Origin of the sequence: Rubrilithobacter danxiaensis, assembly GCF_047272945.1 — a bacterium.
Classification (GTDB): Bacteria; Bacteroidota; Bacteroidia; order Sphingobacteriales; family Sphingobacteriaceae; genus Rubrolithibacter; species Rubrolithibacter danxiaensis.
The window spans coordinates 173,014-288,356 of the sequence record NZ_JBKOPS010000004.1 but is presented as its reverse complement, the minus strand read 5'-3'; the positions used below and the strand labels follow the sequence as shown (position 1 = coordinate 288,356).

The following is a 115,343-nucleotide window of genomic DNA, read 5'->3' as shown; positions in this document are numbered from 1 at the left end:
AATGGTTTCAAGCATCCGGGTGTGAGCCAAAGATCCTAAGACGTCAAATGCAGCCATTTGTTCGTCGAGTTCGCGATCTTTGCCGACCGTGAATTTTTCTACGGATGCCTCTACCTGTTTATCTTTTTGCCAAAGCTTCATGGGGATTTACGATTTTAGATTTACAAATTACGATTTCCGGAAAAGCGCTTTGGCTTTTTGGATTGTTTTTACATAAAGTTGCTAATGCAGCTACAATTATAGAAAGAAGTTAGTTAGCTTCTTTCTAATTTGTGACTATAAGTTGTGTTTATCCGCGTTGAATTCTTTTAAAAGCTCTAAGAAAAACATCGTTTCATCAAGCTCCTCTTCTACAATTTTAAGTTTATTGATAAAATCTGCTGTTGATTTGGCCCGTATAGCTGCTCTATAATTTGCACCTACTGAACTTGAACATCGTATTATCTGATTTGAATAATTTTTATTGATAATATTATATGGAAGATCAGGAACCAGATTTCCGATGGATATCGAAAATGCTTTAGTTCTTTGTTTTAAAATCTCCTTGTCCATAAAATCGTAAATCAAAAATCGTAATTCGTAAATCAAACGATTTTTTCCAGCAGCTTTACGTATAGTTCTATCCCTTCTCTTATTTCATGCAGATAAATAAATTCATCAGCCATGTGTGATCTTCCTGATTCTCCGGGTCCGATTTTTAATGACGGGATGTCAAGCAAGGCCTGATCACTCGTTGTCGGCGAGCCGTAAGTTGTTCTTCCCAAAGCGAGGCCCGCCTGAACAATCGGATGGTTTTTATCAATGGAAGAAGGTTTTAAACGGATGGAACGTGGTTTTACATCACAATCTACATGTTCCCGGATAATTTCAAGGACTTCTTCATTTCTATAAGCGTCGGTTACCCTCACATCGACCGTAAACTCACATTTTGCAGGAACAACATTGTGTTGCGAACCTGCATTAATAATCGTTACTGACATTTTTAACGGCCCGAACACATCGGAAACTTTCGGAAATTGATAATTACGGAACCATTCAATATCGTTTAATGCTTTGTAAATCGCATTTTCGCCTTCTTCACGGGCGGCATGTCCGGCTTTTCCATGAGCGGTACAATCCAGAACCATTAAACCTCTTTCGGCGACAGCAAGGTTCATTAAAGTCGGCTCTCCAACCAATGCAAACTCCAGGGGCCCTAAATCCGGAATGACTAGCTCCAAACCGTTGTTTCCTGAAATTTCTTCTTCTGCAGTAGCTGCAAGACAAAAATTATAATTCAGGTTTTCTTTATCATGGAAATAAAGAAAAGTGGCAATTAAGGATACCAGGCAGCCGCCTGCATCATTGCTGCCGAGCCCATAGAGTTTCCCGTCTTCCACATCAGGGGCAAACGGATCACGTATATAACCTGAATTAGGCTTTACTGTATCGTGATGAGAATTTAACAGGATGGTAGGCTTTGCTGCATCAAAGTGCTTGTTGTAAGCCCAGATGTTGTTTAACTTGGTGTAAGTCCGGATGCCTCTTTGTTTCAGAAAAAGCTCGATAATCTGGGCTGTCTGATTTTCTTCCCTGCTAAATGAAGGAGTGCTTATCAATTTTTTTAATAACCCGATGCTGTCTTCGGTTAATTTTTCAATCATACCGATTACTCCTTAGTATATAATTCGCCTGCCTTAACCGCTGAAAGTTTTATTCCTTTTATCAAGGACGAACTAAAGCCCTGATGTTCCATTTCATTCAAACCGGCGATAGTGCATCCCTTAGGTGAAGTTACCTTATCAATTTCATGTTCGGGGTGACTTTGATGCTGCAAAAGCAGATCAGCTGCTCCCTTTGCTGTTTGTACAGCCATCTTTAAAGCGTCTTCGGCATGGAATCCTATTTCCACTCCTCCCTGCGAGGCCGCCCTTATAGCCCGTAAAAAGAACGCGATACCGCAGGCGCATAAAGCGGTGGCAGAGGTCATAAGCTCTTCATTGATGCGTACTACTGAACCTACAGTTTCAAACATTTTTTCTACCAGCGCCATGTTTTCTTCGCTGGCGTTATCGGATGCGATACAGGTCATGGATTGTCCGATGGATATAGCTGTATTCGGCATGGCACGTACTACCTGAACATCCTCTCCAAGCTTAGCCCGTATTGCAGCACAGCTGACACCTGAAATTACAGAAATAACCAGATGAATTCCGGGAACAATAACCGGGTTGATATCTTCTAAAACTGTATCCAGTTGTTGAGGCAGTACAGCTAAAATTACAACTGTAGCAGTTTCAACAGTTGCTTTATTGTCGTTGCTTATAACAAATCCTTGTTTTTTCTGTCCGTCAAGATGCTGAACACTTCTGCGTGTTAATGCAATTTGTTCAGGCCGGCAGTAGTTAGATTTCACTAATCCGTTTGCAAGAGAGAGGCCGATATTTCCGCTCCCTAAAATCGCAATGTTTCCTGGTGATTCCATATTATTCAAATAATCTTGTTCCGAAAGAAGACTCTTTCAATTGATTAAGTTCATCAGATTTTCCGATATAAACTTCCTTAACTCCGTTTTTAATTGCGGCAAAGGCATTTTCCAGTTTTGGAAGCATCCCTCCGGCAATAATATTATCCGCTTTAAGCGTTTCAAATTCCTCCGAGCTGATTTCGGGGATAAGAGAACCTTCATCACTAATATCTCTTAAAACCCCTTTTTTCTCGAAACAATAAATTAAGCTTAATTCATATAATGAAGACATCGCTACCGCAATTGCCGAAGCAATAGTGTCGGCATTGGTGTTCAGCAGTTGCCCGTTCCCGTCATGCGTGATGGCAGAAAAAACAGGAATGAGGCCTTCCTCAAGTAAAGCGCTCAATTTATGCGAAGCTACAGATGTTTCATGCAGATTGCCTACATAGCCGTAATCAATTTCTTTAACAGGACGTTTTTGCGCCCTAATTAGATTTGCGTCCGCACCGGTAAGTCCAATGGCATTACAATGAACACGTTGTAGCTGGGCGACTATGTTTTTATTAATTAAACCGGCATAAACCATGGTAACAACACGAAGGGTATCAATATCAGTAATGCGTCGGCCGTCAATCATTTTAGGCTCTATTCCTAAGGTATTAGAAAGGTCAGTAGCAATTTTACCACCGCCATGAACCAATATTTTGGCTCCTTCCAGAGCAGTGAAATCTTCTAAAAAATAGTGAAGATTTTCAGAATTATCGATAACGTTACCGCCAATTTTTATAACGGATAATTTGTTCATTGCAGGCCCTCCAGAAGTTTTTTAAGAACTGCCTGTGCAGCCCATACCCGGTTACCAGCTTCTTCAATTACCAGAGAGTTTTCGCTGTCTAATATTTCTGAAGATAATTCAAGATCTCTTCTAACCGGCAGGCAGTGCATAATTTTTGCGTTATTAGTGGCCTTTAACCGTTCTTTTGTTAACATCCAGCCTTTTCCATCGCTTAAAATCTTACCATAATCTTGGTAGCTGGACCAGTTTTTTATGTAAACAAAGTCTGCATCTTGCAGCGCCTCATCCTGATTATAAGTGATTTTAGCACCTGGAGTAAAGGATTCTTTCAACTCGTACCCTGTGGGGTGAGTAATGGTAAAATTCAACATTCCGAGTTCTTGCGCTTTGCACATCCATTCGGCAAATGAATTGGGTACAGCCTGCGGCAGAGGTTTTATGTGCGGAGCCCAACTTAAAACTACTTTCGGTTTTAGTGTCAGCTTATTTTCTTCAATCGTAACTAAATCAGCCAGGCTTTGTAAAGGATGGCGTGTTGCGCTTTCTAAACTTACTACCGGAATTTTGCTGAACTGAACAAACTTATTGAATATTTCTTCGCTGTAATCCTCTTCGCGGTTCTTCAGTCCGGGAAAAGAACGGATTCCTAAGATATCACAATATTGTCCCATTACTCCTGCTGCTTCGCGAATGTGCTCAACAGTAGTTCCGTTCATGATAACTCCATCACGTGTTTCCAGGGCCCAGCCTTCTTTATCCATGTTCATAACCATGGCATTCATGCCAAGGTTCAACGCTGCTTTTTGAGTACTTAAACGCGTACGTAGGCTGGGATTCAGAAAAATTAGTCCGATTGTTTTATTTTTCCCTAAGTACTGAAAAGAAAAAGGGTCTTTTTTCAAAGCTAATGCATCGTTAACCATAGCAGGTACATCAGCCACATCGTGAACGGAAGAGAAGAGTTTCATTTTTTTAAGCTAAGAGGTAAAAGGATAAAGTGAGAAGGGATTACCCTTAGCCCTCTTATTTTTACCATTATTAAATTAATATCAAAATTTACAACCTTTCGGCTTTTGCCTTTAACCTTTTACCTCTAAAGCAAATGCTTCCAAAAACCTGTCGGCATGAGCTTTCGTTAAGTTTAAAGCAGGAAGCAAACGGATAACATTTGGCTTTGCTTCGCCTGTAAAAATATGATGTTTATATAATAAATCCTTTTTTACGTGTGCAAGTTCTTCCGGAAGATCAATGCCAATCATCAAACCTCTGCCGCGAACTTCCTTTACCTTATCAAATTTCCTTAATTCTGCCTGTAGGTAAGAACCCACTTCTGCTGCATTCTGAAGCAGATTTTCTTCTTCAATGATTTCTAGAACTGCCAGAGCAGCTGCGCTGGCCAAATGGTTTCCGCCGAAAGTTGTTCCGAGCATTCCGTGCCATGGTTTAAATTTTGGCGCTATTGAAATTCCGGCTACAGGAAATCCGTTTCCCATCCCTTTTGCCATTGTATAAATGTCGGCATCTATTCCGGCGAAGTCATGCGAGTAGAATTTTCCCGTTCTTCCGTAACCGCATTGAACCGAATCGGCAATGAAAACGGCATTGTACTGATTGCAGAGTGAGCGTATTTTTTGCAGAAATGATTCAGAAGCAACTCTTATTCCGCCTACCCCCTGGATTCCTTCAATAATTACTGAAGAAATTTCATTTCCGAATTCGGCGAAAGCTTTCTCCAGAGCAGCCTCATCATTATGAGGAAGGAAAACAACGTTCTCTGTTCGATTTACCGGGGCAACAATTTTAGGATTGTCAGTGACTGCAACCGCTAAAGATGTTCTTCCGTGAAATGCGCCCTTAAAAGCGATTATTTTTTTGCGGTTATTGTAAAAAGAAGCCAGTTTTAAGGCATTTTCATTAGCCTCTGCACCTGAGTTTACTAAAAATAACTGATAATCTTCCTTTCCCGAAACTTCTCCCAGCTTCTCTGCCAACTGCTGTTGCAGAGGAATAGGAACGGAATTGGAATAAAAACCGATTTTGTTTAATTGATCTGTTACCCGTTCTACATATCTTGGATGTGTATGCCCGATAGAAATAACAGCATGCCCACCGTATAAGTCCAGATATTCTTCCCCTTTTTCATCCCACACCAAACTTCCCCGGCCTTTAACAATTGTAATTGGATTTAATGGATATACGTCGAATAGTTTCATTGGAGGAGAGTTATAAGTTATAGGTTTTAAGTTTTAGGTGTTCTAACCTTGTTAATTAATGAAATAAGCATTGCTTTAATTTCATTGATTTGATCATTTAATAGTTGATACTTTTCTAACGACAGATAGTCTAAATCTTTCGCTAATAAGATAAAATATTCAGATTCGTTTGCTGAACCTAAAGCGATATTAAGAAAGTTGGCAAAATCAGAAGCAGTATTTTTACCGCACCCTTCTGCAATATTAGCTGGAATGGAGGCAATAGCCCTTCTTAGTTGATTTGTTAAACTGTAAAGTTCTTCTTTTGGAAAAAATTTACTTTCCATATAAATATGCAAAGTTAACTCATGGGCTTTTTGCCATACTCTTAAATCTTTATAATTCTGCATACCTATAACTTACCACGTAAAACTTAAAACTTCCCCTCAAAACCCCGTCGCTTTCAGCCTCAGCCCCGCTGTTTCTTCCAGTCCGAATAGCAGGTTCATGTTTTGTACTGCCTGTCCGGAGGCACCCTTTAATAGATTATCAACAATGCTCAGGATCAAAATTTTATTTCCGTGTTTCTCAACATGCAACAGGCATTTGTTTGTGTTTATTACCTGTTTTAAGTCGATATTCTTTTTACTTACGTGAGTAAAATAATGGCCCTGATAAAAATCCGTATATAGTTTTACAGCTTCCTCTTCCGATAGATCACATTCGGTATAAATGGAAGCCATAATACCACGGGTGAAATCTCCCCGGTATGGGATAAAGTTTATCTCCTGGTCATAGCCAGACTGCAATTCCAGGATGCTTTGCCTGATCTCCTTCAAATGCTGATGCCCGAAAGCCTTATAAACCGACAGGTTATTGTTCCTCCAGCTAAAATGAGAAGTAGCAGATAAGCTTTGTCCTGCCCCCGTTGAGCCCGTTGTAGCAGAAATATGCACTTCTTTATCAAGAAAACCTGCCTTTGCTAAAGGTAGCAGCGCAAGTTGGATACAAGTAGCAAAACAACCCGGGTTAGCAATGTTTTGGGCTGATTTAATGGCTTCACGATTGAGTTCGGGTAAACCATAGATAAAGCTTTTAGCTTTTAGCTTTGAGCTATCTGCTAACCTGAAATCCTGACTTAAATCAATAATTTTAATTTTATCACTTACCGGATTTGCGTCTAAAAACTTTTTCGCATCTCCGTGGCCCACGCATAAAAACAAAACATCAATATCCTGAGATAATTCACTGGTGAACTTTAAATCGGTATCGCCCAACAAATCAGTGTGGACATCGTAAATATAATTCCCTGCGTTGCTGTTGCTGTGGACAAAAGAAATATCAACGTTGGGATGATTAACCAGGATACGCAAAAGCTCGCCGCCGGTATAACCTGCTCCGCCTATGATGCCTGCTCTTATTTGTTTATTGTTTGATTCGTTTATTTTATCTGCCATTTTCTACTCCTTATTGCCATTTACGCTGTGGTAAATTTTAACCTGGTTGCCGAAAATTTTGGAAAAGCCTTTTACATCCTCACCGGTGTAACCTTCATTCATTTCGCCGTAACTTCCAAACTTGCTGGCCATTAAATCGTGTTTAGATTCAATTCCGGTAACCTGGAAACGGTAAGGCATTAACTGAACGAATACTTTTCCGGTTACCGTTTTTTGCGTATCGGCAAGAAAAGCTTCAATATTGCGCATCACCGGGTCGTGAAATTGTCCTTCATGAAGCCAGTTTCCGTAAAACATGGAAAGTTGATCTTTCCAGCTCAGCTGCCATTTTGTTAAGGTGTGTTTTTCTAAAGCATGATGCGCTTTAATAATTACCATTGGCGCCGCTGCTTCAAAACCTACACGGCCTTTAATGCCGATAATGGTATCGCCTACGTGAATGTCCCGCCCGATTCCAAACGGGCCTGCAATGGCTTGTAAAGCTTTTATAGCGTCTGCAGGATGCTCATATTTTTGATTGTCTACTCCAATCAGTGCCCCTTGATCAAACTCAAGAACTACCTCTTCTGCGTCTGTTTTAGTTATTTGGGTTGGCCATGCTTCTTCCGGTAAAACTCCTCTTGATTTAAGTGTTTCTTTCCCTCCAACAGATGTTCCCCAGATTCCTTTATTAATGGAATAAGCCGCTTTCTCGAAATTGAATTTCACTCCGTGAGATTTTAAGTATTCAATTTCCGCTTCGCGGGATAATTTTAAATCGCGTATAGGAGTGATAATTCCCACGTTTGGAATCAGGATATTGAAAATCATGTCAAAACGAACCTGGTCGTTACCTGCTCCTGTTGATCCGTGTGCAACAAAATCAGCGTTTATCTCTTTGGAATATTCTGCAATAGCAGTGGCTTGTGTTACCCTTTCAGCACTTACAGAAAGCGGATATGTATTGTTTTTCAACACATTTCCGTAAATTAAATATTTAATGCAGCTATCGTAATAACCTTTAACTGCATCTACGGCATGATGAGAAGCAACACCTAAAGCGTAAGCACGCTTTTCAATATGGGCTAATTCATCTTTGGTAAAACCACCGGTATCTACAATTACAGAGTGAACTTCAAGCCCCAGATCTTTTGAAAGATAAATGGCGCAGTATGAAGTATCAAGACCTCCGCTAAAGGCTAAAACAACTTTCTTTTTCATTTTATTTAGTTTAAATGATGAGGATGCCTGAGCAGATCGGCTGATTCCTTCATCTTTAGTTCTGTACAATTTTAGTAATAAGTGCCGCAAATGTAATAAACACTTTTATCGAGCCCCGCAGCTTTTCTTCCAGGCGTTGTAATAACGATGATTTGCGGGAAATTTTATTTAAATGCTCCTGATGCAGCTGCTCTTCTATTTCCCGTTTCTGATCTTCCAGCGCCTTAAGTTTCTCTTCCAGTTTTTTCTGAATATCATCCGGATCGAATAGCATAGCTGTGCACATGCAGTTCTTGCGGCCTTTGCTCATTAATATTTCGTAATTAACGCAGCTCTGGCAGCCCTTCCAAAAGTCTTCATCCTGAGTAAGTTCAGAATACGTTACCGGCTCATAACCCAGTTCAGAGTTTATTTTCATTACTGCCAGCCCGGTTGTAAGTCCAAAAATCTTTGCTTCCGGATATTTCTCCCTGGAAAGTTTAAAAATTCTTTTTTTGATTTTTTTAGCCAGTCCGAAATTCCTGAATTTCGGATTTACAATTAGTCCGGAATTGGCTACAAATTTTCCATGGCTCCAGGTTTCAATGTAGCAAAACCCCGCCCAGGTACCGTCATCGTGTAAAGCGATAACAGCTTTCCCTTCCCGCATTTTATTTGCAACATACTCAGGCGATCTTCTGGCAATACCTGTGCCCCTGGCTTTAGCTGATTCAGCCATTTCATCACAAATCTCCGCTGCGTAACCTACATGGGTTTCGTTTGCCACGAGTACTGAAAATTCGTTCTCTTTCATCTTATTATGTATCCCGCTTGCACGGAAAAAGACAAATCTTTAATAATTTGTAAATAAAAAGTGGATTATTGTTCCGGCGAATACCGGGATTGTTTGTGTAGAATATGCCGTTTTAAATCAAACTCGTGGCATAAATGATCGTCGTTGTCTTAAAACAAATATAGCGTTGCTTTTTCTCTCACTCACTATACCTGCATAGCCTGTTTTGGCTAATGAAGCAACAGTTGTTATGTAAGCATTAACGTTCATTTCTGTTTTATTGACTTTCAGCGAATTAATAGATTTTTACGCTGCAAAAAACTGCATTATTTTTAATAAATCCAATAGGGTTTTTAAAAAATTAATTTTCAATGATTTTATAAGGATAAGCTGACGATTTGAGATAAGGCATTTACTTTTTCTGGATTTAAAAATATCTTAATTCAAATACAAGAAATACAACATTTCCAGTTGATACTAGTCTTTCTGCGATTATACTTCAATTTCTCCTTTGAATACAAAATCTGCAGGCCCTTCTAAAAAAATATCGGTAAATTTTTCACCATCAAAATTGAACCGGATGTTGAGGTCTCCTCCCAGCGCTTTAATTTTTGTACTGAAGGTTCCGGTATCATTTTTCTGTTTCGCCATTGCAAGTGCTACGGCTGTTACCCCTGTTCCGCAGGCAAAAGTTTCATCTTCCACACCACGTTCGTATGTTCTTACAAAATAATAGTCTCCCTTGTCTTCAACAAAATTCACATTGATGCCTTCTGTTGAATAGCGTGTATTGTAGCGAACTTTCCTTCCTTCGGAAAAAACATCCTTATTTTGCAAATTTTCAGCTGCAGTTACATAATGAGGTGAGCCGGTATTGAGCACAAAAGTGTCTCCATCTTTATTAATGATATTTACATCGATCATTTGCAGGCTAACCCAATTGCCCGTTTCGGATATTCTGGCATAATGTGGTCCATCTACTGCCAGAAAGTTCGTTTCATTTTCAATTAAGTTGAGGTGTTTTGCAAAAGCAACAATGCAACGGCCACCATTGCCGCACATGCTGCTTGGTTTACCATCGGCATTGTAATAAATCATTTCAAAATCAAAACCCTCTTTTTTCTGCAAAAACATCATTCCATCGGCACCAATGCCAAAACGACGGTCGCAAAGTTGATTGATTAGTTCGGGTTGTTGGTGATCAAGATTTAAATTCCTGTTATCGACAAGAATAAAGTCATTTCCTGCACCCTGGTATTTACTGAAATTTATTTTCATGATTTACAGACGCAAGATTACAAAAAATGCCCCTAAAACCCTTTACAGTTTTATTTGCTTAGCGTCAAACTTTATCAGATTCAGCTGTTTAATAAATGAAAATGCTTGTTTTAACATTTTTTAACATGATTTGAAGTAAACCTTCTTTGCATTATCGCTCTAACTGGTATTACATTTGAAAACGTAAAAAGTATAATAAAGGAAATTAAATATGAAAAAAATCGGTATCACTCTCCTTACTGCATTTGTTGGTGGTGCGGTTGCTGTTGGAAGTTATAAGTTAATTGAAACTAAATATGCTGACGGCGCAAGTCTGGAGGAGAAACAAAAAGTTTATTTCGCCAATAATCCTTTAAATATAACTTCTTCGGCGGGCGATGTTGATTTCGTTCAGGCAGCTGCAGCAGTTACCCCGGCGGTAGTGCATATTAAAACTACTTATTCAGGGTCTTCAGCATCAAATCAGGGTGGCGATCCTTTTGAAGATATGTTTAATGATTTTTTTGGCGGCAGGGGAAGGCAATCGGTGCCAATGATGGCGTCCGGGTCGGGAGTTATTATATCTGACGATGGTTATATCGTAACCAATAATCACGTAGTTGAAGATGCCACCAAGATTGACGTTATTCTTCCTGATAAAAGGTCTTTTCAGGCAAAAGTAATCGGCCGCGATCCAAACACAGACCTTGCTTTAATTAAGGTAAACAGCAAAAACCTTCCGGTTGTAAAGCTTGGTAACTCAGATGCTGTGCAGGTAGGCGAATGGGTTTTAGCCGTGGGTTATCCGTTTACATTAAATACAACAGTAACGGCCGGTATTGTAAGTGCGAAAGGCCGCAGTATTGGTATTCTCGACCAACCTGCCCGCCCCAGCAGTAGTCAACGGAACGAAGGGCCGCGTGCAAGCACTGCCATCGAATCGTTTATTCAGACAGACGCTGCTATTAACAGGGGAAACAGCGGCGGAGCTTTGGTTAATACCAAAGGAGAATTAATTGGAATAAACGCGGCTATTGCCTCTCAGAGTGGAAATTACGAAGGATACGGTTTTGCGATCCCTATAAATTTGGCAAAAAAGGTATTGGAAGATTTTAAAGAGTTTGGTACGGTTAAACGCGGCTTCTTAGGGGTTTCATTTCCTACTCCTGCATCAGAAGATCAGATTCTTAAAGAAAAAGGAATCACTCCAGGTTCTGTTAAGGGCGTTTATATAACAGGTGTTCAGGATGGAAGTGCGGCTGATGCGGCAGGTTTAAAAGAAGGGGATATTATTCAAAGCATAGATGGTAATGTAGTAAGTTCTTCTGCCGAACTTTCAGAAAGGGTTGCACGTCATCGTCCGGGAGACAAAATCCAACTTGGATATGTGCGTGAGGGTAAGCAAAAGAATATAAGTGTTACTCTTAAAGGCGAAGAATCACTGAAAACTGCTAAAAATGTAAAAGGTTCTTCTGAAGAGTTATACAATAAATTAGGTGCAAGTTTCGCTCCGTTAAGCAGTGCACAGAAACAAAAGTATAAGATAAATTCTGGCTTAGTGGTTTCTGATGTGCGTCAGGGCGGGTTCTTTGATCAGTTTGAAATTCCTGAAGGAACTATAATTACCAGCATCAATGGAAAAACTGTAAATAGTATTGATGATATTGATGCGGCTTTAGGAGCGTTAAAGGATAACATGATACGCATTATGGGAATAGCCGCTGATGGTGCACGAATCAGTTATAACTTCCAGATAGGATAATTTAATTAATAAGTTTTAAAAGCCCTGCGAAATTCTTCGCGGGGCTTTTATTTTTGCAGGATGTCCGTCGCCACGCATGCTCAGGTTCTTATACAGGAACAGCATCTCGAACTGTTGCCTCAAAAAGCTGTTTTCTGGAAAAAAGAAAACTGCTTAATTGTTTCCGATGTGCATTTTGGAAAGGTCGGACACTTTAGAAAAGCAGGAATTGCTATTCCTAAAGCAATGGAACAGGAAGACCTTGCAGTACTTTCAGATCTTATACAGGAATATAAGCCCGGCACACTGATCTTTCTCGGGGATCTTTTCCACAGTGAAATGAACAACGACTGGCATTGGTTCATTCTCTGGAGGCAGCTCTTCTCCGGCATCAGGATGATTTTGGTTGAAGGTAACCACGATATTTTAAATCCCGAAATATACAAGGAAGCCGGCTTTGAGGTATTTGATCAGTACACGTGCGGGCCTTTTCTTTTTATTCATGATAATTCGAAACAAAACAGCGGCTCAGCCTATATTATAAGCGGGCATATACATCCGGGTGTCAGACTGAAAGGCAAAGGCCGCCAGGCAGTTTCGCTTCCATGCTTTTATTTTGGAAGTAAAGAAGCTGTTTTGCCTGCTTTTGGAAAATTTACCGGAAACTACTGCCTGCGAATTAAAGAAGGCGATGCCATATTCGGAATCTCAGGATCTAACGTGGTTAAGCTATAGTTTTAGAATGTTTCTAAATAAATAAAAACCTTTTGCAAATATTGTTCGCTTTATATTTTGTGCCATTTATTAAATACTTTTGCTATCCAAAATAAATATTCGAAAAGATAATGAGTAGTTTCACAACCACATTCTCTTCAACACTTGGAAAAAAATTAATCATGGCTCTCACGGGTCTTTTTCTGTGTGTGTTTCTGGTAGTACACTTAATAGGAAATCTTCAGCTTTTTAAAGATGATCAAGGTCAGGCATTTAATGCTTACTCCTACTTCATGACACATGCTTTACCTATTAAAATTATCTCTTATGTTCTTTATCTGAGCATTGTTTTGCATGCGGTTTATGCTTTAATAGTTACAACAAGAAATAAGAAGGCGAGACCACAGGGATATGCTGTTTATCACGGAGAGAAGAACAGTTCATGGAGCTCAAGAAACATGGGAATTTTAGGAACAGTATTACTTATTTTCATTGTGATACACATGTCTAACTTCTGGGCTCAGTACCATTGGGGAGGATTGCCTTATACTAAGTATGAAGTAAATCTGAATAACGAAGCTGAGGTTGCTAAAGTAACCCATTTACCTATAACAGGCGAGAAGCTTGTTTATTCAGATTACGTAGATGCTCAGCGGGGAGTTCAGGTGCTGGTAGCCAAAGATTTATACAGCATTGTAGTTTCGGCGTTCCACCAATGGTGGTATGTACTGCTTTATGTAGTTTCAATGGTTGCTTTGTCTTACCATCTGGTTCATGGGTTTCAAAGTGGTTTTCAAACATTGGGGTGGGATCACAAAAAATATTTCCCAATTATCAAATTTTTAGGCATTTGGGTATTTAGCATACTGATTCCTTTGCTTTTTGCAGCTATGCCGCTTTACTTCTTTTTTAAATAGATTATCCCTTGGGGATTAAAATAAAATAGTTTCTGAGATGATATTAGATTCTAAAATTCCGGAAGGCCCTTTAGCCGAAAAATGGTCTAAACATAAATTCAATTTGAAGCTGGTAAACCCGGCCAATAAAAGAAAATATACCGTAATAGTTGTAGGTACAGGGCTTGCAGGCTCTTCAGCTGCAGCATCTTTAGCTGAACTTGGGTACAATGTAAAGGCTTTTTGTTATCAGGATAGCCCCCGCCGGGCGCACTCTATTGCGGCTCAGGGTGGTATTAATGCGGCAAAAAATTATCGCAATGACGGAGATAGCGTTTACCGGCTCTTTTATGATACTGTTAAAGGCGGTGATTACCGTTCAAGAGAAGCAAACGTACACCGGTTGGCAGAGGTATCGGTTAATATTATTGATCAATGCGTTGCTCAGGGTGTTCCTTTTGCGCGTGAATACGGAGGTTTGCTGGATAACCGTTCTTTTGGCGGTGCGCAGGTATCACGTACTTTTTATGCCAGAGGTCAAACGGGTCAGCAACTTCTTTTAGGGGCTTATTCAGCATTGAACAGGCAGATTCATGAAGGAAAAGTTAAAATGTACAACCGCCATGAAATGCTTGATATGGTTGTTGTTGATGGTAAAGCACAGGGGATTGTAACCCGTGATATGGTAACAGGTGAGATTGAAACTCACGCCGGTCACGCGGTATTACTTTGTACTGGTGGTTATGGGAATGTTTTTTACCTTTCTACCAATGCAATGGGTTGTAATGTTACAGCAGCCTGGAGAGCACACAAAAAAGGTGCTTTCTTTGGTAATCCTTGTTTTACGCAAATCCACCCAACATGTATTCCGGTTACTGGTGAACATCAGTCGAAACTGACCCTAATGTCCGAATCCCTTCGGAATGACGGCCGGGTTTGGGTTCCTAAAACACAGGAAATGGCTCAAAAACTTCGTTCTGGTGCAATTAAGGTAAACGATATAAAAGAGGAAGACAGAGATTACTTCCTGGAAAGAAAATATCCTTCCTTTGGTAATCTTGTTCCACGCGATGTTGCTTCACGAAATGCAAAAGAAGCGGTGGATGACGGCCGGGGTGTTGGTAGCACCGGTGTTGCTGTATTCCTCGATTTTGCTGATGCTATTAAACGTTTGGGTGAAGATACAGTACGGGCTAAATACGGAAATCTGTTTGATATGTACTATCAGATAACAGACGAAAACCCTTATAAAGTTCCAATGAGGATTTATCCGGCAGTGCATTATACGATGGGTGGATTGTGGGTTGATTACAACCTCATGACCACTGTTCCCGGTTTATATGCTTTAGGTGAATGTAATTTCTCCGATCACGGGGCAAACCGTCTTGGTGCATCTGCATTGATGCAAGGCCTTGCTGATGGTTATTTTGTAATACCCTATACGCTGGGAGATTATCTTGCGACTATTGGGCCGAAGCCGGTTGATGATAAACATCCTGCCTTTGTTACAGCAAAAAAAGGCGTGGAGGAACGCATTCAAAAATTACTTTCACTTCGCGGAACCAAGACAGTTGACGAATACCATCGTGAATTGGGTCATATTATGTGGGAATACTGTGGTATGGCACGAACTGCCGAAGGACTGACCAAGGCAAAAGGTTTGATTCGAGAGCTGCGGGAAGACTATTGGAATAATGCAATTGTGTTAGGCGAAAACAGCGAGATTAACCAATCCCTTGAAAAAGCCGGCCGTGTTGCTGATTTTCTTGAACTTGGAGAGCTAATGGTTGACGATGCATTGAATCGTTCAGAATCATGCGGCGGACATTTCAGGGTAGAAAGTCAAACTGAAGAAGGCGAAGCAAAACGGGACGATGAAAACTTTTCTTATGTATCAGCCTGGGAATACAAAGGTGAAAATCAGCCTGAAGAGCTTCATAAGGAAACACTGGTATTTGAAAATGTAAAGTTAACCCAAAGGAGCTATAAATAAGGCGATGTTAGATGAGAGATATGAGATTTGAGAATACAGATAACAGTTCTCTCTTCTGAATAAGAGAATGAATAATTTAAAAGAATTAAAAATCTGGAATAAGTCTGTAGAACTTGCTGTGAAAGTTTATGATGCAACAGCCGGTTTTCCTGCTAATGAACGATTCGGCTTAATCAGTCAATCCAGAAGATCTGCTATCTCTATTCCTTCAAATATAGCTGAAGGAGCAGGCAGAAATTCTTCAAAAGAATTTATTAATTTTTTAGGAATTGCTAATGGGTCTTCTTATGAATTGCAAACGCAATTGGTAATATCGAACAAATTGAATTTATTAAATAATGATTTATTAGATAATCTTTTGAATGAGATTAAGGAATTGCAGAAAATGAATTATGCTTTTCAGGAAATGCTAAAGAAAAAATCTCAAATCTAATATCTCAAATCTAATATCGAATATAAGATGAGCGGAAACATGAATTTAACCCTAAAAGTCTGGAGGCAGAAAAACGCTGCTGATAAGGGAAGATTTGTTACTTATAATGCAGAAGGAATTTCTCCGGACATGTCATTTCTTGAGATGCTGGACGTGGTGAATGAAAGCCTTGTGAAAAAAGGAGAAGATCCTATCCACTTTGATCACGACTGCCGTGAAGGCATTTGTGGAATGTGTTCATTATATATAAACGGAAGGCCGCATGGCCCTAAGCGGGCTATTACAACCTGTCAGTTACATATGAGAAGCTTTAGTGATGGTGAAACAATTACCATCGAGCCATGGCGTGCAGAAGCTTTTCCTGTAGTAAAAGACCTGGCTGTGGACCGTTCTGCTTTTGACCGTATTCAGCAGGCAGGTGGCTATGTATCGGTAAATACGGGTGGGGTTCCGGATGCTAACGAAATTCCGATTCCTAAACCCATTGCCGACGAAGCATTCAACTCTGCAACCTGTATTCAATGCGGTGCCTGCGTAGCAGCATGTAAAAATGCCTCTGCCATGTTGTTTGTATCGGCTAAAGTTTCTCAGTTGGCTTTATTGCCGCAGGGACAGGCAGAAAGATACCGCAGGGTACAGTCTATGGTGGCACAAATGGATGCCGAAGGCTTTGGTAGCTGTACCAATACCGGTGCTTGCGAAGTGGAGTGTCCGAAAGAGATTTCCATGTCAAATATTAATCGTTTGCGTCGTGATTATTTTACTGCCAAATTCTTTAAAGAAGAAGAAATAGATTAATTTTGTTGCACGAGGCAAGGAGGAAATAAAGCGCCCTTTATGCACTGCATAAAGGGCGCTGGTGTTTTTAAAAAGCAGGTTCTTATTTTTTAGTTGTAACAACAACTACTCCCTTTTTACCTTTCTTTCCATATTTTTCAACAGCTTCTTTTCCCTTCCACACCATTACCGATTCAATTTGGTCTTCGGGTATTTTATCAACTTCCTTTCGTGTGGCTTTGTTACCGTCAATAATGTACAAGGCAGCTTTAGGCAAAGCAGGCGGTGGTGGTGGTGGAGGTAAAGGTTTTACCATCTTTACCGGGCCTGGAGGAGCGGGCGGTGGCGGCGGTGGAACGGACTTTTTCATTTTACTGGTAGTTTGCTGCGCTGAAGCAGTTTGTGCCGGTAATGCAAATGCAAACAGTATTGCTCCGGCAAGAGGGGTAATAAATTTTAGTACCCTCTTTCTCAAATTTGATTTGTTCATCATAATTAATATTTATTTATTGTTCTGTGCAGTTTTCGTAGCTACTACTACCACGCCGTTTTTTCCTTTTTCTCCATATCTTTCAATAGCCTCTTTCTCCTTCCAAACCAGCACTTCTTTAATTTCATCGGTGGGGATTTTTTGAAAATCTTCATACTTGATTTCCTTTCCATCCAGGATGAACATGGCTTTTACCGGTACAGGTGGTGGGGGCGGAGGAGGAAGTGCCTTTACTGTTTTTATTATTGGCGGCGGAGGTGGAACGGGAGCAACCGCTTTCTTGTCAATTTGGAAAACGATGGGCATAACATAAGAAACTTTAACTTTTATGCCGTTATTTATTCCAGGGTTCCATGTGGGCGAATTTTCAAGAACCCTTACCGCTTCTTCATCACAGCCGCTTCCAATTCCTCTTAATACTTTTATATCTGATAAATTTCCGTTTTCCCGTACAATAAATTGAACGGTTACTCTTCCTTCAATATTTTTTTCTCTGGCTTCTTTTGGGTAGCGTAAATTCTTTGAGAGGTATTCAGACCAACCTTCCTGGCCGCCGGGAAACTCTGGTGTAACTTCTACTGCTGCAAAATTATGTGTGGAATCAGAATCAGATGAGGGACTAAACTCTTCTTTTTGCGATGATTTTAATGGCTTTTCTTCTGCTGCATAGGCTACCACAACAATTTCACCTGCATAGTTTTCAAGTTTACTTTCATCAATTTTGTAATTATCCTTTGGCAGACCCGCTAATTCGAATTTTACTGCTAATGTGTAAACTCCGGGTTCTGCATCAATATCAGCATCAAATCTTTTTAGCATTTCTTCAGCTTCTCTGTCTAAACCACCTCCCAGTTCCCTGATAATTTCTGTTTCATCGATCTTTTTGTATTCTGATACCCTGAAACTTACTATTGTTGTTCCCTGTATTTTATTTTTTCTTGCCTCTTCCGGGTATCTTATCTGATTTTTGAAAAAGTCTTTCAACTCTTTAAAATTGCTGTCGTCCTTAGAATAATTAGACTGAGTAATGCTTGTTGGATAAATGCTGCTAATTTTTGTAAGGTTTATTGGCTCGGATAAACTGGCAGATGAAAAGATTACCATAACTGCAAAGAGTGGTGCAGAAAGCCCGTACTTTAATACCGCCGCTCTTTTCGACTTGGTTTTATTAAGCATATAAATCCTTTTTTTTAAGAGTGATTGATTGAAAAAGTTATTGGTTAACTGATGGGGATTTAAGCCAAATGTATTGCTCAGCAGCAGCAGGGCATAGTCTGACTTACTTTCTTCATTTGCGGCAGCAGTTTCATCTGCAATGTATTCATGAATGTTTTTTATGGCTTTTCTGTAAGCATAAATAACAGGGTTGAACCAGTTTATTATGGCAAGGATCTCGAAAAAAAGGACATCTGCCGAGTGCCATTCTCTTACGTGCACCATTTCATGTTTACTGATGGTTTCTCTTTTATTTAAATCTTCATCTACTTTTACCAGGGAAAAGAATGAGAATGCTTTTATTTCCTTACTATCATTCACAAACCTTTTTATTGTCAGAAGCTGCCACGCAAATTTCGCACTCAGGACCAGCGTAATTACGACATATATTATAGAAATTGCTTTCCATGTAGTAAAACCTGTAGAATCATTTGGAGAAGTGCCAGTGTGAGTTACTATAACGGTATTAATAGTTTGGGCAGCATGGTAAACTTGTTCACTTACAAAAAGCGATCGAACCCACTCTGACTGAAGTGCCGGTATTAGTAGTGAAATAGATGCACTCCCAACCAGGTAGTACCTGTTCATCCGAAAAAAGGTTTCGTTTCTGAGCAGAGCTGCATAGAACAGGTAAAATACTGCGAGGTACAGATTTGCCTGAAATAAATAAGTTAAACCGTTCATCACTTTTTACTTTTTAGGTTATCAATCATTTTCAAAATTTCATCTGCTTCTTTCAGGTCTATTTTTTTCTCTTTCATAAAAAACGAGAACATATTCTGAACACTGTCGCTGAAATAATTACTTAACAATTTGCCTGTCGCGAAGCTTTTATAGTCTTCTTTACTCACTATTGGAAAGTATTGGTGACTTTTCCCAAAAGCCTCATGATCCACAAAGCCTTTTGTTTCAAGAATACGGATGATTGTTGAAACGGTATTATAAGCGGGTTTTGGTTCGGGAAGTTCATCAATAACATCTTTTACAAATGCTTTTTTTAGTTCCCAAAGTACCTGCATTATTTGTTCTTCCGCTTTTGTAAGTTCTTTTAATTCCATTATCACTCTTTTAATTTTATTCTATAACTGACTTGCCTTTTAGGCTTTATTGCTGTTTTCGGCATTCCAGCCACTTGTATTGTAGCAGGAAAACTGAAAGTATTTGAATTGATCGAAAAACATTAAATCGAATTTAAAACTAATATTTTAGTTTTACAACTATTTTTTTAGTTAAATGTTTTTTAAACTTCTTACTTTCTTTAGTGTTCTTCCTTCACTTGTTAAATTAAAGTATCCATTAATTGATGATATATACATTTTTAGCGTATCATATTCAGAACGCAACGTTTATTACATCTCTAAAATCTCATCAGGGTACTACCAAAATTTTAAATCTTTTCAAATGAAAATAACTTTTCACGGCGCTGCCAGAAATGTAACAGGCAGCAAGCATTTATTAAAGCTTGATAATGGACTGCAAATCCTCCTGGATTGTGGAATGTTTCAGGGCATGGGTTCTGAAACAGATGAGCTGAATGGCCATTTCGGTTTTGATCCTGCAAAAGTTAGCTACCTGATATTATCACACGCACATATCGACCATTGTGGTTTAATACCACGAATGGTAGCCGAAGGATTTAAAGGAGATATATTTTGCACTGCTCCGACAATGGACCTGGCAAGAATATTACTGACAGATTCTGCACAAATTCAGGTTCAGGATGCAGAAGATACCAATGTGAACAGGGAACGAAAAGGATTATCTTTGATTAAGCCGCTATATACGGACGAAGATGTGATGGAGGCTTTAAGGTTATTTAAGATTGTAGAGTATAACGAGGATTTTGAGATAGACCCGCGTGTTACCTTACGATTTACAGATGCAGGACATGTTATAGGAAGTGCAGCTATGCATTTGACCATACTCGAGGATGGAAAATTCAGACAACTAACTTTTAGCGGCGATGTAGGACGGTATGGAGACCTGATATTAAAAAGTCCTCAAACTTTTCCCCAGTCTGATTACATAATTCTTGAATCTACTTACGGCGACTCCCTTCATAAAGAAATTGGTCCAATTGAAGATTCCTTGCAGGAAGTGATTAATAATACCTGTAATATAAAAGGAGGAAAAGTAATAATTCCTGCCTTTAGCGTGGGCCGCACACAAGAAATTCTGTTTGCATTAAATGCACTTGAGTTAAGGGGTACATTGCCGGATGTTCAGTACTATGTTGACAGCCCGCTTTCCGATAAAGCCACGCAGGTAATAAAAGATCACCCGGAAGTTTATAATAACGGTGTTAAAGAAATTATGAAAAAGGACGAGGATCCGTTTCACTTTAAGGGATTGAAATTTATCCAGACAGTTGAAGAGTCAAGGGCATTGAAAGATGACCCGCGTCCCTGTGTAATTATTTCCGCATCTGGAATGGCAGAAGCCGGAAGGGTAAAACATCACATCCGCAACAATATATCAAACCAGAAGAATACCATTTTGATGGTGGGTTATTGCGAGCCCAGTTCTTTAGGCGGCCGCTTAATAGCAGGCGATAAAGTAGTTGATATTTTCGGCGATGAATACGATGTTGTTGCCGAAGTGTGTGCAATTAAATCAATGAGTGCCCATGGAGATTATGAAGACCTGTTACATTTTCTGTCTTGTCAGGATCCTCAACAGGTTAAAAAAGTCTTTCTTGTTCACGGCGAATATGAAACGCAGCAGCGTTTTCGCGAAAAGATTTTAGAGAAGGGCTTTGCTGACGTAGAAATCCCCTATCAGCACCAGCAGGTTGAGTTCGAATAACAGAATTACTTCTCACTAAAAAATCGCTTTTACAGCTACTTTTAAGGTTGGCAATCTGAAAGATGTGCTTGCATTGTACTTTTCTTTCGGAATCGTATTATCTGAATTCACAAAGATCAAGGCCATTCCTAAAAAGATAGGTATCAGTAATATGATAAAAGGAGAAACAGAGTTAAGTTGCTTTTTCATTGTTGTTGGTTTTGATGAATCAAAGCAACAGGATATTTTTTACAGCAAAAAATTAATTAGACTAACAGGCTGCACAAATAGATAAACGGGCTATTTGAAAAGGGATGCCCAAAATACTTCGATTAACCTATTGGAAGATAAAATATGGCAGTTGGTCGAAACAAGTTACAACTTATATTTCTGCTTTTTATCTTTAAGCATGAACAGGTCCGGAAGAATTTTATTACATGTTGTGATCTGGCTTTTCATTCTGGTTTTTCTTCTGTATGCAGGAAGCGGGAATTCAAAGCTGAATTACAATCTTATTGTAATCATTGTTTACTTCGGTCTCATTAATATTGCAGTTTTTTATATTAATTACCTGCTGCTTTTTCCTCAGTTGCTGAGTAAAAAGAAATACGGGAGCTTTGCAATTTCAATAATCCTTCTTGCTGCTATCTCCGGACTTGTCAAATACGGCCTGGCTTTATATTATAAAGAAATTATATTGTTAAAAACAGTTCGTCACGAGGGCACGGTTGGCTTTTCTGAATATTATTCCGGTGCTGTTTTAATAAGTATCTTTTTTATTTTTCTAAGTTCGGCTATAAAATTTGCCGCAGACTGGTTTTTAAATGATCGTTTGCGGAAGAGCCTGGAGAAAGAAAAACTGGTTGCCGAACTTGCCTTTTTGCGATCACAGATTAATCCGCATTTCCTGTTCAATTCTCTTAACAGCATTTATTCGCTGGCTTATCAAAAATCAGATAAAGCACCGGAAGCAATTCTGAAACTTTCTGGCATTATGCGATACATGCTGAATGAAAGTAATGAAAGTCTCGTAAGTCTTTCTGATGAAATCAATTACTTAAAGGATTATATTAGTTTACAAAAAATACGGAACAGGGAGCACGCGATAATAAATTTTGAAGTTACCGGTAATGAATTTAAAGAACAGCAGATAGCACCGCTTATTCTGATAGCTTTTCTTGAAAATGCCTTTAAACACGGCGATGTCTATGATCCCTTATGCCCTGTGAAAATAGCCATGAAAATTGAACCCGGACAGTTGCAGTTTGAAGTAGTTAATAAGAAAACTACATTGAATAAAGATAAAACAAGCGGCATTGGCTTACAGAATGTTAAACGGCGGCTTGATTTATTATATAAAGGTAAATATCAATTGCAAATTGATGATTCGGCAACAGTATATAATTGCAAATTATCTTTAGTTTTATAAAATGATTCGCTGTTTAATAGTTGATGACGAACCCCTTGCTCTTGATATTCTTACCGATTACGTTGAGAAAGTTCCTTCATTAAAATTAGTTAAAGCTACAACCAGTGCTTTTGAGGCACTTAACCTGGTACAGGAAAATCAGGCTGACCTGGTATTTCTGGATGTGCAGATGCCCGAGCTGACTGGCATACAGTTTCTAAAAATAATTAACGGTAAATGTGCCGTAATTCTTACAACCGCTTATCCGGAATATGCGTTGCAGGGATATGAACTGGATGTGAAAGATTATCTGTTAAAGCCAATCGCCTTTGACCGGTTTTACAAAGCGGTGCAAAAAGTAGAAGCGAAAATTCCTGCTGCTCCTGAAGTTCAGGTACAAAGCAACGCCTCCAATTTTATTTTCGTGAAAACAGAACATAAAATCCAAAAGATTTACCTGGATGATATTCTTTATATAGAAGGATTAAAAGATTATATATCCATTTTTACACCTGCAGAACGCATAATAACCCTGCAGAATATGAAAAAGATGGAAGAATCTTTGCCTGCAGGCAGGTTTATCCGTGTTCATAAATCTTATATTATCTCTCTTGACAAAATTGAGTGTATTGAACGGAGCCGGATTCAGATAGCAGATAAGATTATTCCGATTGGCGATACTTACCGAGATTCTTTTTTTAAATTAATCGACAACCGGAATATCTGATTCGCCTAAAAAGTTCCGGATAACCCCTTCCGCAGCTTTGACAACCTCTTCGGCGGTATGCGAAGGGACTTCTATTGGCTGAAGTACTGTAAAACTTATTTTTTCACCAAAATTTAAAGGATAAGAACCGTACTTAGTGAATTCCCATGAGCCTTTAATAGCCACGGGAACTATCAAGGCATCCGGTACTTTTTTCAACAATGTTGCAACGCCTGCTGTAGCAAATGCTTTCATCTTTCCATTCCTGGTGCGGGTGCCTTCGGGGAATATTACTGCAGACCAGCAATGCTGCTTCATTCGCTGGCCAAGCTGCAAAAGTTGACCGATAGATTGTTTAGGATCTTTACGGTCAATATTGGCAGCACCGCCGTATTTAAGGTTAAAAGAAATACTGGGGATACCTTTTGTAAGCTCTATTTTGGAAATAAATTTTGCATGATGCTTCCTTAAATGCCAGATTAAAGGAGGAATATCGAACAGGCTTTGATGGTTTGCAATAAAAATAATCGAACGGCTTTGAGGAAGGTTGAACTTATTTTCAAACCTGACGCTTGCACCGGCAAGATAATAAGTTGACACCAGGAAGAAGTTCAGGATATCAACGCTTTTTTTATGAGCGCTATATCCACCAAGTTTTAGCGAAAGCCATTGTATGGGGTGAAAGATAAGAAGAAAGAGTCCGAAAAATAAGTAATGAATTGGTGAAAAGATATATCCTAACAGTTTTTTCATTGAAGTTAAAATTCCTCTTAATATGTTCTATGATACTTCGATTTTATTTTCATCCAAAAGGATTTTGACTTTTAAAATGGCTGCTACGCTGATAGAATCAGTTATTTCGCCGGATAAAACCATCTGAAAAGCCTCGGTAAATGGAATTTTCTTAACCTGAAGTTCTTCTGTTTCCTCTGGTTCGGCTTTTCCTTCCTTTAAACCTGTAGCCAGGTAAATATAGGCATCCTCGTCGCTAACAGAGTTGGATAAATGCATTCGCTGTATCTCCTGCCATTTTGTGGCCGTTAATCCTGTTTCTTCCAAGAGCTCTCTTTTTGCTGATTCCAAAGGATCTATACCCAGAGGTCCCCCTCCTTCGGGGAGTTCCCAGGTATATTGATTCAGCACATATCGATATTGGCCTACCAGCCATATATTGTAATTCTCGTCGAGGGCAACAATGCCAATTGCCTTATTCTTATAATGAATCTTACCATAGATTCCCTTTCCGCCTCCCGGATTAATTATCTGATATTCGGTGACATTAATCCAGTTATTATCGTATTTCTCTTCTGATGATAAGGTTTTCCAGGGATTCCTTGTTAACTCAGTCATATATTCAGCAATACCATTTATTTCTTTTTGGCCTGGTACAAAGTAATAAAAAAGATTGTGAGACTCATATGGTTTTAAAGTCGTATAGCTTATAATATTAAAACGCAGACAAAGTTCGGGACTGTCTGCGTTTTTGACGGAAAGCCTCTTGTTTGATCAACAGGAGGCGGTTATTAATAAGTTTTACAGGTTAAAAACTGATTTGATTTTATCCGTATAATCCAGTTTCTCCCATGTAAACAATTCTACCTCTACTTCTTTCTTTTCGCCATGAGAAGCTTCAAATACTTTTTTAACAACTTTGCTTTCGCGGCCCATGTGTCCGTAAGCAGCGGTTTCTAAGTAGATTGGATTACGCAGTTTTAACCGAGTTTCAATACCGTATGGAGTCATATCAAAAATCTCACTTACTTTTTGCGCAATTTTCCCGTCGGTAAGTTGCACTTTAGATGTGCCGAAAGTATTTACATAAATACCCATTGGGTCTTTTACACCAATTGCGTAGGATACCTGAACCAGAACTTCATCGCAAAGGCCGGCAGCCACCAGGTTTTTTGCAATGTGGCGGGTAGCATATGCGGCAGAACGGTCAACTTTAGAAGGATCTTTTCCGGAAAAAGCGCCGCCGCCGTGCGCACCTTTACCACCGTAGGTATCCACTATAATTTTCCGTCCGGTTAATCCGGTATCGCCGTGCGGACCACCGATTACAAACTTTCCGGTAGGGTTGATGTGGTATTTAATATCAGAACTGAAAAGCTGTTGTAGTTCCGGACTTAGCTGTGCCTTAACGCGTGGTATTAATATATTAATAATATCGCTACTGATCTTTTTCTGCATGTTTTCTTCCGAATCAAAGTCATCATGCTGAGTTGAAACTACAATTGCATCTATTCTTACAGGTTTGTGGTCATCCTGGTATTCAATAGTAACCTGCGACTTTGCATCCGGACGTAGATAAGTGATGTCTTTATTTTCGCGGCGGAGGGCGGCAAGTTCAATCAATATTTTATGAGCCAGGTCCAACGCCAATGGCATATAGTTAGAGGTTTCGTTTGTAGCATAGCCAAACATCATTCCCTGGTCCCCGGCACCCTGCTCCTGCTTTTCTTTGCGGTCAACTCCCTGGTTAATGTCTGCCGATTGCTCGTGTATAGCAGAAAGGATTCCGCAGGAATTGCTTTCGAACATATAATCAGCTTTGGTATATCCAATCTTTTTAATTACCTCCCGGGTTATCTTTTGTACATCCAGATAAGCTTTTGATTTTACTTCACCAGCTAATACAACCTGTCCGGTAGTTACCAGTGTTTCACATGCAACTTTCGAATCTGCATCCCAGGCAAGGAAATTATCAATCAGTGCATCGGAAATCTGGTCGGCAACTTTATCAGGATGTCCCTCTGATACGGATTCGGAAGTAAATAAATACGCCATAATAAGAGTTTAATTTTTAGAATTAGTTTGTAAGCAAACAGAAAGATTGATACTTGAGAGGACAGTAAAAAAAGACATTGTTTTAGCAATTTTTTTACGTGGTTGCAATCCTGCCTACGAACAGGCAAAGCAAATCAATCCACTTGCATTGCGAAAATACAACAATTTTTAATTTCTCTGAAATTTACCGCTACTTTTACATCTGCATGTTAGAAAAGAAAAGAATCCAGTTTATTATTAATCCCATTTCGGGCGGAAAAGGGAAAAATAATATTCCCCAGCTGGTAAAGCTTTATTTAAATAAGGATAAGTTTAATTATCATTTCAGTTTTACTGAACATGTTGGCCATGCACAAAAGCTGGCTTCCGAAACCCTGCACGCCGGAACAGATATAGTAGTAGCTGTGGGTGGAGACGGGACAATCAACGAGGTAGCTTCAGCCGTAGCAGGTACAGGGAAAGTGATGGGTATAATTCCTTGCGGTTCCGGCAATGGTTTAGCCCGCTCATTGAAGATACCTTTAAAAAAAGAGCATGCCATTAAAAAATTAAATAACCTGCATACAACATATATAGACTCGGCAACGTTCAATAGCAGAAATTTTTTCAATATGGCGGGGATAGGTTTCGATGCGCACATAAGTTCTGTTTTTTCGCGTGAGAGAACCCGGGGCTTTAAAGGCTATATTAAAACCACCCTTACTGAAATTGCTCATTATAAATCGCAGCATTATCTTATAGAAATTGATGGGAAGAAAATAGAGCGGGAAGCCTTTATGCTAAGTATCGCAAACTCTTCGCAATTTGGAAATAATGCGCATATCTCCCCTAAAGCATCTTTATTTGACGGCTTGGTTGATGTATGCATCATTAAGCCTTTCCCACTTTATAAATTCCCGTTAATGGGCTGGCATATGTTCAGTAAAACAGCCCACCATTCACGTTATGTAGAAATAATAAAAGGAAGAAAGCTACACATTGTAAGGGAAAAAGCAGATGCAGTACATTTAGACGGTGAACCCGTGCAAATGGGTAAAGAAATTGATGTAGAGGTCATACCCCACTCGGTTGGGATATTAATTTAGCTTTCAGCTTTTAACTTTAAAAGTATGTCAAAAAAAAATAAAGGAATTACGGGGGTTGTTTATTCAACAGACTCGGATTTCAAATATGAAACTGAGGACCAAAAGGAGGAGGAAACTTTAGAACCCCGTTATCAGGATTTACGTGTTCAGTTAGATAAAAAACAAAGAGGCGGAAAACCTGTTACACTGATTACCGGTTTCAGAGGCTCTGACGAAGATCTTGAAATACTTGGAAAAAAACTAAAGCAGAAATGCGGAGTAGGAGGGACTGTGAAGGATGGAAATATACTGATACAGGGCAATTTTACTGAAAAAATTATAGACTTATTAAAAACAGAAGGATACAAGGTAAAGAAAATCGGAGGGTAACACGCCCTTACAGCGTCTTTACGCCGGAAACTTTTTATCAAATTAAGCGTGCAACAAACATTAAATTTTTAATTGGCTCTTGCATTTGAAAAAAAAAATAGTTTTCATTGTAAAAAATTGGCTTCCTGTTTAGGACGTATAGCTTAAACAATTATAAACCTTAGCCGCACTTCTTAATAAGGAAACTGGGTAACGGAATTGTTATTAAATACAAAAGCGATTTTTAATGCTAATAATTTAATTTGCTATTTATAATATAGTAACATCAAACAATCAATTTATATTATTTAACTTAATCAAAAACTAAATCTAAATTTTTAAAAAAATGGCAAACGCACCAAAACCGACAACAGCGAAGAAAGAGAGCACTGGGTCAAGTATTTTTGCAAGTCTTACAATTGTTATTTGCATCATCATCGGGATTTTATTATGGAAGTTTGTAATGGGTAATCCGTCAAACTTTGAGGGCGGCGATCCGGAAAACGGGCACCCACTGCAAGGGAACTATTTTGGTATGATTTACAAGGGCGGTTACATTGTACCTGTACTTATCGGAATGTTATTAATGGTAATTGTATTCTCTATTGAACGGTTTATTGTTATTAACAAAGCTACCGGAACAGGCAACATGGATGTTTTCGTTAAAAAGATCCAAAGCTTACTTGGAACAGGAAATATCGAAGCAGCTATTGCTGAATGCGACAAACAAAAAGGTTCTGTAGCCAACGTAATTAAATCAGGCCTTAGAAAATACAGGGAAATGGAATCTGACCAGGTAATGGACACAGAACAAAAATGCCTTGCTATTCAAAAAGATATTGAAGAAGCTACTGCTTTAGAAATGCCTATGCTTGAGCAAAATCTTACTGTAATTGCAACATTGGTATCAATTGGTACATTGATGGGACTATTAGGTACAGTAACAGGTATGATCAAGGCGTTTGCCGGATTAGCCACTGCAGGTGCTCCTGACCAGGCTCAGCTTGCAAATGGTATTTCTGAGGCCCTGATCAATACAGCAACAGGTATTTCTACATCTGCACTTGCTATCATCATGTACAATATCTTCACTTCTAAAATTGATAAATTAACTTATTCAATTGACGAAGCCGGATTTTCAATTGTACAAACCTATGCCAGCACGCATAAATAAAGAATAAAAAAAATTTAGTGAAGTTTTTGCTCCCGGATTTATGGAAAGTTCGGGACTTTTTCATCATTAATGAAAACATATTTAAAGGATCATTTAAAATAAAAAGATGCCTAGAGTAAAAATTGCAAGAAAGAGTACCACAATTGACATGACGGCAATGTGTGATGTTGCTTTCCTGCTGTTAACATTCTTTATTTTAACAGCAACTGCACGTCAGCCAGAACCTTTACCGGTTGATACACCTTCTTCTACGGTAAAAATTAAATTGCCTTCAACCGATATTGGTACACTGACAGTAGGGGATGGAAAAGTTTTCTTTGGTGTAGCAGGACAATCAATCCGCGAACGGATGCTGGAACGTATGGCCGATCGCTATAAGATTCAGTTCACTCCGGAAGAAAAGAAAAGATTTTCAGTAATGGAATCTTTCGGGGTTCCTATTGCTAACTTAAAACAATTGATTGCAATGTCAAGCGAAGAGCGTAACAAGCCGGGAGTTCAGCCGGGCATACCTACCGATTCTACCGACAATCAGTTAAACGAATGGATTCTTTCTGCCCGCTATGCCACAAAAGAAATTGACAATAAAGAAATGCGGGTAAGCATCAAAGGCGATGCGCAGGAAGAATATCCTGTAATGAAGAAAATAATTGACATCCTTCAAAAGCAAAAAGTAAACAAATTCAGTTTGATTACTTCTTTAGAAGGTGGCGATGAGAAGAAATAGGTAACCATTAAAGATAAAAAACAATGGCAGAATTAGACACCTCCGGTGGTGGTAAGAAAAAGGGCGGGAAAGTAAGAAGCAAGAAACAGGCAACACGTGTTGATTTAACTGCGATGGTTGACCTTGCATTCCTTCTGATCACTTTCTTTATGCTTACCACTACTCTGGCCAAGCCGCAAGCAATGGACTTGGCAATGCCCGACAAAGATGAAACCAATAAAGAAGCCCAGTTAGACGTAGCTGATAACCGTTCAATGACAATTTTGATCGGAAAGGATAACAAACTGGAATGGTATATAGGTTTAGTAGATAAGCCGCTTACCCCTCCAACCGTTGATAATTTCGGTAAAAATGGCATTCGTGAGGCGATTATCGAAAACAATAAAAAGGTTCTTGCAGAAACAGGCGATCCTAAAAAAGGATTAATCGTATTGATAAAACCGAGTGATAAATCCAATTATAAGAATCTCGTAGATATTCTGGATGAATTAAAAATTACCAATATTCAGCAGTACGCGATTGTGGATATCACTCCTGCGGAGATAGACCTGATGAAGCGTGATGGAATTTATTAGGCAAGGAAATAACAATATAATCCGTTAAAAATGGCAAAATTAGATTTATATAATTTACAGTGGATTGATGTAATATTTTCCGGCCGTAATAAAGCGTATGGTGCGTATGAATTACGAAAGGAAAATCCGAGAACAACATCAAGAGCTTTACTGATTGGAAGCGTGTTCTTCGTTCTTGCAGTAAGTTCTCCTATAATAATTAAATACATTTCCGGATTTGTACCGGAAGAAAAGGAGAAAGTAATTGCGACAGAAGTTGTTTTAACTGCCCCCCCTCCGGTGGATGAAAAAACACCTCCGCCACCTCCGCCAGAACCTCCGAAACCAAAGGTTGACCAGGTGAAATTTCCACCTCCGGTAGTTGTACCTAAAGAGCAGGTGCGTGACGAGGAACCTCCTACAGTAGAGGAACTTAAAACAGCGGATCCTGGTCAGAAAACAATTGAAGGTGACCCGAATGCAGACATTCGTATTGACGAGCCGGTTGGTGAAGCTCCGAAAGAGGCTGCAGTTACAGAAGATAACAACATCTATAACTTTGCTGCTATTGAGGTTGCTCCTGAATTCCAGGGCGGACAAAAAGGATGGGCGAAGTACTTAGGTAATAATCTTCGGTATCCTGCTATCGCCCGTGAAAACGGCATCAGTGGCCGTGTTACCGTGCAGTTCGTTGTTGAAAAAGACGGAAGCGTTACAGATATTAAAGTATTAAGAGGAATTGGCGGGGGCTGCGATGAAGAAGCGGTTCGCGTATTAAAAACAGCTCCTAAATGGAAACCAGGTATCCAGAACGGTCGTCCGGTACGGGTATCTTATGTAATGCCGATTGTATTCCAGTTAGCGGAATAAATTATGTTACATACAAATAACAGAGAGCAGAAATCGCCCCAAAAGCGATTTCTGCTTATTTTAGGCCTTGTAATGTTTGCCTTTTATTTTGTGCTTGGCTTGTTTATTATCTTTTGGGATTCTTTTCCGCTCGCCTTAAGCAAAACCTACCGGATCCTTTTTGGAGTACTGATAATTGTTTATTCCTTTTTCCGGTTTGTCCGCCTGGTACAGGTAAGGAAGGATTGATTTATGAAAAAGTCTGTTTTAGGTATCGTTTTATTTTGCTTTGCAGTATTTGCAGTCAGCTGTCAGAATAATACAAAAACTGTTCAGGAAAGCTATACAAGCGGTTCAACTACGATGATAGCCGACGAAAGTTTTGAACCCATTGTGGATGCCCAATTATATGTTTTCGAGAGCATTTACCCGCAGGCAAAAATCAATATGCTGTATAAGCCCGAACAGGAATTGTTAAATCTTTTTTTAAATGACAGCGTTCGAGTTGCTATCCTTTCAAGAAAGCTGAATAAGCAGGAAGAGAAAGTTTTTACAAACCTTCATATTAAAATTCGTGTTAATCGCTTTGCTATAGATGCCATCTCTTTGGTTACGCATAAGTCTTCCCCTGATAGTGGAGTACTTGTAAAAGATATTAAAGATCTGATGCAGGGAAAACCGAGTAGGATAAAAAGCTTGGTGTTTGATAATCCAAATTCAAGTACGGTGCGTTACCTGATGGAGTTATCAGGGATTAAACTTTTACCTAAAAAAGGTGTCTATGCATTAAAGTCCAATCCTGAAGTAATTAAGTATGTACACAATAATCCGGGTACAATTGGTGTTATAGGATTTAACTGGATAGAACAGCCGGATGAGGATTTAGAACAATACGTCGCTGATTTGAAAGTGTTAGGAGTAAAGGATACAGAGAGGAAGGAAGAAAATGATAAGTTTTTCAAACCAAATCAGGATAACCTTGCTTTAGGCTTGTATCCTCTTACACGAGACCTTTATATAATCAATTGTCAGGGAAGGCCTGGCTTGGGTTGGGGATTTGCATCTTTCCTGGCCAGCGAAAGAGGACAACGGATCGTATTAAAATCTGGCTTGCTTCCTGATAGTATTCCGTCCAGGGAGATAATTATTAAAAAGTAATATTTTTTAACCTAGAACAAATGAATATGATAAAAAAAACAATGAAAGTTAGTTTGGCTTTCGTTTTGCTTACTTCTGCTGCTCTTGCTCAAAATCTCGATGAAGTAAAAAGGGCGATAGATGCGGAGCAGTATCAGAAAGCTAAAACTACCCTGAAGTCGATGATTGCAGCGAAACCGGAAGAGCCTCAGAATTACTTTTTCCTGGGAAATGTATATATCAAGACTGATTATATTGATTCAGCTAAGGCCACTTTTCAGAAAGGTGTTTCTGCCGATGCTGAAGCTCCTCTAAATTACGTTGGTTTAGGTGCTGTAGAGTTGCAGAACAATAATGCTGGAGGTGCTAAAACTAATTTTGATAAGGCCGTGTCCCTTCTTAAAAGAAAAGATTACGATGCCTATTTATACATAGGAAAAGCATATACGTATGCTCCAAAACCAGATTATGCACAGGCAATTCAATATCTTGATAAAGCAAAAGAGAAAAATGCGAAAGATGCTGAAATATTTTTGGCCCTGGGCGATGCTTACCGCGGCCAAATGAAAAACAGCGAAGCATTTAGTGCTTACCGTACAGCATTTGATTTGGACAAGAGTTTATTACGTGCTAAAGTTGAGCTGGGCGTTATTAATAAAATGGCAAAGGCGTTCCCTGAGTCTGTAAAGGAATTTAATGACGTGATTGCGTTAAACCCTAATTATGGTCCTGCATATCGTGAACTAGCTGAAACATATTATTTGTGGGCGAACTCAGACGAGAAGACTTACGATGCCAAAATAAAGCAGGCCCTGCAGTATTATGAGAAGTACATGGATTTAACAGACCGTTCTTTCGAATCCCGTATGCGCCATGCCGACTTCTTAATTCTTGCTAAGGATTATAAAGCTTTAGAGCAGGAAGCACAGGAAATGGCAAAATTAGATAAAGCTAATCCTCGTATTTATCGTTATCTAGGTTATTCTGCTTTTCAGAATGGAAACTACGATGCCAGTATTAAGGCATTGAACGATTTCATGGCTAAAGTGGATACTTCACGTCTTATCGGTCAGGATTATTTATTCCTTGGCCGTGCGCAAATGAAAACCGGTAAAGATTCTTTAGGTATCAATAACCTGAGGAAGGCTGTGGAAATTGATTCTACCAATGCAGAAGTAATGAGCGATATCGGTAAAACGTTATTTGGTGCGAAACAATACGATCAGGCGGCAGAAATGTATGCACTTGCAGTAAAAAATCCTAAATCAAAAACCATCGTTTATGATAGCTTTTATTTAGGTATGTCGTATTATTTTGATTACGCTACTAAAATTAACGATAAACAAAATCCTCCAAGTAAGGATCTGCTTGTTAAGGCAGATAGCGCTTTCAGTTATGTTATTGAAAGATCGCCAACTACACCGGATGCGTATCTGTACCGTGCACGTGTAAACCGTTTATTGGATGACGAACAAAATCCGAAAGGATTAATGGTGCCGTATTATGAGAAATTTATAGAGGTTTTATCAGCTCGGCCAGAGGCATTGAATGATGCACGTAACAAGAAAAATCTGAACGAGGCATACAGTAATCTGGGTGCATATTACTTAAATTCGGACAAAGCTAAAGCAAAAGAATACTTTAATAAGGCCTTGGCGATGGATCCGCAGGATAAATATTCATCGGATGCGCTTAAATCATTAGGTGGAAAGTAACCCTAAATATTTGACAGTTAAAGAGCCCCAAAAGGGCTCTTTTTCATTTGATTATATATATATTTGCGCCGTAAAAAATCATGGAAGTACAAAGCACCCCCGTTAACTACCTGCCAATTATATTTCAGATCATTGTGGCCCTTGGATTTGTTGTGTTTACAATGGTTTTAACACATTTGGTTGGGCCTAAACGCAAAACTGATGATAAGCTGACACCTTTTGAGTCGGGTATTGAAGTTATTGGTAATGCACGCCAGCCCTTTTCTATTAAATATTTTTTAGTGGCTATTCTTTTCGTGCTGTTTGATGTGGAAGTAATTTTTATGTATCCGTGGGCAGTAAACTTTAAAGACCTGGGTTTGCAGGGTATGATTGAGATGTTTATTTTCATGGGAACCCTGCTGTTAGGCTTTATTTATATAATTAAGAAAAAGGCGCTTGACTGGGAGTAGATCAATTCTAAATTTGATTTGCCTCATCTTAATAATGGTATAAAATTTGTATTTTTGTAGTTGATTTCATGTAGCTTGAAATCAACTTTTTATAATCCGAAAGACAAGTAATGAGTGATATAAAATTAGCAGAAGCACCTCCGGGAGTTGAAGGGTCGGGATTCTTTGCAACTTCTTTCGATAAGGTTATAGGGTTGGCACGTTCGCACTCTTTGTGGCCTTTGCCGTTTGCTACCTCTTGTTGTGGTATTGAATTTATGGCAACAATGGGTTCGCATTATGATATTGCACGTTTTGGATCAGAGCGGCCATCTTTTTCTCCACGGCAGGCGGATATGCTGCTGGTAATGGGAACTATTGCTAAGAAAATGGGCCCGGTGCTAAGACAGGTTTATATACAAATGGCAGAACCCCGCTGGGTTATTGCAGTGGGTGCGTGTGCCAGTAGCGGCGGTATTTTCGATACCTATTCTGTTCTTCAGGGTATTGACGAAATAATTCCTGTAGACGTGTATGTTCCAGGATGCCCGCCCAGGCCTGAAGCAATTATAAGCGGTGTGTTGAGATTACAGGATTTAGTTAAAAATGAATCCTTAAGAAGAAGAAATTCAGCCGAATACAAAGAACTATTAGCTAAATACGGAATCCAGTAAATGGGTAAAATAAGTAATCAGGCGGTATTGCAGAAACTAAATCTTCGCTTTGGGGATAAAATTTCGGTACCGCAAGAACCTTACGGTTTATTAACCTTCGAAACAACAAAAGATACTATAATCGACGTTCTTACTTTCCTTAAAGAAGATCCTGAACTTCGATTTAATTATCTTACCGATATTACAGGAGTGCATTATCCTGAACAGGAACTCCCGATAGGGGTAATTTATCATCTTCATAGTTTAACAAATAATGTACGTGTACGTATAAAGGTTTTTCTGGAAGATAAAAGGCCTGTTATTCCTACGGTTACCCGTTTATGGAACGGTGCAAACTGGATGGAAAGAGAAACTTACGACTTTTTTGGCGTTGTGTTTGAAGGTCATCCGGATTTACGCAGAATATTGAATTTAGATGAGATGACGGCTTTCCCGATGCGAAAAGAGTTTCCGCTTGAGGACCCGAACCGTGCAGATAAAAAAGACTTTTTCTTTGGTAGATAAGATGAATCAGCCAGTTATATTTAATAATCAGGAACTTCCGGATGCCACTACCACGCTAAACCTGGGCCCAACGCACCCGGCTACGCATGGAGTATTCCAGAATGTGCTGGAGATGGATGGAGAACGTATATTAAGTGGCGTTTCTACTATCGGATATATACACCGGGCATTTGAAAAAATTGCTGAACACCGGCCCTTCTATCAGATAACACCTCTTACAGACCGGTTAAATTATTGTTCATCACCCATAAATAATATGGGCTGGCACATGACGGTTGAGAAGTTACTGGGTGTGCAAACACCTAAAAGAGTAGATTATCTTCGGGTTATCATCATGGAGTTAGCCCGTATCTCTGACCATTTGATTTGCAACGGAATTTTAGGGGTAGACACCGGCGCTTATTCGGGTTTTTTATACCTGATGGAAGAACGGGAGCACATTTACGAGATCTACGAAGAAATTTGTGGAGCACGTCTCACAACAAATATTGGCCGTATAGGTGGTTTTGAGCGAGATTGGAACGATATTGCTTTCGCAAAACTGAACAAGTTTTTAAAGAACTTTCCTCCTATCCTTAAAGAATTTGAAGCGTTATTTAATCGTAATCGGATATTTATCGATCGAACTGCAGGCGTTGGAGCGGTTGATCCGGAAACAGCCTTGAATTACAGTTGGAGCGGCCCTATTCTTCGGGCTACAGGCGTTGATTATGATGTTCGTGCAAATGAACCTTATAGTTCATATGAAGATTTTGATTTCGAGATACCGGTAGGTACTTCCGGCGATGTTTACGATCGTTTTATCGTTCGTAACGAAGAAATGTGGCAAAGCTTGCGCATTATCGAGCAGGCATTGAAAAAACTGGAAAAAGAGCCGAAAGGTGTGTATCACGCAGATGTTCCTGAATTTTATCTTCCTCCCAAGGAAGAAGTTTATAATAACATGGAAGCATTGATCTATCATTTTAAAATTGTGATGGGTGAGATAGATACACCGAAAACGGAAGTTTATCATTGCGTGGAAGGTGGTAACGGTGAATTAGGCTTTTATCTGATAAATGACGGCGGACGTACTCCTTACCGTTTGCATTTCCGCCGCCCAAGTTTTATAAATTACCAGATGTATGCTCCTATGAGCAGAGGAATGTTTCTTTCTGATGCGATTATCAATATGAGTAGTTTAAATGTAATTGCAGGAGAATTAGATGCTTAGTTTAAATCAAACAGAGGATGTACTGTTTACTCCGGAACTGATAACAAAATTTAACGAAATAGTTGCCCGATATCCTGAAGGCAGGCAGAAATCGGCTTTGCTGCCTATACTTCATTTGGTACAGGCAGAATATGGCTGGGTAAGTGTGCCGGCAATGGATAAAGTAGCCGATTATCTGGATATAAAACCTATAGAAGTGTATGAGGTAGCAACCTTTTACACCATGTTTTTCTTAAAACCATCCGGCAAATATGTGCTTGAAGTTTGTCGTACCGGGCCTTGTTGCCTGGTAGGGGCAGAAAAGATAATGAAATATATCCAGGAGAAACTGGGTGTAAAGGAAGGCGAAGTAACGGCAGATGGCTTATTCAGCTGGAGAGGTGTGGAGTGCCTTGCGGCATGTGGAATGGGTCCCGTATTACAAATCGGGCCTGAATATACTTTTTATGAAAATCTTACTGAAGGTAAGATAGATGAATTGATAGATAATTTACGATTAACAACTGCAGATAAACCTGTTGTTGAAATTAGCTGATAAATGGGGCGAAAATTATTATTAGAACATATTGGCGTACCCGGTATAAATACTTTTGATGTCTATCGTCAGATGGGAGGATATCGTGCTGTTGAAAAAGCACTTAAAACGATGTCTCCCGACGATGTGGTGGAAGAGGTAAAAAAATCAGGGCTCCGGGGCCGCGGGGGGGCAGGTTTTCCTACAGGAATGAAATGGAGCTTTCTGGCAAAGCCCGAAGGCAAGCCTCGTTACCTCGTTTGTAATGGCGACGAATCTGAGCCCGGAACTTTTAAAGACCGGTATCTGATGACTCATATTCCTCATATACTTATTGAGGGAATGATCATATCCAGTTTTGCCTTGGGTGCAACTACTTCTTATATCTACGTACGAGGTGAAATGATGCCTCAGATACGTATACTGGAAAAAGCAATTGCAGAAGCCAGGAACGCTGGATTTTTAGGTAAAAATATATTAGGATCCGGTTTCGATCTTGAATTGTACGTGCAACCCGGTGGCGGAGCGTATATATGCGGAGAGGAAACTGCACTGATCGAATCGCTGGAAGGGAAAAGGGGAAATCCAAGAATTAAGCCGCCGTTTCCTGCTATTTCAGGTTTGTATAACTGCCCTACAGTAGTAAACAATGTTGAAACTATTGCAGCGACAGTTCCTATTATTAATGAAGGTGGTGATGAGTATGCAAAACTTGGAATTGGACGCAGCACAGGCACTAAACTTATTTCAGCTTCAGGGAACCTGAATAAGCCCGGAGTCTATGAAATTGAGCTGGGCGTTCCTGTAGAAGAGTTTATTTATTCAGAAGAATACTGTGGTGGGATTGCTGATGGAAAGCGTCTGAAAGCAGTAGTTGCAGGAGGTTCATCAGTTCCTATTTTACCTGCTAATCTTATTTTAAAAACAATTAATGGAGATAATCGGATAATGACTTACGAGTCCTTATCCGATGGAGGATTTGCAACAGGCACCATGCTGGGTTCGGGGGGATTCATTGCATTTGACGAAGACCAGTGTATTGTGCGCAACACCTGGAATTTCTCCCGCTTTTATCATCATGAAAGCTGCGGCCAATGTTCGCCATGCCGCGAAGGAACCGGATGGATGGAAAAAGTACTTCATCGTTTGGAATATGGTCATGGAAAGCTGAGCGATATGGACCTTTTAGTAGATGTGTCAAAAAAAATAGAAGGAAATACCATTTGTCCGCTGGGTGATGCCGCTGCCTGGCCCGTAGCAAGTGCAATTCGCCATTTCAGGGATGAATTCGAATGGCATGTTAAGGAACCGAAACTGGCAATGGAGAGGAATTATGGACTGGCACATTATGCTGATCCTCTTCAGAAACCTGAAACAGTAGTTTAAAGCAGGGTTATTGGAGGGAAAGAGTGGCAGAGTGATCTAAAAGTTTGAATGCTTAGTTTCAGATCGCTTATTAATTCCAGAATGACTAAAAATAAAAGAATTATCTTTTACAATGAGTGACAAAGTTAAAGTAACAATAGACGGAATTACAATTGAGGTAGAACCGGGAACAACCATTCTGAATGCTGCAAGGCAAATAGGCGGAGAAATTGTTCCTCCCGCAATGTGTTATTATTCCAGGTTACAGGGAAGTGGGGGAAAGTGCCGTACCTGTTTAGTAAAAGTTAGCAAGGGGTCTGAAAAAGATCCCCGTCCCATGCCGAAACTGGTTGCATCCTGCCGTACGGGGGTAATGGATGGGATGGAAGTTCAGAACATAACTTCTCCGGAAGTAATTGAAGCAAGGAAAGGTGTAGTAGAGATGTTATTGATCAACCATCCATTAGATTGTCCTATCTGTGACCAGGCTGGCGAATGTCATTTGCAGGACCTGGCTTATGAACACGGCACAGAAAGCACCCGTTATGAATTTGAGCGTAGAACATTTGACAAGATTGATATAGGAGATAAGATACAGCTGCACATGACCCGTTGTATTTTATGCTACCGCTGCGTTTTCACTGCCGACCAGATTACAGATAACAGGATACACGGTATTTTAGGTCGAGGTGATGCAGCAGAGATTTCAACTTACATTGAAAAGGCGATTGAAAATGACTTTTCCGGTAATATGATTGACGTTTGTCCGGTAGGGGCATTAACAGATAAAACATTCCGGTTTAAACAGCGGGTTTGGTTTACAAAGCCTGTTGATGCTCACCGTGATTGCCCTACCTGCTCAGGAAAAGTAACCTTATGGTATAAAGGTGAAGATGTAATCCGAGTAACTGCAAGAAAAGATCAATACGGCGAGGTGGAAGAATTTATTTGTAATACCTGCCGTTTTGAAACCAAGAAAACGAGTGATTGGGTGATAGAGGGTCCAAGGAAGATTTCTAACCATTCGGTTATTTCGGCGAACCATTATGAAGCGCTGAAACCGCTTCCAGTTATACAGAAGAATCCGGCTTTGATTGAAGCTAATAAAGAACAATTTGAACGAACAACAAAGATTTAATGGAACTGGCATTTGTTATAGAAAAATTTGTGTTGATCACGGTGATCTTTGCGATCAGCCTGGGTGTTGCAGCTTATTCAACGCTGGCTGAACGTAAAATAGCGGGCTTTTTGCAGGATCGTGTTGGACCGCACAGGGCAGGACCGGGAGGAATGTTTCAGCCATTAGCGGATGGATTGAAAATGTTTTTTAAAGAGGAAATCATTCCTGCACAGGCTAATCATTTCCTTTTTATTGCGGGTCCGTCGCTGGCATTGTTAACAGCATGCATCGGAAGTGCTGTAATTCCCTGGGGTCAGGAAATGGTTATCGGCGGCAGGACTATTGAACTGCAGGTAACAGATATTAACGTGGGTATCCTGTACATTTTCGGTATCGTTTCTTTAGGCGTTTATGGCGTTATGATAGGAGGCTGGGCTTCCAATAATAAATATTCCTTAATGGGAGCCATTCGTGCTGCTTCTCAGAATATCAGCTACGAAATTGCGATGGGCCTTTCCATCATTGCTTTGTTAATGATGACGGGAACCTTATCTCTTCGTGAAATTGCCGCTCAGCAATCGGGTTTCTGGGCTGATGGATGGTTTAGCTGGAACGTATTTAAACAGCCGCTTGGCTTTTTAATATTCCTGGTTTGTGCTTTTGCCGAAACTAACCGGACGCCTTTTGATCTTCCTGAATGTGAAACTGAACTTGTAGGTGGATATCATACAGAATATTCTGGCTTTAAAATGGGAGCTTATATGTTCTCTGAATATATCAACATGTTCGTTTCATCAGCAGTAATGTCTACCCTTTATTTCGGAGGATATAATTATCCCGGAATGGAGTGGGTAAACGCCATGCTTGGACCTACCTGGGGGCCTTTAGTTGGGGTGTTGGTATTATTCATCAAAATATTCCTTTTCATCTTCTTCTTTATGTGGGTGCGTTGGACAGTTCCACGTTTCCGTTACGATCAGTTGATGAATTTAGGATGGAAAGTATTGATTCCGCTGGCAATAGCAAACATTGTTATTACCGGAGTATGGATGACTGTAAAAGATTTAATTTAATAATAGCTTAAAGCGTAAGGCCAAAGCGAAGAGAATTGTTTAGTTAGAAATTGGAGTGAAAGCTGATAGGTGTGGTATTTAACAAACCTTTTTCCTTGTAGCTTTTGCCTTTTACCTTAATTATGGAATCATTAAGTAACCGGAAAAAAGTTTTAGAACAAAAACCCATGACCTTCATGGAGCGTTTGTACCTTCCTGCAATTTTTAAAGGAATGGCTATTACTTTTCGTCATATGTTTAAGAAAAAGGAAACTGTTTTTTATCCTGAGGTTGAACGCCCGATTTCAGAAAACTGGCGGGGGCTTCATTCTTTAAAACGGGATGAACAGGGAAGAGAACGTTGCACTGCCTGCGGATTATGTGCACTGGCTTGTCCGGCCGAGGCAATAACAATGATTGCTGCAGAGCGTAAAAAAGGCGAAGAAAATTTATATCGTGAAGAAAAATATGCTGCGGTTTATGAAGTAAATATGCTTCGCTGCATCTTTTGCGGGTTGTGCGAAGAGGCATGCCCTAAAGAGGCGATATACCTCGACGGTCCTTATATAACTGCCGATTATTTACGTAAGGATTTTATTTATGGTAAGGACAAATTAGTTGAACCGCCTCTGAAATCGTAAAAAGTTTTACCTTTGCCCCGCTTAAGTAAGGGGCAAAGCTTAAAAATTATTTTAATGAATATATCTTTATTCTATTTAGTAGCTTTCTTATCGATCTTTTTTTCACTGTTGGTTATTTTTTCAAAGAACCCGATACACAGTGTTTTATACCTGATCATTACCTTTTTTACATTTACAATTCATTACGTTCTTCTCAATGCACAGTTTTTGGCAATAGTGAATTTTATCGTTTATATGGGGGCAATTATGGTACTTTTCCTTTTTGTACTCATGTTACTGAATCTTAATAAAGATACCGAGCCAATGAAATCGAACCTGTTAAAGATTGTAGGAGTAATTGGAGGAATGTGTTTATTAGTTACACTGGCCGGATCATTAAAGGCATTGAATATTTCTGATCCTGTTGTCCTTAAATCTCCCGACATAGGCCTTGTTAAAAATCTCGGAAAAGTTCTTTTTAATGAATTCCTTCTCCCTTTTGAGGTTTCATCTATACTACTGCTGTCGGCGATGGTAGGTGCAGTATTACTGGCTAAAAAAGATCCTAAAAACGCATAATGGAAAATCTTACTCAAACCATACAAACCGTTCCTTTAAATCATTATATTTTATTCAGCGCCATTATTTTTGCAATAGGAGTAATGGGAGTTTTGATACGAAGAAATGCCATTGTAATTTTTATGTCGGTGGAGTTAATGCTAAACGCGGTTAATTTGCTGCTCACTGCTTTCTCTGTTTATCGCGGAGATGCTTCAGGCCAGGTTTTCGTGTTTTTTATTATGGCTCTTGCAGCCGCTGAAGTTGCTATCGGCCTTGCCATCATCGTAATGATTTACAGAAATACCAATTCAATTGATATTAATGTGCTGAACCGTTTAAAATGGTAAGAGAAGCTTACGATCTGATAGTTGAGGATTTGATTTTGAATTACGAATTATAATTTTTCATGATAAATTTAGTCTGGTTAGTTCCATTATTTCCTTTAATTGGATTTATAATAAACGGTTTAGGCAGAAACGTATTGCCGAAAAGTGTTGTAGGATTTATTGGAAGTCTTTCGGTTTTACTTTCTTTCGCAGTAAGCCTTGGAATCTTCTTTGAATTAAACAGCGCTGATACTAAGTCTTTTCTTGTTCCTGTTTTTAACTGGATTCAGGCTGGCAGCTTATCTGTGCCTTTTTCATTCCAGGTTGATCCTTTAAGTGCATTAATGCTGCTGATTGTAACCGGCATTGGCTTTCTGATCCATGTTTATTCTACCGGGTACATGCATCATGATTCAGGTTTCGCTAAGTTCTTTTCTTATCTGAACCTGTTTGTATTTTTCATGCTCCTCCTTGTTTTAGGATCAAACTATGTAGTGATGTTTATTGGCTGGGAAGGCGTAGGGTTATGTTCTTACCTTCTCATCGGGTTTTGGTTCACAAACGAATCCTATGCCAGTGCTGCTAAAAAGGCTTTTGTAATGAACCGTATAGGGGATTTAGGCTTTCTTATCGCAGTATTCCTGATATTTACAACTTTTGGAAGTGTAGAATTTGCACAAGTATTTCCAAAAGCAGCATCTATGGCTTCTGGCGATAGTACCTTACTTTTAATTACTATTTTTTTATTCATAGCAGCTACCGGTAAATCTGCACAAATTCCTTTATTTACCTGGCTGCCGGATGCAATGGCCGGCCCCACACCTGTTTCTGCATTGATACATGCTGCTACCATGGTTACTGCCGGAATTTATATGATTGCTCGCTCTAATATCCTGTTTACACTTTCGCCTGTTACTCTGGATATTGTTGCTGTTATCGGGCTGGCAACAGCGATTCTTGCTGCGGCAATTGCTATCACTCAAACAGATATTAAAAAGGTATTGGCTTATTCTACCGTTTCTCAGTTGGGCTATATGTTTTTAGGATTAGGAGTTGGTGCATACACCGGTGCTTTTTTCCACGTAATTACGCATGCCTTTTTCAAGGCTCTTTTGTTTCTTGGCGCCGGCTCTGTTATTCATGGCATGAGCAACGAACAGGATATGCGTTTGATGGGCGGATTAAAAAAGAAGCTGCCTGTTACTTTTTTAACTATGCTGGTTGGTACAATTGCTATTTCCGGCTTACCTCCTTTTTCAGGGTTCTTTTCTAAAGATGAAATTCTGGCTCATGCCTACGAGCATAATAAATTGTTATGGGTAATCGGGGTAATCGGAGCAATGCTAACAGCCTTTTATATGTTCCGGATGCTATTCTTAACTTTTTACGGGGAGTTTAGAGGCACGCACGAACAGGAGCATCATTTACATGAATCTCCAAAATCAATGACTGTTCCTTTAATCGTTTTAGCGATTTTATCTGCAGTCGGCGGATTTATCGGAGTGCCTGAGGTGCTGGGCGGAAATCATTGGCTTGCTCGTTTCTTACAACCTGTATTTGAAGGTTCAAATGGAAAAACAGGTGAAATTGCCTTAGATCATAGTATAGAATATGTGCTGATGACAATATCAGTTGTACTTGCCTTGGTTGCTGCACTTATTTCCTATTCAAAATATGTTAAAAATAAACATGTTCCGGTTGCCGATTCATCAGAACGTGGCGCTTTGGCAAAATTATCTTATAACAAGTTTTATATCGATGAACTTTACGATGCGCTGGTAACACGTCCGTTAAATGCGTTATCAGGCTTCTTTTATAAGGTAATAGATAAAACCGGGATAGATGGAATTGTAAATGGCGTTGGATCGGCAACGAATGAAGCAAGCAAAGGATTACGGCTTTTGCAAACCGGAAATATAGGTTTTTACATTTTTGTAATGGTTGCCGGCATTGTGGCCATACTGGTGTATGGGTTTTATAAATTTTAATAGAAGGCTTTAAAAGATAAATGGAAATTATACTGCTTATATTTTTACCGCTGGCCGGAGCAATTATAACCGGATTAACCGGTAAATCTCAACAGGCAAAAAAAATAGCGTTAGCCTGGTCAATTGTGTCGCTGGCTATAACAGGCTACCTCTTGTCAGTATTTAATCCTCAAAACTCCACACAGTTTTTGGTTAATTATCCATGGATTCCTGCAATGGGAACTCATTTTAAAGCCGGTATAGACGGGATCAGTATGCTGATGGTTTTATTGACCAATTGCCTTATTCCTTTAATTATTCTAGCAAGCTTTAAACATAAATATAAAAATTCCGGCGCTTTTTATGGTTTAATTCTCTTTATGCAAAGCGGCTTGCTGCTTGTATTTACGGCGCTGGATGCTTTCTTGTTTTATGTAGGATGGGAGGCAGCACTGATTCCAATTTATTTTATTTGTGCTGTCTGGGGTGGCGAAAATCGTATCCGTGTAAACCTTAAATTTTTTATTTATACCATTTTTGGTAGTTTAATTATGCTGATAGCAATTGTCTATCTATCTGTTCAAACTCCAGATAATTCTTATGATATTCAGTCGATTTACCAGTTAGCATTAGATCAGGGTACCCAAAGCTGGATTTTCTGGGCTTTCTTTCTTGCTTTTGCTATTAAAATGCCGGTTTTCCCGTTTCATACCTGGCAACCTGATACCTACACAGAAGCACCTACTACAGGAACAATGCTGCTTTCAGCAATCATGCTGAAAATGGGAACTTACGGAGTTATAAGATGGCTGATACCTGTTGCTCCGCTCGGGTTTGCTGAATGGGGAAAAACGGCTATTGTTCTTTCTATTATTGGAATTGTGTATGCTTCGATCATTGCCTTTACACAAAAAGACATTAAACGCCTGGTTGCTTATTCCTCTATCGGTCACGTAGGATTGATTGCTGCGGGTATTTTCGTGTGGAATACACAAGGCTTGCAGGGTGCCATGATCCAGATGATCAATCACGGAATAAATGTATTCGGATTATTTTTCATTATAGATATTATCAGTAGAAGGCTTAACACCCGGAATTCTGACGATATGGGTGGAATTGCTAAATCTGCTCCGCAGTTTGCTATCGCATTTCTTATTATCCTTTTAGGCGCAGTCGCCTTGCCTTTAACCAATGGATTTATCGGAGAGTTTTTATTGTTAATAGGAGTATATCAGTATAATATCTGGGCAGCTGTTATCGCCGGACTAACTATTATATTCGGAGCAGTGTACATGTTACGAATGTATCAGAAAGTAATGCTTGGAAGTGTAAATGAAAAAACGCTTCTTTTTAAAGACATAGATAGTACTGAGAAGACTATTCTATATATTGTCTGTGCGTTTGTTATTGTTATTGGGATTTATCCAAAACCATTATTAAACATATCTGAGCCTGCGGTTAATCAGTTGATAGAAACAGTTAACAGCAAATTACTTACTCTTAATCCTAATTTATAACAGATTGACGATAGTCATGCAGATTAAAAAAATATGAACGCATTAATTACCATATCAGTTTTAGCGATCGTTATTTTATACCTTGGGCTGTTTAAAGCCAAAAGTGCATTGCTTCCTGTTACCGTAGTAGGATTAATAGTAGCGCTGGGTTTCTCCGTAGCTGAATGGAATGCAGATGCAGCACCCATTTACAACGGAATGATGCTTTTTGATAATTTTGCTGTAGCTTTCTCGGTAATTACCATAGTATCTACCATTCTGATTCTTCTTCTTTCAAAAGATTACTTTGAAAATATCAGTTCAAATGTTGCAGAATATTATACGATAATTTTATTTGCACTGGCCGGAATTGTGGTAATGGTATCATATCATAACCTGAGCATGCTTTTTATCGGTATTGAAATTATGTCGGTAAGCTTGTACATTCTTGCAGGCATAAAAAAGCGTGATTTTGGGTCGAATGAGGCTGCTTTAAAATATTTCCTGATGGGGGCTTTTTCTACAGGCTTCCTGCTTTTTGGGATTACATTGATTTATGGCGCTACCGGCTCGTTTGATCTCGAACAAATAAAATCCTACGTACTTTCCAACCCGCAGGGCGTATCCTCCTTATTTTATTCAGGAATACTTTTAATGATTGTTGCTTTATGCTTCAAAGTGGGAGCAGCACCCTTTCATTTCTGGGTACCTGACGTGTATGAGGGTTCTCCTACGCTGATAACTACTTTTATGAGTACGGTTGTTAAAACAGCGGGTTTTGCAGCCTTCCTTCGTATTTTTGCCATTTGTTTTGCTCCTTTGCATGACTTTTGGATGCCTGTACTTTTAGTAATTACCATAATAACTCTGTTTGTTGGAAATATAACTGCAGTTTATCAGCAAAGCTTTAAGCGGATGCTTGCTTATTCGAGCATTTCACACGTAGGCTATATGTTGTTTGCCATTGTTGCTTTAGGTAAAACATCCGGTAGCGCAGTTTTCCTGTATGCAGCAGCTTATTCACTTGCGTATATTATTGCCTTTGGTATATTGATTTTGCTACAGCGACAAGCTGCTTCCGATACCTTTGAAAGCTTTAATGGTTTATCGCGTAAAAATCCGTATCTCGCTTTTACTTTAAGCATTGCTATGCTATCGCTTGCAGGTATTCCGCTTACTGTTGGATTTATCGGTAAATTTATGATGTTCTCACGGGCGCTTTCAGAATACCACGTATGGCTTGTAGTCCTTGCAGTAATTAATGCAGTTATAGGGATATTCTATTATTTGCGGGTAATTGTTGCTATGTATTTTAAAGATACCGATCGTGCTGAACTAAGTGTGCCATCTTATTATAAAATTGTTTTAGGAATCTCCGCAGCCGTAACTATCCTTTTAGGAGTTTATCCCGGATTTTTAACAGATCTTATCTGACCCCTAAAAATTAATTAATATTCGTAGATTTACGGGTATTACGTTATGCACGAAATCTGGACCTCCCTTCAACATGTTTTAGATGCTGAAAAAATGCTTAGAGAAGGAGGGTTTTATGTGCTTCTTTTCGTAGTGTTTGCAGAGACGGGTCTGTTCTTCGGTTTTTTCTTACCTGGCGATTACCTTTTATTTCTTGCAGGAATGTTTGTTGCAACAGGAAAGCTCGATGTTTCTGTTTCTATTTTAATTGCAGGGCTTATTATTGCTGCCGTAGGAGGAAATTTTGTAGGTTACTGGTTCGGAAGGAGAACTGGCCCTGTATTGTACCAGCGGAAGGATACTTTTTTCTTTAAAAAGCGTTATTTATCCGCAGCTGAAGATTATTACCGAAAGCAAGGTGCTTTTGCTTTGATAATGGGACGTTTTATACCAATTGTGCGGACCTTTGCACCTATATTTGCAGGTATTGTACGTTTGGATATAAGGAAGTTTGCTTTGTACAATATTACGGGTGGAATTCTTTGGATTTCATCATTAACTTTGCTGGGATTTTTTCTCGGAAAAAGATTTGAGAAAGAAATTGAAGCATATCTGGGTTATATCATTTTTGGGTTTATAGCGATAACAGCAATTCCCTTAATCTGGACCTACATAAAATCAAAGTTTGTTTTAAACAAAAGTGAAAAAGATAAGTTGAACGAAATATAAAATAGTATGAGTACGCACCCCTGGCATGAAGTTTCTCCCGGCGAAGATGTTCCTTCCGTTGTTAACGCAATTATTGAAATTCCTAAAGGTTCAAAAGCAAAATATGAAATAGATAAAGCTTCCGGTTTATTAAAGCTTGACCGCGTTTTATTTTCTTCAGTAATGTATCCTGCGAATTATGGCTTTATTCCACAAACTTATTGTGATGACCACGATCCGCTGGATATTCTTGTAATTTGTTCTGTTGATGTGTACCCCATGTCAATAATTGAGGCTAAAGTAATAGGCGTGATGCATATGGTAGACAACGGAGAACAGGATGATAAAATAATTGCAGTGGCTAATAATGACATGTCTGTAAATTATATTAATGATCTGGAAGACCTGCCCCCACATACCATGACAGAAATTGTCCGCTTTTTTAAAGATTATAAAACGCTTGAACATAAAAACGTAACCATTGAACAGTTGATGGGGCGTGAAGAAGCAGTACGGGTTATAAAGGAAAGTCTCGAACTTTACCAGTCAACCTTCGTTGTAAATAGTTAATATCCATGGGTTTTCAGATATTTCTTACGTTTTTTCTGGTCTTTTTAAATGGCTTCTTTGTAGCGGCAGAATTTGCTATTGTTAAAGTCCGGGCATCACAGATAGAGATTAAAGCAAAATCGGGAAGCCGCTTTGCAAAAATCGCAAAGCATATTATTCATCATCTTGATAATTATCTTGCTGCTACTCAATTAGGAATTACGCTGGCATCTCTGGGGCTTGGTTGGGTAGGAGAACGTGTAATGGAGCATATTCTTAATAATTTGATGCTTTCGCTTGGGGTCAGCGTATCGTTTGCCACCAGTTTTTCAGCAACAGCAGCTCCGATAACAGCCTTTATAATTATTACCGTTTTGCACATTGTTTTCGGCGAGTTGGCTCCAAAATCACTGGCAATACAAAAACCTGTTGGAATAACAATGGGTGTATCTTTTCCGTTGCATGTTTTTTACCTCATTTTCCGGCCTTTTATCTGGCTGCTAAATAGCTTTGCCAATCTTATATTAAAGGTATTTGGGGTAAGTTCTGTTAGTGGAAGTGAAGCTCACCATAGTTCCGAAGAGCTTCAGTATTTGCTCGACCAGGGGAAGGAAAGCGGGGCGCTTGATACAAGTGAGCACGAGCTTATAAAAAATGTGTTTGATTTTAATGAGCGGGTTGTTAAAAATATCATGGTTCCGCGAACTAAAATCTCCGCAGTTGAACTGAACACCGATTCAAGAGAGCTGCTCGATTCGATAATTAAAGAAGGATATTCACGCGTACCTGTATATGATGATACAATTGATAAAATTGTTGGCATTGTACACGCGAAAGATATTCTTCCGTTGCTGGCTTCAGGGCAGGAACTGGTTTTGAAAAATATAATCCGTAAGCCTTATTTTATTCCTGAAACAAAGAAAATTAATGACCTTTTAAGCGAGTTGCAGCAAAAACGTATCCAGATAGCAATTGTTCTGGATGAGTTTGGCGGAACAGCAGGGATGGTAACCCTGGAAGATATAGTAGAGGAAATTGTAGGTGAAATACAGGATGAATATGACGAAGAGAAACCTATTGTAGAGAAAGTTTCAGACACGGAATACATTATCAATGCATCGGCGAGTATTTATGATGTGAATGAATATTTACCGCATGATCTTCCGGAAGATGCAGATTATGATACCGTAGCTGGTTTAGTGAGCGATCTTTTTGGTAAAATCCCTGAAGTTGGCGACAGAAAGGATTTTCTGGGCTATGATTTTACTATCCTGAAAAAAACCGAGCAGAATATCGAATCTGTTAAGCTTGAACTTATAATTAATGATACCGACGCCATTGATTTGCGTTGAATTTAAAAGGGAATATGCATCTCTTTTATACTCCCGATATTACTTCAGAAAATTATACTCTTAACGAAGAGGAAAGCCGGCACTGTGCTAAAGTACTAAGGCTTGAAAAGGGTGATGTAGTTTATCTTATTGATGGTAAAGGAGGCCTTTATACAGCTGAAATTGCTGATTCGCATCCCAAACATACTGAGTTAAGAATTACTACTGCAGAAAAAGAATACGGAAAACGGAATCATTATCTTCATCTGGCCGTTGCACCTACAAAGAATATAGACCGTTTTGAATGGTTTCTGGAAAAAGCTACAGAGATTGGTATTGATGCGATTACGCCCATTATCTGCGATCGCTCTGAGCGAAAAGAAATAAAGACAGAGCGCTTGAATAGGGTTATCACTGCTGCTGTAAAACAATCGTTGAAAGCATATCATCCTCATTTAAATGAACCGGTTAAACTTAAACATTTTCTTAATCGGCAAATCGCCGGGCAAAAGTTTATTGCGCATTGTATCAATGGTGAAAAATCTGCGTTGAAGAAACAACTTGTCCCTAACGGAACTTATACTATACTAATAGGCCCTGAAGGTGATTTTACACCTGAAGAAATTAACCTTTCTGCAGAATTTGAATTTATTCCGATAACTTTAGGTAATAGCAGGTTAAGAACAGAAACAGCTGCGTTGGAAGCCTGCTTCGAAGTGAATTTTATGAACCGATGAAAGCCTTTTTTAAATTAATAGGTTTAAGTTTAATATTCTGTGCAGCTTTTGCACCGCCATCGTATAAAATGGCAAAGCTTAAGTATAATGGCGGTGGCGATTGGTATGCAAACAGAACCGCCTTGCCAAATCTTATAAACTTTTGCAACAGAAATCTCGGAACAAATTTCAGTGCTGATGAAAGTATTGTAGAAGCGGGAAGTTCAGAGATTTTTAACTATCCTTTTGTGTACATGACGGGGCATGGGAATGTGCAGTTTTCTGATCAGGAAGCAGAAAACTTACGAAAATATTTAGCTGGCGGCGGCTTTCTGCATATTGACGATAATTACGGACTTGATAAGTTTATTCGTCCGCAGATGAAAAAAGTTTTTCCCGAACTTGATTTTAAAGAACTTCCGGTTAACCATCCGCTATATAATCAAAAGTTCAAATTTCCCGCAGGACTACCAAAAATTCATGAACACGATAATAAGGGGGCACAAGGCTTTGCATTGATATACAAAGGCCGTGTGGTTTGCTTTTATACCTATGAATGTGATCTTGGAAACGGTTGGGAGGATTTCGGTACATATCCGGGAGATACGGAAGAAATACGGCAAAAGGCACTTAAAATGGGAGCAAATCTGGTGCAATATGCTTTAACCCAATAACAATGTACACTATACAAGTAAACGGGCAAACTGATTTTCGGCTTGAAATTAAAAATACCCAAGTTCTATTGGATGGGATACCATTGGCAATTGATTTGCAACAGGTAGATAAAAACAGCTTTCATATTATCCATAACAACAGATCTTTTAATGCCGAGGTTATATCTTTTGATCCGGCCAACAAAAGTTTTAGTATAAAAGTCAACGGAAATTTATACGAAGGCACTATTCATGATAAATACGACCAGCTATTACATGAGCTTGGTTTTGATAAGATATTAAGTAATAAAATAGCTGAAATTAAGGCCCCAATGCCTGGTATGGTTTTACGGCTTCTTGTAACGGAGGGGCAGGAAGTAAAAAAAGGGGATAGTTTATTAATACTGGAAGCAATGAAAATGGAAAACAGTATAAAAGCTGCCGCCGATGTAAGAATTAAATCCTTAAAAGTTAAGGCAGGGGAAAAAGTAGAAAAGAACCAGGTATTGATTGTAGTAGAGTAATATAAATTTAAAAAGGAAGATAGGAGATTCCAATAGAAGATGTGTAGAAAAATAAAAAGGGATCGATTTCGATCCCTTTTTATTTTTATCTTATTTTCTTCGGTGCCCTTGATTTAGGTTGCTCAAATTGTGGCTTTCCTTTTGAGCTTATTTCAGGAGCTCCAACCATACTCATAGCACATCTGAAACCTAATTCAGCACTTGATTCATCCTGCTGCATAAAACGACGCGTAGCAGGATTTAACCAGTAGGCCCGATCGTTCCATGAGCCTCCTTTATAAACTCTGGATTCATCGTTAACTAAGGTTGTAATACCATACAGATTTTGATTTACAGTATCAAGATGGCCTCTGAAATCAGGATCGTAAGGTTTACCGGCAATTGCAGAAGGAGTAGCAGAAGCAGTACTGTCAGGTTTTGCATTTACAATTTCAGACCATTTTTGCTTTTTGCCTGAAGGTGCCTGATCTTTGATAGGCCTTCCGTACTTATCCTTTGCGTAAATTCCTTTATTACGGTCAGCTAAACGTTTGTTCACATACTGGTTTCCGCGGAAAGGATTGAAATCTTCAAAATCTTCAAAAGAAAGCTTTCTGTAAACATCGGCAGTCCATTCGTTAACGTTTCCGGCCATATTGTAAAGTCCGAAATCGTTAGGTATATAGGCTCGGACAGGTGCAGTTATATCAGCTTTATCATTTAAGTATCCGCCGGTACCCATGTTATCACCTTCACCACGTTTAAAGTTAGCCATTATCATACCCCGGGTTTTTTTCTTTGGAGATCTTACTCCAAGTCCATTCCACGGATAAATTCTGCCATCTTCGATATTTTCATATTCTGTATTACCGGCTAAAGACAAAGCTGCGTATTCCCATTCTGCTTCTGTAGGTAAGCGGTAAGGCTGTTTCAAAACTCCATCCTCCAGTCGTACTGGCCTGGTAGGAGCACCTTTGGTTTTTTTAGCGCCCGCAGCATTTGCTGCTGCTGCCGCCGGATTTAAATCTTTTGGCATTTTTTTACCGTCGATATTATCACCGCGGTATTGTCCGTTCAGATAGATATCCGTATTAAAAGGTTCTGTACTTGTTGTAGTAGAAGCAGTTGCGGCTGCTTTTCCCTTTGACTTGCCTTTATTTGTTGCTAAAGATTTGTAATCCATTAAAGCGCCTCTTTCACGAAGGATCTGCTCATTCACACGGTCAGTCCTCCATTCGCAATAGGCAACCGCCTGCTCCCAGCTAATTCCAACTACAGGATAATCCTGGAATGCCGGATGACGAAAATAGTTGGTCACATAAGGTTCATTATAAGAAAGAGGTCTTCTCCACACCAATGTATCTGGTAATGCATTGTAGTAATATTCCTGGTCATCCGGAAAGTTCCTCCTGATCCAGTACAAATACTCTCTCCAGTCAACGTTAGCAACTTCAGTTTCATCCATATAAAATGAAGCAACGGTAACACGACGCCTTAAATTATCATATTCATAAGCCAGATCCTGGTTAAGGCTTCCTCCCATAACAAAGGTTCCGCCTTCTATTGCTACAAGGCCGGGGCCCGGGCCGGCTTTAACTTTATTGGCAACTTCAAAGCCGCCATTGTATTTATTGTTATACGCCCAACCGGTTTTGGAAGATGCTGTCTGAGTTTTTTTGCTTTTACAAGCTGTTCCCAATATCCCAATAGCAAGTAAGCCGGAGGTAAAAAGTAGAAATGTTTTTTTCATTATAATAATTAATGAGCACTAATTTGCTAAATTACTACTATTCATTCATATACCAAGTGCATGATAAATGAATAAATTAAAATTTACTGGCTTGTACGTAAGTAAATCAATAGAGTTTCATAACTATTAAATTGGATATATACTTAGCAAACAGGCCGGTAATAATGGAATTATACTATTTTTATACCTCTTTACGTTTAAATTTGTTATGTTTAGCTGTTTCTTAGATGCGAAATAGATTAACGCTTTTTTCTCTTTTTATTCTTTTTCCGGTGTTTGTAAAAGCACAGGTAGGGGGCGGAGGAGACCCCACGACTGACGGAAGGTCAGGAACACGTATTATTACTACGGCAGTTCCTTTTCTTTTAATTGCTCCCGATGCCCGTTCAGGCGCTATGGGTGATGCCGGTGTTGCAATTTCACCAGATACCTATTCTATTCACTGGAACCCTTCAAAACTTGCTTTTGCAGAGCATTCTTCCTGTATTTCTGTTTCATATAGTCCGTGGCTGCAAAAATTAATCCCGGATATCAATCTGGCTTATCTGGCGGGATATCATAAACTGGACGATCGCAATACGGTGGGAGGATCTCTTCGGTATTTTTCTTTAGGACAAATTCAGCTGGCAGATAATATGGGTACCGTATACGATAATTATAATCCTAACGAGTTTGCTATAGATGGTTCTTTTGCCAGAAACTTTGGTGAAAGCTTTTCGTTGGGTACTTCTGTACGTTTTATATATTCTAACCTGGCTAACGGTCAGTTTGCGAGCGGGCAGCAAACCAAACCCGGAACAGCCCTTGCTGCAGATGTTTCCGGATTTTATAAAAAGGAAACCCAATTGTTTGGAAGGGATGCCCGGATTGCCGCGGGAGTCAATATCTCAAATATCGGTAACAAGATCAGTTATGTTCAGGACGGCAATAAGCTCTTTCTGCCAACCAATTTAAAAATGGGCACAGCAGCCACGTTTTTTATTGATGATTTTAATGAATTCACTTTTGCACTGGATTTTAATAAACTGCTTGTTCCAACACCCCCTGTAATAGAAATTGATCCTGAAACAAACGAACCTATTATTACTGCCGGCCGCGATCCTTCTGATGTATCTGTTCCAGCTGGTATTTTCAGTTCGTTTACTGATGCTCCGGGCGGGTTTAAAGAAGAACTTCAGGAGATCAGTTATTCAACAGGCCTGGAATACTGGTATAATAAACAGTTCGCTCTTCGAACCGGCTACTTTTATGAAAATCCGGTTAAAGGAAACCGCCAGTATTTTACGCTTGGAGCAGGATTAAAGTATAACGTTTTCAATATTGATTTTGCGTACCTCTTAGCGAGTCAGCAAAAAAGTCCGCTCGCAAATACCCTCCGCTTTTCGCTCGTTTTCAATTTCGGCGAATAATAAATACCTTCACAGTTTTAAGTTTAAGGATATATCATGAAAATTCGTGTAGGTTTTGGGTTTGATGTGCATCAGCTGAAAGAAAATCATCCATTTATTTTAGGGGGAGTAAAACTCGAGCATTTTTCAGGCGCTTACGGGCATTCTGACGCAGATGTATTACTTCACGCAATATGTGATGCACTGCTTGGCGCTGCCAGCCTGGGCGATATCGGGTATCATTTTTCAAACCAGGATGAAAGATGGAGAGGGATCAGCAGCATTATCTTATTAAAAGAATGTGTAAAGCTCATAGCTGAGAAAGGATGGAAAATTGGAAATATTGATGCAATGATCTGCCTGGAAGCGCCCAAAATAAATCCGCATGTTCCTGCAATGAAGAAAAATATTGCAAAAGCAATAGGAATAAGTGAAGAAGATATTTCAATAAAAGCAACCACAAACGAAAAAATGGGTTTTATTGGCCGGGAAGAAGGAGTAGTGGCGTATGCGGTGTGTTTAATAGAAAAGTAAGGATTATTTCTCAGGTACTTTGATTTTTGTAAAATCAACACCGCATCCCTTGCAATTCTCTCCGCATCCGTCTTTCGCCTTCAGATTTCTGTAAATCATCCTCCCTATATATACCAACGCTATAACAAATAAGGCTATAACAATAATCTCCTGTGCTGTCATGATGCAAAGTTAAAACTTTATTAAGGGCTGATTGTCAAATAATTTTCAAACTAATATCTCTCAATTTTACCAAATTAAACTTTACCTTTGCAAAAAATTTGAAAAGCAATTTTTGCATGCAGAATATCAGAAATATAGCGATTATCGCACACGTTGACCACGGGAAGACTACCCTGGTAGACAAAATTTTACACACTTGCCAGTTGTTTAGAGATAACCAGGAAACAGGAGAGTTGATACTGGACAATAATGACCTGGAGCGTGAACGGGGGATCACAATTGTATCAAAAAACGTTTCCGTAAATTATAAAGGAGTTAAAATTAATATCATTGATACTCCGGGCCACGCCGATTTTGGTGGTGAGGTTGAACGGGTATTAAAAATGGCCGATGGCGTTCTTTTGTTAGTTGACGCTTTTGAAGGTGCCATGCCTCAAACCCGTTTCGTAACTCAGAAAGCGCTTTCTTTAGGATTAAAACCCATTGTAGTTATCAATAAGGTAGATAAGGAGAATTGCCGGCCTGAAGAAGTGCATGAAGCAATCTTTGAATTATTCTTTAACTTGGAAGCTACAGAAGAACAATTGGACTTCCCGGTAATTTACGGATCATCCAAACAGGGATGGATGAATACTGACTGGAAAACCAAGACTGATGATATTACTCCGCTTCTGGATGCTATTTTACAATACATTCCTCCTGCACCAACCAACGAAGGTACATTGCAAATGCAAATCACCTCACTGGATTATTCGTCTTTTGTAGGGCGTATTGCGATTGGACGGGTTGCCCGCGGCGTTATCAAAGAAAACATGCCGGTGTCGCTGGTAAAGCGGGATGGAAAGGTTCAGAAATCAAGAATTAAAGAATTATACACTTTTGAGGGTTTAGGTAAGATAAAAGTGGCTGAAGTATCTTCAGGAGATATTTGTGCGGTTGTTGGAATTGAAGGCTTTGATATTGGTGATACAATTGCCGATTTTGAAAACCCTGAACAGCTGGCTGTTATTAAAATTGATGAGCCAACTATGAACATGCTGTTCACCATCAACAATTCACCTTTCTTTGGTAAAGAAGGAAAGTTTGTAACATCTCAGCGCCTTCGCGACCGCTTATTCAAAGAGATGGAAAAAAACCTGGCGCTTAAAGTTGTGGAAACAGAATCTCCGGATGCTTACTTAGTTTATGGCCGGGGAATTCTTCATTTATCGGTATTAATTGAAACAATGCGCCGCGAAGGATATGAATTGCAGGTAGGTCAGCCCCAGGTTATTGTGAAGGAAATAGACGGGGTAAAATGTGAACCGATTGAAACGCTGATTGTAGATGTGCCGGGAGAAGTTTCGGGAAAAGTGATTGAACTGGTAACACAGCGTAAAGGCGAGTTATTGGTGATGGAACCTAAGGGCGACCTTCAGCACCTGGAGTTTGAAATACCTGCCCGCGGAATTATCGGTTTAAGGAATAACGTTTTAACAGCCACTGCCGGAGAAGCCATCATGGCCCACCGCTTTAAAGCGTATGAGCCATGGAGAGGTCCGATTCCCGGCCGCTTAAATGGTGTATTGGTATCAATGGAGAAGGGTCAAACAACAGCATACTCAATCGATAAACTTCAGGACAGAGGCCGGTTTTTTATAGAACCCGGCGAAGATGTTTATGAAGGACAAATAATGGGTGAGCATATCCGTGATAATGACCTGGTTGTTAATGTTGTTAAAGGAAAACAGTTAACAAACATGAGAGCTTCGGGCAGTGATGATAACGTACGGATCGCACCTGCTGTGAAATTTTCTTTAGAGGAAGCGATGGAGTACATCCAGGCTGATGAGTATATTGAAATAACACCGAAGAGCATGCGCTTACGTAAGATTTACCTTACAGAGAACGAGCGCAAGATCAACGCGAAGAAATTTGTGAATCAGTAAGCCTCCATCCGATAAGTATCGGGTCCAATCAGGCAGACATTTTAATATTTTTAGAAGGGGCGAAATAAATTCAGCCCCTTCTTTTTTATACATTTGCTGGAATGGAAATCTTTCAGGCAGAAAGGCCACTTTTATACTGCATACCTTTCCCGGCAACTACCGGGTTCTCCTATCTCATGTCTTACATCTCCAATCTGTCAAAATGAAGATTCCAGCTCTTCCGGGTTTTGATCCTGCAGCCTTCGAAAAGTATCTAAAAAATACCGGCTGGCTGATGTTTGGGAAGATATTAAGTATGATTATCGGGTTTATAATTGCCCGTTATCTCGGCCCGTACGCGTTTGGTGAACTCAGTTTTGCCGATGCCTTCACTTCTTTATTTGCAGCTGTTGCAACCCTCGGTTTGGATAGTTTTATTATCAGGGAAATTATAAATTCACCTCAAAGCCGCGACGAAATTTTAGGCACTTCCTTATGGCTGCGTTTAAGTGTAAGTATATTACTGATTCCTGTAGCAGTTGTTATTTACATTTTTTTTAAGGAGGACTCTACGCAAACATCCTTAATGGTTTCTTTGATTGCATTTTGTGCAACCGCTACTGTTTTTAAATCCTTCAATATTATCGATTCGTATTTTCAATCACAGGTGCAGTCTAAATATGTGGTACAGGTGCAGAACGTTTGCCTGATCATTTCTGCAGTGGTAAAAGTAGTCTTCGTCTGGCTTAAATTACCTGTTATTTATTTTGCCCTGGCATTGGTAATGGATGGTGTTCTTTTGGCTGCCGGACTTATGCTGATCTATAAGAAGAAAGGTTTCAGCTTGCTCAGCTGGAAATTTAACAAAACCCGGGCTTTCTCCTTGTTAGAAAAATCCTGGCCTCTTATTTTGTCTGCTGTAATGATCTCCATTTATATGAAAATTGACCAGGTGATGCTGAAACGATTAGGAAGCGAGGAGGTAGGGGTTTACAGTGCCGCGGCAAAAATCAGCGAATCGTGGTATTTTATTCCGGTGGCTATTGTAAGTTCTGTTTTTCCGGCAATTTTAAATGCCCGCAAAACAGATATAAACAGATACAATAAACGTTTGCAAAACCTGTATGACCTTTTAGTAGCTATTAGTTTACCGGTGGCAATTGTAATCAGTTTTCTTGCAAATGATATTATTCAGATAATTTACGGCGACAGATATGCCGGAGCAGGAACAATGCTTTCCATTCATATATGGTCGGGCATTTTTGTTTTTTTAGGTAGCGCCAGTAGCCAGTATTTACTTGCTGAGGGTTACACCGTTATTTCTTTTATACGCACCGGAGTTGGTGCAATTATAAATGTGGTTTTAAATATTTGGCTGATTCCCAGGTATGGTGGAGTTGGTGCTTCGGTTGCTACGCTGATAGCGTATATAATCGCTGTTTTTTTTATTTTCTTTTTACGTAGGACGAGAAAACAAGCAATAATGATGTTTCAATCGCTCTTTCTGATATCGTTAGTTAAAAAGTTGTAAATTTTATTTAAGAAAGCAACTTCGTATGTAAATGTTTGTTAATTTAGCTTAACTATTAATTAAACTAAATGAAAAATTTTTACTATTTTCTGTTTGTTTCATTTGTTGCTTTGGTTTCATGCTCGAAAAAAAATGATGAAACTGCTCCTTCAAATTCTCTTCATAAAATCGCGATTGACAATATTAACAATGTATTTCTGAATAGTACCTGGCAACATGTCCTCGGTGGCAAGGCGTACATTGAGTTCAATTCAAAATCAAGTACTACTTCTTCCATAAGTTCGATTAAGGACAGTTTAGATCTTGCAAACGCTTCTTCTTATACTATTACAGTTGCCGATGGGACTTACGATATTAGTCTTTATACTGAACCTACAAGCAGCATTGCTGATACTTTTATACGATTTGAAGCAATTAATGAGAACTACGCTGTAAAGGACGATAGCGAATTATCTTTTCAGGCTATGACAAGTGATGGATTAATAACAATCAATAAGGATTTTGTTAAAGCGGGTACAGTTCCAACCTTTACTCCCTCTGGAGCGAATGCTGCAAGTTATTCTTTTGGTTATATTAACAACTTTTATTATTTATATGTAAAAGGAGGAACAGAAGGTGCTGTGTCACTTACAGAAAAAACTACAGGGCAAACATTTACTAAGACCTTTAAAGTTTCTGTAGCAAATCAATACAATTTGGCAGTTTTAACTAATACCGTTAATGCAGTAAAAATTGTTTTTAGCGATTTTGCTTATAACGATGTTTCAATGAATCTCGGATGCCCCTTTATAAATAATCCTATGTTAAATAAAAACTGGAAAAATGTTTATACAGAGACATATGATTATGATAACTCAGGATCGCTCATTTCCTCTTCTTTACTATATCCTATTGGGTATTTCCAAATTAACACGGACTCTACCTATAACGTTTATAGTGATAACGTTCCATTAGATGGAAAATGGGAAATTAATGAAAGTGGCTGTAATTTGGTATTGGATAAAGGAACCAATTTGGAGAGATATTTTGAAATAGTGAAATTATCTTCAGATTCATTAGTAATACGCCGTGAAACAGGAGTAAGAACTTATATTCAACACTATAGTAAATAGTTTAATTGACGAGTTTGAAAAACAGCGTTCTTTCGGTTTTAGCAACTAATCTATAATTAACACTTTTCAAGAATCTATATATTTCCGAATCTGCCAGATTTTCGAGATCTACTCTATCCTCAACTAAAATATACTCGGGAGTATATTTTTCCCAATTATTAGATTTTAGTACTTGTAAGTCAAGTCCCTCAACATCAATAGTAAGAAAGTCTATTTTTTGGTCCTCAGGCAGATGTTTATCAAGGACTTCAGATAAGGGTAGAGTTTGAACTTCTAATGTTTGAATAATTTTATAACGATCAGACTGATCTCGTAGTGTAGAGATTTCTTTTGAAAATCCATTTAAAGCAGGTTCATTAAAGCAATAAAAAGTAAGCTTCTCTTTATTATTGCTAATTCCTATATTAAGTGTTATATCTCTGCCTCTGAAAATTTTAAATTGTTTTATGACGGTCGGTGTAGGTTCAATGTTAATTCCTCTCCAGCCTTTTTTGTAAAAGAACATGGTATTGGAAAATCTAAACGGATGATGAGCTCCTACATCAATAAAAAAACCTTTATAGTTTTTTTTGCCTTCGTAAAAAGATCTTAATACCATATCTTCACCTTCCTGCGAATACGAAGTGTATGATTTAAAATAATGAAGAGGAATATATTTTAAAAATAGTTTTTTTAAAGCTCTCATGGCTGCTAAAGTAAGAAATTGTATAAGGCTAAAAATTTATTTTTATATTAATAAAAATAAAAATGCCCCAATAGTTCCTAACTTTTGGGGACATTTCATTTATGATGGTGTCTCTTTTTGTAATATTTATACTGATTATACTTAGTTCATATTCTTTAAAGGAATGTAATCGTCTAAATCATATGCAAAAGTCCCTACTGACATCTTTCCATCTTTATACCAGACATAACATGCTCCTGTGCTCGTAGCAAAACCAATTTCTGCTATATTACTATATAATTCTCCCGGAGCAATTGTATAATTGAATGTTGTTGTATAAGCACCTAAATTTGTAGAATTTCCTATAGATCCGGTACCATCTTTATACCAAACGTAACAATAATCGTTTGTTTTTAATATAGATATACCTACAATATCTGCTGGAGTTTTACCAGGAGGAAGGATATAGGATTTAGGTGAAATATAAGCACCAAAATTACTAGTATTACCTACTGACATAGTACCGTCATTGTACCAAGCATATTGCCAGCCGACATGGGAAGTTGCAATTGCAATAATATTTGAGAAATTTTTGCCAGAAGGAATAGAATAAGCATTAGGCGTACTATAAGATTGCATGGAAGTCGAAGTGCCTGAAGAAACTTTTCCATCTAATCCCCAATAAAAGACATGGTCATCTGAGGCAATGTCAATACCAACCATATTAGAAAGATATACCGGTGTTGTAGGCGACGTTGGAGGAGGAGGTGTTGGTGAAGTAGTAAGGGAGTACTTAGTATTACTATACTTAGTAATTGTTTGATTTGAAAAACCATCTATATAGGTATATTTCAATACCACAGATCCATTGTAAGTATTAGCAGGTATAACAGCATCTAAAACCAAATCTGCAAAGCCTTGGTATTGGTTATATTCTGAAGGTTTAATTAATCGAGGAGCTGATAAGTTTACCTCTGATAAAGTTTTATGTACTAATGTTACGGTTATTTTGTTATCATACCAACCACCTGTGCTTTTTAAGTCAACATTTGCAACGATATGAAATTTTATAGGAGTTGAATTACTCGTATTTGGGATTATTATAGCGGAGCCTGATAAATACTGAGCAAGTATATTAAATTCACTTATTCCCGCCGCCTTTGACGTTTTTATAATTAATAAAATAAGTAATGAACTAATAAGGATAGTCTTTTTTTCATAGAAGTAAGTATAGTAATGTCTTAGAGATATGATTATTTACCTTTATTTTGGAACTGAAACTGATATTCATTAGAGGATTCGTATCGTTTTTGAACATCATTTAGTGAAGCACGGAAAACTGTATTGGGAACTGAAAACTGTTTCAATTCTTTATTGTACTTAATTTTATCTTTCGGTATATTAAGTGTTATTGATAAAAATGCTTTTAATTCCTCAAATTGTTGAATTTGATTTGTAGGAGATTCAACTTCTTCTTTGCAACTAATTGAAAGGGTGAGAAAAAGCAAAATCATTTTGCTTAAGATTAGGTTTTTAATTTTCATAGAGTTTGTATTAATATATTTTGAGCAAGGATAATATGAAAAACTGAAATAACAAATATTTATACTTAAATAAGTTATTTATAAATAAAAAGATTTAGAGAGAAATAATAAATATTATTGTAATACATGCAAAAGTTCGCACCTATCGCCTTATTCGTTTATAATCGCCCGGAACATACCCGCCGTACATTAAAGTTTCTGCAACAGAATGTACTTGCTGATGAATCCAGGCTTTTTGTTTTTTCTGACGGGCCTAAAACTCCCGGTGATCACAAAAATGTGAATGAGGTTCGGGAACTTATAAAAGATATCGGTGGATTCAGGTCAGTAGAAGTGGTTGAACGCCCGGTTAACCTGGGGCTGGCCAATTCGATTATCGACGGAGTTTCTAAACTTGTTGACGAATATGGAAAAGTAATTGTTTTTGAAGATGATCTGATCAGTTCGCCATACACCTTACAGTACTTTAACCAGGCTTTGCAACGATATGAAACAAATGCTAAAGTAATGCATATTGGGGCATACATGTATCCTTTACAGGGAAAGAACTTGCCGCAAACTTTTTTTTACAGGGCAGCAACCAGCTGGGGCTGGGCAACCTGGAAGCGTGCCTGGAAACAGTTTGAACCTGATATTGATAAACTGACAAAGCAATTTGACAAGAAGAAAATAAACAGCTTTTCAATAGACGGAACAATGAACTTCTGGAAGCAGATGCAGGAATTCAAGTCAGGGAAAAATAATTCATGGGCTATCAGGTGGTATGCTTCGATTTTTCTTAATGGAGGGCTAACTCTAAATCCTTCACGTTCACTTATAAATAATATCGGTCACGATGGTACCGGGGTGCATTCTGGAATAAATGATATGTATCATGTACGAATTAATCCGGATCCGGTGACGCAATTCCCCGAGCATGTAGAGGAAAACCCTGTAGCGTACGAAGCTATAAAAGGTTTCCTGAGAAAACGGAAAGGCACTTTCATGCAACGGGTTGTACGATTTATTAAAGGAAAGTTTGGTTAGAAAAAATGTCAGAGCTTTAATTTAAAGTACCTAATTCTGCATTCTTCTTCTTTCCTCTTCATTTCCTGTCCTTCTTCTGGAAGAATTTTTATCTATTTCTTTTCCAAACCGATAAGTAATATTCATTCTGAAAATCCTGCTTTCTGCTTTTTCAATAGCTTTTATATTCAGGTTATCACGACTGGTGTAATAATTAAAACGGTCTGAATTGAACAGATCAGATAAGGAAAGCTTTAGGCTTAATTTTTTGTCAAGAAATAATTTACCCATTCCAGCATCCAGAATATAGGTAGGTTTAAAAGTATAAATACTGTACGCGTTTTTACTTTCGTAGTCAAAACTCAATTCAGCACTCAGGTTGTGTGGCAATAAAAAGCTATGCGAAGTAATCAGATTAAGATATGGGCGCTGGTTTTCATATCCCTCCGTATTATTATAGTTAAAATAACTGTAAAGGCCTTCAATGTTCAGGTTTCCTGTCCACCAGGAAGTGAACTTTAAAGGGGTATTAAATTCGAGACTAAAAGTGTATTGCCGGTCAAAATTGCGTTTTATATTTCGGGTCACTTTTAGCGAATCGTTCTGCTCCATAATAATATAAGAAGCATCTTTAACAGAAGTGTACCTTAAGGTGGTAGCATATTTCTGTTTATATAAATGAGAAATCTCGAACTTATTTGAATATTCCGGTTTTAAATATGGGTTTCCTTCACGGTAGGTGTATTTATCCAGGAAATATAAAAAGGGATTCAGATCTTCATAGGCGGGCCTTCCGATTCTTCTGCTATACGAAAATAAAACTTTATTATTTTTGTTCACAGTTGTGGTCCACTGAAGATTTGGGAAGAGGCCGGTATAATTCCTGCTTAGATGCGCTACTCCGGCTAAAGATTCACCTTTTGTTATTGTCTTTTCAGCTCTTAAGCCCAGTTCCAATGAATTTTTTTCGTAATCTAAGGAGTAATTAAGATAAGCAGAATGAATATTCTCTTGAAAAAGAAAACGATTGCTTAATGAGGCGTTTAAACGAAGAGATCCATTTTCAAGCTGTCGAAAATCCCGGTCGTTATCACTTTTAACACTACTGCTCTTAAATCCGATATCAAGATCCGAATGTGTTGAAAGATTATAAGAGTAATCAAGTTTGGCAGAACGGATATCAAATGCCGCCGGAGAGGTGTATTCTATATACTCAGCGGGACGAAGCAAGGTGTTCTCTCTGTTAAAATACTGATAATCCAATGATTCTTTAGAATGCCTGTTGTATTTTAAGTAATCTACATCCAGATGAATCTCTCCTTTGTTATTAAACATTTTTCCGTTATAATTCAAATTAAAGGCATTGCTTGCTATACGTCTTTTTTCAAAGGAATTGGTATGAATGAGTGAATCGAAAACACTGTTATTGCTGATAATGCTTTGATTTTCTTCTACGGATTTGAAAGAATTGTAAAGGCCGGTGTACTGTATTCCGACCGTATTATTTTTATCTAAATAGTAATCGAAACCAAGTTTGTAATTGTTGTTATCTCTTAGTTTGTTGTCTATATTATCAATATCAAACTGGGTAAGCAAACTTTTATAAATTACCGATCGGTTCAGAGCGGTAGTTTGCGGTTGCTTATTGTTATTGTAGCTATAAATGCCGAAGATATTAAAACGCCCCTTACGGTAATTCAAATCGAGGCCGGAGTTTAGTTTGTAATCGTCGCCATAGCCTGCACCGCTGCTGATGCTGCCGTTAAAACCTACGCTATGTCCCTTTTTTAGTTGTATGTTAATGATTCCTGCGGGTCCTCCTGAATCGTACATTGATTGCGGATTACTTATCAGTTCAATCCGTTCAATTGATGAACTTTGAATATTTTGTAAAAGATTAGATAAGTTTTCCGAATCGAAATATACTGTATGACCGTCTATCATAACCAGCGCAGTATTCTTGCCTCTTAAATAAATATTATCCTGATTGATCTGAACTCCCGGAGCCCTTTTTAAGATTTCCAGGGCATTGTTTCCACTTGAAATAACGCTGTTGTTTACGTTCACAATAACTTTTCCCGGTTTTATTTCAAGAAAAGGCTTTTTCTCTGTAACAGTTACGGCGGCTAAACCCTGATTAAGCGGTGTTAGCTGAATACTTATATCGAGGATACTTTTTTTTGTAAGATCATAAGGTCCTGAGCGTTTTTTATTGAACCCGATGTGAGTAGTTATGACTGTATATTTTGCTGCTTTTAAATTTGAAAATTCAAATTCTCCCTGTTTGCCCGAAACGGCACTTTTAACTAAGGTAGAATCGGAAGCCTGTACAAGCAGCACGCTGACAGATTCCAATGGGAGATTGCTAAGTTGTGTAATTTTTCCTCTGATTATTTTTGTTTCCTGCGCTTCTATCTGTAAAGGAAAATAAAACAATAAACTTAAAAACAGTACTCCCCGAAATCGCAATTGTAATTGGTATTAAATAACAACCTCAATATGAGAAGCTCTTTTTTAAAACGCAAATCTTTCTGAAAGTTTTCAGGATATTGAAAAGTAAACAAAAAAAGCCGCCCGAAACGAACGACTTTTAACAACAAACTATCACCCTTTAGTTTTTCATTCTGTTGGTTTCAGAATCTAAGCCTGTAGAACGCTGCCTTGCTCCTTTCACATTGCTGTTTCCGAAACGATAGGTAAGCGATAGGTTAGCTACTCTTGATTCCCATTTGTTCATGAAATTGAAATTCATGTTTGCATAAGTGGTAGCGCCTCTGTTTCTTCTTGTATTGAATATGTCGTTCATGTTCAGCTTAAGATTCATTTTATTATTCATAAAAGATTTTTTGATACCAATGTTTACAGCCGGAGAGTTTCTTATCTCAAAGATGCCGTATCTTAAAGGAGACATGTACCAGAAAGACAACTCTGCACCGGTTGTTTTATTTATGGTAAACTGGTTATCAGTATTTAACTGGAAAACGGTTTGGTTTACGTCAAGTGATTCACCAAAAAGGTCAGATTTGAAGCCCATATTAAACACCTGCACATTGTTATTCATGTTCCACCATTTTTGTACAGGAATTGGGGCGTATATATTTAAAGAATAAACGGTCTGATCATTCAGATTTCTTTCCTGTGCGTATGTGATATTGGTTTCATCGTTTTGCTCGGTAATCTGAGTCATTACATTCTTTGTTTTACTGTAACTTAAACCAGCAGTAAATGAACCTTTAAAGGTATAAGACAGTTCAGCAGAATTTGTGTATTGAGGATTTAAATACGGATTTCCCTGTTCATAAGTGTAATCATCAAGAATATAAATGAACGGGTTCAAATTATCATAACTCGGCCTGTCAATACGCCTGCTAAAAGTTAATCCTAACTGATGATCTTTATTGATTTTCTGACTTACAGAAACACTGGGGAAGAACTTAATGTAATCTTTCTCTACAATACTATTTTGGGTTATAGAATTGCCGTTGGAATTGGTATGTTCTGCACGCAGGCCAACCTGTACGGTTGTAGTTTTAAACTCCTTATTGAGGTTTAAATATCCGGCATTAATATTCTCTTTATAGATAAAGTGGTTTGATCTTCCCGCATCAGAAACCCAGTTGTTGTTTTGCAGCGTATCAAACTTTAAGTTATTATCGGTAGTTACCCAACTGCTCTTCCAGCCTATTTCTAATTTTAATGTTTTATTTATAGGGTGAGTGTAATCAAGTTTAGCCGATTTTACCTCGATATCAGAAGGTGCAAAGTTATGGATGTATTTAGATGGTTTTTTTGATCCGTTTGAAATGGTATAAAAATAATCTCTGAACTCATTCATTTCGCCGTTGTATTTAGAATAATCAGCATCAAAGGAAAGTTCTCTGCCTAAAGAATCAAAAGTTGTTTTGGTATTAAAGTTAAAGGCATTATTGGCATAGCGTTGTTTGTTCCTTCCATCAACGTCAATAGAACTTCCTACAATATAAGATTTATCCAGGACAAGAGTACCACTATTTGATAATTGGTTAACGGAATTGCTATATCCATTTGCAAGCACTCCCAGGGTTGTCTTTTTGCTTACAAAGAAGTCCACTCCAACTTTATATGAATTGTTATACCGGCGTGCGTCCCAGTCATTATCCTGGTTAAAGTTTGTTATTACTCCTTTATTATTTACGATCCTGTCAAGAGTGAAAATACTCTTATTGCCGTTGTTTCCGTAATTGTAATTACCGAATACATTGAATTTTCCTTTTCTGAAATTCAGATTAGTACCGCCATTAAATTTTGTTGTTCTTCCATAGCCGGTTCCTGCCGTTAAAGTTCCGTTAAAACCCATGTTCTTATTTCTTTTGGTTTTAATGTTGATGATTCCCCCATTGCCGGCCGCATCGTATTTAGCAGATGGGTTAGTGATTAGCTCAATGCTCTGAATCTCGTTACTCTGCATGCTTCGCAGCATGTTAGCAAGGTCAGCATTACTCATGTAGGTCGGTTTTCCATCAAGCATCACCAATACACTGCTTTTACCGTTCATGGAAATGTTATCATCTTTATCAACAGATACGCCGGGGGCTTTCTGCAATACTTCCAGTGCTGTATTTCCAACAGAAACACTGCTTCCTTCTACATTTACTACCAGTTTATCAGCTCTTCTTTCAACAAATGGTTTTTGGGCTACTACGGTAACTTCTCCCAATGTTTTACTTTCATTTTGTAGCTGAAAGGCAGGAAGCGTTATGTTTTTATTTGTTTCCTCTATTTTAAAAGGTTTGCTTACAGCTTTTTTATAGCCCACTGTTGTGGCTGATACCAGATATTCTCCGTTTTTAATATTCTGAAATTTGAAATCACCGGTAACTTCAGATAAAACAGTTTTTACAAGTGATGAATCTTTTGCATTTAATAAGTTGAGGGTAGCATAGTCAAGAGGTTTTTGTTGTTCATCAACAACTTTTCCTCCAACACTGCCGTTGTTTTGAGCCATCGCAGTATTGACAGCAAGTGTTGTAAATAATATTAGCATCAGGATTTTAAGCGTTTTCATGATTGGGTTTATTAATATTTTATAAGCAATAGATTTCCATTAAGGCAAAAAATGCCTTTTAAAAATTCATTTTAAATTTTTTGATTTTTATTGGTGATGATTATTTATCACCTCTTCTTGTTAAAGTACAATCATAAGACGACAGTGAGAGGCCAATGGTTACAACGTTTCTTAAAATTTTTTACATTCTTATTCCTCGTTGCTTTTGTCTTGTTCAAGCGGCTTTTCCTGGCATTTCAATCCCTCATCCGTCATCAGCCATTCCGATTGAAAGTTTTCAGGGTCATGATGAGGTTCGCAATCCCAGATGTTCAGATTTTCCAGTATCCTGTTCATTTTGGCTCCCACAATTACAGTAGTATTTTTGGGGACTTTTAAAACTAAGCTGACTTCCTGCTCCCGCCACAATTCGTTCTTCTGCAGGTTTATATCTGAGGCAAAGGAGATAAGAGAATCTTTTATATCAACCTGGTAATTGATCTGCTGTGCCGATCGTAAAGCAGTTTCAAAACTTGGTCCTCTTGATTTATAGGTTTGTGTAAGGCTTGGCTTGTCGGTATCGGTTTTTTCAATATATAACGCTATTAAATGAGGCCCTTGTAATTCCGACTGATCATCATTAATTGTTATTTTGCTGTTAAAAAAGCCTCCGTTTATTTTATAACGTACGCTATCTGCGCCCGTAAGAAGTTTTACATCATTTAACTGCAGGTAATATTTAGGACTCGGTTTAATTTCATTTACACGGCTGAAAGAAGCATCTTCTTTAAATTGCGAACCGATGCTGGCGCCATAATATATTCCCATAAACAAACCGCTTATCCAAATTATCAGTAATCCAAATGCTGTTGTTCTGCTCACAATTCTACGGTTAGAGAAAATACGGAGCGCAAAAAGTATTAATGCGATTACGGGAATAAAAACAACTATAAATACACTGATAGACAGTGGAGCAATATAATCGGGATTAACTGCGTTTAGTGGGAAAATGGTATATTCGTAGTCATTAATAAAACCTAACAGGGATATTAGCCCGATAATCAATCCGAATAAAATTATACCTCCGGTAACAATAATAAAAACTCCGGCAATTTTTACAAGAACCTTTAATAATTTCCCGATGGCATTACCCAGATTGCTGAAAAATTCAGAAAAGAATGATCCTGCTCTATCTATTGCCGGCCGTGCTTCCTGATGTGCTTTTGAAATGTTATGACGGAGAGCGTCAATTTCTTCTTCAAAGTTTCTTTTAAAGTTTTGAAGGTTTATTTCTTCTCCTTTCATTGCCATACGTTCGGCCCTCGTATTGGCTCTGGGCATCACGATCCATAAAATAATATAAATCATTAAACCGGTTCCACCTAAAAACATCGTAAGGAACGCAATTACCCGTACCCAGCGTGCTTCGATATTAAAATAGTGGCCTAAACCTGAACATACACCACCAATTATCCGGTCTTCTGTATCTCTGTATAATTTTCTTTCTGCTCTCGGTGCACTTTCCTCTTCGTCTGTTTCAAAGTCGCTTACACGCCCCATTCTTGAAGTAACATCCTGAACATCTTCGAGTAAAATCACCTGCTTTTTTTCCTGTTCCAGTCTTTCTGTAAACATTTCAGCAATTCTGTTTTCAATGTCGGTTACAATTTCTTCACTGTCGGCAGTATAAGCGAAGTGGCGCTTTACTTCCGTCATGTAATTTTTTAATACCTCGTATGCATCTTCTTCAATATGGAAGACAATGCCGTTTATATTTATAATTATTGTTTTATTCATGATTATGCTTATTAACTCTGTATTGATAGAATTTTATTCAGTTGTCTTACGGTCCTGGCTTGAAATATTTACTGCAAAGGAGAGTTCCTCCCAGGTTTTATCAAGATGTTTTAGTACTTCGGCTCCTGCTGCCGAGAGCTGGTAATATTTACGCGGCGGCCCGGAAGTAGACTCTACCCAGTTATAACTTAGTAAGCCATTATTCTTGAGGCGGGTTAACAAGGGATATAAAGTTCCTTCTACTACCAGCAGTCGGGCTTTTTTCAATTCTACCAGAATATCAGAGGCATAGATCTCTCTGCGTGCTATAATACAGAGGATACAGTATTCCAGAATTCCCTTTCGCATTTGGGTTTGTGTATTTTCAACAATCATGGCACAAAGATATATGTTTTAAATTGTACTATGCAATACATAGTACTAAAATTGTAAAAATTATATTTTCCATATAGGAAAATTTTTATTTCTTCAACAAAATGCTTTAGGCCTTGTTATTGTGACAGGAGAAGTGTTAAAAAATGTTAAAAAATATTTTGAACTGTAGATTTTCTTGCACACTTTTACACACATAGATTATTAACTAACAAAAATTCAAAGTATGAAAAAACTTTTATCGAGTTTATTCATCCTGCTCTTTGTAGCACTGAGTGCAATAGGGCAGGAGCGTACTGTTTCAGGTACGGTAACGGCAAAGGAGGATGGTTTACCACTTCCGGGGGTGAGTGTTAAGGTAAAGGGTACAACTATCGGTACGCAAACAGGTGCAGATGGAAACTTTTCTGTAAGAGTACCAGCAGGTAGTAATACATTAACCTTTACTTATATAGGTTATGCTACCAGAGATGTTGCTATAGGCAATAATACTACTTTAAACGTAGTTTTAACTCAGGATGCCAAGCAATTGGGAGAGGTAGTAGTAACAGCGCTGGGAGTATCCAGAGAAAAGAAAGCAGTAGGTTATGCTGCTACAACAGTTAAATCAGAAGAGATTAACAGAGCTTCTCCTACTAATTTAGTACAGGGCTTACAGGGTAAAGTTGCAGGTGTTGATATTTCTACAACATCAGGTGCTCCTGGGGGATCAACTAAGGTAGTTCTGAGAGGATTCTCATCAATAGCAGGTAATAATCAACCTTTGTATGTAGTTGACGGGGTTCCAATTAATAACACTCGTCCAGGAGCTGCGACTCCAATTGGTACTGCCGGAGACTTGGAAGAAAACTTTGACTTTGGTAATGCTGCTAATGACATCAATCCAAATGATATCGAAAGCGTAAATATATTAAAAGGTGCAGCTGCAACTTCTCTTTATGGTTCTCGTGGCTCTAATGGTGTAATATTAATTACAACTAAAAGAGGAAAAGCCGGAGCATTTAAAGTAGATTTTTCTTCTGCGGCTTCTTTTACTCAAGTTTCTGTAGTTCCTCAATTCCAAACCAAGTTTGGACAAGGATGGGATGGAAGTTTTATTTTATCTGAAAATGGAAGCTGGGGACCAAGAGTGGATGGTCAGATGAGGCCATGGGGTGCTATCGTAAATAATACTCAGTTATTAAAACCATTTGACGCTGATAAAGCTAATAGCTACAGAGATGCTTTTGATACAGGTTCTGAGTATAATAATACACTTGCTTTAAGCGGAGGTAATGAAAATTCAACTTTTTATCTTTCTTATGGAAATGTAACAAGTGACGGATTCATGCCTACAGATAATGACTCTTATAAAAGAAATACATTATCTCTGAGCGGGTCAACAAAATTCAAAAATTTTACGGCTGCAGCTTCATTTAATTATGTAGGTAAAAATTCGAAATTCATTGAAGTAGGACAAGCTTCATCTGGAATCGGAGCTAACTTTTATGAGGAAGTTCTTCAAATTCCAGTAGATATTCCTGTTTCGGATTTCAAAGACTATAAGAACCTATATTTTAACGTAGATAATTATTTTACACCGTTTGCTGAAAATCCTTACTATTCCTTAAATGAGAATGGATCTCAGTTTAGAAGTGACAGAATTTATGGCAACTTCGATCTGAAATTGCAGGCTACAGACTGGCTTACTTTTCAATTTCAACAAGGTGCTGATATAACCAATGGTGTGGATAAGATTTGGCATGCAAAAAATGCACCATCTCCTGGTAGCTGGAATGCTGGCGGTAACGTTGAAGGATATCCACGTCAGGCAGATAAAGGAAACGTAGTTGAAGGATCAGAAAAATATTTTGAATACGATTCTAAACTACATGCACTATTCAATAAAAAGCTTTCCAGTGAATTTGATATTAATGGATTAATCGGGCTGAATTATAATGACAGAGGATCAAGAGCTTTATATACTTCGGTAGAAGATCTTACAATTCCTGGGTTTTACCAATTATCAAATAGTTTAAATAGCCCTGTAAGTACCGAATCAAATACTCATAGAAGGCTATTGGGCGCTTATGCTACAGCAACTCTTGGTTATAGTAACTATGCTTATTTGACTTTAAATGCAAGAAACGACTGGAGCTCTACTTTGCCGAAAGGTAAGAACAGTTACTTTTACCCAAGTGCAAACTTAGCAGTAGTACTTTCTGATGCTTTTGATCTTTCTCGCAGCAAAATTACTCTGTTTAAATTACGTGCCAGTGTAGGACAAACAGGTAACGATACCGATCCATATCGTATTTATAATACCCTTAGAGCTGCTAAAATTAACCTGAGAGGTTCCGGTATCGTAATTAATTTCCCTGTAGCAGGAGTTTCTGGATTTAGCATTAATAACACGCTGAATAACGGCGAGTTAAGACCAGAAATTAGTACCGAAACAGAGTTTGGTGGTGAAATGCGTTTCTTCGATAACCGTATAGGTTTTGATTTGGCGTATTACAATAAAATTACCAATGACCAAATATTACCTGTGAACATATCACCATCTACAGGTTATTACTTCATGATTGTAAATTTCGGAAAAGTTAGAAACAGAGGTATTGAATTTGCCTTAAATGGTACACCGTTAAAAAACAGAAACTTTAACTGGGATATCGGCTATACATTCACCAGAAATCGGAATACAGTATTAGAGCTTCCCGCAGGATTGGATAAAGTAGTAATTAACGAGGCATACGATGCTCAAATGGTAGCACGCCGTGGCGAACCTTTAGGAATAATCGAAGCACCGGTTCCGCAAAGAGATCCACAGGGAAGAATTATTGTTAATGAGGATGGTATTCCACTTACTGCTTCAAACCTGGAATCATATGGTTCTACTCAACGGGATTTTATAATGGGTTTAACAAACTCGTTCAGCTATAAGAATCTGACTTTAGGTTTCACATTCGACTGGAGAAAGGGAGGAGTTTTTTATTCAGGAACTGCTGACTTGTTGAATTTCGTAGGTAATGACATGAAAACGACCTATAACGACAGAAAGCCTTTTATAATTCCTAATTCAGTTGTTGCAGTAACGGATGACGAAGGGAATGTAGCTTATCAGGAAAATACTACACCGATAGCTTACGATCAAATTGATGATTATTATTATCCATCAACAAACCCCGCTACTTCTTACTCTAACCGTATCCTTGATAAAACAGTACTAAAATTAAGGGACGTAACCTTAACGTATCAGTTGCCTAAATCATTGGCAAGTAAAATACGTGCTGACCGTGCCTCTCTTACAGTATTTGGTAGAAATTTATGGACCTGGTTACCTTCTGAAAACAGAACAATTGACCCTGAAGTTTCAAACTTTGGAAATGACCTGACCAGTGAGTTCGGTGAATTCAGAACAGGGCCAACTACTCGTAATTTTGGTGCTACGTTAAGAGTATCATTTTAATAAAAATTAACATGAAAAAAATATTCATAAATATAAAAGTATTCGCAATTCTTGCTGCCCTGTTAATTTCAACGGGATGCGAGAAAACACTCGATATTAATACAGATCCGAACAATCCGGGTATCGAAAATGCAACACCGGAAGTATTGTTTCCGGCTGGAGTAATGTCAACCGCAGGTATGGTTGGGGGTCAGCTTGCAATTGTTGGTAATCTCTGGTCTCAATATGTAGCCCAGAACAGCAGTTCAAGCCAATACCGGTCTGTTGATTCTTATAACCTGATAAATTCCAGCGAAGAGGTTAATTTATCTTACCAGGAATTATATTCGGGCGCTTTAAATGATTATCAGTTAACAATTACTAAGGCACAGGAAAATGAAGACTGGCGTTATAATTTAATGGCAACGGTAATGAAAGCATATACCTACGAGGTATTGGTTGATTTATATGATCAGGTGCCATATACTGAAGCATTAAAGGGGCAGGAAATATTGCAGCCTAAATTTGATGACGGCTATTCTATATATCAATCCTTACTAGCTGAAATTGATGAGGCATTATCTAAAGATTTCAAGAGTAATCCTTTGAGTGCTGCTCAACAAAGTACAGATTTTGTATTTGCAGGAGACATGGACAAGTGGGAACAATTTGCCAATACCCTTAAATTAAAAATGTATTTAAGAATGGTAAATGCTAAACCTGCAGAAGCGCAGGCAGGTATTCAAGCTTTATATAATGCAAACGCAACCTTTCTGTCAGATAACGCGGGAGTTGATGTGTTTACAGATGTACCTGAGAAAAGAAACCCCATGTACGAATTTAACATAGAGGGTGTTGGAACTACTTCAAACTTAAAGGCAAGCATTACCTTTATCAGCTGGTTAAAAGCAAACAACGATCCACGAATTGTTGACTACTTTGGTACAGCTACTCCAACAGGAATGCACCAGGGAGACTTTGCTGCGTCCTTAGTGGAACAACCTACTTATCCGAATGCAACTACATTTGTACAACACGCTGATGATCCGGTTTGGTTTATATCTGCTGCAGAATCATACTTTATGCAGGCTGAAGCTTTGGAACGTTATTACAATGGAGCAAAGGATGGAGTTACTGGAAAACAGATGTATGATGCGGGAGTAACTGCTGCTTTTGCAGAATTGGATTTAACGCCAGGAAATTTATTAACTACTAATTATGCATACCCTGTTAACGGATCTTTAGATGCTAAAATAGAGGCAATAATTGTACAGAAGTGGGCAGCATTTCCACGTTCGCATGCATTAGAAGCATTTTTTGAAAAAAACAGGACAGGCTATCCAAGAACCAGCCCGGTTCCATCGACAAACGAGGCTCAGTATGTGCCAGGCCAATTGGTATACTCTTTCGGCGGGGTAACAGGAGCAGGAAACTTCCCGCAAAGGTTTGTTTTCCCTGATTATGAGAGGTCAAGAAATAAAAATACGCCTCCGGAAGTTCCTATTACTACAAAAGTTTGGTGGGCAAAGTAATTATTAAAAGAAGAATAATATGAAAAGAAATATAAGCTTAATAGCGGTCCTTTTTTTGCTGAGCATGAGTATTTTTTCTTGCAAAAAGGACGATTTTAATTATCCGGAAGGATATGTCGGGGAGTCAAAAATTACAGTATATCCCGAGTTAACTTTAAACGGGGATCAATTAACTATCATCAATCAGGGAACCACCTATACTGATGAAGGAGTAGTAGCTAAAATAGGTGAACAGGAAGTTGAATATGCTTCAAGTGGAACTGTGGATAGTTCGACTCCGGGAGTATATGTGATAAATTATTCTGCAAAAAATGAGGATGGGTTTTCGGCCTCCTCTTACAGAACGGTTGTTGTAATGTCTACTGCCGGTGACATAAATAGTCATGACTTTTCAGGTACTTACGACAGGGATGGATTTCCTCAAACTTCTACCTGGACCAAAACTGCAAATGGAGTTTACACGGTCCAAAATCCGGGTGGAGCTGCTGGCGTTACGGTAACTGCCGTAAATTTTGAAGGTAATAAGATAGTTGTACCTCAACAGGAATGTGAAGCTGGAACTATGTCATCAAGCATTGGAACATACGATTTAGCTGCAGGTAAGTACGTATGGGCAATAGTAAATGCCGGATACGGAGGACAAGACAGAACATTTATTAAAAAATAATAAATTAAAGAAATGAAAAGAAGTAAAATTTTATATACTGTTATTACAGCTTTATTTATTGTATTCTTAGGTTCTTGTCAAAAAGATCCGGAAGTTGGCGGTACGGCTACGCAAGCGCTTGCGGGGGATTGGTTTGTTCAATGGAAAGAACTTCCAGGAACGTATTTCCACTTTACTACCTATAATACTGCTGCAAATTCTCAAACAGAAATGTGGCTTGACGATAATTACTCATTTTGGTCAAGTACAGGTGATGAGCAATTGAAGGGTAAAGTAACTGTAAATGCCTCCAGTCTTAGTTTCTCGGGAGATAACATTGCTAATGTTGATCCTAATATGCCGATTACTTTTTCCATAAAGAATGGAAAGGTAATACCTAATGGAGCTAAAGGACCAGGTTCAAATGCGCCAACAGATTCTATTTATTTTGAAGCAGAATTTTCCGATGATCCAGGTACAACCTATATCATTTCTGGCTATAGAAGAACAGGATTTGATGCTGATGAACAATAACAAATCCATCAAAAATTAAATAAAAAAAGCCAGCATTAACGCTGGCTTTTTTATTTTCCACTCAGCACCACTTCCACCCTCAGATTTCGCAATCCCTCTACTGGGTCTTTTGTATTTATAAGCGGATATTTTCCTCCCATTCCGAAGCAGGATAGCCTTTTTTCAGAAATGCCGTTTTTAATTAAGATGTTTTTTATGGCTATCGCCCTTTTAAATGAAAGTTGCTGCAGGTAACGAGCACTTGCGAAAACATTATTGTTCGTATGTCCAATAATCTTAATATTCCATTCGGCCTCTTTTTGTAAAAACTCGATTAATCGGTCAAGATCGACTTTCGAATTAGGCTGTAACGCATCTTTATTAGGGAAAAAATGAAGGTTAAACAGGATTAATTTATTTCCTGCTGCTATTCTGTCTAAAAGAAAGTCTGATTTTATGTCAGCGCTATTTGACTTTAGATTCTGCGTCTGGTACAAATGTTCTTCAGCTGTAGCCGTTATGTTTAAATTAATATCAGAAGGAATTTCGATGCGGTAACCATTCAAAGAATCAGCCTTTGTTTCTCCGATAAATATGCCTAAAGAATCATCTTCTACAGTGACAGTTCCCGGAAGCGTAATTCCTGAAACTTTGTCTTTTATAAAACCAGAAAGCAGGACGGTACTTGTACCTTTTAATCTTACATCCAGTTCAAAGCCATCACCACCGTTGTAAATATTATCAATAATTAGTGCCAGTTTTTGACCGCGTTTAACAGTCAGCGGTTTTGAAAAACTTTTTCCCGGTCCGGGCTTCTCATACAGATTTTCATAACCTGTTTTTAAACCCGTATTGCCTTTAATTTTTTCGTCGTTTCGGGAGTTATTCGATCGGATTAGTTTAGAAAAGGATTCTTCTTTCTTAATTCCGTTACTATAATCAAACAGCATCCAGTCATAATCGTCTTTACTTGATTTTGGACGGATTTCGAAAGTAAAAGTGCCGTCGTACGGTATGTCAATTATATGCCAGCAGGTATTGCGTTCTTTTATGAAATAATTGCCTGATCGTCCAGCATCCAAGGGGAACTCCTGTATTTTCCCAAACCCCGCAGGAGAAACTGGGAAGGAATAACGTTTATTTACTCCTATTTTTTCTGCAGTGCTTAAATCAGCATTAAAAGCCGGAGACTGGCCTTTAGAAATTGTGAAGCACAACAGCAAGGAACAAATCAGGAGGTTACCCTTCGGCATGAGTTAATTTTATGAGTAGCTAATATAGAGTAGCTAGTAAACGGGTACAAGGCATTAAGTATTAAGTACAAAGTAATAAATATAATAGATACTACTAAAATACGAACTACTATGTGCTAATTACTGATTACTAAACTACCATGTCTTCACTTTTTATCGATGCTATATTTTCCCGCTCCTATAAAGGCTAGTCCGACAAAAACAAAGCCCAGTTCTATCGCATGTGAAGCTGCTCCCCAACCTTCTCCTTTGTTAAGATGGTTTAATGCAGCCACCACCATGATGGATGTGAGAAATAAACATGCAGGCCGGAATGCTAAACCGATAATAAGCAGAAAGCCTCCAAAGGTTTCAGTTATTGCAGCAAGTAAACCCCACATAAGCGGATAAAATGTTATTCCAATATTTTTTGCCGCCGAACCTACCGCTTCCCAATATCCCGGTCCGCCGGTTAATTTAGGAAGCCCGTGAAAAATCATCATCGCACCAAGTCCCACTCTTAAAATTAATAGTCCGGTATTCTTATAATTGCCAAGTCTGCCAAGTAGAGCCATTTTAATCTGTGTAAATAAGTTGAGTATTTTTTTCTTCTACCTTTAAATGTACGGTTTTCCCAAGAATCAAGGAATGATTATCAGAAAGGTGACCTGCCGGGAAATTAAAACAAACCGGGTAATTGTACTCCAGGACATGTTCCAGTATGATTTCTTCAGCAGTTTTACCAAAAGGAATTTCGTTGTCCTGCATGGAAGTAAGACCTCCGGCAATCAATCCTTTTAAGCCGGAGAGTTTTCCCGATCTTTTTAGATTCCACATCATCCGGTCGATGGAATACAGGTATTCTCCAACATCCTCAATAAATAAAATTTTATCCTGAAAATCCATTTCAGAGATGGAACCGGTCAGCATTACCAGAAGGGTTAAGTTGCCACCAATTATTATTCCTTTGGCTTCACCCGGAACATTATTGGAAGTGCTGTTAAATTGCATACTGACATCTTCGCCAAATAAAGCTTTCCGTAGGCTATTTAAAGATAATTTTGTAGCATCGGGAATAGCAACAGGCATTTGCCCATGTATAGTGCAAATGTTAAAATTAGCATGAATATGGCTGTGAAGTACGGTGATATCGCTAAAGCCAATAATCCATTTAGGATGCTGTTCGAAAGTAGTAAAATCAAGCCGGTCAATAATCCGGATGGTTCCATATCCTCCCCTGGCCGCAATAATTGCTTTTATTGATGTGTCATCGAGAAATTTCTGTAAATCGCTTGTCCGCAATTCATCAGAGCCGGCATACTGATGATAAGAAGCTGTTACTGTTTCACCTAAAACAACCTCAAGTCCCCACGATTCTAACAGCGCAACGGCATCGTTTATTTCGCCGGGCAGTTTTTTTGCCGGACAGGTAATCGCAATTTTATCACCTGGTTTTAAAAAAGGAGGAGTAATCATATTTATAATGTGCAAATATCAATATATGCTGATTCTGCATTCAGGCATATTCTAAATGATGTTATCTTTGCAAATTAAATAATAAGTACAAATAACACTAATCTGAAGGATTTGGAACAAGATAATTGCAAGAGATACACGGTTACGTCGGCGCTTCCTTATGCTAACGGACCATTACATATTGGCCACCTGGCTGGAGCATATATTCCGGCAGATATTTTTGTAAGACATTTGCGCCTGTTGCGCAAAGATGTGGTCTATCTCTGCGGTTCTGATGAACACGGGGCAGCAATTACTATCAAAGCAAAAAAAGAAGGTGTTACACCGCAGGAAATCATTGATAAATACCATAATCAGATAAAAGAAAGTTTTAACGAGTTTGGGATTTCCTTTGATATTTACCACCGGACTTCAGCTCCTATTCATCATGAACTTTCACAGGAGTTTTTCCTCAATCTTTACAATAAGGGAGAGTTTATAGAAAAGTTTTCTGAACAATATTATGACGAAGAGTATCAGCAGTTTTTGGCCGACCGCTATATAATTGGTACTTGCCCTAATTGCCACAACGAGGGCGCCTATGGCGATCAGTGCGAAAAATGCGGAACTTCATTAAATCCTACCGATCTTATAAATCCAAAATCCACACTTAGTGGGAATACACCAGTTTTAAAAGAGACCAAACACTGGTATCTTCCTCTGGATAAGTACCAGCCCTGGTTAGAAAACTGGCTGTTAAACGAAAAGAAAGATCAGTTAAAAACTAATGTTTTCGGGCAGTGCAGCTCCTGGATAAAATCGGGTTTGCAGCCAAGATCAATGACCCGCGACCTGGATTGGGGAATTGACGTTCCGTTAAAAGATGCCAAAGGGAAAAAACTGTATGTATGGCTGGATGCACCGATCGGGTATATTTCGGCAACAAAGCAATGGGCGCTTGATAACGGGAAAGATTGGGAAAAATACTGGAAGAAGCAGGAAAATGAAGAGGACAATTCTTGTTTGATCCATTTCATCGGAAAAGATAATATTGTGTTCCATTGCATCATTTTTCCGTCCATTCTTCATGCTCATGGCGAGTATATTTTACCGGCAAATGTTCCGGCAAATGAATTTTTAAACTTAGAGGGTGATAAACTCTCTACTTCAAGAAATCATGCAGTATGGCTGCATGAATATTTAAATGAATTTCCTAATAAGCAGGATGAACTTCGTTATGTTTTAACCTCGATTTTGCCCGAAACTTCAGACAGTGAGTTTACCTGGAAAGATTACCAGGCACGGGTGAATAATGAACTGGTAGCTATTCTCGGAAATTTTGTAAACCGTGTTCTGATCCTGATGCATAAGTATTATGAAGGAAAAACTTCAGGAAGTGCAAAACTCCAGGATGAGGAACTGAATAAACAGATTCCCGCTGCTTATGATGAAACAGGAAAGTCGATAGCTGCTTATAAGTTCAGAAATGCAATGTCAACAGTAATGGATGTGGCCCGTTCAGGCAATAAATATCTTACTGATAAAGAGCCCTGGAAGACTTTCAAGAATGATCCGGAATCTACAAGAGAGGTTCTCCAGAACTGCCTGCATATCATTGCGCATTTGGGCACTTTGCTTCAGCCATTTTTGCCATTTACTGCCAAAAAGATATTCCGGTTATTAAATCTTCATGATGAAACAATGTTTTATGATCAGCCTGTAATTTTTGAAGAAGGACATCGTTTAAGTCCCGCCGAGCTTTTGTTTGAAAAAGTGGAAGATGAAGTAATAGAGAAACAGATCGAAAAACTGGCTTCAAAGAAGCCGGAACCCGTACAGGAACCTCAGATAATGCCTGCAAAAGATAATATCAATTATGACCAGTTTGCTGCTCTCGACATTCGTACAGGAACAATCTTAGCCGCCGAAAAGGTTGCTAAAACCAAAAAACTGTTAAAGTTGACGATAGATACCGGGATTGACCAGCGGACGGTAGTATCTGGTATTGCTGAGTTTTTTGAACCCGAAAATATAGTTGGAAAGCAGGTAAGTATTTTAGTTAACCTGGAACCACGGGAGATTAAGGGTATTCTTTCAAAAGGAATGATTTTAATGGCGGAAGACGAGGATGGTAAACTTTGTTTTGTGCAGCCAAGTGCTGTAACCGGAAATGGTTCGGTAGTAAGATAAAACATGATGTGCAGGTGAGTGAATATGCTGATGTGCAAATTGACTGGAATAATTCTTTAAAATTCTGCACATTTGCACTTCAATGAATCTGCACATTGATTGGCCCTGTAGTTCAACGGATAGAATAGAAGTTTCCTAAACTTTAGATATGGGTTCGATTCCCGTCGGGGCTACCAGACCGGAAAGGTGAAATAAATCTACCTTTCCGGCATAAATTTTCAGCGTTAAATACCTGTGGTTTTCCAATAATTATTTGCAGCAGCTATCGTTGCAAATTCAATAGCTACGGTTTGACCGATAGAAATAAGCATGGCAGGATCTTCAGAATATATAGATCTGAGCTTTTCCCGGATAGCAGCATCTGGCTGAGTTGCTTTAATAATTAATCTTGCCATTTTAATAGCAAGCAGTCTTCCTTCTTCAGGAGTAGCGGTTAAAAGAGAATCGCTAGGGATTAATTGAGTTGTTTCAGACATGGTTTTATTTTTAGGTAAAAAGAAAGTATCTAATAAACCAGTTATTAATTGTTTTGTGCTTTTGTAATAACATAAACGCTAATATTTCTTCAACCTTGCATAGGTATTCTCAATTTTAATGCTCAATAATAAAGTCGACAGTCTTAAACGTGTTTATAAAGTTATTTTCCTGTAGTCTTAGTTGCAACACGAAGGCTGTGTTGCAATTTTGGTTTTAGTAAAAACATTTATTCCGTTTTACTAATTATTCTTTTACAGGGATTTTTATTCCTTCTTTCAATCCTCACAAAACATGAAAAAGTCAGGTATAATATTAGTTACAGCACTTATTACAGCAGTTGTTACATTAGGAGCTTACCGTTACATTGATAAAAGAAAAAGTTCAGGCTTTCTTGAAGATAACCAGAAAGTAAATTTTGTTAACAATCCCGCCCGTAGCACTTCATCTGCAGGTAACCCTGATTTTGTTAACGCTTCTGCAGCAGTAATTCCGGCAGTTGTTCATATAAAAACGGTTTATTCGGGAGCATCTGCCCAAGCTTCTAATCCGCTTGAGGAACTTTTTGGTTCGCCACGTTCCGGAGGGATAGCAATGGCATCGGGTTCAGGGGTATTAATTACAGATGACGGTTATATAGTAACAAATAATCATGTGGTAGAGGATGCATCGCAAATTGCGGTAGTATTAGCTGATAAACGATCTTTTAAAGCAAAGCTAGTGGGACGTGATCCAAGTACAGACCTGGCCCTTATCAAGATAGATGGTAAAAATCTGCCAATTGTACGACTTGGAAATTCAGATAATGTACAGGTTGGCGAATGGGTTCTGGCAGTTGGTTTCCCTCTGTCGCTAAATTCAACAGTCACTGCCGGTATAATTAGTGCAAAGGGACGCAGTATAGGAATTCTTGATCGGCCCGCAAATAATAACGGTGAAGGAAATGGAACCGCAATTGAATCTTTTATTCAAACTGATGCGGCTATTAATCCCGGCAATAGCGGGGGGGCTTTAGTAAATGCCGCCGGTGAACTGGTTGGAATTAACTCGGCAATTGCTTCGCAAACCGGGGGGTACCAGGGATACGGTTTTGCCATTCCTGTAAACCTGGCAAAAAAAATTGTAACAGATTTTAGAAAGTACGGAGAAGTACGACGCGGTTATTTAGGTGTTAGTTTTCCGGCGCCAACCACAGAAGATCAGCTGCTTCGGGCTAAAGGAATTAATCCGTCTGTACAGGGTGTATATATTATGGACGTACAACCAGGAAGTGCAGCAGCAGCAGGAGGGTTAAAAGCCGGAGATGTTATTAAAAGCATAGATGGATCATCGATTTCCTCTTCTGCTGAGTTCTCCGAGCGGATTGCCCGCCATAGTCCGGGCGATAAGGTGGAGCTTTCTTATTTACGGAATGGAAAAACTTCCAATACTACGGTAACATTAAAGGGCCAGTCTTCTGCTGAAGGAATAGCAGGAAACGCCAGCAGCTCCGCCGAACTGCAGCAAAAGTTGGGAGCTAGTTTTTCACCTATTCCCGGCTCTGTAAAACAACGTTATGGATTGAAGTCAGGGATAGTAGTAACTGATATTGCCCGTGGCGGATTCTTTGAACAGGCCGGCGTGCCAAAGGGAACGGTAATAACTGCTGTAAATGGGCAGCGGATCAATAGCCTGGACGAACTGAATGAAGCTTTAGGAGACTCAAGAAACGGAATGGTTCGAATTGATGGCATAACACCTGATGGGGCGAGATTTGTTTTCAACTTCCCGTTAGGTGCTTAATAAAAAATGCTCTTTAATGTTCATGAAAAAACCGCATTCGAGTAGACTTCTTTTATATAAAAATTAATATGTTAGTTATGAAAATACTTCAATCAATATTTCCTTTACTATTTGTAGTCTTGCTAAGTTCCTGTTCAGACCGGATTGTTGGTACCTGGCAAATTTCAAGATATGAAAAAGGTGCACCGGGAGATGAGAATGTAAAGGTCTATAATATCGGAACGATGCGGTTTAAAAATAACAAGACCGGCGAAAAAGAGATTAATTATTCCATTCTTAGGAATAAGGTATCTGATAACAGCTCTTTTAAATGGAGTGCCACTGAAGATTACCTTACCATACAGGATGAGAACTCTGAGTTTAGTAAAACCTGGATCAGGGTAGAAAATAAGCGAAAACTGCAGTTACTTAAATCAACCAATGGTGCTAATAATGTCCAGGTGCTGGAGTTGAAAAAATAGCGTTTATTCGGATAGTTTAATTTTCAGAATTATTGAACAAATTAGAAAACGCAGCAGATAAAACTTCATAAGGCCGATAACCTGTTAGTATAATTCCTCTTCCGTCTTCTTTACTCATGGTAATGGTAGGAAACCGGCCAATACGGTTATACCGAACTCTTTTTAAATCGTTTCTAAACAATTCCAGGCTGTCTTCTGCAGAAAGATCCGTTGAAAAACGGGCGATGTTAAAATCCAGGCCTGTATTTTCTGCTGTTTGCTGTGCAACTTCAATTAATACTTCCGGTTTGGAAATATCTTTCGCATCGGTCATTACAGCTTCCCATAGCTTAACAAGATAGGCTTCTTCTATTTCTGATGATTGAAGTCCTGCTGCTTTTACCGCTATACATGCCGGATAAGAAGAGGAAGGTGGATTTTGTATCCAGATTTGGGGATTGATGGCTGCACCGGAAATGTGTTGTGCTTCCATCCATATCGGACCCATTTGGGCAGGACGGCTTACTGTATTCATCGGGTCATTATAACTGTTCCAGTCAGGAATAAGCCCCGACATACAATAGCTAAGGTTGATGTTGTCTTTAAAAAGGTTTCGCAAGGTACTCAGATGAGGATAGAGTGCCCAGCTCCAGCAACAAAGCGGATCGGTATAAAAAACAATCTCTACCCGATCCGCTTTAAATTTATTATTTACTTTTTCTGCTTCCTTTAGATCCATTCGAATTTGTTGCAGGATATTCACTCCATTGATTTTCTCCTTTTGGAGTGGCGCTCATAATTTCCTGGCTTCTTTCTTTACTTAAAGTTTTATTTTCTTTTTCTACAATTTTATCAGTCCGCTCTGTTCCTGTCGGAGTTAAATCAACCAGCCCATGTGTTTCTCTTACTTTTTGTAAGGGATCTTCAATGTACTGCCAGGTTTCTCCCAGTTCAGGGCTAACGCCTTCATTCCATGGGCCCCGTACTTCAACACCGTTAGACATGTTGTAGTAAGTGTTGCTGTGCCGCGGATCGCTTTGTAAAACTCCTGGGGGGAAATTAGGCTGAATAGTATTTAAAGCAGCTTCAAACATCTGGAAGTGGGCTACTTCACGAGTCATTAAAAACCGGAGCGTATCTTTTACATACGAATCATCGGTAAACTGCATCAGGTATTCGTAAACTATCTTGGCCCGTGATTCGGCGGCGATATTAGATCGAAGATCGACAGTAAGGTCACCGTTTGCAGTTACATAAGCTGCAGTCCAGGGATTGCCGTTACTATCTGTAAGCGTTGGGGATCCGCCGCTTAAAACTGCAAATTGAGGATTCATCATGGCTTCGTGAATAAAATTCTCTTTCGATGCCTTTCCGTCCAGTAACTGCATAATTTCAGATTCTTCAGCCGCGTTCTTTAATTCGCCGCTCACACCGCCCAAAAGCATCTGTATGGTAGCGCCTACAATTTCAAGATGGCTGAATTCCTCTGTAGCAATGTCCATAAGTAAGTCGTACTTATCCGGATAAGGTTGTTTAGCGGCAAATGCCTGAACAAAGTATTGCATAGCTGCTTTAAGCTCTCCATTGCTTCCTCCAAACTGCTCCAAAAGCAGGCGGGCGAAACGCGGGTCGGGTTTTGAAACCCTCGCGTTAAATTGTAACTCTTTAACATGGTAAAACATAGTTTTCTGTATTAGGTAGAACGATAGATATAAAAATCTAACAGGGCTTAAAATTCTTTGTTCTTAAAGAATTAAATTAAATAGCGGAATTCAACTCTATTCTTAGTCGGAAAATTGCCGTTCCTTTTTAAAGAGCCCACCTTTTAAAAAATATATAATCATTTGAAAATTATAGATTTTAGCCTATCTTTGCAGTCCCAATTTAAGGGGTATAGTATATTGTTTAATTAATTTAATATCAAGCAAGTGAATACGTTAAGTTACAAAACTGTCTCTGCCAACAAGAAGACCGTTAACAAGGAATGGGTAGTTGTTGACGCACAGGGCGAGATTTTGGGGCGCTTGTCATCTAAGATCGCAATGATGATCCGTGGAAAGCACAAGCCTACATTCACCCCAAACGTAGACTGCGGCGATAACGTAATTGTTATCAATGCAGACAAGGTAAAACTGACCGGTAACAAACTAAGCGACAAAACTTATGTTCGTTACACTGGCTATCCGGGTGGTCAGCGTTTCATTTCTCCTAAGGAGTTATTGGCGAAACATCCTCAGCGTATAGTTGAAAAAGCTGTTCGCGGAATGTTACCTAAAAATCGTTTGGGCCGTGCAATTTTTAAAAACCTGTATGTATATGCAGGAAATGAGCATCCGCATGCGGCACAAAATCCAAAAGAGGTTAAACTTTAATTTTAAAAGAGAAAAGAAATGCCAACAACTAACACTTCAGGAAGAAGAAAAACCGCAGTTGCCCGCGTTTATGTAAATGAGGGTAACGGCAACATTATCGTAAACGGTAAAGATTACAAAGAATACTTTCCTACCTTACCCTTGCAGTATATCGTTAATCAGTCATTGGAAGTATCCGGATCAGCCGGGACTTTTGACGTAAACGTTAACGTTGCAGGCGGCGGTGTAAAAGGACAGGCAGAAGCTGTTCGTTTAGCAATTGCTAAAGCTATTGTTGAACTGGATCCTGAGAAAAAATCTGCTTTACGTGCTAAAGGTTTAATGACCCGCGATCCCAGAATGGTTGAGCGTAAAAAACCAGGACGCAGAAAAGCACGGAAAAGATTTCAATTTAGTAAACGTTAATTTCAGGAGGATCAAACAATGGCTAGAACAACATATCAGGACTTACTGGATGCAGGTGTACACTTTGGTCACCTTACCCGTAAATGGGATCCAAAAATGGCTCCGTACATTTTCATGGAGCGTAATGGAATCCACATCATAGATTTAAATAAAACTTTAACAAAAGTAGAAGAAGCAGCTGCTGCAATAAAACAGATTGTAAAATCAGGGCGTAAAGTATTATTCGTTGCTACTAAAAAGCAAGCGAAAGATATTGTAGCAGAACAGGCAAAATCAGTAAACATGCCTTTCGTAACCGAACGTTGGTTGGGTGGGATGTTAACAAACTTTGCAACAGTTCGTAAGTCAATTAAAAAGATGTCTAACATCGACAAAATGACTAAAGACGGTACGTACGATGTTTTATCGAAGAAAGAAAAATTAATGATTCAACGTGAGCGTGTAAAATTAGAAACTCTTCTAGGAGGTATCTCTGATCTTAACCGTTTACCCGCTGCATTATTTCTGATCGATGTTAAGAAAGAGCATATTGCGGTAACAGAAGCATTAAAGTTAAATATCCCAACCTTTGCAATGGTAGATACTAACTCTGATCCTTCAAATATCGACTTCCCTATTCCGGCTAATGACGATGCTACCAAATCAATCTCTTTGATTACGGATATCATTATCAAAGCAATTCAGGAAGGTTTAGACGAGCGTAAACGCGAAAAAGAAGACGAGGCTGAAAAAGAAGCTGCAGCTGCCAAAGCTAAAGCAGACCGTGGCGAGGAAGCAGAGGCTTCTCCTCGTCCTGAGCCTAAAGTTACTGCTGAAGCAGGCGAAGATTCTGCTGAATAATATTATAGTGGGTTGTGAGTTGCATGTTGAAGGGAAACTTACAACGTATAACTAACAACCCACATTTTTTAGGATAATTAGTGGTTGTAGGTATTCTGCTTACAATCTATAACTTACAAAATACAACTAAATAAAATGTCTACAGTACAAATATCTGCGGCAGATGTAAACAAACTTCGCCAGCAAACAGGTGCAGGAATGATGGACTGCAAAAAAGCTTTAACCGAAGCAAATGGAGATTTTGAAGCTGCTATAGATTACCTGCGTAAAAAAGGTGCAAAAGTAGCTGCAAGCAGACAAGACCGTGAATCTAACGAAGGTGTTGTTATTGCAAAAACTACTGCTGATGCTAAACGTGGAATCATCGTGGAATTGAATTGCGAAACAGATTTCGTTGCTAAAAACGCTGATTTTATAGCTTTCGCTAATGGTATTGCCGATTTAGCAGTTGAAAAAAATCCGTCTTCGTTAGAAGAGCTGCTTGGCTACGATCTTAACGGAACTAAACTTTCTGATCAGATTTTGGACCAGACAGGTAAAATTGGCGAGAAGATCGGTGTTTCTAAATTTGAAACTGTTTCTGGCGAAAAAGTAATTGCGTATATTCACGGTAATTACCGTTTAGGTGTTTTGGTTGCCTTAAATGCTGACGCTCAGGGAGCAGAAGAAGCCGGTAAAGACGTTGCTATGCAAATTGCCGCTATGAATCCGGTAGCAATTGACAAAGCTGATGTTGATTCAAGAACAATTGAACGTGAGCTGGAGATCGCTAAAGAGCAAATCCGTGCAGAAGGTAAAGCTGAAGAAATGGTTGAGAAAATTGCACAGGGTAAACTAAACAAGTTCTATAAAGAATCAACGTTGTTAAACCAGGAGTTTGTAAAAGATTCTTCTAAAAATATTGCTCAATTCCTTGACAGTGTTTCTAAGGGATTAACTGTAACCGCATTTAAACGGGTGCAGTTAGGAGCTTAATTTAAATTTTTTAAATCCTCGCTAAAAGCGGGGATTTTTTTTGCCCTGATAGTACCTTTATTAGTAATTTAGAAAATAATGATTACTGCACTTTACAACTGTATCCTTATTTCTGATGGAAGAGAAATACCGGGAAAAGCAGTTTTAATCCAAAACGGGAAGATTCTTTCTGTTGTAAATGAGGAAGAGATTCCTGAAAGTTCGCAAAGAACTGACCTCAATGGAGCGTATTTGTCGCCCGGACTTCTTGATCTTCAAATTTATGGCAGCGGTGGAAAGTTATTTAGCGGTACGCCTTCTGTTGAAGCTTTGCAGCAAATGGAAAACGATTTAATCAAAGGCGGTACTACAGGCTTTTTCGCTACCGTTGCAACTAACAGTAACATTATTGTAGAGCAAGCTATTTCTGCGGCACGAACCTACCGGGAACGTGCAAAAGGTAATTTTTTAGGTATCCATCTGGAAGGGCCTTATTTAAACGCGAAGAAGAAAGGTGCTCATCCGGAAGAATATATTAAAAAAGCCACACTTGAAGAATTAAAAAGGTGGATCGACTCGGCAGAAGGTGAGATCAGAATGATTACAGTAGCACCCGAACTGCAGGATGCCGAAATACTGTCTTATCTTTCAGATCAGCAGATAATCGTATCATGCGGCCATTCGAATGCTACGTTTGAAGAGGGAATGTCGTTCTTAAACAACCCTGTTCCGGCTGCTACTCATTTATTTAATGCTATGCCCCAAATGCACCATCGTGAACCAGGGCTGATTCCTGCAATCTTTGAAAAAAAACCTTTTGTGAGTATCGTGGCAGATGGAACCCATGTTAATTTTAACATGATCCGGCTTGCCAAGCGTGAACTGGGAGACAGGTTATTCTTAATAACTGATGCAGTAACAGAAACGAGAGAGGGAACACAACACCACACCCTAAAAGGTGATCATTACGTTCTTCCCAATGGTACTTTGTCGGGCTCCTGTTTAACAATGCTTAAAGCAGTTAAAAACTGTGTTCAGCAGGTTGGAATAAGTTTGCCCGAAGCAATTAATATGGCTTCTTTGTACCCGGCAAAACTTATTAAAGAAGATAATTTAAGGGGGAAGATAGAAGGTGGATATAAAGCTGATCTGCTGGCTTTTGATAAGGACTTTGATCCTGTAAAAGTGTTTTTTAATGGCTTAGAGGTATAAAAAGACGATTAATTTTAACAATTCCTATAATTGAAATATTTTTGAAGAAACTCCTTGTATGAAATATAAAAGAATTTTACTCAAATTAAGTGGAGAAGCGTTGATGGGTGAAAAGCAATATGGGATAGACAGCGAACGCGTTTCACAATATGCAAAAGATATAAAATCCGTTCATGAAAAAGGAGTTCAGATTGCTATAGTAATAGGCGGTGGCAATATTTTCCGCGGATTAAGTGCCGAAAAATCAGGTATGGACAGAGTACAAGCTGACTATATGGGGATGCTTGCAACAGTTATCAACAGCATGGCCTTACAAGATGCTCTTGAAAAACTTGGACTAAAAACGCGGCTGATGACTGCTATTAAAATGGAGCAGATATGCGAGCCATTTATCCGCAGAAGAGCTGTTAGGCATCTGGAAAAAGGCAGAATAGTAATATTCGGCGCAGGCACAGGAAATCCTTATTTTACAACAGACACAGCTGCCTCCCTTCGTGCAATTGAAATACAGGCAGATGCTGTGATGAAAGGTACACGTGTTGACGGAATATACACAGCGGATCCTGAGAAAAACCCGGATGCAACACGTTATGATGAAATTACTTTCCAGCAGGTGTACGATAATAATCTGAATGTGATGGACATGACTGCCTTTACATTATGCCAGGAAAACAAGCTGCCTATTATTGTGTTCGATATGAATAAAGAGGGGAATTTTATGCGGATTGCTAACGGTGATCCTATTGGTACTTTGGTAAAGAGCTGATTCAAAAAAGAATCCTAATTTTACAGATCTAAAATTGTTACTCAAATGAACGACCTTATAAAGAAACAATTAAACGATGCAAAGGCTTTGATGGATAAAGCCATCGATTTTACAGATAATGAAGTTGCTAAAATCCGTGCAGGCAAAGCCACTCCTTCAATGCTCGACGGAATATCTGTTGATTATTACGGAAACCCAACTCCTTTAAATCAGGTGGGAAGTGTTAATACTCCGGATGCTCGTACCATTGTAATTCAGCCATGGGAAAAATCTCTTCTCGGCCCTATTGAGAGAGCAATTCACGAAGCTAATATCGGCCTTAACCCTCAGAATGACGGGATCATGATCCGTTTAAATGTTCCGCCGCTTACTGAAGAGCGTCGGAGAGATCTCGTGAAAAAAGTAAAGGAGGAAGCCGAAAGAGGCCGTATTGCGGTAAGAAACATACGTAAAGATGCCAATGCAAAAATTCAACGCTTAAAATCTGAAGGAGTTTCAGAGGATGAAATAAAAGGCGGCGAAGCAGAAGTGCAAAAACTGACTGATGGCTATATCGTTAAAGTAGATAAAATTGCAGAAGCAAAAGAAAAAGATATTATGACGGTTTAAAAAGTTGTGATTTATTTCTTCGATCAAACATTTAAAGGGAATGACTTACTGTTCATTCCCTTTGTTTTTTAAAGATATTGATAGAATAAATTTTTAAAACTTAAATTTTCTCGTACCAAATAAAAAGATTTTGAATTCTCCTTTTTTTATTTCAATTTGGTATCGAAGAAGTTTAGCGTTGAAAAAAATAGTAGCCATAATTTTAGTATGCTCACACCTTTTTAACATAGGTGGCTGTTTGGCTATTCATCAATATCTCAAATTTAAAACGGATGAGTTTTTTAACGAACAAGCCGGAAAAAATCTTTATAATAAACAAGACCTTTCTGTAATAAAAATTCCTGTACACCTCGAGGGTATCAGCGATTGGAGTGATTATGAGGATGTATCAGGCCAGATTAAGTTTGAGGATACGCAGTATAACTATATTAAAATGAAAATAACAAGGAATGCAATGTATTTTGTTTGCATTCCTAATTACGAAAAAACTCAGTTTACTGAAAAAAATATTATAGAAGTAGCAGGAATTAAGGATATTCCTGTGCCGAAAAAGGAGCATGTACCAGTTCCTAAACTGGCATTTGTTGATTCCTTTAATTTAGTATTTAGTAATTTTAATTTTAATCCCCCTCTTATCAATAGAGCTCCTGTTTATGAACAGGTTACTGTTAGATTAATAAATTTTCATCCCGGATCTCCGGAAGAACCACCCAAAAAAATCTCCTAACTTACTTATTTTCTATTCTTAAAGGCCGCTGCAGGTTAATTACTAATACCATCTGTTTCGATAGATTTATTAGTACGCCTGTGCTTTAAAAGATTAGAGTTCACAGAATGTTTGTATCCAGTATTTCACATTCAGGTGAAGTATAACCTAATTCTATTATCAGTAAAATAATTAATACTATAAATACATTTCTTGTTATGAAAACTATCTACATACTACTTGGTTTCATGTTTTTTGTTTCTGCAAAGGTACTTGCTCAAGGTTGCGTAGCTATTAAAAGCACCGGGGGGAGCTGTATGATGGATCATCCGGATTCGAATTCACACGAAAGTGCCTGGGCCTTTAGCGCTACGTCACGTTATTTTAAATCTTTCAGACATTTTAAAGGAAAAGATGAACAGGAAGAAAGACTTGTACAGGGGACTGAGGTAATAAACCATCAGTATTCTTTGGATCTTGCATTGGTCCGAATAATTAACAACCGGTGGTCGGTGATGATTGATTTACCATTACTGTATAACACACGTTCTTCGTTATATGAACATGGTTTAGTAAACGGGGCATATATTAAACAAGAAAGGCGCAGTACAAGCTCTTCCGGCCTGGGTGATATCAGAATAGCAGCTTACCGGTGGTTGTTTAACCCGGCAAAATATACAAAAGGTAATATTCAATTAGGATTAGGGCTGAAGCTTCCCACCGGTGATTATGATTACAAAGATTACTGGTATAACGTGGGCCCGAATGGAACAAAAGAACTTCGTACAGTTGATCAATCTATCCAACTAGGTGATGGCGGCACTGGTATTACTGCAGAACTCAATGCCTTCTATAATATTTTTCACAAAATAGGAGTGTATGGTGATTTTTACTACTTAAGCAATCCCCGGGAACAAAATGGCGTAAGAACTTATCGTGAAACTCTTAGTCCCACTCTCGGAAATGAAGCAATTATGAGTGTGCCAGATCAGTACATGGTACGGGCGGGCGCTAACTATTCGATACTTCCCGGTTTAATTGCTTCTGCAGGTTTGAGGTTAGAAGGAATCCCGGTTTATGATTTAATAGGGGGAAGTGGCGATTTTAGGCGTCCGGGATACATTTGGTCTGTTGAGCCCGCTTTAAATTATCAGAAGAATAAAGTCAATCTTTTTGTAACTGTTCCGGTAGCTTTTGTCAGAAACAGAACTCAAAGCGTTACGGATAAAGAAAACACAGCAACATCAGGAAGATTCGTTCAGGGCGACGCAGCCTTTGCAGATTACAGTATAAATGCAGGAATTTCAGTAAAATTTTAGTTTATTTATTATTTGGTTTAGAAGCTCCCATACGGGAGCTTCTTTTTTGACTTTTCTATTTATATATCTAATTGTATCGTCATAAAATACCCCATCTTATTTAAATAAAAAAGGGAATAACGCAAAGCTCAATCCCTTTTCTATTTTTGTAGTATGAAGCTGTTATTTACCTATTTAAAACGATATAAAGGCCTGATAGCGTTTGCATTGCTGCTGGCAACTATCAATCAGGTTTTTTCCTTTCTTGACCCTTATATTTTCAGAAAGATCATAGATACTTATGTTACTCATTATAAAAATTATACAACAAGCGAGTTTTTTCGAGGTGCAGGCTTATTGATATTGGCAGCGATGGGAGTCGCTATGGTATCACGTATTGCAAAAAATTTCCAGGATTATTATGTAAATGTTATCACCCAGCGGTTAGGAGCAAGAATTTATTCTGATGGGCTGGCTCATTCACTGGAACTTCCTTACCAGGTGTTTGAAGATCAGCGAAGCGGAGAAACACTGGGAATATTACAGAAGGTTCGTTTGGACTGTGAAAAATTGATCATTTCATTTATTAACGTACTTTTTACCGCTGTTATAGGTATCTGTTTTGTTTTCTTTTACGCTATCAATATCCATTGGTCTATAGCTGTTGTTTATATTTCAGTAATTCCAGTGTTAGGGACGATCAGTTCAGTGCTTAGCAGAAAAATTAAGGTTGTGCAAAAGACAATTGTTGCCGAAACTACTGCTTTAGCCGGTTCTACAACAGAGTCGTTAAGAAATATTGAGCTGGTAAAGAGCCTTGGATTATCACGTCAGGAAATAAACCGGCTAAATAAAACCACCGACAGGATTTTAGCGCTTGAACTTAAGAAAGTAAAATACGTACGAAGTTTAAGTTTTGTACAGGGAACTCTCGTAAACCTTCTGCGGAATGCTATTTTACTTTTAATGCTATATTTAATTTATGCAGGAAAAATTACTGTGGGGGAGTTCTTTTCTCTCTTTATCTATTCCTTTTTTATATTCGGTCCTTTGCAGGAATTAGGAAATATTATTAATACTTATCGCGAGACAGAAATCTCCCTGGCTAATTTTACCAGTATTTTAAGTACGCCCAAAGAAGTTAAACCTGCCAACCCCGTGTTGCTTAGAAAAATAGAAAGTTTAAACTTTAAAAATGTAAGCTTTAAACATTTATCAGCTAACAGGAATGCCCTGAATCACATTTCCTTTACTACACATATTGGTGAAACAATTGCTTTTGTTGGGCCTTCAGGTTCGGGAAAAACTACATTGGTAAAGCTATTAGTAGGCTTGTATCAGCCCTTGGAAGGACAGATTTTATACAATAATGTTTCAGGAACTGATATAGATTTAGATCAGCTAAGAGAAAAGATAGGATTTGTTACCCAGGATACTCAATTGTTTTCAGGTACAATCCGGGAAAACCTGTTATTTGTACGACCAAGTGCAACAGATGCCGAATGTATGGATGTTTTACATAAGGCTGCCTGTCATACCTTACTTGCAAGAGCAGAAAACGGATTAGATACCGTTATTGGTGAAGGAGGCGTAAAAGTTTCGGGTGGTGAAAAACAACGCTTATCAATAGCCAGGGCTTTATTGAGGCGGCCGGATATTTTAGTATTTGATGAAGCAACTTCGGCATTGGATTCTATAACCGAAGAAGAAATTACCCGCACCATTCGCCATGTTTCTGATATGCAGGAGCATATTACTATCCTTATCGCCCATCGTCTGTCTACCATTATGCATGCCGATAAGATTTTTGTACTTGAAAAAGGAAATATAGTAGAGTCAGGGCGCCATTCGGAACTTATAGAGGAAAAAGGCCTTTACTATGCTATGTGGAGACAACAGATAGGAGAGAAAAGACTGGTAGAAGTATAGCTTTGAACCAGAAACTGGTTCTGTTGTGTGGTTAACTATATATGACGGACCGCATTGAAATAGACGACATATCAAATTCGCTGTTAAAAAAACTTATCTGATCCTTTTTGTCCTGCATTCCTAAAATATAAAGTAAAGGGAGAAAATGATCATAAGTTGGATGGGCAAGGGAAGCGAGTGTGTCCAGTTTTTGGAAGTCAATAATATGCTGGTGCTTATTTTCTTCTATCCAGGCTGCTATTTTTTGATCAAATTCCAATGCCCAATCGTATGTTTTTCTTCCCTGCCAGTCTACAGCTTGCAGATTGTGTACAATATTGCCGCTCCCTATAATTAAAACTCCTTTGTCTCTCAGCTTCTTTAACTCCTGGCCAAGTTTATAGTGAAAGGTGGGAGGCTGGGTGTAATCAATACTTACCTGAAAAACCGGAATATCAGCTAACGGAAACATTGGCAGCAATATACTCCAGCTTCCATGATCAAGTCCCCATTCATGATCTGTTAAAACTTCTGGCGACGCAACCAGGCTCTGGACTTCCTTTGCCATTTCAGGAGCTCCAGGTGCTTTGTATTGCTGTTCAAAAAGTTCCTGCGGAAAGCCGCCAAAATCGTGTATAGTTTTGGGAGCGTTAGTAGCGGTAACGCAGGTGCTTTTTGGGGTAATCCAGTGAGCCGAAATAACTAAAATCGCTTTTGGCCTGGGTAGTTCCTGTCCCAGTTTTTTCCAACTCTGGTTAAAGGTATTGTCGGCAATAGCATTCATTGGGTTACCATGGCCAACAAATAAAAGCGGCATTCTGTCGGTGTTTTTAAGCGCAGAAGAAAATGTATGCAGATCCTGTAAGTTATTCATAGTAAATAATTAAGGTAGAACCAGGAGCAGAAGTATGAGAAGGATGTCACCTTTGATTAACTCAGGAAGACATCCTTCGACTTATAGAAGAATTTTGAAAAGCGCACGGAAGCGCCTTTCACTATTTTGCCTGAGCAAATTCAAGGTTTAATTTAAGAGCAACATCTTTACCAACTGTTGCGCCGCCCGCTTCTGTAAGGCTATTCCATTTTAAATTGTAAGCAAAACGGTCAATTGTTGTTGTAGCTTTGAAACCTGCTTTGGTATTTCCATAACCGTCTTTAGCTGTTCCTCCGTAAACTACATGGAATTTTACAGGTTTTGTTACATCCCTGATGGTCAGTAATCCGTCAAGTACATAATTATTTCCGGATTTCTTTTTGAAAGATGTGCTTTTAAATTTCATTTGAGGGAATTGTTCAGCATTAAAGAAATCATCAGATTTCAAGTGCTTATCTCTCATTTCGTTGTCTGTATCGATGCTGTTAACGTCAATAGTGAAATCAATAGCAGCATCAGAAAAATCTGGCTTAGCAGCGGTGATGGTTCCATTAAATGATTTAAATCCACCTTCTACCTCAGAGATTACAAGGTGAGGTACTGCGAATTTTACATTTGAATGGGCTGCGTCCACGTTCCATTTTGACTGGGCTTTTGAAGTAAACTGTGCTGCAAGCAATGCAACAGCAAATAAAATTTTTTTCATGTTAAAGAGTTCATTTTTTACGATACAAAGATCAGCGCTATTCTCCGGCTTTCTCTTGATGTATGTTAAGAAATGAAATCAGTTACTTTTTTACAAGCTGTTTTCTAATCCTGCTCAGGCTTTCTGGGGTTATGCCTAAATACGAAGCAATATGTGCAAGCGGTACCCGCTGGGTTATGCCCGGGTATTTTTTTAAAAGTTCAAGATATCGTTCATCAGCAGAAATACTAAGCGCAGAATTTAATCGTCTTTGGGTTGCAACATAAGCGTTCTGTACCAGAAGCCTGAACATTCTTTCCATTTTGGGAACTTCCTGGTACAGCTTTTCCTGGTCGTTAGCCGACAGAATAAGCAGTTCGGAATCTTCGAGTGCTTCTATGTAAATTTCACTAGGCTTGTGTGTTATCAGGCTATATAAATCTCCCACCCAATGGTCTTCAATTGCAAACTGAATCACTCTTGCTATACCTTTTTCGTCCAGATAGTAAGATATAAGACAGCCTTTATTAACAAAAGCACTGAAATAACTTATATCTCCTGCTGTAAGCAGATATTCTTTCCTTTTTAAAACCCGTACTTTAAAAAAGCCGGAAACTGTTTCGAACTCTGCATCTGTAAGCTGCACCCGCCTGTTGACATTAGCTTTGAGAAGTTCGAACATCTTATTTTCTTGCTTCTAAAACAATGTATGGTGAGAAAGCTTTCGATTCAAAACCTAATAATTTAGTTGGAACCTTCCCTGCAAACCAAAGAGTTTTAATAAAAAGGCGGGTAAGCAGTGATTTTTCACCTTTATTTTCCAGCCAGACACTGAATTTGCCGAAATATTCTGCTTTTACTTCCTTTAACCCTGAGGCTAGGGCTATTTGTTTTAAGAGGTTAGGATCCATGCAATTAATATTATGCTTCAGATAATTCTCTTTATCAAAATTTTTCTGAACCCACCCATTCACACTCTTAAAGTTAGGAAGTGTAATGAATAAAACTCCACCCGGCTTTAAAAATTGAATATGCCGTTCAATAATATCCTTTGTATCATTAAAATGCTCAATTAAACCACAGGAAAGTACCATGTCATACTGCTGCTGTGGCTGGTAATTAAAAAGATCGTTTTCAATTATTTTAATATCCTGAGTTGTTAGTCCGTTTGCCCGTAGTACTTCATTTAATATAGTTGGATGGACGAAATAATCAAGCAAGGTGCTGTCAATTCCAAAATGTTTTTTTAAGAAGATCGCATAATAACCAGGAAAGCCGCCAAGCTCTATCGCATTTTTTATGGTGTTGTTTGAAATAATTTTTTCCAGTTGTTTATGAAATAAATAATTTCTGCTCACCGGGAAAGCCAGATCTGTTTTAGATTCCCAGTATTTGCTCCAAAACTCACGATTGGTTAATAGATTGCTCATGCTTACACAAAGAAAACAAAAAGAAACAAATGAATTGTATTTTTGGCAATAGTGAAAGTTGTACATCTTAATACATACGATGGAAACGGCGGTGCCGGGAGAGCATGTTTAAGGCTGAACAAAGCGTTAAACGGACAGGGCATACACTCTGAGATATGGGTAAATTACAAATTTGATAAGGATCCATCGATAAGAAGTTTAAATCCAAAGGGCTTTAGCAAAGCGGTTGCTGCTTTTGCAATCCTGCTTGAGCGCTTTGTTTCTTCTGCCTTTGCTAAACGTTTAAAAATTCCATTCTCGATCCCTGTTTGGGGAAAAGATATTTCAAATCATCCGGCTATACAAAACGCAGATATTCTTCATCTGCATTGGGTAAATCACGCTTTCCTGCGTCCTAAAGACATAGCCAGACTGAAAAAGTTAAATAAGCCAATTGTATGGACATTTCACGACAGCAATGCCTTCACCGGCGGTTGCCACGTACGCTACAGCTGCAATCATTACCAGAAGGAGTGTGGTAATTGCCCTTTGTTAAAACAGTCAGGTCCGGAAGATTTATCTCATAAAATATGGGAGTCGAAAAAAGATGCTTACAGACAGTTATACTTTTCTGTAGTAGCGCCCAGTAAGTGGATGTTTGCTTCTATTCGGGCAAGTAAACTTCTGGGAACAGCAGACGCACATATTATTCCGAATACGCTTGATACTGCAATCTTCCGGCCGCATGATAAAGCTCTAGCTAAGAAGTATTTCGATTTGTCGCCCGATAAATTCATTATGCTCAGCGGATTCATGCCATCCAGAAAAGACCTTCATAAAGGGACACCTTATTTATTAAAAGCACTAGAGATTTTAACGCGTGTAATAGGTGTTGATAAGGAAGAGATAGAATTGGTGGTTTTTGGAAACCGTGATGAAAAAAACGTCCCTGACTTCCCTGTAAAAACCACTTTTCTGGGAACAATCTCCAACGATGAAAAATTAGCTATCTGTTACAACGCGGCCGATGTGTTTTTAACACCTTCACTTGAAGATAATCTACCGAATACGGTAATGGAAAGCCTCTCTTGCGGAACACCTGTTGTTGCTTTTACTACTGGCGGAATTCCGGATATGGTAACTCACCAGGTAAACGGATATTTGGCCGATTACCAGTCATCCCATGATTTTGCTGAGGGAATACGCTGGATTTTTAATCATCCTGAACGCGAAAATCTGAATAAGAAGGCCCGAAAAATAGTTGAAGAACGCTTTTCAGAACCGGTAATAGCGGCTAAACATATTGAATTATACAAATCACTTACCAGGGAGAAAAAAGGCTTAAATACGCCTTCTTTTGCTCCGGTTTTAAGTGTAATTACGGTGGTTTATAATAATGTAAAGGATATTGACCGGACCATAAATTCTGTGCTGAACCAAACTTATCCGAACATAGAGTATATTGTTATTGACGGAAACTCTACCGATGGCACTTTAGAAGTAATCAGTAAATACGAGAATAAGATCAGCAAAATAGTATCCGAAAATGATAATGGCATTTACGATGCAATGAATAAAGGCCTTGCTTTAGCAACGGGTGATTATATTTTATTTATGAATTCGGGTGATGAGCTGTATTCGACGGAAACTGTGGAGCTGGTTTTTGCTACAGAAGCAGGAGCAGATATTTACTATGGCGAAACAGAAATGTATAATGAGCAATGGGAAAGTTTAGGACGGAGGAGGCATAAAAGTCCTGAGAAACTGGATTTTTACAGTTTCAGATACGGCATGAGCGTCAGTCACCAGGCAATTTATATTAAGCGACAATTAATTGAACCATATGATTTGAATTATTCCCTCAGCTCAGATATCGACTGGATTTTGCGTGCCTTAAAAAAAGCAAAAAGGGTTGTAAATACCCGCATGTATGTAGCCAAATATTTAGTCGGTGGTATGTCGAAGAAAAAGCACCGGGAAAGTCTAAAAGAGCGCTTTCATATTTTTACGAAACATTACGGACTTATTCCCAACCTTTTAAATCATGCGGTAATAGCATTTAATTTATTCTTTTATTATCTGAAGCATAGAAGGACAAATGATTGAGTATCAGAAAAGTTCAGTGCCTTTTTCAAACCATCAGTACTGCACCATTTGATGATGATATTATACAAAAAAAGTCCACTTTTCAGTGAACCTTTTTTATGTTTATCGCCTTACTTGTGCTCTAAGCTATCTGTACTTCTTTCCCTTTTTTACTTTCCTTATAAATTGCAAACGCTAATCCGGCAATTAAGAGGATGGAAGCTATCAAAGAGATTGTTTCGCCTTGGTAATACGAAGCCGGCTCAAATTTAAATTCCAGTTTGTGATTCCCTGCCGGTAATTGTGCGGCACGTAAAATATAATTTGCCCGGAAATGTGGAATCTTTTCTCCGTCAACGTACGCATTCCAGCCCTTATCGTACCATATTTCTGCAAATACCGCAATTTCTGGATGTCCGGCAGAATATTCATAAGTTAAATGATCCGGGCGATAGTTTACGAGTTTTATAAAATCGTTGGGGCTGAATTGAGCCTTTTGAGTGTCTATCAGTGATTTAAATTCATCGTTTACAAAGGCTTCCTTCTTAGGATCGAAGCTGTTAATAGCCTTCATCTCCTCATCGTTGGTTTTTACGAAAGTAACTTTTTGAACAAACCAGGCATTGCCACAAGCGGTAGCACGGTTCTGAATTTTTTGCGACTGACCGCTTTGATCTGCCGTTATAATGTATTTTGTATTCAGCATATCCAGCACGTCTTCATTGATTGAATTGCTGAACTGATGCTCAATCAGTTCCTGGAAACGCTTTAGTTTTGCCGCATGGTAACCGCCTATTGTTTTATGGAAATAAGAAGCTGTTGAACTTGTAAAAGTAGGGATCGTTAAATCAAGCACGCGATAGTCCAGGCTTGTATCACGCCTGATCAATTCATCAACCTCCCGGGCCTGAAACGTTTGTTTTATTTGTGAGTCATCTACGAAATTCGCGTTATTTAGATAACGCCTGTCCACACCCCACATATCAACCAAAACTGCAACAGACAGGCCAATGAGGGCAATTTGCGAACTGATCTTTTGTTTAATTAAGGCCCAAAGCAATCCGGCACCTATCAATACAAAAATTAAGGAACGGAAAGCGTCGCCGCGTGCCATTGAAATACGATCCTGTACCAGTGAATTTGCTATCGAATTGGCAAAGTTCTGGTCTCCGCCTATTGCCTGCGCTAATTGCTGTATGAATTGCTGGTGACTTGAAGGTTTAAAATCAAAAAATAAGGTAGGAACAATAAGAATGACAAGCAGAATACCTCCGGTAATATACAGGGAGTAAAGCAATTGCTTCTGCAGTTTCTTTTGATCAAATTTTTCTGTTACAATTTCTTTTACCGCTAAAACTGCTAATATAGGGAACAGAAACCCGGCAACTGCTAAATTAGATTCAACAGCTCTGAATTTATTATACAGTGGGAAATAATCAAAAAACAGATCAGAGATAAAAGGCAGGTTCTTCCCAAATGAAAGGAACATACTGAGCAGAGTAGCTGCCAGCACCCACCATTTTAACCGGTTTTTTACTATAAATAACCCCAATACAAAGAGGAAACAGGTAATGGCGCCGAAGTAAAACGGGCCGGATGTACCTGGTTTTTCTCCCCAGTAAGTAGACATCTGCTTCGCAAAACCTGTTGCCTGATCTGCAGGAACACCGCGATTAATAAGTGTTCTTGCCACTTCAGAGCTTTCGTCCAGTGCCTGTAATGAAGAAGATCCGCCAAAAGCATTCGGGACAAGAAAGGTAATGGTTTCTCCAACTCCCTGGCTCCAGTGATAGGCATATTCCCGGTCTACTCCAGTTTGCTGTGTGGCTTTATCCGCAGTTAAATTAGATTTACCACGGATAGATTCCTGCCCGTATTCATAAGTGGTCCACAGTGTGCCTGCATTTACAGCTATTGCGAGCACAGTTGCACCAGCAAGAAAACCAATAGATTTAAAAAAGCTGGTTGTTTTCTTTTCCTTAATGGCGTGATAAAGTTCGATACCTAAAAAGATCAATAAGGAAATTAACAGGTAATAGGTCATTTGAACGTGATTCGTTCTGATTTCTATGGCAAGAAATAGTGCCATGAGTGAAGAACCTAATATATAGCGGCCTCTTAACGTAAGGATAATAGCGGCTAAAATAGGGGCGAAAAAAGCAATGGCCATTGCCTGGTTTGCATGCCCTGCTTCGATAATAACAAAGTTGTAGGTTGAAAAAGCAAATGCGAAAGCTCCTGCGGCAGCAAGCCAGGGTTTTACTCTTAAAACGCAAAACAATAAATAAGCTCCCAGGAGATATAAAAGAACGGTATCTACAGGATTAGGGAAAACAGTTTTAAAGAACGAAATAATGTAGGTAGTAACGTTTTTAGGATACTGAGCCCAGATCTGGTAAGCAGGCATACCGCCGAACATGGAATTTGTCCAAAGCGGAGCAGTACCGTCCTGAGCTTTGAAGTCCATGATTTCCTTTTGCATAGCCTGTGCAGCGAGTACATCACTTTGAAAAAGTACTTTACCACCAAGCGCCGGACTAAAATATACAAAACATATTACAGCGAAAATTGCAATAACAGCTAAATGAATGCCATTACGTTTAAACCAGTTACTCATTCTTTAAATTAGTTTGATCCCAAAAATAGGAAAAGATATGAGATGTAAGATAGGAGATTTGGAACGGAAGATTTTTGATTAAAACCGGTAAAAGTAAAGGCCGATCAACAAATCAGAACGTTTGCGACAGCCAATGAAAATCAAAGGAAAAAGAATTAAAGGCTATCTCTCCTTTATTTCCTCGTAATCCACAAATTCACCGGCTTTATCGGCTGCTCTGGCTTCTTTATCTTTAGGAGGGATATAATCTACATGCACGGAACCCTGCTTTTTTGAACTGTATTCATATGAACGGTGAGTGCCCTGAGTTGCCTGGTTTTGAACTTTATTAAAAAGGCGCTGCAATAGTAATGGCAGTAATAAACGGAAGACAAAGCGTACAAGCCATAAAATGCAGATAGTTATAAAAAGAAATTTTAATAATCCCATGTGAAACAATTAGTACAAATATAGACGATTATACAGGAAAAATATTTCTATTGAAATGCAAACGTTACATTCCTATGAAAATTACTGTTACTCTTCAATTACCTCAATAACCCTGCCTATTTGTCCGTCTTCTAGTCTTACTTTTATCCCCCTTGAATGAAAGGACGAACTTGTAAGGAGATCTTTTACAATACCGCGTGTTCGTTTTCCGCTTCGCTGGTCTTTCTTTAAAATAATATCAACTTCCAGCCCCGGGTAGATATCTTTTCTGTTTTGTCCGTTCATTATTAGTAGCAAGTAGTCTGTATCAAGTATTGAGTAGCAAGTAATCAATATCAGGTAATGAAAGGATTCGTCTTTGAACTTTCAACCTTCAACTTTGAACTTTTTCTGTTTTGTCCGTTCATTATTAGTAGTTGTAGCAAGTAGTCAGTAATAAGTATCAGGTAATGAAAGTATGATCTTGAACTTTTAACCTTCAACTCTGAACTTTTTTACCCTTCCCTCCAAACCGTTCTTCCATCATTTTTTCCAGTGCAAACATTTCATCTCTCAGCTTTGCTGCTAACAGAAAGTCCATTTCTTTTGCGGCAGCAAGCATGTCTTTTTTGGTTTTATCAATTGATTTTTGCAGTTCAGCTTTGCTCATGTATTGCACAATCGGATCTGCCGCGATGCTATTTGCGGTTTCTTTTTCAACATACGCTTTTTGTACGCCGCCTTTAAAATCCACTACCGATGTTTGCTCAATAATTGCTTCCTTCGATTTGCCTACAGTCTTAGGAGTAATTCCATGTTCTTCGTTATACCTGATCTGTTTATCACGGCGCCTGTTTGTTTCATCAATCGTAATCCGCATACTATCCGTAATCGTATCTGCATACATAATAACACGGCCACGGTCGTTACGTGCTGCCCTGCCTATCGTTTGAATTAACGATCTTTCCGAACGAAGGAAACCTTCTTTATCAGCATCGAGAATAGCAACAAGCGATACTTCCGGTAAATCCAAACCCTCACGAAGCAGGTTTATTCCAACAAGCACGTCAAACTCGCCCAGACGTAAACCCCGTAATATTTCTACCCGTTCCAGGGTTTTTACCTCCGAATGGATATATCGAACGCGGATTCCCAAACGATCCATGTATTTGGTAAGCTCTTCGGCCATCCTTTTCGTCAGGGTAGTTACCAAAACCCGGTCGCCAAGTTTTATTGTCTGATCAACTTCCTCCAGCAAGTCGTCTACCTGGTTAATTACCGGCCTTATTTCAATGGTTGGATCCAGCAGCCCTGTGGGCCTGATGACCTGTTCTACCACCACGCCTTCTGTTTTTTCCAGTTCATAATCTCCGGGAGTAGCACTTACATAAATAGTCTGCGGTGCAAGCCTTTCAAATTCATTGAAGTTTAGCGGCCGGTTATCAAGTGCTGCGGGAAGGCGAAATCCATATTCAACCAGGGAAATTTTTCTCGAACGGTCTCCCCCGTACATTGCCCTTATCTGCGGCACCGTAACATGGCTCTCATCAATTACCATTAAGTAATCGTTGGGGAAGTAATCTAACAAACAGAAAGGCCGCATTCCGGGAGCACGGCCATCAAAAAATCTGGAGTAGTTTTCAATGCCGCTGCAATAACCTAATTCCCTGATCATTTCCAGATCGTAATTTACTCTTTCTTCCAGTCGTTTGGCTTCCAGATATCGCTGGTCATCAACCAATTGTTTTTTGCGTACTTCCAGTTCTTCCTGTATCGCCCAGATAGATTGGGTAAAGCGGTCTTTCGGAGTGACGAACAGATTGGCCGGAAAAATAGCCAGGTGTGTCATTTTTTCCAGCGTTTTTCCGCTGGCAGGATCTATGGCACTGATCTCTTCTATATCATCACCAAAAAAAGAAACACGATAGGCGTGGTCCATGTAAGCAGGATAGATATCAACGGTATCGCCTTTAACTCTGAAAGTTCCTCTTCTGAAATCTGCAGTAGTCCTGGAATAAAGAATTTCTACAAGTCTGTGCAAAAAAGAATTTCTGCTGATGGTAGTTCCTACGGCAAAGCGGAAAACAGAATTTGAAAAATCTTCCGGATTTCCCATACCGTAAATACAAGAGATTGAAGATACTACAATAACATCTCTCCGTCCTGACATTAATGCCGAAGTGGTTCTTAACCTAAGTTTCTCGATCTCTTCATTTATCTGAAGATCCTTTTCAATATAAGTATTAGAAGTAGCTATATAAGCTTCCGGCTGATAGTAATCGTAATAAGAAACAAAATAATTAACAGCATTTTCAGGAAAGAATTGCTTAAATTCTCCGTAAAGCTGTGCTGCCAGCGTTTTATTATGACTTAAGATAAGCGTAGGCTTTTGCGTTTGCTGAATCACATTCGCAATTGAAAATGTTTTTCCCGATCCGGTTACGCCGAGAAGCGTCTGATAATGCTCTCCGGCCTGTACACCTTCTACCAGTTGCCTGATAGCTTCCGGCTGGTCTCCGGTAGGATAATAGTCAGATGTTAACTTAAATTCCATTAATTCAAAGATAAGAAAAGGCAGGTCAGCAATAAGTAAAAAGAAGGGGGAGCTCCCGGAGTTCCCCCAATCAAACCTTATTTAATAAACATTATTGTAGTAATGTTTGGGGTAATATTACAAAAATCAAACCATTCGTGTTTAATTTATCTTATATTTTAAAATGCTTAAGCCTTAACCGAAAAATTAATTATCCTGTGACTTTTTTATTATCTGATACGCTTTCGATAGCTAATAATTTTATGGCTGAACTGCGTGACGCACAAATTCAGCAGGATTCCATGCGTTTTAGAAAAAACATGGAACGTATTGGCGAAATATTCGCTTACGAGATCAGTAAAAAGCTGGCTTATATTGATACCGAGTTTGAAACTCCTTTAGGCACGGCTATGGTTCCTGTACTCGCAGAACAACCTGTACTTGCCACTATTCTAAGGGCAGGGATTCCACTGCATCAGGGTTTGCTGAACTTTTTTGATAAAGCCGATTCGGCATTTATAGCCGCCTACAGAAAAGTTAAAAAAAGCGGTGAACTGGATATTTATAAAGAATATATTACAACTCCTTCGTTAAATGATAAGGTTGTAATTATTGCTGATCCGATGCTGGCTACCGGTCGGAGCCTGGTACTTTCATGTAAAGATTTGCTGGATCAGTACCAGATAAAAAAATTGCACATCGTTTCCATTATAGCCAGCGCTGAAGGAGTAACTCATGTTAAAGCTAATTTCCCAAATGCCAGTTTATGGATTGGCGCTATTGATGAAGAAATGACAACCAAATCTTATATTGTCCCCGGTTTAGGAGATGCGGGAGATCTTGCATACGGGATAAAAGATGACAAATAAGTTTAAGCATATATTTTTTGACCTGGACCATACGCTCTGGGATTTTGACCGCAACGCGGAGGAAACCTTACATGAATTATATCATTCTTACCAATTGCATAAATATGGATTATCTTCTGCGGATATTTTTATAGAAACCTACACCCGGAATAATCATCTGTTGTGGAGGGAGTATCACTTAGGCAATATCTCCAAACAACACTTGCGTGAAAATCGCTTTCGTAAAACTTTTGTCGAACTGGGTTTGTCGCACGAAATGATTCCGGTTTCTTTTGAGGAGGATTATGTGCGAATTTGTCCTACCAAAACAAACCTATTTCCTCAGGCCATAGAAACATTAGAATATTTGTACAAAAAATACAGCTTACACCTTATTTCCAATGGATTTAAAGAATCTACCGAACTTAAAATAGCCACTACTGGCCTTGCTCCATATTTTAAAACCATTGTAATTTCTGAAGTTTTGGGAGTAAATAAACCGGATAAGGCAATATTTGAGTTTGCTTTGGCAGGAGCAGAGGCAGAAAAGAGACATAGTTTGATGATTGGCGATAGCCTGGAAGCAGATATTCGTGGGGCGCTTGACTTTGGAATAGAGGCAATTTTTTTTAATCCCTTTAATAAGGAAAAACCGGAGGATGTTAAATTTCAAATTAATAATTTAGAGGAATTGATCAGTTTATTATGAATATTAAGCGGATTTCTGATTCCATTAAAACCAGTATAGAAAAGTACCAGGAGGTTTTAAAAACCTTTACAGAAGAAGAATTTCAACAAACTCCCGCTCCGGGAGTGTGGTCCTATTCCGAAGTGTATTCTCATATTACCCGGGCCAACAGTGCTTCTCTGCTTGCTATTGAAAAATGCTTACATCAAACAAAACCTGTTAAAAGTGAAGGGATTTCTCTATTGGCGAGACTTGTGTTATTTGCAGGCCGATTCCCGCCTGTTAAGCTAAAAGCTCCTGAGAAAATGGCAGCTATGGTAACTAAAATTTCAAAGGAAGAAGCTTCAAATGAGCTTGTAAAATTTCTGCATAAAATAGAAGGTCTGGTTCCGCGGATTTATAAATGCAATAATTCAAGTAAAATTCAGCATCCGCGTTTAGGCATGTTAAATGCCTGTCAGTGGTTTCGGTTTATAGAAATTCATTCCAAACATCATCTCCGGCAGTTGAGCCGTATTAAAAAAATGTTAAGCCTTCAGAATTAACATTTTAATTCATTTGTTTTTAATATTCTGCTAATATTTCTTATCCATCTTCGGAATAGATTTAATGAAAATGGATACAGAAGTTAAAATCTATTTACTGTTGCTTGCCCTGTTGCTGATTGCCGCATTTGTATTCACTCCTTTTGAAATAGTATTCAACGAAGTGGAAGAGTGAAGAAGATGGAAAAACGGGAAGTAGAGCTGGTAGTTATTTCGGACGTGCACTTAGGTACGTACGGATGCCACGCTAAAGAGCTTCTAAACTATTTAAAAAGCATAGAACCGAAAGCGCTAGTTCTTAACGGAGATATAATTGATATCTGGCAATTCAGCAAGTCGTACTGGCCCGAAAGCCACATGAAAGTGATAAGAAGGATAATGAAGTTCGTGGCAGAAGGAATTCCGGTGTACTACATTACCGGTAATCACGACGAAATGCTGCGAAAGTTTTCTGATTTTAGTTTAGGCAGCTTCCGGCTTACAAATAAAGCAGTATTAAATCTTGACGGGCGTAAAGCCTGGATATTTCACGGTGATATTTTTGATGTAACTATGCAGCATACCAAGTGGCTGGCTAAACTGGGGGCTGTTGGATACGATATCCTGATTTTGCTTAACAGGTTTGTTAACTGGTGCCTCCGTCTGACAGGAAAAGAAAAGATGAGTTTTTCAAAACGGATAAAAGCAAAATTTAAAGATGCCGTGAAGTTTATTAATGAGTTTGAAAGTACAGCTGCAGAAATGGCGATAGATAAAGGTTATGACTTTGTAATTTGCGGACATATTCATCAACCCGAAATAAGAAATATTACAACTGAAAAGGGCTGCGTAACCTACCTGAACTCGGGAGATTGGGTAGAAAGCCTTACAGCACTGGAATATAACAGGGGCGAGTGGAAAATTTTCAGCTATCAGGCTGAACCGGTATTTATTGAAAGTTTTGAAGACAATGACCAGGATGAATTTGAAAATAAACTGGACGTAAAAAAACTATTCGAGCAGCTTAAGGCGGATAAATTTTAAAAAGGGGATATAAATTGAGATATTCGAAAATTTTAAGCCGGGTCTTAGATTATACATGAAAATACTTTTCGCCATACAGGGAACAGGAAACGGACATTTAAGCCGTGCCAGGGAAATTATTCCGCTGTTACAGCAACATGGCGAGCTGGATCTGTTAATAAGCGGAACACAGGCCGATGTACTTCCTGAAGAACCCGTGAATTATCGTTTTCATGGTTTTAGCTTCGTGTTCGGTAAAAAAGGCGGGGTAGATCACTGGCAAACATACCGCACCATGAATTTGAGCCGTCTGTGGCGGGATATAAAATCATTGCCTTTAAAAAAATATGATCTGATTATAAATGATTTTGAGCCGGTTTCGGCCTGGGCATGTAAGCTTCAGGGACGCCCCAGCATTGCTTTGAGCCACCAGGCATCGTTTCTTTCGAAAAATACCCCTCGCCCGGAAAAGGGGTCTAAATATTCAGAGTGGATCTTTAAATATTATGCTCCCGCAACCTATAAAATCGGATTTCATTTTCAGAAGTATGACGATTTTATTCATACTCCTGTAATCAGAAGTGAAATAAGACAGCAGGAAATAAAAGATTTGGGCCATGTAACAGTTTATTTGCCTGCCTATCACGACAGGCTTCTGCTGAATTATCTTCATAAAGTCCCTGAAATGCGGTTTGAAGTTTTTTCAAAGCATAGCCGTAACACATATACAGAAAAAAATGTGCGGGTTCAGCCGGTGAACAATAAATTATTTAATCAAAGTCTCGCAAATTCAAGCGGACTATTAACCGGAGGCGGCTTTGAAGGCCCGGCAGAAGCGTTGTTTTTGAAAAAGAAGGTTTTTGTTATTCCCATGCGTTATCAGTACGAGCAATTATGTAATGCCGAAGCTGCGAGGCAGCTGGGCATTCCTGTTGCCTACCAGCTCAACGCTGAATTTCCGCTAAGTTTAAAAAGATGGCTCGGTTCGTCCGGAATTCCTTCGGTAGATTTTCCTGATAATACTGCTTCCATTGTTTGCGATCTGGTTAACAGATACCGTAACTGATTAATTTTTATACTGGGATTTTCTTTATAATTGTTGTTATAAAGCAGGATGTTCCGGTATGATAAACCAATTCAGAAACTTAACGCCGTTTAATATTTTTTTCTTGTTTATTATACTGTTGATTTTACGGTTCGGAATGTTATTTCAGTTGCCTGATGTTCTGGATTTTAGCTTCATGGAATCCTTTGTACGTCTGTTGCTGGTTGTACCCCAGGAAAGTTTCTTCTCGCCTCTTCAAAATATATCAATCGCCCTGCTGCTTACCTTTTTCCAGGCAATCCTTCTCAACCGCATTGTAAATAATTATAATTTATTTGGCCGCCCCAGTTTTTTACCTTCTTTGATGTATGCAACTGCTGCAAGTTTGCTGCCCCCCTTTTTAATTCTCAGTCCGGCCTTGCTGTGTAACTTCCTGCTTATCTGGATGATTGAAAAATTTTTGAGCATCTACAGAAGAGATGAAGCCAGGTCGGTAATGTTTGATTTGGGAATGATGGTTGGATTTGGCACCTTAATCTATTTTCCTTTTATTGTCATGTTCCTGCTTTTATGGTTAAGTCTGCTCATATTTCGTCCTTTTAACTGGCGGGAGTGGGTTTCGGGCCTCATAGGCTTTGCTACCATCTATTTTATCCTGGCGGTTTTTTATTACTGGAACGATTCGCTTGATAATTTTTTACAAATATTCCTTCCTTTAACCAATAAATTTCCTTCCGCTATTAAAATAAACCTCAACGATTATATTGTTCTGATACCTGTAATATGCATACTGGCACTTTCAGCAATATCTCTTCGGCAAAACTTTTTCCGTAGTTATGTACAGGTGCGTAAATCTTTTCAGCTGCTGTTTTTTCTCCTTGTGCTTGCCCTTATTTCATTCTATCTTAAAAAACAAGTGCAGGTTTACCATTTTCTGCTGGCAGTTCCTGCTGTAGCTATTTTTATGGCTTATTACTTTCTAAATGCAAAGCGGAGGTGGTTTTACGAAAGCCTTTACCTTATACTGATAGGTTTCATCATCTATTTCCAGATTTTCTGATAGCAGTGGACAGCAAATCTCTCAGCTTTAACGTTTTTTAACAGATAAATTCCTGTTGGCTTGCAAAATTTGAATAGTTTTGTGCTATGAAATTTGGTGTCGTTGTATTTCCGGGTTCAAATTGCGACCAGGATATCATTTATGTATTGGAAAGTATTATGGGCCTTGAGGTTGTTAAGTTGTGGCACAAAGACCACGATTTGCAGCAGGTAGATTTTGTGGTTCTTCCTGGAGGTTTCTCTTTTGGAGATTATTTACGTTCGGGAGCTATTGCACGGTTTTCTCCCATTATGCAGGAAGTAATTCAATTTGCCAACAAGGGCGGATTTGTTTTAGGAATTTGTAACGGATTTCAAATAATAGCAGAAGCAGGCCTGGTTCCGGGTGCTTTGCTGCACAATACAAACCGTAAATTTATTTGCAATAATATTTATTTAAAGGCCGAAACTAACAATTCGCTGCTTACATCAGGTTTAGATCTTAATAAGGCGCTTAAAATTCCTATTGCGCACGGTGAAGGAAATTACTTCGCCGATACCGATACTATAAAAAAACTGCAGGATAACGATCAGATACTTTTCCGCTATTGTAATGAACAGGGAGACGTAACTCCGGAAGCAAATCCGAACGGTTCTTCAGATAACATAGCAGGTGTTTGCAATGCAGGGCGTAACGTGTTTGGAATGATGCCTCACCCCGAACGTGCTGCAGATTGTATGCTGGGAAATGAAGACGGACTGGCAATTTTTGAATCGATTCTGAAAACAGTAAATGCTTAATGATCAATCTTGTTATTGATATAGGCAATACGCGTACTAAAGTTGCCCTGTTCAATAATCATCAGATTTCCGGGTTAAACATCTTTGAAAGTTTTACTGCCAAAGTTCTTGCAGAAATTCTTAAAGTAAATAAAATTGACCGGGCAATAATATCTTCAGTTAATGCTGAGATTACAGAACTGGAAGAATATTTAAAGACAGAAGTTTCATATATACGATTCCATTCAGGGGTACCTCTGAAAATAAATAATCAGTATAAAACACCAGCTACATTAGGTTTAGACAGATTGGCGGCAGTAATAGGGGCGGAAGCATTATACCCTGGAAGAAATGTTCTTATTATTGATGCCGGCACCTGTATAACCTACGATTTTATAGATAAGGATAAAAAATATTCGGGAGGAAGTATTTCTCCCGGAATTGAAATGAGATTAAAAGCCATGCACCATTTTACTCAGCGACTTCCTTTAGTTGAACCTGATTTTACTTTTGAATCAGGATGGGGTGATGAGACCCGTTCAGCAATTCTTTCAGGAGCTCAAAACGGTGTATTTTATGAAAGTCTGGGATTTATAAAAAGTTATTCAGAAAAATATTCAGACCTGGAGGTAATTCTGTGCGGAGGCGATTCTAAATTTTTTGATACCCGATTGAAAAATAGCATCTTTGCCCCCGCTGTAAAATCAGAACCCCATTTGGTTCTTATTGGCCTAAACGAAGTTATTCATCAGCATACTAATGATTAAATTTTTAAAGAACATATTTTTTATCGCCCTGATGTCTTCCTGCTTTTCAGCAGTGGCTCAGTCAACTTCCAGTTCACCTTATTCGGCTTTTGGTATTGGAAACGTTCGCGGTTCCTCGCTTCCGCAAAACAGGTCAATGGGAGGTATTTCTGCCGGTTTGCGCAGAGCCGGTATTTATTCCGATCTCAATATTTCAAATCCAGCCTCTTATTCTGCCATAACCTTAACTACGTTTGATATCGGCGCTTCCGGAACTTTTACCAATCTGAGTAAAAATAGCTTGTCGCAAAAAGGCTTCGATGCTGCTCTCAGCCATATCGCATTCGGGGTTCCTGTAAGTAAAAAATCCGCTTTAAGCTTTGGCCTGCTGCCTTATAGCGATTTTGGGTACAGTTTTAGAAGCAATGATAAAATGAACGATACTACAAGCGTTGATTATCTTTACAGGGGCGAAGGCGGAGTTTCAAAAGTTTATTTAGGCTATGGATTTCAAATAGGTAAGCATCTTAGCCTTGGTTTAAATGCTTCTTACCTATTCGGAAAACTCAGCAGGATCAGGGGAGCGGAATTTCCTGCCGACCTGGGTGCATTAAGTTCTAAAGAAGAAAACAGCACCAGCGTAGGCGGATTTAACTATGAATATGGCGTGCAGTATTTTACCAATATTTCTCCAAAAACGCAATTAACAATAGGATATTCCGGTTCAGCAAAAACTAAAATAAACTCTTCAAATAAAACCGTTATCGCAAATTACCGGGTGATTGATAATGAAGGAAATGAAACAACTGCCCTGGATACATTATTTAATATTGAAGGCGCAAAATCGAAAATCACGGTTCCCGGAAATCACACTTTCGGTTTTACATTATCCCAGGCTAACCACTGGACAGTAGGAGCGGATCTGTTACTGAATAACTGGTCGGATTACCGTGAAGGAAATACAAATCCGGATTTTCAGAACAGCGTGGGAATTGCAGTCGGAGCACAAATTATTCCTGATGTGAGTGCCGTTTCTAATTACCTGAAGTTGATTGATTATCGTTTAGGATTTAAATATGATAAGACGTATTTAAATCTTCAGAATACGGATATTAAACAAAAATCTGTAACCGTTGGCTTAGGGTTACCATTGCCATCGAATCGTGCCAATTCTTTTTATAAAATAAATATAGCAGCCGAACTCGGCCAACGTGGCACATTGGAAAATAATCTGATCCGCGAGCGTTTTGTTAATATTTATCTTGGATTCACATTAAACGATCGCTGGTTCCAGAAGGTTAAGTTTGATTAAAAATGAGATTAAAGCGCTTTTTGCCTTTTGTTGCTCTTGTATATAGTTTACTGTTTGTTTGCTGCGAGAATGACCTGAAGGACGTGGAGCGTATTTCTTCTAAAAATGTTTCCATCCCTGTCGATCGTTCTTACGGTGTGGAAATATTATACAGTGATTCTGCCGTAGTAAAAGGCAAACTCATAACACCATTGCTGCTAACCTATAAAACGGAAGATCCGTATTATGAAATGCCCAAAGGTGTTACCATTATTTTTCTCGATTCTACCCTTAAAGAAAGCAGCCGAGTAACAGCAGATTATGCCATCAGGCGTGAAAAGGAAAACAAGGTCGAACTTCGTAAAAATGTTGTGGCTGTAAATAAAGAGGGCAAAACATTTAAATCAGATGAGCTTATCTGGGATGAAAACAAGCGGCGTTTTTCATCCAATAAATTAGTTGCTATAACCACTAAGAACCAAACTATTTACGGTACCAGCTTCTGGGCTAACGAAAGTTTTACATATTATGAAATTCAGCAATCCACCGGTAATTTTGATGTTCCTTCAACTGATTCAACCTCAAAATAGCGAACTTTTATAAATACAAAAAACCTGGTTTGTATACATTTTTCTATTACTATTTGTTTTCCAAAAATTGTATCTTGCGCCCTCTTTTAAGAGAATAGATTTATCAGGGTTTATAATTAAGCTCTAATTATATTGTGAATTTTTATTTTGACTTTGAATAAGATATGGGAATAATGAGTTTTTTGCGGAACCGTGCCGGAGCAATCCTGGTGGGTTTTATTGGTTTTGCAATTGTTGCGTTTTTAATTGGTGATGCCGTTCAGGTAGGTACTCCTTTCTGGGCTGCCAGCCAGAATGTAGTTGGTAAGGTAGGCGGAGAGTCAATCGAAATTCAGGATTTTAATGCGAAGGTTGAGCAGAATACCAACAACTTCCGGCAGCAGATGGGAGGAAATTTGAATGCACAAATGACTTCTTATATCGTTGAAAACACCTGGAATCAAACTGTTTCAGAAATTTTACTTAATAAAGAAGTAAAAAGGTTGGGCCTTGAAGTAAGTAAGAATGAGTTGAACGATATGATATCAGGCAAAAATCCTGCTCCTCAAATCGTGCAAACTTTTGGCGATCCTAAAACAGGCAAAGTAAACCCTGCGCAGTTGCGGGCATTTCTTGATAATATGGATTCTCAACCGGCTAATAGTCCAATGAGACAACAATGGAGCGATTTCCTGGTAGCAATTAAACAACAGCGGTTGAGTGAAAAATATTTAAACCTTGTAAAAAACTCGCTTTATGTTACTTCTCTGGAAGCTAAAGAAGATTATACAGAAAGAAATAAATTGGCTGATTTCAGTTATGTAAACCTTGAATATGCTTCAATTCCGGATAAGGATATAAAGTTAACAGACGAAGATTACAAGGATTATTATAACGATAATAAAGAGAAATTTAAAAATGCAGAAGAAACACGAAGCTTTGATTTTGTAGTTTTTAATGCGAGCCCTTCTAAATCAGATTCTGCTGAAATAAAAGAGAAAGTAAATAAAATTGCTGCAGATTTTAAAACTACTACCAACGATTCTTTATTTGTAAGTATTAATTCGGATACAAAAGCTCCTGTTGCCTACGTTACCAAAGGCCAGCTTGACCCTGCTTTAGATTCGCTTGTGTTTAGCGCATCTGTAGGAACAGTAGTAGGGCCGGTTTTCAGTAACGGTAGTTATAAGATCGCTAAAGTATTGGATGTTCGTGTGGGACCAGATTCGGTTAAAGCCAGCCATATTTTAATTAATCC

Annotated in this window: 115 protein-coding genes and 1 tRNA gene (2 of these 116 only partly in view); 74 read left to right on the top strand and 42 right to left on the bottom strand. The window is 38.7% G+C overall.

The genetic code is table 11. The annotated features are described in order from the left end of the window. The 12 genes from argH to dapF all read right to left on the bottom strand — a co-directional run. Positions 1-141: the beginning of an argininosuccinate lyase gene (gene argH / locus ACLCDL_RS07115; protein ID WP_423147589.1), read on the bottom strand. Its footprint begins 1,194 nt before the window's first position; the window shows 141 of its 1,335 coding nt (coding positions 1-141); it begins with the start codon at positions 139-141; its stop codon lies beyond the left edge, outside the window. Positions 142-276: 135 nt separating this feature from the next. Beyond that, positions 277-552 carry a four helix bundle protein gene (locus tag ACLCDL_RS07110; RefSeq protein ID WP_423147588.1) on the bottom strand — a complete coding sequence of 92 codons (276 nt, stop codon included), beginning with the start codon at positions 550-552 and terminating at the stop codon, positions 277-279. 32 nt (positions 553-584) lie between these two features. Then, the gene (locus ACLCDL_RS07105; RefSeq protein WP_423147587.1) at positions 585-1,643 is read right to left on the bottom strand and encodes a M20 family metallo-hydrolase; all 1,059 of its coding nucleotides are present in this window, start codon (positions 1,641-1,643) and stop codon (positions 585-587) included. 5 nt (positions 1,644-1,648) lie between these two features. Next, complete coding sequence (gene proC / locus ACLCDL_RS07100; RefSeq protein WP_423147586.1) at positions 1,649-2,464, bottom strand: pyrroline-5-carboxylate reductase; 816 nt, start codon at positions 2,462-2,464, stop codon at positions 1,649-1,651. Between the two features lies 1 nt (position 2,465). Then, positions 2,466-3,254, bottom strand: coding sequence for an acetylglutamate kinase (argB, locus tag ACLCDL_RS07095; protein ID WP_423147585.1), 789 nt, complete (start codon positions 3,252-3,254; stop codon positions 2,466-2,468). Next, the gene (locus ACLCDL_RS07090) at positions 3,251-4,213 is read right to left on the bottom strand and encodes a Rossmann-fold NAD(P)-binding domain-containing protein (RefSeq protein WP_423147584.1); all 963 of its coding nucleotides are present in this window, start codon (positions 4,211-4,213) and stop codon (positions 3,251-3,253) included. The genes argB and ACLCDL_RS07090 overlap by 4 nt, the downstream gene beginning before the upstream one ends. A 111-nt stretch (positions 4,214-4,324) precedes the next feature. Next, entirely contained in the window at positions 4,325-5,458 is a 1,134-nt protein-coding gene (locus ACLCDL_RS07085) for an aspartate aminotransferase family protein (protein WP_423147583.1), read from the bottom strand. A 26-nt stretch (positions 5,459-5,484) separates the two neighbouring features. Beyond that, positions 5,485-5,847, bottom strand: a complete 363-nt coding sequence (locus tag ACLCDL_RS07080; RefSeq protein WP_423147582.1) for a four helix bundle protein — start codon at positions 5,845-5,847, stop codon at positions 5,485-5,487. A 36-nt stretch (positions 5,848-5,883) separates the two neighbouring features. Next, the gene (gene argC, locus ACLCDL_RS07075; RefSeq protein ID WP_423147581.1) at positions 5,884-6,894 is read right to left on the bottom strand and encodes an N-acetyl-gamma-glutamyl-phosphate reductase; all 1,011 of its coding nucleotides are present in this window, start codon (positions 6,892-6,894) and stop codon (positions 5,884-5,886) included. A gap of 3 nt (positions 6,895-6,897) precedes the next feature. Beyond that, positions 6,898-8,094, bottom strand: a complete 1,197-nt coding sequence (locus ACLCDL_RS07070) for an argininosuccinate synthase (protein WP_423147580.1) — start codon at positions 8,092-8,094, stop codon at positions 6,898-6,900. A 55-nt stretch (positions 8,095-8,149) separates the two neighbouring features. Further along, a complete protein-coding gene (locus ACLCDL_RS07065) occupies positions 8,150-8,887 on the bottom strand; it encodes a GNAT family N-acetyltransferase (RefSeq protein WP_423147579.1) in 738 nt (245 codons plus the stop codon). A gap of 471 nt (positions 8,888-9,358) precedes the next feature. Then, positions 9,359-10,144, bottom strand: coding sequence for a diaminopimelate epimerase (dapF, locus tag ACLCDL_RS07060; RefSeq protein ID WP_423147578.1), 786 nt, complete (start codon positions 10,142-10,144; stop codon positions 9,359-9,361). Between the two features lie 211 nt (positions 10,145-10,355). Here dapF and ACLCDL_RS07055 point away from each other — a divergent pair, with 211 nt between their 5' ends. From ACLCDL_RS07055 to ACLCDL_RS07030, 6 genes are all read left to right on the top strand, one after another. After that, positions 10,356-11,885, top strand: a complete 1,530-nt coding sequence (locus tag ACLCDL_RS07055; protein WP_423147577.1) for a Do family serine endopeptidase — start codon at positions 10,356-10,358, stop codon at positions 11,883-11,885. A gap of 60 nt (positions 11,886-11,945) precedes the next feature. Further along, a complete protein-coding gene (pdeM, locus tag ACLCDL_RS07050) occupies positions 11,946-12,599 on the top strand; it encodes a ligase-associated DNA damage response endonuclease PdeM (protein WP_423147576.1) in 654 nt (217 codons plus the stop codon). Positions 12,600-12,709: 110 nt separating this feature from the next. After that, complete coding sequence (locus ACLCDL_RS07045) at positions 12,710-13,495, top strand: succinate dehydrogenase cytochrome b subunit (RefSeq protein ID WP_423147575.1); 786 nt, start codon at positions 12,710-12,712, stop codon at positions 13,493-13,495. A gap of 37 nt (positions 13,496-13,532) precedes the next feature. Beyond that, entirely contained in the window at positions 13,533-15,467 is a 1,935-nt protein-coding gene (locus ACLCDL_RS07040; RefSeq protein WP_423147574.1) for a fumarate reductase/succinate dehydrogenase flavoprotein subunit, read from the top strand. 67 nt (positions 15,468-15,534) lie between these two features. Next, a complete protein-coding gene (locus ACLCDL_RS07035) occupies positions 15,535-15,900 on the top strand; it encodes a four helix bundle protein (RefSeq protein ID WP_423147573.1) in 366 nt (121 codons plus the stop codon). A gap of 27 nt (positions 15,901-15,927) precedes the next feature. Beyond that, a complete protein-coding gene (locus tag ACLCDL_RS07030) occupies positions 15,928-16,698 on the top strand; it encodes a succinate dehydrogenase/fumarate reductase iron-sulfur subunit (protein ID WP_479725323.1) in 771 nt (256 codons plus the stop codon). An 82-nt stretch (positions 16,699-16,780) separates the two neighbouring features. Here the strand turns inward: ACLCDL_RS07030 and ACLCDL_RS07025 are convergent, their stop codons facing one another. The 3 genes from ACLCDL_RS07025 to ACLCDL_RS07015 are packed head-to-tail and all read right to left on the bottom strand — an operon-like array spanning position 16,781 to position 19,440. Next, a complete protein-coding gene (locus ACLCDL_RS07025) occupies positions 16,781-17,170 on the bottom strand; it encodes a hypothetical protein (protein WP_423147571.1) in 390 nt (129 codons plus the stop codon). A 9-nt stretch (positions 17,171-17,179) separates the two neighbouring features. Then, on the bottom strand, positions 17,180-19,066 hold the full coding sequence (locus tag ACLCDL_RS07020) for a TonB family protein (protein WP_423147570.1): 1,887 nt from the start codon (positions 19,064-19,066) through the stop codon (positions 17,180-17,182). Then, positions 19,066-19,440, bottom strand: coding sequence for a BlaI/MecI/CopY family transcriptional regulator (locus ACLCDL_RS07015; RefSeq protein WP_423147569.1), 375 nt, complete (start codon positions 19,438-19,440; stop codon positions 19,066-19,068). Before ACLCDL_RS07015 ends, ACLCDL_RS07020 begins: the two co-directional genes overlap by 1 nt. Before the next feature lie 343 nt (positions 19,441-19,783). Here ACLCDL_RS07015 and ACLCDL_RS07010 point away from each other — a divergent pair, with 343 nt between their 5' ends. After that, the gene (locus tag ACLCDL_RS07010) at positions 19,784-21,187 is read left to right on the top strand and encodes an MBL fold metallo-hydrolase RNA specificity domain-containing protein (RefSeq protein ID WP_423147568.1); all 1,404 of its coding nucleotides are present in this window, start codon (positions 19,784-19,786) and stop codon (positions 21,185-21,187) included. A gap of 15 nt (positions 21,188-21,202) precedes the next feature. Here the strand turns inward: ACLCDL_RS07010 and ACLCDL_RS07005 are convergent, their stop codons facing one another. Continuing rightward, positions 21,203-21,376 carry a hypothetical protein gene (locus tag ACLCDL_RS07005; protein ID WP_423147567.1) on the bottom strand — a complete coding sequence of 58 codons (174 nt, stop codon included), beginning with the start codon at positions 21,374-21,376 and terminating at the stop codon, positions 21,203-21,205. 199 nt (positions 21,377-21,575) lie between these two features. Between ACLCDL_RS07005 and ACLCDL_RS07000 the strand changes: the two genes are divergently transcribed. Together ACLCDL_RS07000 and ACLCDL_RS06995 are read left to right on the top strand one after the other, a co-directional pair. Beyond that, complete coding sequence (locus ACLCDL_RS07000) at positions 21,576-22,595, top strand: sensor histidine kinase (RefSeq protein ID WP_423147566.1); 1,020 nt, start codon at positions 21,576-21,578, stop codon at positions 22,593-22,595. Between the two features lies 1 nt (position 22,596). Next, positions 22,597-23,301, top strand: a complete 705-nt coding sequence (locus ACLCDL_RS06995; RefSeq protein ID WP_423147565.1) for a LytR/AlgR family response regulator transcription factor — start codon at positions 22,597-22,599, stop codon at positions 23,299-23,301. Here the strand turns inward: ACLCDL_RS06995 and ACLCDL_RS06990 are convergent. From ACLCDL_RS06990 to metK, 3 genes are all read right to left on the bottom strand, one after another. Further along, positions 23,278-24,033 (bottom strand): lysophospholipid acyltransferase family protein, encoded by a 756-nt coding sequence (locus ACLCDL_RS06990; RefSeq protein ID WP_423147564.1) that lies wholly within the window; start codon positions 24,031-24,033, stop codon positions 23,278-23,280. The two genes, ACLCDL_RS06995 and ACLCDL_RS06990, sit on opposite strands and share 24 nt — an antisense overlap. 27 nt (positions 24,034-24,060) lie before the next feature. After that, positions 24,061-24,630: an NUDIX domain-containing protein gene (locus ACLCDL_RS06985; protein WP_423147563.1), complete on the bottom strand. Its 570-nt coding sequence runs from the start codon at positions 24,628-24,630 to the stop codon at positions 24,061-24,063. A gap of 183 nt (positions 24,631-24,813) precedes the next feature. Continuing rightward, the gene (gene metK / locus ACLCDL_RS06980; protein ID WP_423147562.1) at positions 24,814-26,067 is read right to left on the bottom strand and encodes a methionine adenosyltransferase; all 1,254 of its coding nucleotides are present in this window, start codon (positions 26,065-26,067) and stop codon (positions 24,814-24,816) included. A gap of 206 nt (positions 26,068-26,273) precedes the next feature. On the opposite strand from metK, the gene ACLCDL_RS06975 reads away from it, so the two are divergent. The 29 genes from ACLCDL_RS06975 to ACLCDL_RS06835 all read left to right on the top strand — a co-directional run bounded on the left by ACLCDL_RS06975 (position 26,274) and on the right by ACLCDL_RS06835 (position 51,393). Continuing rightward, positions 26,274-27,152 (top strand): diacylglycerol/lipid kinase family protein, encoded by an 879-nt coding sequence (locus tag ACLCDL_RS06975; RefSeq protein WP_423147561.1) that lies wholly within the window; start codon positions 26,274-26,276, stop codon positions 27,150-27,152. 24 nt (positions 27,153-27,176) lie between these two features. Then, entirely contained in the window at positions 27,177-27,521 is a 345-nt protein-coding gene (locus ACLCDL_RS06970) for a translation initiation factor (RefSeq protein WP_423147560.1), read from the top strand. Between the two features lie 325 nt (positions 27,522-27,846). Continuing rightward, positions 27,847-28,674, top strand: coding sequence for a MotA/TolQ/ExbB proton channel family protein (locus ACLCDL_RS06965; protein ID WP_423147559.1), 828 nt, complete (start codon positions 27,847-27,849; stop codon positions 28,672-28,674). A gap of 106 nt (positions 28,675-28,780) precedes the next feature. Next, positions 28,781-29,401 carry an ExbD/TolR family protein gene (locus ACLCDL_RS06960; protein ID WP_423147558.1) on the top strand — a complete coding sequence of 207 codons (621 nt, stop codon included), beginning with the start codon at positions 28,781-28,783 and terminating at the stop codon, positions 29,399-29,401. A 23-nt stretch (positions 29,402-29,424) separates the two neighbouring features. Next, positions 29,425-29,976: an ExbD/TolR family protein gene (locus ACLCDL_RS06955; RefSeq protein WP_423147557.1), complete on the top strand. Its 552-nt coding sequence runs from the start codon at positions 29,425-29,427 to the stop codon at positions 29,974-29,976. A 30-nt stretch (positions 29,977-30,006) separates the two neighbouring features. Continuing rightward, entirely contained in the window at positions 30,007-30,825 is an 819-nt protein-coding gene (locus tag ACLCDL_RS06950) for an energy transducer TonB (RefSeq protein ID WP_423147556.1), read from the top strand. Between the two features lie 3 nt (positions 30,826-30,828). Further along, a complete protein-coding gene (locus ACLCDL_RS06945; RefSeq protein WP_423147555.1) occupies positions 30,829-31,053 on the top strand; it encodes a hypothetical protein in 225 nt (74 codons plus the stop codon). A 3-nt stretch (positions 31,054-31,056) separates the two neighbouring features. Continuing rightward, positions 31,057-31,962, top strand: coding sequence for a PstS family phosphate ABC transporter substrate-binding protein (locus ACLCDL_RS06940; RefSeq protein ID WP_423147554.1), 906 nt, complete (start codon positions 31,057-31,059; stop codon positions 31,960-31,962). Between the two features lie 20 nt (positions 31,963-31,982). Beyond that, on the top strand, positions 31,983-33,656 hold the full coding sequence (locus tag ACLCDL_RS06935; protein ID WP_423147553.1) for a tetratricopeptide repeat protein: 1,674 nt from the start codon (positions 31,983-31,985) through the stop codon (positions 33,654-33,656). Between the two features lie 80 nt (positions 33,657-33,736). Then, positions 33,737-34,108 carry an NADH-quinone oxidoreductase subunit A gene (locus ACLCDL_RS06930; protein ID WP_423147552.1) on the top strand — a complete coding sequence of 124 codons (372 nt, stop codon included), beginning with the start codon at positions 33,737-33,739 and terminating at the stop codon, positions 34,106-34,108. A gap of 110 nt (positions 34,109-34,218) precedes the next feature. Next, entirely contained in the window at positions 34,219-34,761 is a 543-nt protein-coding gene (locus ACLCDL_RS06925; protein WP_423147551.1) for an NADH-quinone oxidoreductase subunit B, read from the top strand. Further along, complete coding sequence (locus tag ACLCDL_RS06920; protein WP_423147550.1) at positions 34,762-35,265, top strand: NADH-quinone oxidoreductase subunit C; 504 nt, start codon at positions 34,762-34,764, stop codon at positions 35,263-35,265. 1 nt (position 35,266) lies between these two features. Further along, on the top strand, positions 35,267-36,478 hold the full coding sequence (locus tag ACLCDL_RS06915; protein WP_423147549.1) for an NADH-quinone oxidoreductase subunit D: 1,212 nt from the start codon (positions 35,267-35,269) through the stop codon (positions 36,476-36,478). Then, on the top strand, positions 36,471-37,013 hold the full coding sequence (locus tag ACLCDL_RS06910) for an NADH-quinone oxidoreductase subunit NuoE family protein (RefSeq protein ID WP_423147548.1): 543 nt from the start codon (positions 36,471-36,473) through the stop codon (positions 37,011-37,013). The genes ACLCDL_RS06915 and ACLCDL_RS06910 overlap by 8 nt, the downstream gene beginning before the upstream one ends. 3 nt (positions 37,014-37,016) lie before the next feature. Then, on the top strand, positions 37,017-38,378 hold the full coding sequence (nuoF, locus tag ACLCDL_RS06905) for an NADH-quinone oxidoreductase subunit NuoF (protein WP_423147547.1): 1,362 nt from the start codon (positions 37,017-37,019) through the stop codon (positions 38,376-38,378). 112 nt (positions 38,379-38,490) lie between these two features. Next, positions 38,491-39,495, top strand: coding sequence for an NADH-quinone oxidoreductase subunit G (locus tag ACLCDL_RS06900; RefSeq protein WP_423147546.1), 1,005 nt, complete (start codon positions 38,491-38,493; stop codon positions 39,493-39,495). Further along, positions 39,495-40,550 carry an NADH-quinone oxidoreductase subunit NuoH gene (nuoH, locus tag ACLCDL_RS06895; RefSeq protein WP_423147545.1) on the top strand — a complete coding sequence of 352 codons (1,056 nt, stop codon included), beginning with the start codon at positions 39,495-39,497 and terminating at the stop codon, positions 40,548-40,550. Before ACLCDL_RS06900 ends, nuoH begins: the two co-directional genes overlap by 1 nt. A 122-nt stretch (positions 40,551-40,672) precedes the next feature. Next, a complete protein-coding gene (locus ACLCDL_RS06890; RefSeq protein WP_423147544.1) occupies positions 40,673-41,170 on the top strand; it encodes a NuoI/complex I 23 kDa subunit family protein in 498 nt (165 codons plus the stop codon). A 54-nt stretch (positions 41,171-41,224) separates the two neighbouring features. Then, complete coding sequence (locus ACLCDL_RS06885; protein ID WP_423147543.1) at positions 41,225-41,728, top strand: NADH-quinone oxidoreductase subunit J family protein; 504 nt, start codon at positions 41,225-41,227, stop codon at positions 41,726-41,728. Continuing rightward, a complete protein-coding gene (nuoK, locus tag ACLCDL_RS06880) occupies positions 41,728-42,057 on the top strand; it encodes an NADH-quinone oxidoreductase subunit NuoK (RefSeq protein WP_423147542.1) in 330 nt (109 codons plus the stop codon). The genes ACLCDL_RS06885 and nuoK overlap by 1 nt, the downstream gene beginning before the upstream one ends. A gap of 59 nt (positions 42,058-42,116) precedes the next feature. Beyond that, positions 42,117-44,024, top strand: coding sequence for an NADH-quinone oxidoreductase subunit L (gene nuoL / locus ACLCDL_RS06875; protein ID WP_423147541.1), 1,908 nt, complete (start codon positions 42,117-42,119; stop codon positions 44,022-44,024). A gap of 20 nt (positions 44,025-44,044) precedes the next feature. After that, positions 44,045-45,520, top strand: coding sequence for a complex I subunit 4 family protein (locus ACLCDL_RS06870; RefSeq protein WP_423147540.1), 1,476 nt, complete (start codon positions 44,045-44,047; stop codon positions 45,518-45,520). Between the two features lie 33 nt (positions 45,521-45,553). After that, the gene (locus ACLCDL_RS06865) at positions 45,554-46,933 is read left to right on the top strand and encodes an NADH-quinone oxidoreductase subunit N (RefSeq protein ID WP_423147539.1); all 1,380 of its coding nucleotides are present in this window, start codon (positions 45,554-45,556) and stop codon (positions 46,931-46,933) included. 45 nt (positions 46,934-46,978) lie between these two features. Next, positions 46,979-47,641, top strand: a complete 663-nt coding sequence (locus tag ACLCDL_RS06860) for a DedA family protein (protein WP_423147538.1) — start codon at positions 46,979-46,981, stop codon at positions 47,639-47,641. A 6-nt stretch (positions 47,642-47,647) separates the two neighbouring features. Further along, a complete protein-coding gene (locus tag ACLCDL_RS06855; RefSeq protein WP_423147537.1) occupies positions 47,648-48,190 on the top strand; it encodes an inorganic diphosphatase in 543 nt (180 codons plus the stop codon). 5 nt (positions 48,191-48,195) lie between these two features. Continuing rightward, the gene (locus ACLCDL_RS06850) at positions 48,196-49,521 is read left to right on the top strand and encodes a hemolysin family protein (protein ID WP_423147536.1); all 1,326 of its coding nucleotides are present in this window, start codon (positions 48,196-48,198) and stop codon (positions 49,519-49,521) included. Between the two features lie 14 nt (positions 49,522-49,535). Next, positions 49,536-50,237, top strand: a complete 702-nt coding sequence (locus ACLCDL_RS06845) for a 16S rRNA (uracil(1498)-N(3))-methyltransferase (RefSeq protein WP_423147535.1) — start codon at positions 49,536-49,538, stop codon at positions 50,235-50,237. 68 nt (positions 50,238-50,305) lie between these two features. Continuing rightward, positions 50,306-50,890: a DUF4159 domain-containing protein gene (locus ACLCDL_RS06840; protein WP_423147534.1), complete on the top strand. Its 585-nt coding sequence runs from the start codon at positions 50,306-50,308 to the stop codon at positions 50,888-50,890. 2 nt (positions 50,891-50,892) lie between these two features. Further along, complete coding sequence (locus tag ACLCDL_RS06835; RefSeq protein WP_423147533.1) at positions 50,893-51,393, top strand: acyl-CoA carboxylase biotin carboxyl carrier protein subunit; 501 nt, start codon at positions 50,893-50,895, stop codon at positions 51,391-51,393. Between the two features lie 85 nt (positions 51,394-51,478). On the opposite strand, the gene ACLCDL_RS06830 is transcribed toward ACLCDL_RS06835, so the two are convergent. Then, positions 51,479-53,122 carry an SUMF1/EgtB/PvdO family nonheme iron enzyme gene (locus ACLCDL_RS06830; protein WP_423147532.1) on the bottom strand — a complete coding sequence of 548 codons (1,644 nt, stop codon included), beginning with the start codon at positions 53,120-53,122 and terminating at the stop codon, positions 51,479-51,481. Between the two features lie 227 nt (positions 53,123-53,349). Here ACLCDL_RS06830 and porV point away from each other — a divergent pair, with 227 nt between their 5' ends. Both porV and ispF read left to right on the top strand, forming a co-directional pair. Continuing rightward, positions 53,350-54,531, top strand: coding sequence for a type IX secretion system outer membrane channel protein PorV (gene porV, locus ACLCDL_RS06825; RefSeq protein ID WP_423147531.1), 1,182 nt, complete (start codon positions 53,350-53,352; stop codon positions 54,529-54,531). A gap of 36 nt (positions 54,532-54,567) precedes the next feature. Beyond that, positions 54,568-55,044, top strand: a complete 477-nt coding sequence (gene ispF, locus ACLCDL_RS06820) for a 2-C-methyl-D-erythritol 2,4-cyclodiphosphate synthase (RefSeq protein ID WP_423147530.1) — start codon at positions 54,568-54,570, stop codon at positions 55,042-55,044. Positions 55,045-55,047: 3 nt separating this feature from the next. Here ispF and ACLCDL_RS06815 read toward each other — a convergent pair whose 3' ends face one another. Further along, positions 55,048-55,206: a FeoB-associated Cys-rich membrane protein gene (locus tag ACLCDL_RS06815; protein ID WP_423147529.1), complete on the bottom strand. Its 159-nt coding sequence runs from the start codon at positions 55,204-55,206 to the stop codon at positions 55,048-55,050. Between the two features lie 116 nt (positions 55,207-55,322). Here ACLCDL_RS06815 and typA point away from each other — a divergent pair, with 116 nt between their 5' ends. From typA to ACLCDL_RS06800, 3 genes are all read left to right on the top strand, one after another. Beyond that, positions 55,323-57,134 (top strand): translational GTPase TypA, encoded by a 1,812-nt coding sequence (gene typA, locus ACLCDL_RS06810; protein ID WP_423147528.1) that lies wholly within the window; start codon positions 55,323-55,325, stop codon positions 57,132-57,134. A 202-nt stretch (positions 57,135-57,336) separates the two neighbouring features. Further along, the gene (locus ACLCDL_RS06805; protein WP_423147527.1) at positions 57,337-58,644 is read left to right on the top strand and encodes a flippase; all 1,308 of its coding nucleotides are present in this window, start codon (positions 57,337-57,339) and stop codon (positions 58,642-58,644) included. A gap of 68 nt (positions 58,645-58,712) precedes the next feature. Further along, complete coding sequence (locus ACLCDL_RS06800; RefSeq protein ID WP_423147526.1) at positions 58,713-59,756, top strand: hypothetical protein; 1,044 nt, start codon at positions 58,713-58,715, stop codon at positions 59,754-59,756. A gap of 1 nt (position 59,757) precedes the next feature. Here ACLCDL_RS06800 and ACLCDL_RS06795 read toward each other — a convergent pair whose 3' ends face one another. The 3 genes from ACLCDL_RS06795 to ACLCDL_RS06785 all read right to left on the bottom strand — a co-directional run bounded on the left by ACLCDL_RS06795 (position 59,758) and on the right by ACLCDL_RS06785 (position 61,964). Beyond that, positions 59,758-60,441: an FkbM family methyltransferase gene (locus tag ACLCDL_RS06795; protein WP_423147525.1), complete on the bottom strand. Its 684-nt coding sequence runs from the start codon at positions 60,439-60,441 to the stop codon at positions 59,758-59,760. A 141-nt stretch (positions 60,442-60,582) separates the two neighbouring features. Next, positions 60,583-61,326, bottom strand: a complete 744-nt coding sequence (locus tag ACLCDL_RS06790; RefSeq protein ID WP_423147524.1) for a hypothetical protein — start codon at positions 61,324-61,326, stop codon at positions 60,583-60,585. A gap of 347 nt (positions 61,327-61,673) precedes the next feature. Then, entirely contained in the window at positions 61,674-61,964 is a 291-nt protein-coding gene (locus ACLCDL_RS06785) for a hypothetical protein (RefSeq protein ID WP_423147523.1), read from the bottom strand. 126 nt (positions 61,965-62,090) lie between these two features. On the opposite strand from ACLCDL_RS06785, the gene ACLCDL_RS06780 reads away from it, so the two are divergent. Next, positions 62,091-62,990, top strand: coding sequence for a glycosyltransferase (locus ACLCDL_RS06780; RefSeq protein WP_423147522.1), 900 nt, complete (start codon positions 62,091-62,093; stop codon positions 62,988-62,990). A 30-nt stretch (positions 62,991-63,020) separates the two neighbouring features. Here ACLCDL_RS06780 and ACLCDL_RS06775 read toward each other — a convergent pair whose 3' ends face one another. The 4 genes from ACLCDL_RS06775 to ACLCDL_RS06760 form a co-directional block, all read right to left on the bottom strand. Further along, a complete protein-coding gene (locus ACLCDL_RS06775) occupies positions 63,021-65,438 on the bottom strand; it encodes a TonB-dependent receptor domain-containing protein (protein ID WP_423147521.1) in 2,418 nt (805 codons plus the stop codon). A 142-nt stretch (positions 65,439-65,580) separates the two neighbouring features. After that, complete coding sequence (locus ACLCDL_RS06770; RefSeq protein WP_423147520.1) at positions 65,581-68,013, bottom strand: outer membrane beta-barrel protein; 2,433 nt, start codon at positions 68,011-68,013, stop codon at positions 65,581-65,583. Between the two features lie 189 nt (positions 68,014-68,202). After that, complete coding sequence (locus ACLCDL_RS06765) at positions 68,203-69,789, bottom strand: PspC domain-containing protein (protein ID WP_423147519.1); 1,587 nt, start codon at positions 69,787-69,789, stop codon at positions 68,203-68,205. A 33-nt stretch (positions 69,790-69,822) separates the two neighbouring features. Then, positions 69,823-70,164, bottom strand: a complete 342-nt coding sequence (locus ACLCDL_RS06760; RefSeq protein WP_423147518.1) for a PadR family transcriptional regulator — start codon at positions 70,162-70,164, stop codon at positions 69,823-69,825. Positions 70,165-70,387: 223 nt separating this feature from the next. On the opposite strand from ACLCDL_RS06760, the gene ACLCDL_RS06755 reads away from it, so the two are divergent. The 4 genes from ACLCDL_RS06755 to ACLCDL_RS06740 are packed head-to-tail and all read left to right on the top strand — an operon-like array spanning position 70,388 to position 76,300. Next, entirely contained in the window at positions 70,388-73,609 is a 3,222-nt protein-coding gene (locus ACLCDL_RS06755) for a SusC/RagA family TonB-linked outer membrane protein (RefSeq protein ID WP_423147517.1), read from the top strand. Between the two features lie 11 nt (positions 73,610-73,620). After that, complete coding sequence (locus ACLCDL_RS06750) at positions 73,621-75,120, top strand: SusD/RagB family nutrient-binding outer membrane lipoprotein (protein WP_423147516.1); 1,500 nt, start codon at positions 73,621-73,623, stop codon at positions 75,118-75,120. Positions 75,121-75,139: 19 nt separating this feature from the next. Beyond that, entirely contained in the window at positions 75,140-75,787 is a 648-nt protein-coding gene (locus ACLCDL_RS06745; protein WP_423147515.1) for an immunoglobulin-like domain-containing protein, read from the top strand. A gap of 12 nt (positions 75,788-75,799) precedes the next feature. Then, positions 75,800-76,300 carry a lipid-binding protein gene (locus ACLCDL_RS06740; protein ID WP_423147514.1) on the top strand — a complete coding sequence of 167 codons (501 nt, stop codon included), beginning with the start codon at positions 75,800-75,802 and terminating at the stop codon, positions 76,298-76,300. 50 nt (positions 76,301-76,350) lie between these two features. Here the strand turns inward: ACLCDL_RS06740 and ACLCDL_RS06735 are convergent, their stop codons facing one another. From ACLCDL_RS06735 to ACLCDL_RS06725, 3 genes are all read right to left on the bottom strand, one after another. Continuing rightward, positions 76,351-77,532 (bottom strand): OmpA family protein, encoded by a 1,182-nt coding sequence (locus ACLCDL_RS06735; RefSeq protein ID WP_423147513.1) that lies wholly within the window; start codon positions 77,530-77,532, stop codon positions 76,351-76,353. 146 nt (positions 77,533-77,678) lie between these two features. Next, positions 77,679-78,086, bottom strand: coding sequence for a DoxX family protein (locus tag ACLCDL_RS06730; RefSeq protein WP_423147512.1), 408 nt, complete (start codon positions 78,084-78,086; stop codon positions 77,679-77,681). A gap of 1 nt (position 78,087) precedes the next feature. Continuing rightward, on the bottom strand, positions 78,088-78,987 hold the full coding sequence (locus tag ACLCDL_RS06725; protein WP_423147511.1) for a S66 peptidase family protein: 900 nt from the start codon (positions 78,985-78,987) through the stop codon (positions 78,088-78,090). A 111-nt stretch (positions 78,988-79,098) separates the two neighbouring features. Between ACLCDL_RS06725 and metG the strand changes: the two genes are divergently transcribed. Continuing rightward, positions 79,099-81,156, top strand: a complete 2,058-nt coding sequence (gene metG / locus ACLCDL_RS06720) for a methionine--tRNA ligase (RefSeq protein ID WP_423147510.1) — start codon at positions 79,099-79,101, stop codon at positions 81,154-81,156. Positions 81,157-81,257: 101 nt separating this feature from the next. After that, a tRNA-Arg gene (locus ACLCDL_RS06715) sits at positions 81,258-81,332 on the top strand. Between the two features lie 48 nt (positions 81,333-81,380). Here the strand turns inward: ACLCDL_RS06715 and ACLCDL_RS06710 are convergent. Continuing rightward, positions 81,381-81,632 (bottom strand): hexameric tyrosine-coordinated heme protein, encoded by a 252-nt coding sequence (locus ACLCDL_RS06710; RefSeq protein WP_423147509.1) that lies wholly within the window; start codon positions 81,630-81,632, stop codon positions 81,381-81,383. A gap of 292 nt (positions 81,633-81,924) precedes the next feature. On the opposite strand from ACLCDL_RS06710, the gene ACLCDL_RS06705 reads away from it, so the two are divergent. Further along, positions 81,925-83,412 carry a trypsin-like peptidase domain-containing protein gene (locus tag ACLCDL_RS06705; RefSeq protein ID WP_423147508.1) on the top strand — a complete coding sequence of 496 codons (1,488 nt, stop codon included), beginning with the start codon at positions 81,925-81,927 and terminating at the stop codon, positions 83,410-83,412. A 77-nt stretch (positions 83,413-83,489) separates the two neighbouring features. Further along, the gene (locus tag ACLCDL_RS06700) at positions 83,490-83,873 is read left to right on the top strand and encodes a lipocalin-like domain-containing protein (protein WP_423147507.1); all 384 of its coding nucleotides are present in this window, start codon (positions 83,490-83,492) and stop codon (positions 83,871-83,873) included. A gap of 16 nt (positions 83,874-83,889) precedes the next feature. On the opposite strand, the gene ACLCDL_RS06695 is transcribed toward ACLCDL_RS06700, so the two are convergent. Then, positions 83,890-84,591 (bottom strand): DsbA family protein, encoded by a 702-nt coding sequence (locus ACLCDL_RS06695; protein WP_423147506.1) that lies wholly within the window; start codon positions 84,589-84,591, stop codon positions 83,890-83,892. Then, entirely contained in the window at positions 84,560-85,534 is a 975-nt protein-coding gene (locus tag ACLCDL_RS06690) for a manganese catalase family protein (RefSeq protein WP_423147505.1), read from the bottom strand. Before ACLCDL_RS06690 ends, ACLCDL_RS06695 begins: the two co-directional genes overlap by 32 nt. Positions 85,535-85,780: 246 nt before the next feature. On the opposite strand from ACLCDL_RS06690, the gene rplM reads away from it, so the two are divergent. The 10 genes from rplM to ACLCDL_RS06640 all read left to right on the top strand — a co-directional run bounded on the left by rplM (position 85,781) and on the right by ACLCDL_RS06640 (position 94,943). Continuing rightward, entirely contained in the window at positions 85,781-86,224 is a 444-nt protein-coding gene (gene rplM, locus ACLCDL_RS06685; protein WP_423147504.1) for a 50S ribosomal protein L13, read from the top strand. An 18-nt stretch (positions 86,225-86,242) separates the two neighbouring features. Further along, entirely contained in the window at positions 86,243-86,629 is a 387-nt protein-coding gene (gene rpsI, locus ACLCDL_RS06680) for a 30S ribosomal protein S9 (RefSeq protein WP_423147503.1), read from the top strand. An 18-nt stretch (positions 86,630-86,647) separates the two neighbouring features. Then, on the top strand, positions 86,648-87,469 hold the full coding sequence (gene rpsB / locus ACLCDL_RS06675; protein WP_423147502.1) for a 30S ribosomal protein S2: 822 nt from the start codon (positions 86,648-86,650) through the stop codon (positions 87,467-87,469). A gap of 135 nt (positions 87,470-87,604) precedes the next feature. After that, positions 87,605-88,444, top strand: a complete 840-nt coding sequence (gene tsf, locus ACLCDL_RS06670; protein WP_423147501.1) for a translation elongation factor Ts — start codon at positions 87,605-87,607, stop codon at positions 88,442-88,444. Positions 88,445-88,522: 78 nt separating this feature from the next. Beyond that, positions 88,523-89,635 carry an N-acetylglucosamine-6-phosphate deacetylase gene (gene nagA / locus ACLCDL_RS06665; RefSeq protein WP_423147500.1) on the top strand — a complete coding sequence of 371 codons (1,113 nt, stop codon included), beginning with the start codon at positions 88,523-88,525 and terminating at the stop codon, positions 89,633-89,635. A gap of 58 nt (positions 89,636-89,693) precedes the next feature. Continuing rightward, positions 89,694-90,401 carry a UMP kinase gene (gene pyrH, locus ACLCDL_RS06660; RefSeq protein WP_423147499.1) on the top strand — a complete coding sequence of 236 codons (708 nt, stop codon included), beginning with the start codon at positions 89,694-89,696 and terminating at the stop codon, positions 90,399-90,401. Positions 90,402-90,446: 45 nt separating this feature from the next. Continuing rightward, entirely contained in the window at positions 90,447-91,010 is a 564-nt protein-coding gene (gene frr, locus ACLCDL_RS06655) for a ribosome recycling factor (protein ID WP_423147498.1), read from the top strand. A 178-nt stretch (positions 91,011-91,188) separates the two neighbouring features. Beyond that, positions 91,189-91,737, top strand: coding sequence for a hypothetical protein (locus tag ACLCDL_RS06650; RefSeq protein WP_423147497.1), 549 nt, complete (start codon positions 91,189-91,191; stop codon positions 91,735-91,737). A 197-nt stretch (positions 91,738-91,934) separates the two neighbouring features. Then, entirely contained in the window at positions 91,935-93,035 is a 1,101-nt protein-coding gene (locus tag ACLCDL_RS06645) for a hypothetical protein (protein WP_423147496.1), read from the top strand. A 153-nt stretch (positions 93,036-93,188) separates the two neighbouring features. Continuing rightward, positions 93,189-94,943, top strand: coding sequence for an ABC transporter ATP-binding protein (locus ACLCDL_RS06640; protein ID WP_423147495.1), 1,755 nt, complete (start codon positions 93,189-93,191; stop codon positions 94,941-94,943). 31 nt (positions 94,944-94,974) lie between these two features. Here ACLCDL_RS06640 and ygiD read toward each other — a convergent pair whose 3' ends face one another. The 4 genes from ygiD to ACLCDL_RS06620 form a co-directional block, all read right to left on the bottom strand. Next, complete coding sequence (ygiD, locus tag ACLCDL_RS06635) at positions 94,975-95,796, bottom strand: 4,5-DOPA-extradiol-dioxygenase (protein ID WP_423147494.1); 822 nt, start codon at positions 95,794-95,796, stop codon at positions 94,975-94,977. Between the two features lie 121 nt (positions 95,797-95,917). Next, the gene (locus ACLCDL_RS06630; protein WP_423147493.1) at positions 95,918-96,502 is read right to left on the bottom strand and encodes a YceI family protein; all 585 of its coding nucleotides are present in this window, start codon (positions 96,500-96,502) and stop codon (positions 95,918-95,920) included. A gap of 82 nt (positions 96,503-96,584) precedes the next feature. Beyond that, the gene (locus ACLCDL_RS06625) at positions 96,585-97,163 is read right to left on the bottom strand and encodes a Crp/Fnr family transcriptional regulator (protein ID WP_423147492.1); all 579 of its coding nucleotides are present in this window, start codon (positions 97,161-97,163) and stop codon (positions 96,585-96,587) included. A gap of 1 nt (position 97,164) precedes the next feature. After that, positions 97,165-97,911: a class I SAM-dependent methyltransferase gene (locus ACLCDL_RS06620; RefSeq protein WP_423147491.1), complete on the bottom strand. Its 747-nt coding sequence runs from the start codon at positions 97,909-97,911 to the stop codon at positions 97,165-97,167. Between the two features lie 51 nt (positions 97,912-97,962). On the opposite strand from ACLCDL_RS06620, the gene ACLCDL_RS06615 reads away from it, so the two are divergent. Then, positions 97,963-99,996, top strand: coding sequence for a glycosyltransferase (locus ACLCDL_RS06615; protein ID WP_423147631.1), 2,034 nt, complete (start codon positions 97,963-97,965; stop codon positions 99,994-99,996). Positions 99,997-100,117: 121 nt separating this feature from the next. Here the strand turns inward: ACLCDL_RS06615 and ACLCDL_RS06610 are convergent, their stop codons facing one another. From ACLCDL_RS06610 to uvrB, 4 genes are all read right to left on the bottom strand, one after another. After that, entirely contained in the window at positions 100,118-102,592 is a 2,475-nt protein-coding gene (locus ACLCDL_RS06610) for a YfhO family protein (protein WP_423147490.1), read from the bottom strand. A 162-nt stretch (positions 102,593-102,754) separates the two neighbouring features. Beyond that, on the bottom strand, positions 102,755-103,021 hold the full coding sequence (locus tag ACLCDL_RS06605; protein WP_423147489.1) for a DUF4834 family protein: 267 nt from the start codon (positions 103,019-103,021) through the stop codon (positions 102,755-102,757). 87 nt (positions 103,022-103,108) lie between these two features. Next, positions 103,109-103,306: a YwbE family protein gene (locus ACLCDL_RS06600; RefSeq protein ID WP_423147488.1), complete on the bottom strand. Its 198-nt coding sequence runs from the start codon at positions 103,304-103,306 to the stop codon at positions 103,109-103,111. Between the two features lie 193 nt (positions 103,307-103,499). Next, the gene (gene uvrB, locus ACLCDL_RS06595; RefSeq protein WP_423147487.1) at positions 103,500-105,554 is read right to left on the bottom strand and encodes an excinuclease ABC subunit UvrB; all 2,055 of its coding nucleotides are present in this window, start codon (positions 105,552-105,554) and stop codon (positions 103,500-103,502) included. 197 nt (positions 105,555-105,751) lie between these two features. Between uvrB and upp the strand changes: the two genes are divergently transcribed. The 11 genes from upp to ACLCDL_RS06540 all read left to right on the top strand — a co-directional run. Then, positions 105,752-106,402: a uracil phosphoribosyltransferase gene (upp, locus tag ACLCDL_RS06590; RefSeq protein ID WP_423147486.1), complete on the top strand. Its 651-nt coding sequence runs from the start codon at positions 105,752-105,754 to the stop codon at positions 106,400-106,402. Next, on the top strand, positions 106,392-107,090 hold the full coding sequence (locus tag ACLCDL_RS06585; RefSeq protein WP_423147485.1) for a YjjG family noncanonical pyrimidine nucleotidase: 699 nt from the start codon (positions 106,392-106,394) through the stop codon (positions 107,088-107,090). Before upp ends, ACLCDL_RS06585 begins: the two co-directional genes overlap by 11 nt. Continuing rightward, complete coding sequence (locus ACLCDL_RS06580) at positions 107,087-107,614, top strand: DinB family protein (RefSeq protein WP_423147484.1); 528 nt, start codon at positions 107,087-107,089, stop codon at positions 107,612-107,614. Before ACLCDL_RS06585 ends, ACLCDL_RS06580 begins: the two co-directional genes overlap by 4 nt. A gap of 180 nt (positions 107,615-107,794) precedes the next feature. Then, positions 107,795-108,637 carry a UDP-2,3-diacylglucosamine diphosphatase gene (locus tag ACLCDL_RS06575; protein WP_423147483.1) on the top strand — a complete coding sequence of 281 codons (843 nt, stop codon included), beginning with the start codon at positions 107,795-107,797 and terminating at the stop codon, positions 108,635-108,637. Positions 108,638-108,692: 55 nt separating this feature from the next. Then, entirely contained in the window at positions 108,693-109,682 is a 990-nt protein-coding gene (locus tag ACLCDL_RS06570) for a glycosyltransferase family protein (RefSeq protein ID WP_423147482.1), read from the top strand. 175 nt (positions 109,683-109,857) lie between these two features. Further along, positions 109,858-110,721 carry a DUF6427 family protein gene (locus ACLCDL_RS06565; protein ID WP_423147481.1) on the top strand — a complete coding sequence of 288 codons (864 nt, stop codon included), beginning with the start codon at positions 109,858-109,860 and terminating at the stop codon, positions 110,719-110,721. A gap of 86 nt (positions 110,722-110,807) precedes the next feature. Next, on the top strand, positions 110,808-111,500 hold the full coding sequence (gene purQ / locus ACLCDL_RS06560; RefSeq protein ID WP_423147480.1) for a phosphoribosylformylglycinamidine synthase subunit PurQ: 693 nt from the start codon (positions 110,808-110,810) through the stop codon (positions 111,498-111,500). After that, positions 111,500-112,246: a type III pantothenate kinase gene (locus ACLCDL_RS06555; protein ID WP_423147479.1), complete on the top strand. Its 747-nt coding sequence runs from the start codon at positions 111,500-111,502 to the stop codon at positions 112,244-112,246. Before purQ ends, ACLCDL_RS06555 begins: the two co-directional genes overlap by 1 nt. Further along, positions 112,239-113,537 (top strand): BamG family beta-barrel-assembly machinery protein, encoded by a 1,299-nt coding sequence (gene bamG, locus ACLCDL_RS06550; RefSeq protein WP_423147478.1) that lies wholly within the window; start codon positions 112,239-112,241, stop codon positions 113,535-113,537. Before ACLCDL_RS06555 ends, bamG begins: the two co-directional genes overlap by 8 nt. Positions 113,538-113,539: 2 nt before the next feature. Next, positions 113,540-114,106 carry an LPS export ABC transporter periplasmic protein LptC gene (lptC, locus tag ACLCDL_RS06545; protein ID WP_423147477.1) on the top strand — a complete coding sequence of 189 codons (567 nt, stop codon included), beginning with the start codon at positions 113,540-113,542 and terminating at the stop codon, positions 114,104-114,106. A gap of 173 nt (positions 114,107-114,279) precedes the next feature. Beyond that, on the top strand, positions 114,280-115,343 hold the 5' portion of the coding sequence (locus ACLCDL_RS06540; protein WP_423147476.1) for a SurA N-terminal domain-containing protein. 1,036 nt of this gene lie beyond the right edge of the window; 1,064 of the gene's 2,100 nt are visible here — the first part of the coding sequence; it begins with the start codon at positions 114,280-114,282; the stop codon falls past the right edge of the window.

Coding starts and splice junctions, on each gene's coding strand:
- ACLCDL_RS07110 (WP_423147588.1), bottom strand. CDS start 552: ATGGACAAGGAGATTTTAAAACAAAGAACTAAAGCATTTTCGATATCC.
- ACLCDL_RS07105 (WP_423147587.1), bottom strand. CDS start 1,643: ATGATTGAAAAATTAACCGAAGACAGCATCGGGTTATTAAAAAAATTG.
- proC (WP_423147586.1), bottom strand. CDS start 2,464: ATGGAATCACCAGGAAACATTGCGATTTTAGGGAGCGGAAATATCGGC.
- argB (WP_423147585.1), bottom strand. CDS start 3,254: ATGAACAAATTATCCGTTATAAAAATTGGCGGTAACGTTATCGATAAT.
- ACLCDL_RS07090 (WP_423147584.1), bottom strand. CDS start 4,213: ATGAAACTCTTCTCTTCCGTTCACGATGTGGCTGATGTACCTGCTATG.
- ACLCDL_RS07085 (WP_423147583.1), bottom strand. CDS start 5,458: ATGAAACTATTCGACGTATATCCATTAAATCCAATTACAATTGTTAAA.
- ACLCDL_RS07080 (WP_423147582.1), bottom strand. CDS start 5,847: ATGCAGAATTATAAAGATTTAAGAGTATGGCAAAAAGCCCATGAGTTA.
- argC (WP_423147581.1), bottom strand. CDS start 6,894: ATGGCAGATAAAATAAACGAATCAAACAATAAACAAATAAGAGCAGGC.
- ACLCDL_RS07070 (WP_423147580.1), bottom strand. CDS start 8,094: ATGAAAAAGAAAGTTGTTTTAGCCTTTAGCGGAGGTCTTGATACTTCA.
- ACLCDL_RS07065 (WP_423147579.1), bottom strand. CDS start 8,887: ATGAAAGAGAACGAATTTTCAGTACTCGTGGCAAACGAAACCCATGTA.
- dapF (WP_423147578.1), bottom strand. CDS start 10,144: ATGAAAATAAATTTCAGTAAATACCAGGGTGCAGGAAATGACTTTATT.
- ACLCDL_RS07055 (WP_423147577.1), top strand. CDS start 10,356: ATGAAAAAAATCGGTATCACTCTCCTTACTGCATTTGTTGGTGGTGCG.
- pdeM (WP_423147576.1), top strand. CDS start 11,946: ATGTCCGTCGCCACGCATGCTCAGGTTCTTATACAGGAACAGCATCTC.
- ACLCDL_RS07045 (WP_423147575.1), top strand. CDS start 12,710: ATGAGTAGTTTCACAACCACATTCTCTTCAACACTTGGAAAAAAATTA.
- ACLCDL_RS07040 (WP_423147574.1), top strand. CDS start 13,533: ATGATATTAGATTCTAAAATTCCGGAAGGCCCTTTAGCCGAAAAATGG.
- ACLCDL_RS07035 (WP_423147573.1), top strand. CDS start 15,535: ATGAATAATTTAAAAGAATTAAAAATCTGGAATAAGTCTGTAGAACTT.
- ACLCDL_RS07030 (WP_479725323.1), top strand. CDS start 15,928: ATGAGCGGAAACATGAATTTAACCCTAAAAGTCTGGAGGCAGAAAAAC.
- ACLCDL_RS07025 (WP_423147571.1), bottom strand. CDS start 17,170: ATGATGAACAAATCAAATTTGAGAAAGAGGGTACTAAAATTTATTACC.
- ACLCDL_RS07020 (WP_423147570.1), bottom strand. CDS start 19,066: ATGAACGGTTTAACTTATTTATTTCAGGCAAATCTGTACCTCGCAGTA.
- ACLCDL_RS07015 (WP_423147569.1), bottom strand. CDS start 19,440: ATGGAATTAAAAGAACTTACAAAAGCGGAAGAACAAATAATGCAGGTA.
- ACLCDL_RS07010 (WP_423147568.1), top strand. CDS start 19,784: ATGAAAATAACTTTTCACGGCGCTGCCAGAAATGTAACAGGCAGCAAG.
- ACLCDL_RS07005 (WP_423147567.1), bottom strand. CDS start 21,376: ATGAAAAAGCAACTTAACTCTGTTTCTCCTTTTATCATATTACTGATA.
- ACLCDL_RS07000 (WP_423147566.1), top strand. CDS start 21,576: ATGAACAGGTCCGGAAGAATTTTATTACATGTTGTGATCTGGCTTTTC.
- ACLCDL_RS06995 (WP_423147565.1), top strand. CDS start 22,597: ATGATTCGCTGTTTAATAGTTGATGACGAACCCCTTGCTCTTGATATT.
- ACLCDL_RS06990 (WP_423147564.1), bottom strand. CDS start 24,033: ATGAAAAAACTGTTAGGATATATCTTTTCACCAATTCATTACTTATTT.
- ACLCDL_RS06985 (WP_423147563.1), bottom strand. CDS start 24,630: ATGACTGAGTTAACAAGGAATCCCTGGAAAACCTTATCATCAGAAGAG.
- metK (WP_423147562.1), bottom strand. CDS start 26,067: ATGGCGTATTTATTTACTTCCGAATCCGTATCAGAGGGACATCCTGAT.
- ACLCDL_RS06975 (WP_423147561.1), top strand. CDS start 26,274: ATGTTAGAAAAGAAAAGAATCCAGTTTATTATTAATCCCATTTCGGGC.
- ACLCDL_RS06970 (WP_423147560.1), top strand. CDS start 27,177: ATGTCAAAAAAAAATAAAGGAATTACGGGGGTTGTTTATTCAACAGAC.
- ACLCDL_RS06965 (WP_423147559.1), top strand. CDS start 27,847: ATGGCAAACGCACCAAAACCGACAACAGCGAAGAAAGAGAGCACTGGG.
- ACLCDL_RS06960 (WP_423147558.1), top strand. CDS start 28,781: ATGCCTAGAGTAAAAATTGCAAGAAAGAGTACCACAATTGACATGACG.
- ACLCDL_RS06955 (WP_423147557.1), top strand. CDS start 29,425: ATGGCAGAATTAGACACCTCCGGTGGTGGTAAGAAAAAGGGCGGGAAA.
- ACLCDL_RS06950 (WP_423147556.1), top strand. CDS start 30,007: ATGGCAAAATTAGATTTATATAATTTACAGTGGATTGATGTAATATTT.
- ACLCDL_RS06945 (WP_423147555.1), top strand. CDS start 30,829: ATGTTACATACAAATAACAGAGAGCAGAAATCGCCCCAAAAGCGATTT.
- ACLCDL_RS06940 (WP_423147554.1), top strand. CDS start 31,057: ATGAAAAAGTCTGTTTTAGGTATCGTTTTATTTTGCTTTGCAGTATTT.
- ACLCDL_RS06935 (WP_423147553.1), top strand. CDS start 31,983: ATGAATATGATAAAAAAAACAATGAAAGTTAGTTTGGCTTTCGTTTTG.
- ACLCDL_RS06930 (WP_423147552.1), top strand. CDS start 33,737: ATGGAAGTACAAAGCACCCCCGTTAACTACCTGCCAATTATATTTCAG.
- ACLCDL_RS06925 (WP_423147551.1), top strand. CDS start 34,219: ATGAGTGATATAAAATTAGCAGAAGCACCTCCGGGAGTTGAAGGGTCG.
- ACLCDL_RS06920 (WP_423147550.1), top strand. CDS start 34,762: ATGGGTAAAATAAGTAATCAGGCGGTATTGCAGAAACTAAATCTTCGC.
- ACLCDL_RS06915 (WP_423147549.1), top strand. CDS start 35,267: ATGAATCAGCCAGTTATATTTAATAATCAGGAACTTCCGGATGCCACT.
- ACLCDL_RS06910 (WP_423147548.1), top strand. CDS start 36,471: ATGCTTAGTTTAAATCAAACAGAGGATGTACTGTTTACTCCGGAACTG.
- nuoF (WP_423147547.1), top strand. CDS start 37,017: ATGGGGCGAAAATTATTATTAGAACATATTGGCGTACCCGGTATAAAT.
- ACLCDL_RS06900 (WP_423147546.1), top strand. CDS start 38,491: ATGAGTGACAAAGTTAAAGTAACAATAGACGGAATTACAATTGAGGTA.
- nuoH (WP_423147545.1), top strand. CDS start 39,495: ATGGAACTGGCATTTGTTATAGAAAAATTTGTGTTGATCACGGTGATC.
- ACLCDL_RS06890 (WP_423147544.1), top strand. CDS start 40,673: ATGGAATCATTAAGTAACCGGAAAAAAGTTTTAGAACAAAAACCCATG.
- ACLCDL_RS06885 (WP_423147543.1), top strand. CDS start 41,225: ATGAATATATCTTTATTCTATTTAGTAGCTTTCTTATCGATCTTTTTT.
- nuoK (WP_423147542.1), top strand. CDS start 41,728: ATGGAAAATCTTACTCAAACCATACAAACCGTTCCTTTAAATCATTAT.
- nuoL (WP_423147541.1), top strand. CDS start 42,117: ATGATAAATTTAGTCTGGTTAGTTCCATTATTTCCTTTAATTGGATTT.
- ACLCDL_RS06870 (WP_423147540.1), top strand. CDS start 44,045: ATGGAAATTATACTGCTTATATTTTTACCGCTGGCCGGAGCAATTATA.
- ACLCDL_RS06865 (WP_423147539.1), top strand. CDS start 45,554: ATGAACGCATTAATTACCATATCAGTTTTAGCGATCGTTATTTTATAC.
- ACLCDL_RS06860 (WP_423147538.1), top strand. CDS start 46,979: ATGCACGAAATCTGGACCTCCCTTCAACATGTTTTAGATGCTGAAAAA.
- ACLCDL_RS06855 (WP_423147537.1), top strand. CDS start 47,648: ATGAGTACGCACCCCTGGCATGAAGTTTCTCCCGGCGAAGATGTTCCT.
- ACLCDL_RS06850 (WP_423147536.1), top strand. CDS start 48,196: ATGGGTTTTCAGATATTTCTTACGTTTTTTCTGGTCTTTTTAAATGGC.
- ACLCDL_RS06845 (WP_423147535.1), top strand. CDS start 49,536: ATGCATCTCTTTTATACTCCCGATATTACTTCAGAAAATTATACTCTT.
- ACLCDL_RS06840 (WP_423147534.1), top strand. CDS start 50,306: ATGGCAAAGCTTAAGTATAATGGCGGTGGCGATTGGTATGCAAACAGA.
- ACLCDL_RS06835 (WP_423147533.1), top strand. CDS start 50,893: ATGTACACTATACAAGTAAACGGGCAAACTGATTTTCGGCTTGAAATT.
- ACLCDL_RS06830 (WP_423147532.1), bottom strand. CDS start 53,122: ATGAAAAAAACATTTCTACTTTTTACCTCCGGCTTACTTGCTATTGGG.
- porV (WP_423147531.1), top strand. CDS start 53,350: ATGCGAAATAGATTAACGCTTTTTTCTCTTTTTATTCTTTTTCCGGTG.
- ispF (WP_423147530.1), top strand. CDS start 54,568: ATGAAAATTCGTGTAGGTTTTGGGTTTGATGTGCATCAGCTGAAAGAA.
- ACLCDL_RS06815 (WP_423147529.1), bottom strand. CDS start 55,206: ATGACAGCACAGGAGATTATTGTTATAGCCTTATTTGTTATAGCGTTG.
- typA (WP_423147528.1), top strand. CDS start 55,323: ATGCAGAATATCAGAAATATAGCGATTATCGCACACGTTGACCACGGG.
- ACLCDL_RS06805 (WP_423147527.1), top strand. CDS start 57,337: ATGAAGATTCCAGCTCTTCCGGGTTTTGATCCTGCAGCCTTCGAAAAG.
- ACLCDL_RS06800 (WP_423147526.1), top strand. CDS start 58,713: ATGAAAAATTTTTACTATTTTCTGTTTGTTTCATTTGTTGCTTTGGTT.
- ACLCDL_RS06795 (WP_423147525.1), bottom strand. CDS start 60,441: ATGAGAGCTTTAAAAAAACTATTTTTAAAATATATTCCTCTTCATTAT.
- ACLCDL_RS06785 (WP_423147523.1), bottom strand. CDS start 61,964: ATGAAAATTAAAAACCTAATCTTAAGCAAAATGATTTTGCTTTTTCTC.
- ACLCDL_RS06780 (WP_423147522.1), top strand. CDS start 62,091: ATGCAAAAGTTCGCACCTATCGCCTTATTCGTTTATAATCGCCCGGAA.
- ACLCDL_RS06770 (WP_423147520.1), bottom strand. CDS start 68,013: ATGAAAACGCTTAAAATCCTGATGCTAATATTATTTACAACACTTGCT.
- ACLCDL_RS06765 (WP_423147519.1), bottom strand. CDS start 69,789: ATGAATAAAACAATAATTATAAATATAAACGGCATTGTCTTCCATATT.
- ACLCDL_RS06760 (WP_423147518.1), bottom strand. CDS start 70,164: ATGATTGTTGAAAATACACAAACCCAAATGCGAAAGGGAATTCTGGAA.
- ACLCDL_RS06755 (WP_423147517.1), top strand. CDS start 70,388: ATGAAAAAACTTTTATCGAGTTTATTCATCCTGCTCTTTGTAGCACTG.
- ACLCDL_RS06750 (WP_423147516.1), top strand. CDS start 73,621: ATGAAAAAAATATTCATAAATATAAAAGTATTCGCAATTCTTGCTGCC.
- ACLCDL_RS06745 (WP_423147515.1), top strand. CDS start 75,140: ATGAAAAGAAATATAAGCTTAATAGCGGTCCTTTTTTTGCTGAGCATG.
- ACLCDL_RS06740 (WP_423147514.1), top strand. CDS start 75,800: ATGAAAAGAAGTAAAATTTTATATACTGTTATTACAGCTTTATTTATT.
- ACLCDL_RS06735 (WP_423147513.1), bottom strand. CDS start 77,532: ATGCCGAAGGGTAACCTCCTGATTTGTTCCTTGCTGTTGTGCTTCACA.
- ACLCDL_RS06730 (WP_423147512.1), bottom strand. CDS start 78,086: ATGGCTCTACTTGGCAGACTTGGCAATTATAAGAATACCGGACTATTA.
- ACLCDL_RS06725 (WP_423147511.1), bottom strand. CDS start 78,987: ATGATTACTCCTCCTTTTTTAAAACCAGGTGATAAAATTGCGATTACC.
- ACLCDL_RS06710 (WP_423147509.1), bottom strand. CDS start 81,632: ATGTCTGAAACAACTCAATTAATCCCTAGCGATTCTCTTTTAACCGCT.
- ACLCDL_RS06705 (WP_423147508.1), top strand. CDS start 81,925: ATGAAAAAGTCAGGTATAATATTAGTTACAGCACTTATTACAGCAGTT.
- ACLCDL_RS06700 (WP_423147507.1), top strand. CDS start 83,490: ATGAAAATACTTCAATCAATATTTCCTTTACTATTTGTAGTCTTGCTA.
- ACLCDL_RS06695 (WP_423147506.1), bottom strand. CDS start 84,591: ATGGATCTAAAGGAAGCAGAAAAAGTAAATAATAAATTTAAAGCGGAT.
- ACLCDL_RS06690 (WP_423147505.1), bottom strand. CDS start 85,534: ATGTTTTACCATGTTAAAGAGTTACAATTTAACGCGAGGGTTTCAAAA.
- rpsI (WP_423147503.1), top strand. CDS start 86,243: ATGCCAACAACTAACACTTCAGGAAGAAGAAAAACCGCAGTTGCCCGC.
- rpsB (WP_423147502.1), top strand. CDS start 86,648: ATGGCTAGAACAACATATCAGGACTTACTGGATGCAGGTGTACACTTT.
- tsf (WP_423147501.1), top strand. CDS start 87,605: ATGTCTACAGTACAAATATCTGCGGCAGATGTAAACAAACTTCGCCAG.
- nagA (WP_423147500.1), top strand. CDS start 88,523: ATGATTACTGCACTTTACAACTGTATCCTTATTTCTGATGGAAGAGAA.
- pyrH (WP_423147499.1), top strand. CDS start 89,694: ATGAAATATAAAAGAATTTTACTCAAATTAAGTGGAGAAGCGTTGATG.
- frr (WP_423147498.1), top strand. CDS start 90,447: ATGAACGACCTTATAAAGAAACAATTAAACGATGCAAAGGCTTTGATG.
- ACLCDL_RS06645 (WP_423147496.1), top strand. CDS start 91,935: ATGAAAACTATCTACATACTACTTGGTTTCATGTTTTTTGTTTCTGCA.
- ACLCDL_RS06640 (WP_423147495.1), top strand. CDS start 93,189: ATGAAGCTGTTATTTACCTATTTAAAACGATATAAAGGCCTGATAGCG.
- ygiD (WP_423147494.1), bottom strand. CDS start 95,796: ATGAATAACTTACAGGATCTGCATACATTTTCTTCTGCGCTTAAAAAC.
- ACLCDL_RS06630 (WP_423147493.1), bottom strand. CDS start 96,502: ATGAAAAAAATTTTATTTGCTGTTGCATTGCTTGCAGCACAGTTTACT.
- ACLCDL_RS06625 (WP_423147492.1), bottom strand. CDS start 97,163: ATGTTCGAACTTCTCAAAGCTAATGTCAACAGGCGGGTGCAGCTTACA.
- ACLCDL_RS06620 (WP_423147491.1), bottom strand. CDS start 97,911: ATGAGCAATCTATTAACCAATCGTGAGTTTTGGAGCAAATACTGGGAA.
- ACLCDL_RS06610 (WP_423147490.1), bottom strand. CDS start 102,592: ATGAGTAACTGGTTTAAACGTAATGGCATTCATTTAGCTGTTATTGCA.
- ACLCDL_RS06605 (WP_423147489.1), bottom strand. CDS start 103,021: ATGGGATTATTAAAATTTCTTTTTATAACTATCTGCATTTTATGGCTT.
- ACLCDL_RS06600 (WP_423147488.1), bottom strand. CDS start 103,306: ATGAACGGACAAAACAGAAAAGATATCTACCCGGGGCTGGAAGTTGAT.
- uvrB (WP_423147487.1), bottom strand. CDS start 105,554: ATGGAATTTAAGTTAACATCTGACTATTATCCTACCGGAGACCAGCCG.
- ACLCDL_RS06585 (WP_423147485.1), top strand. CDS start 106,392: ATGACAAATAAGTTTAAGCATATATTTTTTGACCTGGACCATACGCTC.
- ACLCDL_RS06580 (WP_423147484.1), top strand. CDS start 107,087: ATGAATATTAAGCGGATTTCTGATTCCATTAAAACCAGTATAGAAAAG.
- ACLCDL_RS06575 (WP_423147483.1), top strand. CDS start 107,795: ATGGAAAAACGGGAAGTAGAGCTGGTAGTTATTTCGGACGTGCACTTA.
- ACLCDL_RS06570 (WP_423147482.1), top strand. CDS start 108,693: ATGAAAATACTTTTCGCCATACAGGGAACAGGAAACGGACATTTAAGC.
- ACLCDL_RS06565 (WP_423147481.1), top strand. CDS start 109,858: ATGGAATCCTTTGTACGTCTGTTGCTGGTTGTACCCCAGGAAAGTTTC.
- purQ (WP_423147480.1), top strand. CDS start 110,808: ATGAAATTTGGTGTCGTTGTATTTCCGGGTTCAAATTGCGACCAGGAT.
- ACLCDL_RS06555 (WP_423147479.1), top strand. CDS start 111,500: ATGATCAATCTTGTTATTGATATAGGCAATACGCGTACTAAAGTTGCC.
- bamG (WP_423147478.1), top strand. CDS start 112,239: ATGATTAAATTTTTAAAGAACATATTTTTTATCGCCCTGATGTCTTCC.
- lptC (WP_423147477.1), top strand. CDS start 113,540: ATGAGATTAAAGCGCTTTTTGCCTTTTGTTGCTCTTGTATATAGTTTA.